The 113,949-nt window shown below is 64.3% G+C and carries 107 protein-coding genes, 3 tRNA genes and 2 pseudogenes (2 of these 112 cut by a window edge); 68 read left to right on the top strand and 44 right to left on the bottom strand.

Annotated elements, in window-relative coordinates; genetic code table 11:
• On the bottom strand, positions 1 to 1,020 hold the 5' portion of the coding sequence (locus JOD47_RS03555; protein WP_204531993.1) for a hypothetical protein. The gene continues 222 nt to the left of window position 1, outside the view; the window shows 1,020 of its 1,242 coding nt (coding positions 1-1,020); the start codon lies at positions 1,018 to 1,020; the stop codon falls past the left edge of the window.
• A 59-nt stretch (positions 1,021 to 1,079) separates the two neighbouring features.
• On the bottom strand, positions 1,080 to 1,853 hold the full coding sequence (locus tag JOD47_RS03550; protein ID WP_204531991.1) for an ATP-binding cassette domain-containing protein: 774 nt from the start codon (positions 1,851 to 1,853) through the stop codon (positions 1,080 to 1,082).
• A gap of 328 nt (positions 1,854 to 2,181) precedes the next feature.
• Between JOD47_RS03550 and JOD47_RS03545 the strand changes: the two genes are divergently transcribed.
• Both JOD47_RS03545 and JOD47_RS03540 read left to right on the top strand, forming a co-directional pair.
• Positions 2,182 to 2,706 carry a Pycsar system effector family protein gene (locus JOD47_RS03545; RefSeq protein WP_204531989.1) on the top strand — a complete coding sequence of 175 codons (525 nt, stop codon included), beginning with the start codon at positions 2,182 to 2,184 and terminating at the stop codon, positions 2,704 to 2,706.
• A 37-nt stretch (positions 2,707 to 2,743) separates the two neighbouring features.
• Positions 2,744 to 3,670, top strand: coding sequence for a hypothetical protein (locus JOD47_RS03540; protein ID WP_204531988.1), 927 nt, complete (start codon positions 2,744 to 2,746; stop codon positions 3,668 to 3,670).
• A 134-nt stretch (positions 3,671 to 3,804) separates the two neighbouring features.
• On the opposite strand, the gene JOD47_RS03535 is transcribed toward JOD47_RS03540, so the two are convergent.
• From JOD47_RS03535 to JOD47_RS03505, 8 genes and pseudogenes are all read right to left on the bottom strand, one after another.
• Positions 3,805 to 4,437, bottom strand: a complete 633-nt coding sequence (locus JOD47_RS03535) for a class I SAM-dependent methyltransferase (protein ID WP_204531987.1) — start codon at positions 4,435 to 4,437, stop codon at positions 3,805 to 3,807.
• Between the two features lie 643 nt (positions 4,438 to 5,080).
• Positions 5,081 to 5,725 carry a GNAT family N-acetyltransferase gene (locus JOD47_RS03530; protein WP_204531985.1) on the bottom strand — a complete coding sequence of 215 codons (645 nt, stop codon included), beginning with the start codon at positions 5,723 to 5,725 and terminating at the stop codon, positions 5,081 to 5,083.
• A gap of 44 nt (positions 5,726 to 5,769) precedes the next feature.
• Positions 5,770 to 6,357: a nucleoside/nucleotide kinase family protein gene (locus JOD47_RS03525; protein ID WP_239547994.1), complete on the bottom strand. Its 588-nt coding sequence runs from the start codon at positions 6,355 to 6,357 to the stop codon at positions 5,770 to 5,772.
• A gap of 256 nt (positions 6,358 to 6,613) precedes the next feature.
• Positions 6,614 to 7,153: a GIY-YIG nuclease family protein gene (locus JOD47_RS03520; RefSeq protein WP_204531982.1), complete on the bottom strand. Its 540-nt coding sequence runs from the start codon at positions 7,151 to 7,153 to the stop codon at positions 6,614 to 6,616.
• A gap of 144 nt (positions 7,154 to 7,297) precedes the next feature.
• Positions 7,298 to 9,367, bottom strand: a pseudogene (locus JOD47_RS03515) (helicase-related protein); the annotation flags it as partial.
• 276 nt (positions 9,368 to 9,643) lie between these two features.
• A pseudogene (locus JOD47_RS17855) lies at positions 9,644 to 10,297 on the bottom strand (DEAD/DEAH box helicase family protein); the annotation flags it as partial.
• Positions 10,298 to 10,482: 185 nt separating this feature from the next.
• Positions 10,483 to 10,974 carry a hypothetical protein gene (locus JOD47_RS03510; protein ID WP_204531980.1) on the bottom strand — a complete coding sequence of 164 codons (492 nt, stop codon included), beginning with the start codon at positions 10,972 to 10,974 and terminating at the stop codon, positions 10,483 to 10,485.
• Between the two features lie 490 nt (positions 10,975 to 11,464).
• Complete coding sequence (locus JOD47_RS03505; protein WP_056543672.1) at positions 11,465 to 11,908, bottom strand: Lrp/AsnC family transcriptional regulator; 444 nt, start codon at positions 11,906 to 11,908, stop codon at positions 11,465 to 11,467.
• A gap of 213 nt (positions 11,909 to 12,121) precedes the next feature.
• Here JOD47_RS03505 and pdhA point away from each other — a divergent pair, with 213 nt between their 5' ends.
• From pdhA to JOD47_RS03485, 4 genes are read left to right on the top strand one after another with little or no spacing between them, the layout of a single operon-like run.
• Positions 12,122 to 13,288, top strand: coding sequence for a pyruvate dehydrogenase (acetyl-transferring) E1 component subunit alpha (pdhA, locus tag JOD47_RS03500; RefSeq protein ID WP_204531979.1), 1,167 nt, complete (start codon positions 12,122 to 12,124; stop codon positions 13,286 to 13,288).
• A gap of 2 nt (positions 13,289 to 13,290) precedes the next feature.
• Positions 13,291 to 14,364: an alpha-ketoacid dehydrogenase subunit beta gene (locus JOD47_RS03495; RefSeq protein ID WP_204531978.1), complete on the top strand. Its 1,074-nt coding sequence runs from the start codon at positions 13,291 to 13,293 to the stop codon at positions 14,362 to 14,364.
• Entirely contained in the window at positions 14,361 to 15,923 is a 1,563-nt protein-coding gene (locus JOD47_RS03490) for a dihydrolipoamide acetyltransferase family protein (RefSeq protein WP_204531977.1), read from the top strand. The genes JOD47_RS03495 and JOD47_RS03490 overlap by 4 nt, the downstream gene beginning before the upstream one ends.
• A gap of 40 nt (positions 15,924 to 15,963) precedes the next feature.
• Positions 15,964 to 16,830: an MBL fold metallo-hydrolase gene (locus JOD47_RS03485; RefSeq protein WP_204531975.1), complete on the top strand. Its 867-nt coding sequence runs from the start codon at positions 15,964 to 15,966 to the stop codon at positions 16,828 to 16,830.
• On the opposite strand, the gene JOD47_RS03480 is transcribed toward JOD47_RS03485, so the two are convergent.
• Positions 16,765 to 17,457: a dTMP kinase gene (locus tag JOD47_RS03480; protein ID WP_204531973.1), complete on the bottom strand. Its 693-nt coding sequence runs from the start codon at positions 17,455 to 17,457 to the stop codon at positions 16,765 to 16,767. The two genes, JOD47_RS03485 and JOD47_RS03480, sit on opposite strands and share 66 nt — an antisense overlap.
• 179 nt (positions 17,458 to 17,636) lie before the next feature.
• On the opposite strand from JOD47_RS03480, the gene JOD47_RS03475 reads away from it, so the two are divergent.
• Genes JOD47_RS03475 through JOD47_RS03465 form a run of 3 tightly spaced genes read left to right on the top strand, consistent with a single transcriptional unit; the run spans position 17,637 to position 19,792 of the window.
• Positions 17,637 to 18,122 carry a cupredoxin domain-containing protein gene (locus JOD47_RS03475; RefSeq protein WP_204531971.1) on the top strand — a complete coding sequence of 162 codons (486 nt, stop codon included), beginning with the start codon at positions 17,637 to 17,639 and terminating at the stop codon, positions 18,120 to 18,122.
• Entirely contained in the window at positions 18,115 to 18,573 is a 459-nt protein-coding gene (locus JOD47_RS03470; RefSeq protein WP_204531969.1) for a hypothetical protein, read from the top strand. The genes JOD47_RS03475 and JOD47_RS03470 overlap by 8 nt, the downstream gene beginning before the upstream one ends.
• A gap of 10 nt (positions 18,574 to 18,583) precedes the next feature.
• Positions 18,584 to 19,792, top strand: a complete 1,209-nt coding sequence (locus tag JOD47_RS03465; protein WP_204531967.1) for an MFS transporter — start codon at positions 18,584 to 18,586, stop codon at positions 19,790 to 19,792.
• A 51-nt stretch (positions 19,793 to 19,843) separates the two neighbouring features.
• Here JOD47_RS03465 and JOD47_RS03460 read toward each other — a convergent pair whose 3' ends face one another.
• Both JOD47_RS03460 and JOD47_RS03455 read right to left on the bottom strand, forming a co-directional pair.
• Positions 19,844 to 20,758: a phosphatase PAP2 family protein gene (locus tag JOD47_RS03460; RefSeq protein ID WP_204531966.1), complete on the bottom strand. Its 915-nt coding sequence runs from the start codon at positions 20,756 to 20,758 to the stop codon at positions 19,844 to 19,846.
• An 86-nt stretch (positions 20,759 to 20,844) separates the two neighbouring features.
• Positions 20,845 to 22,302 (bottom strand): glutamyl-tRNA reductase, encoded by a 1,458-nt coding sequence (locus JOD47_RS03455; protein WP_204531962.1) that lies wholly within the window; start codon positions 22,300 to 22,302, stop codon positions 20,845 to 20,847.
• Between the two features lie 174 nt (positions 22,303 to 22,476).
• Here JOD47_RS03455 and JOD47_RS03450 point away from each other — a divergent pair, with 174 nt between their 5' ends.
• The 3 genes from JOD47_RS03450 to menD all read left to right on the top strand — a co-directional run bounded on the left by JOD47_RS03450 (position 22,477) and on the right by menD (position 27,555).
• Entirely contained in the window at positions 22,477 to 23,457 is a 981-nt protein-coding gene (locus JOD47_RS03450; RefSeq protein ID WP_204531961.1) for an o-succinylbenzoate synthase, read from the top strand.
• A 161-nt stretch (positions 23,458 to 23,618) separates the two neighbouring features.
• Positions 23,619 to 25,757, top strand: coding sequence for a PhoX family protein (locus JOD47_RS03445; protein ID WP_239548276.1), 2,139 nt, complete (start codon positions 23,619 to 23,621; stop codon positions 25,755 to 25,757).
• Between the two features lie 127 nt (positions 25,758 to 25,884).
• Complete coding sequence (gene menD / locus JOD47_RS03440) at positions 25,885 to 27,555, top strand: 2-succinyl-5-enolpyruvyl-6-hydroxy-3-cyclohexene-1-carboxylic-acid synthase (protein ID WP_204531956.1); 1,671 nt, start codon at positions 25,885 to 25,887, stop codon at positions 27,553 to 27,555.
• Between the two features lie 16 nt (positions 27,556 to 27,571).
• Here menD and JOD47_RS03435 read toward each other — a convergent pair whose 3' ends face one another.
• The 5 genes from JOD47_RS03435 to JOD47_RS03415 form a co-directional block, all read right to left on the bottom strand.
• The gene (locus tag JOD47_RS03435) at positions 27,572 to 28,990 is read right to left on the bottom strand and encodes a D-alanyl-D-alanine carboxypeptidase family protein (RefSeq protein ID WP_239547992.1); all 1,419 of its coding nucleotides are present in this window, start codon (positions 28,988 to 28,990) and stop codon (positions 27,572 to 27,574) included.
• 88 nt (positions 28,991 to 29,078) lie between these two features.
• Complete coding sequence (locus JOD47_RS03430; protein WP_204531954.1) at positions 29,079 to 29,831, bottom strand: amino acid ABC transporter ATP-binding protein; 753 nt, start codon at positions 29,829 to 29,831, stop codon at positions 29,079 to 29,081.
• A gap of 2 nt (positions 29,832 to 29,833) precedes the next feature.
• The gene (locus JOD47_RS03425) at positions 29,834 to 30,619 is read right to left on the bottom strand and encodes an amino acid ABC transporter permease (RefSeq protein ID WP_204531952.1); all 786 of its coding nucleotides are present in this window, start codon (positions 30,617 to 30,619) and stop codon (positions 29,834 to 29,836) included.
• A 79-nt stretch (positions 30,620 to 30,698) separates the two neighbouring features.
• The gene (locus JOD47_RS03420) at positions 30,699 to 31,469 is read right to left on the bottom strand and encodes a transporter substrate-binding domain-containing protein (RefSeq protein ID WP_239547991.1); all 771 of its coding nucleotides are present in this window, start codon (positions 31,467 to 31,469) and stop codon (positions 30,699 to 30,701) included.
• A gap of 154 nt (positions 31,470 to 31,623) precedes the next feature.
• Positions 31,624 to 32,976, bottom strand: coding sequence for an isochorismate synthase (locus tag JOD47_RS03415; protein ID WP_204531948.1), 1,353 nt, complete (start codon positions 32,974 to 32,976; stop codon positions 31,624 to 31,626).
• An 85-nt stretch (positions 32,977 to 33,061) separates the two neighbouring features.
• On the opposite strand from JOD47_RS03415, the gene JOD47_RS03410 reads away from it, so the two are divergent.
• The 3 genes from JOD47_RS03410 to JOD47_RS03400 all read left to right on the top strand — a co-directional run bounded on the left by JOD47_RS03410 (position 33,062) and on the right by JOD47_RS03400 (position 36,345).
• A complete protein-coding gene (locus tag JOD47_RS03410) occupies positions 33,062 to 33,826 on the top strand; it encodes a demethylmenaquinone methyltransferase (RefSeq protein ID WP_204531947.1) in 765 nt (254 codons plus the stop codon).
• Positions 33,827 to 35,095: a geranylgeranyl reductase family protein gene (locus JOD47_RS03405; RefSeq protein ID WP_204531946.1), complete on the top strand. Its 1,269-nt coding sequence runs from the start codon at positions 33,827 to 33,829 to the stop codon at positions 35,093 to 35,095.
• A gap of 146 nt (positions 35,096 to 35,241) precedes the next feature.
• Positions 35,242 to 36,345, top strand: a complete 1,104-nt coding sequence (locus JOD47_RS03400; RefSeq protein ID WP_204531945.1) for a polyprenyl synthetase family protein — start codon at positions 35,242 to 35,244, stop codon at positions 36,343 to 36,345.
• Positions 36,346 to 36,482: 137 nt separating this feature from the next.
• On the opposite strand, the gene JOD47_RS17935 is transcribed toward JOD47_RS03400, so the two are convergent.
• The 4 genes from JOD47_RS17935 to JOD47_RS03380 form a co-directional block, all read right to left on the bottom strand.
• Positions 36,483 to 37,313, bottom strand: a complete 831-nt coding sequence (locus JOD47_RS17935) for a type IV toxin-antitoxin system AbiEi family antitoxin domain-containing protein (RefSeq protein WP_204531943.1) — start codon at positions 37,311 to 37,313, stop codon at positions 36,483 to 36,485.
• Positions 37,314 to 37,534: 221 nt separating this feature from the next.
• Positions 37,535 to 38,008 (bottom strand): HIT family protein, encoded by a 474-nt coding sequence (locus JOD47_RS03390; protein WP_204531942.1) that lies wholly within the window; start codon positions 38,006 to 38,008, stop codon positions 37,535 to 37,537.
• On the bottom strand, positions 38,005 to 38,427 hold the full coding sequence (locus tag JOD47_RS03385; RefSeq protein ID WP_204531941.1) for a hypothetical protein: 423 nt from the start codon (positions 38,425 to 38,427) through the stop codon (positions 38,005 to 38,007). Before JOD47_RS03385 ends, JOD47_RS03390 begins: the two co-directional genes overlap by 4 nt.
• Positions 38,428 to 38,463: 36 nt before the next feature.
• Positions 38,464 to 39,099, bottom strand: a complete 636-nt coding sequence (locus JOD47_RS03380; protein ID WP_204531940.1) for a trimeric intracellular cation channel family protein — start codon at positions 39,097 to 39,099, stop codon at positions 38,464 to 38,466.
• 53 nt (positions 39,100 to 39,152) lie between these two features.
• Between JOD47_RS03380 and JOD47_RS03375 the strand changes: the two genes are divergently transcribed.
• From JOD47_RS03375 to JOD47_RS03330, 10 genes are all read left to right on the top strand, one after another.
• Positions 39,153 to 39,920: a sirohydrochlorin chelatase gene (locus tag JOD47_RS03375; protein ID WP_372432785.1), complete on the top strand. Its 768-nt coding sequence runs from the start codon at positions 39,153 to 39,155 to the stop codon at positions 39,918 to 39,920.
• 129 nt (positions 39,921 to 40,049) lie between these two features.
• The gene (locus JOD47_RS03370; protein ID WP_204531939.1) at positions 40,050 to 41,786 is read left to right on the top strand and encodes a nitrite/sulfite reductase; all 1,737 of its coding nucleotides are present in this window, start codon (positions 40,050 to 40,052) and stop codon (positions 41,784 to 41,786) included.
• A complete protein-coding gene (locus JOD47_RS03365; RefSeq protein WP_204531938.1) occupies positions 41,783 to 42,529 on the top strand; it encodes a phosphoadenylyl-sulfate reductase in 747 nt (248 codons plus the stop codon). The genes JOD47_RS03370 and JOD47_RS03365 overlap by 4 nt, the downstream gene beginning before the upstream one ends.
• Positions 42,526 to 43,623 carry a sulfate adenylyltransferase subunit CysD gene (gene cysD, locus JOD47_RS03360; protein WP_239547990.1) on the top strand — a complete coding sequence of 366 codons (1,098 nt, stop codon included), beginning with the start codon at positions 42,526 to 42,528 and terminating at the stop codon, positions 43,621 to 43,623. Before JOD47_RS03365 ends, cysD begins: the two co-directional genes overlap by 4 nt.
• Complete coding sequence (locus tag JOD47_RS03355) at positions 43,623 to 45,002, top strand: sulfate adenylyltransferase subunit 1 (RefSeq protein WP_204531937.1); 1,380 nt, start codon at positions 43,623 to 43,625, stop codon at positions 45,000 to 45,002. The genes cysD and JOD47_RS03355 overlap by 1 nt, the downstream gene beginning before the upstream one ends.
• 15 nt (positions 45,003 to 45,017) lie before the next feature.
• Entirely contained in the window at positions 45,018 to 45,752 is a 735-nt protein-coding gene (locus tag JOD47_RS03350; RefSeq protein ID WP_204531936.1) for an ABC transporter ATP-binding protein, read from the top strand.
• Entirely contained in the window at positions 45,736 to 46,575 is an 840-nt protein-coding gene (locus JOD47_RS03345; RefSeq protein WP_239547989.1) for an ABC transporter permease, read from the top strand. The genes JOD47_RS03350 and JOD47_RS03345 overlap by 17 nt, the downstream gene beginning before the upstream one ends.
• A complete protein-coding gene (cobA, locus tag JOD47_RS03340) occupies positions 46,572 to 47,783 on the top strand; it encodes a uroporphyrinogen-III C-methyltransferase (RefSeq protein ID WP_204531933.1) in 1,212 nt (403 codons plus the stop codon). The genes JOD47_RS03345 and cobA overlap by 4 nt, the downstream gene beginning before the upstream one ends.
• Before the next feature lie 50 nt (positions 47,784 to 47,833).
• Entirely contained in the window at positions 47,834 to 49,288 is a 1,455-nt protein-coding gene (locus JOD47_RS03335) for an FAD-dependent oxidoreductase (protein ID WP_204531932.1), read from the top strand.
• Between the two features lie 108 nt (positions 49,289 to 49,396).
• On the top strand, positions 49,397 to 51,097 hold the full coding sequence (locus tag JOD47_RS03330; protein WP_204531931.1) for a sensor histidine kinase: 1,701 nt from the start codon (positions 49,397 to 49,399) through the stop codon (positions 51,095 to 51,097).
• A gap of 74 nt (positions 51,098 to 51,171) precedes the next feature.
• Here the strand turns inward: JOD47_RS03330 and JOD47_RS03325 are convergent, their stop codons facing one another.
• From JOD47_RS03325 to JOD47_RS03315, 3 genes are all read right to left on the bottom strand, one after another.
• The gene (locus tag JOD47_RS03325) at positions 51,172 to 52,827 is read right to left on the bottom strand and encodes a BCCT family transporter (RefSeq protein WP_204531930.1); all 1,656 of its coding nucleotides are present in this window, start codon (positions 52,825 to 52,827) and stop codon (positions 51,172 to 51,174) included.
• Between the two features lie 91 nt (positions 52,828 to 52,918).
• Positions 52,919 to 53,551 carry a putative glycolipid-binding domain-containing protein gene (locus JOD47_RS03320; protein WP_204531929.1) on the bottom strand — a complete coding sequence of 211 codons (633 nt, stop codon included), beginning with the start codon at positions 53,549 to 53,551 and terminating at the stop codon, positions 52,919 to 52,921.
• A 78-nt stretch (positions 53,552 to 53,629) separates the two neighbouring features.
• Positions 53,630 to 55,075: a PucR family transcriptional regulator gene (locus tag JOD47_RS03315; RefSeq protein ID WP_204531923.1), complete on the bottom strand. Its 1,446-nt coding sequence runs from the start codon at positions 55,073 to 55,075 to the stop codon at positions 53,630 to 53,632.
• Between the two features lie 148 nt (positions 55,076 to 55,223).
• Here JOD47_RS03315 and JOD47_RS03310 point away from each other — a divergent pair, with 148 nt between their 5' ends.
• The 3 genes from JOD47_RS03310 (at position 55,224) to JOD47_RS03300 (ending at position 59,873) form a co-directional block, all read left to right on the top strand.
• Complete coding sequence (locus tag JOD47_RS03310) at positions 55,224 to 56,654, top strand: gamma-aminobutyraldehyde dehydrogenase (protein WP_204531922.1); 1,431 nt, start codon at positions 55,224 to 55,226, stop codon at positions 56,652 to 56,654.
• 53 nt (positions 56,655 to 56,707) lie between these two features.
• Positions 56,708 to 58,075 (top strand): 4-aminobutyrate--2-oxoglutarate transaminase, encoded by a 1,368-nt coding sequence (gabT, locus tag JOD47_RS03305; RefSeq protein ID WP_204531921.1) that lies wholly within the window; start codon positions 56,708 to 56,710, stop codon positions 58,073 to 58,075.
• Positions 58,076 to 58,331: 256 nt separating this feature from the next.
• Positions 58,332 to 59,873 (top strand): APC family permease, encoded by a 1,542-nt coding sequence (locus JOD47_RS03300; protein WP_204531920.1) that lies wholly within the window; start codon positions 58,332 to 58,334, stop codon positions 59,871 to 59,873.
• On the opposite strand, the gene rarD is transcribed toward JOD47_RS03300, so the two are convergent.
• A complete protein-coding gene (gene rarD, locus JOD47_RS03295) occupies positions 59,874 to 60,833 on the bottom strand; it encodes an EamA family transporter RarD (RefSeq protein WP_307836189.1) in 960 nt (319 codons plus the stop codon).
• Positions 60,834 to 61,028: 195 nt separating this feature from the next.
• Here rarD and JOD47_RS03290 point away from each other — a divergent pair, with 195 nt between their 5' ends.
• From JOD47_RS03290 to JOD47_RS03270, 5 genes are all read left to right on the top strand, one after another.
• Positions 61,029 to 62,465, top strand: a complete 1,437-nt coding sequence (locus tag JOD47_RS03290; protein ID WP_204531918.1) for an FAD-dependent oxidoreductase — start codon at positions 61,029 to 61,031, stop codon at positions 62,463 to 62,465.
• A gap of 44 nt (positions 62,466 to 62,509) precedes the next feature.
• Positions 62,510 to 63,664: an FAD-dependent oxidoreductase gene (locus JOD47_RS03285; protein ID WP_239547987.1), complete on the top strand. Its 1,155-nt coding sequence runs from the start codon at positions 62,510 to 62,512 to the stop codon at positions 63,662 to 63,664.
• Between the two features lie 96 nt (positions 63,665 to 63,760).
• Entirely contained in the window at positions 63,761 to 64,375 is a 615-nt protein-coding gene (locus JOD47_RS03280) for a TetR/AcrR family transcriptional regulator (protein ID WP_204531916.1), read from the top strand.
• Between the two features lie 30 nt (positions 64,376 to 64,405).
• Positions 64,406 to 66,961, top strand: a complete 2,556-nt coding sequence (locus JOD47_RS03275) for an MMPL family transporter (protein ID WP_204531914.1) — start codon at positions 64,406 to 64,408, stop codon at positions 66,959 to 66,961.
• A 25-nt stretch (positions 66,962 to 66,986) separates the two neighbouring features.
• Positions 66,987 to 67,586 carry a TetR/AcrR family transcriptional regulator gene (locus JOD47_RS03270; protein WP_204531912.1) on the top strand — a complete coding sequence of 200 codons (600 nt, stop codon included), beginning with the start codon at positions 66,987 to 66,989 and terminating at the stop codon, positions 67,584 to 67,586.
• Between the two features lie 65 nt (positions 67,587 to 67,651).
• On the opposite strand, the gene JOD47_RS03265 is transcribed toward JOD47_RS03270, so the two are convergent.
• Entirely contained in the window at positions 67,652 to 69,148 is a 1,497-nt protein-coding gene (locus JOD47_RS03265; RefSeq protein WP_204531911.1) for a catalase, read from the bottom strand.
• A gap of 14 nt (positions 69,149 to 69,162) precedes the next feature.
• Positions 69,163 to 69,639 (bottom strand): Fur family transcriptional regulator, encoded by a 477-nt coding sequence (locus JOD47_RS03260; protein ID WP_204531910.1) that lies wholly within the window; start codon positions 69,637 to 69,639, stop codon positions 69,163 to 69,165.
• A gap of 93 nt (positions 69,640 to 69,732) precedes the next feature.
• Here JOD47_RS03260 and JOD47_RS03255 point away from each other — a divergent pair, with 93 nt between their 5' ends.
• Entirely contained in the window at positions 69,733 to 70,488 is a 756-nt protein-coding gene (locus tag JOD47_RS03255) for an alpha/beta fold hydrolase (RefSeq protein WP_204531909.1), read from the top strand.
• A complete protein-coding gene (locus tag JOD47_RS03250) occupies positions 70,475 to 71,155 on the top strand; it encodes an esterase/lipase family protein (RefSeq protein ID WP_204531908.1) in 681 nt (226 codons plus the stop codon). Before JOD47_RS03255 ends, JOD47_RS03250 begins: the two co-directional genes overlap by 14 nt.
• Positions 71,156 to 71,159: 4 nt before the next feature.
• Here the strand turns inward: JOD47_RS03250 and JOD47_RS03245 are convergent, their stop codons facing one another.
• On the bottom strand, positions 71,160 to 71,900 hold the full coding sequence (locus JOD47_RS03245) for an MBL fold metallo-hydrolase (protein WP_204531907.1): 741 nt from the start codon (positions 71,898 to 71,900) through the stop codon (positions 71,160 to 71,162).
• Positions 71,901 to 72,050: 150 nt separating this feature from the next.
• On the opposite strand from JOD47_RS03245, the gene JOD47_RS03240 reads away from it, so the two are divergent.
• Positions 72,051 to 73,322 carry an MFS transporter gene (locus tag JOD47_RS03240; protein WP_204531906.1) on the top strand — a complete coding sequence of 424 codons (1,272 nt, stop codon included), beginning with the start codon at positions 72,051 to 72,053 and terminating at the stop codon, positions 73,320 to 73,322.
• 22 nt (positions 73,323 to 73,344) lie between these two features.
• Here JOD47_RS03240 and nagB read toward each other — a convergent pair whose 3' ends face one another.
• Positions 73,345 to 74,121, bottom strand: coding sequence for a glucosamine-6-phosphate deaminase (gene nagB, locus JOD47_RS03235; RefSeq protein WP_204531904.1), 777 nt, complete (start codon positions 74,119 to 74,121; stop codon positions 73,345 to 73,347).
• Positions 74,122 to 74,123: 2 nt separating this feature from the next.
• Entirely contained in the window at positions 74,124 to 75,341 is a 1,218-nt protein-coding gene (gene nagA, locus JOD47_RS03230) for an N-acetylglucosamine-6-phosphate deacetylase (protein ID WP_204531902.1), read from the bottom strand.
• Between the two features lie 226 nt (positions 75,342 to 75,567).
• On the opposite strand from nagA, the gene JOD47_RS03225 reads away from it, so the two are divergent.
• From JOD47_RS03225 to htpX, 3 genes are all read left to right on the top strand, one after another.
• Entirely contained in the window at positions 75,568 to 76,305 is a 738-nt protein-coding gene (locus JOD47_RS03225) for a GntR family transcriptional regulator (protein ID WP_204531896.1), read from the top strand.
• Between the two features lie 49 nt (positions 76,306 to 76,354).
• Complete coding sequence (locus JOD47_RS03220; protein WP_204531894.1) at positions 76,355 to 77,002, top strand: 4a-hydroxytetrahydrobiopterin dehydratase; 648 nt, start codon at positions 76,355 to 76,357, stop codon at positions 77,000 to 77,002.
• Positions 77,003 to 77,067: 65 nt separating this feature from the next.
• Positions 77,068 to 77,946, top strand: a complete 879-nt coding sequence (gene htpX, locus JOD47_RS03215; protein ID WP_204531893.1) for a zinc metalloprotease HtpX — start codon at positions 77,068 to 77,070, stop codon at positions 77,944 to 77,946.
• A 265-nt stretch (positions 77,947 to 78,211) separates the two neighbouring features.
• On the opposite strand, the gene JOD47_RS03210 is transcribed toward htpX, so the two are convergent.
• Complete coding sequence (locus tag JOD47_RS03210) at positions 78,212 to 78,700, bottom strand: YajQ family cyclic di-GMP-binding protein (protein ID WP_204531891.1); 489 nt, start codon at positions 78,698 to 78,700, stop codon at positions 78,212 to 78,214.
• 118 nt (positions 78,701 to 78,818) lie between these two features.
• On the opposite strand from JOD47_RS03210, the gene JOD47_RS03205 reads away from it, so the two are divergent.
• The gene (locus JOD47_RS03205; protein WP_204531889.1) at positions 78,819 to 79,106 is read left to right on the top strand and encodes a hypothetical protein; all 288 of its coding nucleotides are present in this window, start codon (positions 78,819 to 78,821) and stop codon (positions 79,104 to 79,106) included.
• Between the two features lie 117 nt (positions 79,107 to 79,223).
• Positions 79,224 to 79,305: transfer RNA gene (locus JOD47_RS03200), tRNA-Tyr, on the top strand.
• A gap of 106 nt (positions 79,306 to 79,411) precedes the next feature.
• On the opposite strand, the gene JOD47_RS03195 is transcribed toward JOD47_RS03200, so the two are convergent.
• A complete protein-coding gene (locus JOD47_RS03195; protein ID WP_204531888.1) occupies positions 79,412 to 80,638 on the bottom strand; it encodes a tyrosine-type recombinase/integrase in 1,227 nt (408 codons plus the stop codon).
• Entirely contained in the window at positions 80,631 to 81,272 is a 642-nt protein-coding gene (locus tag JOD47_RS03190) for a hypothetical protein (RefSeq protein ID WP_204531884.1), read from the bottom strand. The genes JOD47_RS03195 and JOD47_RS03190 overlap by 8 nt, the downstream gene beginning before the upstream one ends.
• 86 nt (positions 81,273 to 81,358) lie before the next feature.
• Between JOD47_RS03190 and JOD47_RS03185 the strand changes: the two genes are divergently transcribed.
• From JOD47_RS03185 to JOD47_RS03150, 8 genes are all read left to right on the top strand, one after another.
• Positions 81,359 to 81,601 (top strand): helix-turn-helix transcriptional regulator, encoded by a 243-nt coding sequence (locus tag JOD47_RS03185; protein WP_204531883.1) that lies wholly within the window; start codon positions 81,359 to 81,361, stop codon positions 81,599 to 81,601.
• Positions 81,602 to 81,704: 103 nt separating this feature from the next.
• On the top strand, positions 81,705 to 82,280 hold the full coding sequence (locus JOD47_RS03180) for a hypothetical protein (protein WP_204531879.1): 576 nt from the start codon (positions 81,705 to 81,707) through the stop codon (positions 82,278 to 82,280).
• A 307-nt stretch (positions 82,281 to 82,587) separates the two neighbouring features.
• Positions 82,588 to 82,818, top strand: coding sequence for a hypothetical protein (locus JOD47_RS03175; protein WP_204531878.1), 231 nt, complete (start codon positions 82,588 to 82,590; stop codon positions 82,816 to 82,818).
• A complete protein-coding gene (locus tag JOD47_RS03170) occupies positions 82,815 to 83,042 on the top strand; it encodes a hypothetical protein (protein WP_204531877.1) in 228 nt (75 codons plus the stop codon). The genes JOD47_RS03175 and JOD47_RS03170 overlap by 4 nt, the downstream gene beginning before the upstream one ends.
• Positions 83,039 to 83,335, top strand: coding sequence for a hypothetical protein (locus JOD47_RS03165; protein WP_204531876.1), 297 nt, complete (start codon positions 83,039 to 83,041; stop codon positions 83,333 to 83,335). Before JOD47_RS03170 ends, JOD47_RS03165 begins: the two co-directional genes overlap by 4 nt.
• A complete protein-coding gene (locus tag JOD47_RS03160; protein WP_204531874.1) occupies positions 83,332 to 84,015 on the top strand; it encodes a hypothetical protein in 684 nt (227 codons plus the stop codon). Before JOD47_RS03165 ends, JOD47_RS03160 begins: the two co-directional genes overlap by 4 nt.
• A complete protein-coding gene (locus JOD47_RS03155; RefSeq protein WP_204531873.1) occupies positions 84,012 to 84,386 on the top strand; it encodes a helix-turn-helix domain-containing protein in 375 nt (124 codons plus the stop codon). The genes JOD47_RS03160 and JOD47_RS03155 overlap by 4 nt, the downstream gene beginning before the upstream one ends.
• Entirely contained in the window at positions 84,383 to 84,748 is a 366-nt protein-coding gene (locus JOD47_RS03150) for a hypothetical protein (protein WP_204531871.1), read from the top strand. The genes JOD47_RS03155 and JOD47_RS03150 overlap by 4 nt, the downstream gene beginning before the upstream one ends.
• A 111-nt stretch (positions 84,749 to 84,859) precedes the next feature.
• Here the strand turns inward: JOD47_RS03150 and JOD47_RS03145 are convergent, their stop codons facing one another.
• Both JOD47_RS03145 and JOD47_RS03140 read right to left on the bottom strand, forming a co-directional pair.
• Positions 84,860 to 86,311 carry a hypothetical protein gene (locus tag JOD47_RS03145; protein ID WP_204531869.1) on the bottom strand — a complete coding sequence of 484 codons (1,452 nt, stop codon included), beginning with the start codon at positions 86,309 to 86,311 and terminating at the stop codon, positions 84,860 to 84,862.
• Between the two features lie 398 nt (positions 86,312 to 86,709).
• A complete protein-coding gene (locus tag JOD47_RS03140; protein ID WP_204531867.1) occupies positions 86,710 to 87,117 on the bottom strand; it encodes a hypothetical protein in 408 nt (135 codons plus the stop codon).
• Between the two features lie 179 nt (positions 87,118 to 87,296).
• On the opposite strand from JOD47_RS03140, the gene trxA reads away from it, so the two are divergent.
• Positions 87,297 to 87,722 (top strand): thioredoxin, encoded by a 426-nt coding sequence (gene trxA, locus JOD47_RS03135; protein WP_204531866.1) that lies wholly within the window; start codon positions 87,297 to 87,299, stop codon positions 87,720 to 87,722.
• 198 nt (positions 87,723 to 87,920) lie between these two features.
• Here the strand turns inward: trxA and JOD47_RS03130 are convergent, their stop codons facing one another.
• Positions 87,921 to 88,883 (bottom strand): DNA-3-methyladenine glycosylase family protein, encoded by a 963-nt coding sequence (locus JOD47_RS03130; protein ID WP_204531859.1) that lies wholly within the window; start codon positions 88,881 to 88,883, stop codon positions 87,921 to 87,923.
• A gap of 75 nt (positions 88,884 to 88,958) precedes the next feature.
• Between JOD47_RS03130 and JOD47_RS03125 the strand changes: the two genes are divergently transcribed.
• Together JOD47_RS03125 and JOD47_RS03120 are read left to right on the top strand one after the other, a co-directional pair.
• The gene (locus JOD47_RS03125; protein WP_204531858.1) at positions 88,959 to 90,335 is read left to right on the top strand and encodes a cystathionine beta-synthase; all 1,377 of its coding nucleotides are present in this window, start codon (positions 88,959 to 88,961) and stop codon (positions 90,333 to 90,335) included.
• A gap of 28 nt (positions 90,336 to 90,363) precedes the next feature.
• Positions 90,364 to 91,518 carry a cystathionine gamma-synthase gene (locus tag JOD47_RS03120; RefSeq protein ID WP_204531856.1) on the top strand — a complete coding sequence of 385 codons (1,155 nt, stop codon included), beginning with the start codon at positions 90,364 to 90,366 and terminating at the stop codon, positions 91,516 to 91,518.
• A gap of 4 nt (positions 91,519 to 91,522) precedes the next feature.
• On the opposite strand, the gene JOD47_RS03115 is transcribed toward JOD47_RS03120, so the two are convergent.
• Both JOD47_RS03115 and JOD47_RS03110 read right to left on the bottom strand, forming a co-directional pair.
• Positions 91,523 to 91,975 carry a hypothetical protein gene (locus JOD47_RS03115; RefSeq protein ID WP_204531849.1) on the bottom strand — a complete coding sequence of 151 codons (453 nt, stop codon included), beginning with the start codon at positions 91,973 to 91,975 and terminating at the stop codon, positions 91,523 to 91,525.
• A 1-nt stretch (position 91,976) separates the two neighbouring features.
• Complete coding sequence (locus tag JOD47_RS03110) at positions 91,977 to 93,152, bottom strand: amidohydrolase (protein WP_204531847.1); 1,176 nt, start codon at positions 93,150 to 93,152, stop codon at positions 91,977 to 91,979.
• Between the two features lie 65 nt (positions 93,153 to 93,217).
• Here JOD47_RS03110 and JOD47_RS03105 point away from each other — a divergent pair, with 65 nt between their 5' ends.
• Positions 93,218 to 93,970 carry an SDR family NAD(P)-dependent oxidoreductase gene (locus JOD47_RS03105; RefSeq protein ID WP_204531846.1) on the top strand — a complete coding sequence of 251 codons (753 nt, stop codon included), beginning with the start codon at positions 93,218 to 93,220 and terminating at the stop codon, positions 93,968 to 93,970.
• A 44-nt stretch (positions 93,971 to 94,014) separates the two neighbouring features.
• Entirely contained in the window at positions 94,015 to 94,677 is a 663-nt protein-coding gene (locus JOD47_RS03100) for an MOSC domain-containing protein (RefSeq protein WP_204531844.1), read from the top strand.
• Positions 94,678 to 94,697: 20 nt separating this feature from the next.
• Here JOD47_RS03100 and JOD47_RS03095 read toward each other — a convergent pair whose 3' ends face one another.
• Entirely contained in the window at positions 94,698 to 96,473 is a 1,776-nt protein-coding gene (locus JOD47_RS03095) for a BCCT family transporter (protein WP_204531843.1), read from the bottom strand.
• A gap of 374 nt (positions 96,474 to 96,847) precedes the next feature.
• Between JOD47_RS03095 and JOD47_RS03090 the strand changes: the two genes are divergently transcribed.
• The 14 genes from JOD47_RS03090 (at position 96,848) to JOD47_RS03025 (ending at position 111,287) form a co-directional block, all read left to right on the top strand.
• Entirely contained in the window at positions 96,848 to 98,821 is a 1,974-nt protein-coding gene (locus JOD47_RS03090) for a DEAD/DEAH box helicase (RefSeq protein WP_204531841.1), read from the top strand.
• Between the two features lie 186 nt (positions 98,822 to 99,007).
• A tRNA-Thr gene (locus JOD47_RS03085) sits at positions 99,008 to 99,079 on the top strand.
• A 55-nt stretch (positions 99,080 to 99,134) separates the two neighbouring features.
• A tRNA-Met gene (locus JOD47_RS03080) sits at positions 99,135 to 99,208 on the top strand.
• A 127-nt stretch (positions 99,209 to 99,335) separates the two neighbouring features.
• Positions 99,336 to 100,829 (top strand): MinD/ParA family ATP-binding protein, encoded by a 1,494-nt coding sequence (locus JOD47_RS03075; protein ID WP_204531839.1) that lies wholly within the window; start codon positions 99,336 to 99,338, stop codon positions 100,827 to 100,829.
• 68 nt (positions 100,830 to 100,897) lie between these two features.
• A complete protein-coding gene (locus JOD47_RS03070) occupies positions 100,898 to 101,464 on the top strand; it encodes a type 1 glutamine amidotransferase domain-containing protein (RefSeq protein ID WP_204531837.1) in 567 nt (188 codons plus the stop codon).
• Positions 101,465 to 101,511: 47 nt separating this feature from the next.
• Positions 101,512 to 102,426, top strand: a complete 915-nt coding sequence (locus JOD47_RS03065) for a DUF2797 domain-containing protein (protein WP_204531836.1) — start codon at positions 101,512 to 101,514, stop codon at positions 102,424 to 102,426.
• 136 nt (positions 102,427 to 102,562) lie between these two features.
• The gene (locus JOD47_RS03060) at positions 102,563 to 103,591 is read left to right on the top strand and encodes an extracellular solute-binding protein (protein ID WP_204531835.1); all 1,029 of its coding nucleotides are present in this window, start codon (positions 102,563 to 102,565) and stop codon (positions 103,589 to 103,591) included.
• Positions 103,588 to 105,282 carry an ABC transporter permease gene (locus JOD47_RS03055; RefSeq protein WP_204531833.1) on the top strand — a complete coding sequence of 565 codons (1,695 nt, stop codon included), beginning with the start codon at positions 103,588 to 103,590 and terminating at the stop codon, positions 105,280 to 105,282. Before JOD47_RS03060 ends, JOD47_RS03055 begins: the two co-directional genes overlap by 4 nt.
• The gene (locus JOD47_RS03050) at positions 105,272 to 106,417 is read left to right on the top strand and encodes an ABC transporter ATP-binding protein (RefSeq protein WP_204531831.1); all 1,146 of its coding nucleotides are present in this window, start codon (positions 105,272 to 105,274) and stop codon (positions 106,415 to 106,417) included. The genes JOD47_RS03055 and JOD47_RS03050 overlap by 11 nt, the downstream gene beginning before the upstream one ends.
• Before the next feature lie 4 nt (positions 106,418 to 106,421).
• Positions 106,422 to 108,998: an AMP-binding protein gene (locus tag JOD47_RS03045; RefSeq protein ID WP_307836188.1), complete on the top strand. Its 2,577-nt coding sequence runs from the start codon at positions 106,422 to 106,424 to the stop codon at positions 108,996 to 108,998.
• A 9-nt stretch (positions 108,999 to 109,007) separates the two neighbouring features.
• Positions 109,008 to 109,259 carry a hypothetical protein gene (locus JOD47_RS03040; RefSeq protein WP_204531827.1) on the top strand — a complete coding sequence of 84 codons (252 nt, stop codon included), beginning with the start codon at positions 109,008 to 109,010 and terminating at the stop codon, positions 109,257 to 109,259.
• Between the two features lie 65 nt (positions 109,260 to 109,324).
• Positions 109,325 to 109,774, top strand: a complete 450-nt coding sequence (locus tag JOD47_RS03035; RefSeq protein WP_204531825.1) for a MaoC family dehydratase N-terminal domain-containing protein — start codon at positions 109,325 to 109,327, stop codon at positions 109,772 to 109,774.
• 2 nt (positions 109,775 to 109,776) lie between these two features.
• Complete coding sequence (locus tag JOD47_RS03030; protein WP_204531823.1) at positions 109,777 to 110,217, top strand: MaoC family dehydratase; 441 nt, start codon at positions 109,777 to 109,779, stop codon at positions 110,215 to 110,217.
• Positions 110,214 to 111,287, top strand: a complete 1,074-nt coding sequence (locus JOD47_RS03025; RefSeq protein WP_204531821.1) for a UDP-N-acetylmuramate dehydrogenase — start codon at positions 110,214 to 110,216, stop codon at positions 111,285 to 111,287. The genes JOD47_RS03030 and JOD47_RS03025 overlap by 4 nt, the downstream gene beginning before the upstream one ends.
• 14 nt (positions 111,288 to 111,301) lie before the next feature.
• Here JOD47_RS03025 and JOD47_RS03020 read toward each other — a convergent pair whose 3' ends face one another.
• The 4 genes from JOD47_RS03020 to JOD47_RS03005 all read right to left on the bottom strand — a co-directional run.
• Positions 111,302 to 111,730 (bottom strand): hypothetical protein, encoded by a 429-nt coding sequence (locus tag JOD47_RS03020; RefSeq protein WP_204531819.1) that lies wholly within the window; start codon positions 111,728 to 111,730, stop codon positions 111,302 to 111,304.
• A 78-nt stretch (positions 111,731 to 111,808) separates the two neighbouring features.
• Positions 111,809 to 112,960 (bottom strand): aspartate-semialdehyde dehydrogenase, encoded by a 1,152-nt coding sequence (gene asd / locus JOD47_RS03015; RefSeq protein WP_204531817.1) that lies wholly within the window; start codon positions 112,958 to 112,960, stop codon positions 111,809 to 111,811.
• Positions 112,961 to 113,045: 85 nt separating this feature from the next.
• Positions 113,046 to 113,453, bottom strand: a complete 408-nt coding sequence (locus JOD47_RS03010; protein WP_204531809.1) for a hypothetical protein — start codon at positions 113,451 to 113,453, stop codon at positions 113,046 to 113,048.
• Positions 113,454 to 113,457: 4 nt separating this feature from the next.
• Positions 113,458 to 113,949, bottom strand: the 3' portion of a protein-coding gene (locus tag JOD47_RS03005; protein WP_204531807.1) for a hypothetical protein. The gene runs 162 nt beyond the window's last position; the window shows 492 of its 654 coding nt (coding positions 163-654); its start codon lies off the right edge, out of view — the gene reads right to left on this strand; it ends in the stop codon at positions 113,458 to 113,460.

Genomic DNA, 113,949 nt, shown 5'->3' with positions numbered 1-113,949 from the left:
GACAAGCCCGTTCCGGCCCCCATTGGGTGAGCACTGGTAGAAGATCTGCTCTCCGAGGGAGGCAATCATCAGGTCGCGGTCTATGGTCATAGCCGGATTCGTGTTTCCGTCCATCGGCGCGAGTGGCAGTACCCCCGGTTCGGGTTGCGCTGCGTTGTCGAGCTCGCGCGGACGTAAGGAGGCTGGCAGGATTGCTAGCGCTTCAGCGGTCATCGCGTGGAACTGGGGCAGGACGGCGGCGTGCGCCTGATCCGTACACACGCGCGGCGCCTCACCGAGGCATGCCCGGGCTTCGGCGCCGGGTATCGGAGTGAGCGCTGAACCGAGGATGGCTGCCGCGGTCAGTCCTGCGATTCCGAGTGATGCGCCCACGGCGAGCATCCGTCTCCCGCTCACCGCAATAGCGGTGAAGAAGGCGGCCAGCCCGCACCAGGACAACAGCTTCACCGGAAGTTGGAGGTCTTCTGGCTGCAGGTAGACCCATGGGCGTCCGTCGGCGAGCATGACACCGAAGAACGGTGAGTCCCACAGGTAGAACGCAGGCACGATGTAGGAGGCATAGCTCACGATCAGCGCCAGGGGGATCGCCGCTTCAGAGCGCACGAACCGGCCAAGGGCTGCCCCTACTCCTGCCCAGGCGACGGCCGAGGCACACGCAATGGGAAGCACGAGGACCAGCTCCGGATACTGAGCCACCTGGCCAGGCGCACGGGCGGCCGTCATTAGGAACATGGTGGCGAAGACGGTGGTGTAAGCAACGCACGCCAAGAGGGCACAGACGATGATGGGCCGGCTGTAGACACCGCTGACCCCTCGGGCGGAGGCGGCTGTCCATTCGCTGAGCCCGCTGCGTCGGACGCTCCCGGCAAGCCACGCTGCACTAGTACAAACCGTCAGCGACCCGAACACAGTACTCAGAAGGAACGAACTCATGGTCGCCGGGAACCAGCCCAGCCAATCCTGCTGAAGAAAGACAAGCGGATAGACCATGGACGCCAGGAAAATAACGAAGAAGGCCAAGAGAACAAATGCAGGCCGAGGAACCAGCAGCGGTAACCGCAGCCGAGTCAGAGCTGCCGTCACGACATCCCTGCAGCGTTCCGGTCGTTGCTGGCGATGACGGCTTCCCGCAACCGGTCACCGAGTTGGTCCGCCGGCACAGCAAGATCCGCACCAGCCAGATCCGCCGAGATCCGGCCACGGTCCATGACCAGGACCCGTGAAGCGGTACGCACCACATCATCGACCAGGTGTGAGGAGTAAAGGACCGTCGTCGTTTCGCTCAGCGTTCGCAGCATAGCCAAATAGCTCTCACGCTGAGCCGGATCAAGCCCCGCAGTGGGTTCATCGAGCAACAGGAACCGTGGCCTACCCACAATTGCCGACGCCAGGATAACGCGCTGTCGTTCTCCACCAGACAGATCTTTCAGTGTCCTCTTTCGCAGCCCAGCAGCATTACACGCCTCGAGTGCATGCAACGCCGCTGATCGCCTGTCCCGTGCTTCCACGCGCTTCAGCCATGCCGCGTACTCGACGAACCGGTTCACCCGCATACCGCCCGGATACCCGGGACCTTGCGGTACCCATCCCAACACCGCTAAGTGCTTGACTGTCTCTTCTTTTGATCGGTATAGCTGGCCGGAGCTGGTCGAGACCGTACCCGCCGTCGGCCGTTGAACCCCTGCAATCATGCGCATGAAGGTGGTCTTTCCTGCCCCGTTCCGGCCCAACAAAGCCGTAAGACCGCTAGAAAGCTCCAGTGAAAGATCAGAAAGTATCTGCTCGCCGCGCTTCACCACCGAAGCCCGTCCCACCACAATCGAATACGCATCCAGCACAGTAAAGCCGCTCACTTAGTCGTCCGAGTTATCTTCCCTCCGACGCTACGGACGGCCCTTGCGAACTACAACACTCCTCAACGTAACGATGCAATGAAGCACGACCGTTCTGATCCCCCACCGTCCAGTGAGGGATCCAGAAGGTTCGGCCTCCTAGCGAGACGGGCCTGGATCAACCCGGATTACGACGTCGCTTTCTCGCTCCCTCGTTGTCTTGGCGATGATTGGTGGAAGAAGTGATCAAGCATGCGAATGACTACTGAATGGACTACCGATGCTCACGTGGCTACGCGATGTCTGGTTAGGCCCCAATTTGAAGGCTTCTGTTACAGAGCTTCCGCAAGTGACGGATTCGTTGGACCGTGCTGCCGCCCAGGAATCTTGGAACTTGCTCACGTTGGTCAACGAATGGGTGAAGCACGCTGAGGCAAAACTCGGAGTGATTTTCGCCTTCCTCGGTGTTCTCGCCGCAGGTTTGATTGTTCTGGTGCTCGAAGCAGAACGACCTTCTTTCCTACTGCTCTCTCTAGAGGGAGTCGCGGGACTTTTCCTTCTACTGGCGGCGTTCTGTGCATCTGCAGGTCTTCTTCCTCAATACAGCCACCAGCCCTGTGCCGGCCAATTGAACCCCCTCTATTACAGTGACATCGCTCATCACTACACCGGGAAAGAGGATGATTACCTGCTGCACCTCAGTGCAACCGTGAACGATCCCCAGTTACTTGTGAAGCACCTTGCGCAACAGGTGCTTGCAAACGCGAAAGTGGCCCAACGAAAGTACCTCTGGGCAAACCGTGCAATCCTTATGGGATTCGCGGCTCTGATCGGCACGTTGGCCGTTGCAATCGGAGTTCTACTGTGCTGGTGAATCCGGATTGTCGGATGGAGCGCCTACATTGGCTGTCATGACTGATGACGAGCCGTTTCTGACCGCCCTGCTGGAATCTTTGGACGAAGAAGTAAACATCGCCCTCAACAACTCCGTGGTGAACGTTGTGGAGAAAGATGGCAACTTCAAAAGCGAGGACATACCCTCGTCGTCGTCCGACACCTGGATCAAACTGCCCGATGTCGTATCTGTGGTCTGCGACCTTAAGGGTTCAACGCACCTCGGCACCGGTAAGCATGACAAGTCGACCACACGCATTTACAAGAGCGGCGTCGAGGGCGCCGTTCGAATATTGCATGAGTTCGAAGCCGATTTCATCGACATCCAAGGTGATGGTGGGTTCGGCCTCTTTTGGGGCGAGCATGCCTACGAGAGAGCCTTATGTGCCGCCGTCACCATCCGCACCTTCAGCGGAGAACACTTCGTTAAAAGACTGAAGGCACGCTGGCCCGAGGCGCCGGAAACCGGATACAAAGTAGGCATCCATGCCGGTCGCACCCTAGTCAAACGCATCGGCACCCGAAAAGTCGTCTCGGAACAGGAAGCGGTGTGGGCAGGTAAACCGGTCAACTACTCTGCGAAGTGCGCACAGTCAGCCGACCGACATCAGGTGGTAGTTACGCAGTCGGTATGGGAGAGATTTAAGCAGAATGATTACATCGCGTTCAGTTGCGACTGCCACGGAGGCGCGTCAGCCAACCTCTGGAAGGACAAGTCTGTAGCAACTCTGCCTGCCGATGAACAAGACGCCGTTGTGCTCGAAGCAGGATGGTGTGAAACCTGCGGGCCGTCGTTCTGCGACGCCATCATGAACGGTGAGACCAAGAGAGACATCTCCGAATCTGTTCGACAGACAAGTAACAAGATGAAAATTCGCGAAGCACTCAATGCGAAAGCGGAACGGGAGAGACTGAGACGGCAGAACCGGATGGGTGTCTGGTGATCCCATAGGGAACGGTCAACGCAAGTCACCGAAACACTTTCCGCACAATCGACCCGCTCCGACCAAAACCGGATCCTCCACCGTGCGCTTTCCTGGCGGTTCAACGGGCAGGAGAAACCTATGTCCCGTGCCTGTTAGCCGTTGAGGGTGAAGATGCCATTGGGCCCGGTCCCAGTTTCCATGACACCCGGTTTGGCGAACACGCTCACTGACCAGGATGAGCCAGTCGTGAAAGGCCCGAGATGCCAGTCCGAGAATCTGTGAATCAGTGGAAGATTTGCCGAAGCTGCTGCAGAGTCCTGATCATGAGGTCCACCTCTAACGCCCGAAGTCGTGCCGACCACAAACAGCCCGCCGGCAACCAGCAATCGCGACACTTCGAGGAAAGCATCCCGCAGCGCGTCTTTGGCGAGGAACGCTGGGACATTGCCCGACATCAATATGGCCTCATATTGGGCGGGAAGTCTCTCGCTTAGAAGGACGGGTGAGGATATTTCCTCCACAGGTAGAGTCCTATACCAGCTCTCTTCGAAGAGTTCGCCAGCTACGTCTAGAACAGCGTTTGTAGGATCAACGCCGTAAGCCTCATGCCCACGCTGGCGCAGGGCATTCACGGCCGACCCGATCCCGCATCCAATGTCGAGGATCCGGCTGCCACGTGGGGCGAGCATGTCCAGGAATCGTGCATCTACTTCCAGATCCGTTCCAGCCAGGGCGAGGCGCCGCATCTTGCTGGCATAGGCGTCGTAATCGACTGTTTGGCTCATGCTCATCAGACTAATGTGACCCAACATTGAGTTGTGGAGCGCCAGCCTCTACACCAGCCGATGCATCCCCGCTCGGAGTGAACAGGCACCTTCTTGTGCTTGTTAGGACAACGGATGTCCGCGTAGCTGCCCCGTAGTCTCAGTTCATGTCTTATGGTGCTGACATGTCGGAACCGGTATACCCACCTTTCACGGTGACTGCAGCCGCGGTTGCGCGACTGGCCCATCTGGGCGGTCATGCTCGGATCGACCTTGAATCTGGGGGATGTTGCGGCACCACTTACACGTTCACTCAAGATCCGTGCGAACCGACGGATTCAAAGTACGGTTGCCCAGAAGCAGAACTGTTCATCAGTGAAATCGCAGAAACGATTCTCGCTGGAGCGACATTGGATTACAGTTCCCGGATCAAGCCGCCGCGATTCCGAGTGCTCAGAAACCCCAATACTCCCCATCGCTGCCCGTGCAATCGCTCATTTGGCCGGGACTGGCCTGGCAAAGGTCAGCCGGGTTGCCGCGCAAAATGTCCCATGCCGTGGGACAGGGAGTACTAACTGGCCTCCGTAAGTAAAGCGATCCTTTACCGCACAGGATCGATGAAGGCGTTGTTTGCAGACGCTCCTGGAACGTTATGTTCCCGCTTCTAGAGGAGATCTCGTCGGGCGGCTTCCAGCCCTTCAACTCGCACGTTCCAGGCTGGGCGTATGAAGTCTTCTCGTGCAAGACGAACCCCCTGTTGTTCAGTGAGTTCACCGGGTCTGGCTACGACGCGTTTGATGCCGGAGTTTTGATAGCCGAGGCTGCGGGATACCCCTAATGAAGCTTGGTTCCATACTGCTGCATCGGATTCGGCGACTTCGGCTCCAAGATGGTCGAAGGCAAACAGCAGCACTGCTGCCCGCATCTCCTTGCCGAGACCTTGGCCTTGGTAGTCGCGGGAAAGCCATGAACCGGTGGTTACCGATCTCGTTATAGAGAAGTGCCGGCTGGTCATATCCTGTATTCCGATCGGGATGCCTTTGTGCCTGACCACGAAGTTCAAGGTCCAGTTATCCGGCTCAACGCTAGTTCTGATACGCCACTGGTGCTTGGCCGTTTCCCGGATCAGAACTTCTCTGGGTGCGTCAGTCCAAGGCACGGAGAAAGGCATCACATTGGGATCGTGGATGCCTGCCAGCGCAGCATCGATAACACCAGGTAGGTCTTCGTCACGGACGGGCCGCAGCTCAAGTCTGGGGCTACGGATCCTCAGGTCGAATAGTGGCCAAACATCAGACAAAGTAGTCATCGCTCAAACGTACCCGGCGCCGGTTAACATCCTCACCGCTCGCTTCAGGGCTCGGTCCTTGAAGGTATCGTCCGCCGGTAAGACGCCTCACCCGGTGAGATGACTGTTGGTTTTTGGGGATCAGTGTTATCTAGAACGAGCGTCGCCCGGGCAGCCGGGTCGCACTCGGCCATGTAAAGCTTCTGACCGCCGACATACCGGCGCATCGCGGGATGGGAAGGGTCCGCCGGAGACCCATCTCGCTCGGACATACGTTCAGCTGTGACCCGGAAAGGGACGTCAAGGAAAACTGAATAGTCCCAGCTGTTTCGCGTTTCGTCGCGATTCAGAAACATGCCGTCGACGATGACGATGCTCCCGACTGGTGCGAGCTGCGCGGGCGGTTCGATCAACTGGTCGGATTCAAGGTCGTGGCTAGCCGGCCGGAACCATCCCAAGCCATGGTTGAACAGTGGGTCCAACACAAAAGCGTGAAGACGTTTGTAATCGTAGGAATCAAGCCAGAACCCTTCAGGGGAGGAACGACCGCGCTGGTATCTGATCTCGCGTGGTTGGTGAAAGTTGTCCAAACCAACTCGTATGACGTGCTTCCCAGCGGCGCCCATATGCTCAGCTAAAGCATCAGCGAACATTGTCTTCCCAGATCCATCGACACCGTCGATTCCTACCAGGACGCGTCTGGAGTCATCGTGTCGAATTCCTATAGCGCCGGCGATCTTAGCAAGCACCGCGTCACGGCCAAACTTTCGCGCCCCAATCGTTCCCATTCCTCGACCATAGGCGAGAGGCGAGTGCGGCCGAAGTTCAAGGTACTGACCCCATATTCGATGCGGTATCGCCCGATAGGTGCGAATGGCCGCGGTGGCCTCGCTGTCCGTAGCTTGAGGGCTACACCCGGTTCAACGGCGGCCGAAGTACATGCCGAAGCCGAGCCTCCAACGCGGCAGCGTCACGCTCAGTACGCGCTCGGAGCCAGGAAACATCACAGCCCAGCAGCCAGCTCCGAATCGCTGTCGCCTGCCCAGTCGTCACCTTCTGCCGGTTCGGATTGCCCGTGACATTGGGCGGGATCTGAAACAGCAGCTGACATACATTCCGGCGCAACGAAGATCCCGCAAGGCTCACGCCTCCGCCCAGGTGCGTCGAGAGCCGCTTCTGCAGACTCGTCGCCGTACCGACATACTGCGGAACCCCACCACGCGACCACAGGTAAACCCCCGGCTCATTCGGCAGATCCGCGCGGGTCAGGCCACTTGCAGCACGTCTCGGCGCCGCAAGGAGCCGACTCCAATCCTTGCCCGCAGGCTCAGCGGAGTCGAGCGTTGTCGACGAAGTCGCCTCGTCCAGCGCATCGAGGATGGCGTCCATCTCGAAGTCATCCTCGGCACCGTAGATGTTCAAATGGCTTCGGTCATAGCTGTTCGTCACGACGCAACAGTATCGCCAACTAAATAGCAGACACGAGCGGGAGAGTCAGGCTGACCCTTCCTGCGCAGCGCCCGATAGACGGTCGTGAGCCGAACCGTCTGCGTGCGATTCGAGGCGTCGTACCTTAAGTCACAGCAGCCGACTTCATGTACTCGCGATGACGCGTAGGCGTATCCCGTGCGTTTCTGAAAGGAAGCGGTCGGTCGCTCCAAGGAGAGCGCGCATATCATCGCTGACACGAGATTTCGACATGCCCGGCTGGATGATCGCGACAGTGACGTGGAGAGCGCGGTAGCGGGCCTCGCCCACGATGGCTGCAAGGCGGGCTATATCTCCTGAGATCAGACCGCTCTTGCCGTCGGCCTGGCGCTGTTGCTCCCGTCGGAGGAGTCGCTTCATGAGTAACTCCGGCATTGATTTGGCTCTGTTCATCTTCATTGCCTGGCCGCAGACGTCGTAGAGATCGTCGATCCGCGCACCTGGTTTATCACCGGATGAGTACTTGCAGTGAGCCAGCAGGACCTCTAGCGCATCACCCGTTCGTCGCAGGCACACGATGTCTGCCAATTCTCCTGTTCCGTCGTCGTCTAGGATGGCTTCCCATTCCTCCTCTGCGGACAGGGCTTGGATGGCTCGATGCTGAACAGTTGTCGGGTCACGCTCGGCGCCCTGTGACTCTCGCTTGATGTTGATTCCGGACCAGTCGATGGTCTCGATGCCTTCGACAGGGAACAGTCGCCTTTCTCGGTCTGGTCTGAGAAGGAAACCTTGCTCGACCATGACTGCTTCATCCTCGAAGGTCACCAGCAGTCCGTGGGCGGTGAGGAATGCCGCGAGGCTCCCTGTCCCCGCATTGGTGACAATCTGGCCGTCGCTGCCTACTGGGTGGATCGTCGGCGGATCGTCCTCATGGAACTCGAACTCGAACTCCAGTGCCCACGAAGGAGTCCGAAGTTCAAATCGCAACGGCTGATCCACGGTGTGATTGGTTAGAGAGAACTCCGTATCGAGCAGTGAGAATGCCTCTTCGTTAAATCTCACCTTGCGGCGGTCGCTGAAAGTGGCGACGAGCTGATACGGCCATTCGATGGACAGGGGCACATGAGGAGGCCGTTCGCGCACAGGTTCGGGCAATAGGAATCCCGACATGACGGACTCAAGCGAGATGGATGTATCCGTGATGGTGGGGCCGACCTGGCTTGCCCAGCTCACCCAGTCGTGTATGTCGCGTGCCTGCTCATGGCTCCATATGCGTCCCTTGCGCGATGCTCCGAAGCTTACGGCGCGGCTCTTTGAAAAGCCGTGCGCGAAGATGTTCGTCTTCATCTTCGTACCGCCTTCTCCGCGCCAAGCGTGGAGAACGTCTTGGCCGACGTGCATCGAGAAGCGGCGATTTCGGCTGACCGAGTCGAGGAGACCGACGTTGGTTGGCACTCTGCGCTTGACCTTAGAGAGGATGCGGTACAGCGTTTCTCCCTTGATTAACGTGACGTCGTCACCGCCCACCGCTTTAGCGACGTCTTCATGCATCGAGTCGTTGTTCGTGCTGTTGATGTACAAGAAGCCGGCGGCGTCGTCGACGTAGACGACATGGAGATGGTGCACGAGCTCGTTGAAGCTCGCGAACTCTCCCCACCTGACGGGTGTCGCCTCTCGGGACACCCACCACACAACCTTGTCCTTGTTGTTTATTCCTGGACGGGTGGTGAGCAGACGGTCCTCAAACAATTCGAAAATGCTCTCCGGGTTCCAGGAGAGCGGCTTCGTGGATTGGTAGGTGACTGTGCTCATCTTCGGATGAATGCTGCGCATCGCGACCTCGCGTGGGAGGGAACCAAATGCCTGTTCGAAGTCGGTCCGGTCCTTCTCCTGACCGACGCCATGTTCGGTGAGGTCCCGAATGACCTCGTTCCAGTCGGCGTCCTCGCCGTAGAGCTTCCGTAGCCGCTCATCGACCCCAGCCACTTGTAGCGGGACGAATGCGGAGGCTTCTCCGAGCGAGTCACTTCCTACCCGAGTGAAGCGGCCGACGAACTGCAGGGTAACGGCCAGACTTTTCTGAGGATCATGGATGGCTGCGACCTTGAGCGAAGGGAGGTCGAAGCCCTCGCCGAGCATGTTGACGCATACGACAATTCGGCTGTCGCGGCTGAACAGCTTGTCTCGATGCTTGCGTTGAGTCGATCCTGCCAGTCCAGTGTCGATGCGCACGGGGGCGAATTCGGAACCGAGCTCCTGGTAGAGCTTGATAATCTTCTTGGCTCGTTCCACGGAACTGACGCGTGCCATTAGGAGATGATCGAATCCGGCCTCGATATCGGCACGGAGTTGTTCGATCGCTGCAATAGCTACAGCACGATCAGGATCAGCCAAGTCGATTACGGAGTGGTAATTTATCCGGGCGAAGTACCCATGAGACTGTGCAAGCCGTAGCGGGTATGCGTACGCGATGCGCCCTCCGAGGTGCCGGCCATCCTCGCGGTAGGGCGTCGCGGTGAACTGGACAACTTCGCGTCCCAGGAACAGATTGACTACTTCCCTCCAGGTTCGAGCCTCCACATGGTGCGCCTCATCCACGAATAATCGCTGGCACGATGCGGCAAGGTGTGAGCGCGCTTCCTCCGAGCACGCGTTCAACGCCTGCGCGGTCGAAACCACGACGTTCGAGCGTGCTAGTAGTTGCTCGACCTGGTCGATCGTTTGTAATCCGCTCTTGAGGACGATGACGGCAGGGCAGACGAAGTCGGCGACTACTGCTTCGACAATTGGTAGCACTCCGAGCGTGACGAACTTCTCTGCGATTTGGGTTCGGAGCGCATCGGATGGCACCACGACCAGTGTCGCAGCCGGTGAGTGGCAGAAGGCCGCGAGCATCGTTTCCGTCTTGCCGGTACCGGTCGGCATCACAACGGTGATGGGCTCGTGTTCCTCAGTGGAGCGGTAGGCCAGGATCGCATGTAAGGCCCCAAGCTGGGGTTTCCGAAGCCCGGCCTTCGATTGTGACTCTTCGACGAACCGAAACCGACCAGTCAGTGATGCGATTACCGCCTCGCCGTCCAGCGGCTCTTGTGGGTGCGCGCCGAGGCCTTCGCTAAGCCACCACAGCTCGTTGCCGCCGATGTCGCGCTTCACGATCGCAGCCATATAGCTCCCCCTAATTCCCAGACTAGGAAAGTCCCTCGGCAGGCGCCGACATGACTCTTCCACGCTCAGTATGGACTCACGGCAAGGTCAGGTTCGGCTGCCGGACGCTGTGTCGGGCCGACTACGGGCAGCCAAGTATCGAGTCACCCTACGGGCAAGACCGGTTGCGAATGACGGACTGTAGCTCATCGAGCCTGTCGATCGATCCGGGATGTGATCCGGGCGAGATCGAAGATCTCCCAACCCACTTTGTGCAAATATTGCCCGATCGCGTCCAGCTCCGCGTCAGTCCTTATTTGGAAGTGAGCCTCTTTTCGACGATAGCTGGAGAAGCTGGCTGCATCTCCATCAAGCGTGCTGCCGACCAGTGAGTGGAGGACCGCGTTGCGCTCTCGCAAAGCGGCCTTCGCGTCGCGCAAGGTGGCTACGATGTGTCCCCGATCCGCTGATGAGATGCCAGATACGTCAGCAATGAGCTTGCTGAGCAGATCGATCGTCTGACTCGCTGGCATGCGTTCGGTGATCGTCCGACCCATCCCCGCATCGCCTATGACCTCTCCAACCAGGTCAGCAAGGTTCTGCTCGAGGTACGCAGCCCAGACGGCAATGCGCCCCATAGCCGCTTCGCCGTCCATAGTCAGCGACGTCATACGGTGTGTGCCAATGTCATCGTCCATATCTCGTACTTTTCCACGAAACTCGTTGCTGGTGTCGGTGCCACGGTTGTCGGCTCACGAGCACGTCGACGCGACCTGAACCGGCCTCGTACGTACGGTGAAGAGTTTGACGGACGGCCGCTCGAGGACGACCGCCCGCGCAATGCGTATCAGCAGCCCGGCGCTGGCGTTCAGGGGCAGCCGGGCGCTGGCCTATAGCAATGCGCCGCTCGCTTTCGAGAGCTAAAGCGCAAGGGAAAAGCAGGACAGACGTCACGGCCGGTAGAAACCTGCAGGAATCACATCGCGCCCGGCCGGAGCAGCGCTATGGCGCCTCTTCGCTGACCCTTTCGGGAACGCTCAACGCGCGTCTCCGGACGCTTTTCGCCTGCAGACAGGTCGCATGTTCGGCGCAGCTACCGATCCCGTAAGACCCGCCCGCAAAAATGCCCGGTGAAGGAGCCCCAACCGGGCTGCATATGAGCGACTCCCGGTTCCGAAGGCGCTACACCTAGCGCGTATCCATGTCCTCAAACACCAGGAACGTCTGGGTGTCCAGCACGCCGGGCATGGACTGCAGCTGATCGAAAATGACACGTCGAAGATCCACGTTGTCTTCAGCGCGAACCAGCAGGATGACGTCGAAATCGCCCCCCACCAGCGCAATGTGATGCACCTCGGGAATGGCACGCAGCTGCTCCCTGAGCTCCCGCCACGAATGCTGGCGCACCTTCAGCGTCACATAGGCCGAAGACCTGAGCCCCGCCTTGATCGGGTCGATCAGCGCAGTGAACTTCGTCAGCACGCCGCTTTCCGTCAGCCGAGCGATCCGCGAATAGGCGTGCGCCCGGGAGATATGAACGTTCTCGGCGACCGCCGTGACGGAGAGCCGGCCATCGCGGGTAAGTTCGGCGAGGATCTTCCGGTCCACTTCGTCGAGGGGCTGTTCCGCCATCTGTCTACACCCTTGTTAGTTATCCAGCTCACACCGTCAATACGTCTGCAGAATCCCACGTAGAAACACCATTCTTCCACGATATTGCCCGTATGTGGATACGAATCGGGTAGCAAACGCATAATTGAGCAACAGATATAGTTCCCCGGCCACGCGCCGGGGACGCCAGGCAGTGAGGCCGTCCCGCAGGTTGGAACGGCTGAGGGAGGCAGCATGACCATTTCTACCGGCAACTCCGCCAACAACCAGTACGGCGAGTCAATGAAGCCCACCGGCCGCAGCAGCGACCAGGGCCCCACTGCGGAGGAATACATGCTCCCGTCCGCCCAACCGGTCCAGCTCGTGGACCCCAGCGGCGAGCACATTCACAATGACCGCTACCCCCTGCCCGACGGCGAAGCGCTCCTCAGTGCCTACGAGAAGTTGGTCGTCGGCCGCCGCATCAACGATCAGGCCAACGCGCTGGTCCGGCAGGGCCGGATGGCTGTCTACCCCTCATCGCACGGGCAGGAGGCCTGCCAGGTGGCTGCCGCCGTCGTGCTTGAAAAGGATGACTGGCTCTTCCCGACCTACCGGGACACCGTCGCTGTCATCACCCGCGGCGTTGATCCCCTTGGCGTGCTGACCCTCCTGAGGGGCGACTGGCATTCCGGGTACGACCCCTATGAGTACAAGACCGCCACCCAGGCAACGCCGCTGGCTACCCAGCTGCTACACGCCGTCGGAGTGGCCCACGCGGCCAAGCTGCGCGGTGAAAACACCGTGGTGCTTGCCCTGTGCGGTGACGGTGCCACCAGCGAGGGTGACTTCCACGAAGCCCTGAACTTCGCAGCCGTGTTCCACGTACCGGTGGTCTTCCTGGTCCAGAACAACGAATACGCAATCTCGGTTCCGCTGAAGCACCAGACCGTTGCGCCGTCGCTGGCGCACAAGGCGATCGGCTACGGCATGCCCGGCGAACGCGTGGACGGCAATGATCTCGCTGCCATGCTGTCCGTGCTGGGCAAGGCGGTTGACCGAGCGCGCGACGGCGGCGGCCCGGCCCTCGTCGAGGCACACACCTACCGCATGCAGGCGCACACCAACGCGGACGATCCGTCGCGGTACCGGCCCCAGTCCGACGTCGACGAGTGGGTCCCGAAGGATCCGATCACCCGCATGCGCACCTACCTGGGCAACCTCAACCTGCTCACCGCAGAAGAGGAGCAGCGCATCGCCGGGGCGGCCGAGGAGACGGCCAGCACCCTGCGGGACGGGCTCAACTCCGAGCCGGAGATCAATCCGGCAGATCTCTTCGAGTACGTCTACACCGAGAAGACGAGCCAACTGCGCGAACAGGCCGCGCTTCTGGCCGACGAGCTCTCACGGGAAGGTGCCTAGCCATGACTGACACCGCAGTTCGATCCGGCTCGGCCGAAAAGGCAGCCGGGAACCCCAGGACAGGGCTCCAGCCACTCACCTTCGCCAAAGCCTTGAATACCGCCTTGGCCGATGCCATGGAGGCTGATCCCTCGGTCATCATCTTCGGCGAGGACGTAGGCCCGCTCGGCGGCGTCTTCCGTATCACGGACGGGCTCACCGCCCGCTTCGGCGAGGAACGCTGCTTCGACACGCCCCTCGCGGAGGCGGGCATCATGGGCATGGCAGTCGGCATGGCGATGAACGGCATGCGTCCCGTCGTCGAAATGCAGTTTGACGCCTTCGCCTACCCCGCCTTCGAGCAGGTGGTCAGCCACGTCGCCAAAATGCCCAACAGGACCAAGGGCAAGGTGAAGCTGCCGCTGGTCATGCGCATTCCGTACGCAGGCGGCATCGGGGGAGTGGAGCACCATTGCGACTCCTCGGAGTCTTACTACGCGCACACACCCGGGCTTACGGTTCTGGCCCCAGCCACCGTGCGCGATGCCTACCTGATGCTCCGCGATGCCATCCGCTTCCCAGATCCCGTGGTCTTCCTCGAGCCGAAGAAGCTCTACTGGACCAAGGAGACACTGGACCTGGACGAGCTTCGCAAGGAAGCCGACGACGCCGCCACCGCCGGTTCCACGGTGGGCCGCGCCGTGGTTGCCCGCTCCGGAACCGATGCCACCCTTATTGCCTATGGCCCCTCCGTGCCGACGGCCTTGGCCGCCGCTGAAGCGGCGGCAAGCGAAGGGCGCAGCCTTGAAGTGATCGATGTGCGCTCCCTCGTGCCGTTCGATGACGAGACAGTCACCGCCAGCGTGCGCAAGACCGGACGCGCCGTCGTTATTGCAGAAGCACCGGGGTTCGCCTCGGTCGCCGCAGAGATCGTTGCCCGTGTCCAGGAGCGCTGCTTCAACTCGCTGGCCGCCCCCGTGCGGCGTGTGACCGGGTTCGACATTCCGTATCCCGCACCCAAGCTCGAGCACTTCTTCCTGCCGAGCGTTGACCGGATCCTCGACACCGTGGACGAACTTCAGTGGGAGGACGCATGAGCGCCACGACAACGAGCCCTTCTGTGAAGGTGTTCCTGCTACCTGACCTCGGTGAGGGTCTGACCGAAGCCGAACTGGTGAACTGGCTCGTGGCTGAAGGGGACACCGTGTCAGTCGACCAGCCGGTCGCCGAAGTTGAGACGGCGAAATCCATGGTGGAGGTTCCCTCGCCGTTTGCCGGCGTCGTCGCCCAGTTGCACGGGGAGGCCGGGACCACCATCAACGTCGGCGCGCCCCTGATCTCGGTGCGGCCCGACGGTGCTGCGCCCGAGACGGTGGCTGCGACAGCTGCTTCAACGGGCAACCCTGACGCTGAGGCGTACCGCGAGGAGGAACGAGCCGGGGTCAGCGTGCCTACGGACGCGGAGGTCGCCGCAGCGCCGGACATCGCGGACTCGGGTGCAGAGTCAAGTTCAGAGTCGGGTGGGGGATCCGGCAATGTTTTGATCGGCTACGGCACGCCGGGAACAGGCACCGGAGGCCGGACCCGGCGTCGCAGGGGTGATGCCGGGTCAGCCGCCGCACCCGCAGCCGCACCCGCATCCGAGTCCGCGGAAGTGCCGGAAACGCTGACCGGGCAGGAAGCGCCTGCGGCAGAGTCCGAACAGCGCGCAGTGCTGTGCATCTCGCCGCTGGTCCGCAAGCTTGCGCGGGACGCCGGTCTCAATCTGTCCTCGGTCGAGGGCACGGGTGCGGACGGCATGGTCCTGCGCCGCGACGTCGAGCGGGCCCTGCAGGCTTCCGCCGGAACGTCCGCTGAGAAACAGGAGACCCTGCCCGACAGCAGCAGTAGCACCAGCAGCAGCAGGCAAAGCACCGCTGGGGAAGTGGACCAGGACCGCCGCAGCGGGCTGCGGATCGCCGAGCGCATCCCCGTCCGCGGCGTGCGCAAGGCGGTAGCCGAGGCCATGACGCGCAGTCGCCGGGAGATCCCGGAAGCAACGGTGTGGGTGGACGTCGATGCCACTGCACTGCTTGACCTGCGCGCCGACCTCAAGCGCAGGCAGCCGGACGCAACGCCTGGTCTATTGGCCTTTGTCGCACGGTTCGCGCTGGCCGGGATCGCCCGGTACCCGGAACTGAATACGCGCATCGTCGAGCGTGAGGACGGCAGCTCGGAGATCCTGAAGTTTGACGGCGTGAACCTTGGCATCGCTGCGCAGACCGACCGCGGGCTTTTGGTTCCCGCGGTGCAGCGGGCCGACCGGATGAGCGCACGGGAACTGGACGCGGAGATCCGGCGTCTTGCCGCCGTCGCACGCGAGGGCAAAGCGACACCCGCGGAACTCACCTCAGGCACGTTCACGCTGAACAACTACGGGGTGTTCGGCGTGGACGGCAGTGCAGCCATCATCAACCACCCGGAGGCCGCGATCCTCGGGCTGGGACGGATCATTGACCGGCCGTGGGTCGTCAACGGCGAGCTCGCCGTCCGGAAGGTGACCGAGCTGACGCTGACCTTTGACCATCGGGTGTGCGACGGCGGTGTTGCCGGAGGCTTCCTGCGCTACGTTGCCGACGCTATAGAGAACCCCGGCGGCGTCCTCGCTGATCTCTGACGATTAGGCTTAGCGGACAGCCGCCACCAGAGAGGAACCCATGTCCGAGCGAGAAGACGAACAGTCCAACCCCTGGACCCAGTTGGGAGACCGCGTGTGGATGCTTCGTACCGATCCCTTCGGCCTGAACACCGGACTGGTTGTGGGAACGGACCGGGCGCTCGTAATTGACACCGGCGCCGGGCCGGAGCAAGCCGCCCGGATCCTCGATGCGGTGCGGGGGCTGACTGACCTGCCGTTGTGCGTGGTCAACACCCACTCGCACTTCGACCACGTGTTCGGGAACGCGTATTTTGCGGCCCACGGCGCTGAGGACTTCTGGGCAACCGACCGGTGCGCCGCCGTCGTTCGCGAGAGCGGTGAGGAACAGCGTGTGGAGGTTGGCAAGACGGAACCGGCGATGGCCGAGAACCGCGGAGAGCACACTGCCATCCAGCCGGCCAACAGGCATGTTTCCGGATCGCCGGTGGACCTGGATCTCGGCGGCATTTCGGTCACCCTGTTCCACCTGGGGTTCGGTCATACGGATAATGACCTCCTGGTCGGTGCCGGCAACGTGCTTTTCACGGGCGATCTGGTCGAGGAGGGCGCAGACCCCGGTTTTGAGGATTCCTTCCCGGCGGAGTGGATCCGCACGTTGGGCAAGATCACGGCGCTCGATGACCTGTATGACGTCTTTGTTCCCGGTCACGGTGCGCCGGTGGACGTCGACTTTGTGGCCACCCAGCTGAACAAGATGCGCAGTGCGGTCCGGGTCACCAAGGTAGCTATGGATGAAGCCTCGGTGGACATGACCAAGGCGATCCCGATTCTCCCGTACGGCCCGGAGCAGTCGCGGGCGCTACTGACCCGCCTGCGTACGCTCGCGCACTGGAAGTGGCTGGAGCGCCAAGGCAGCAGCAACTGACGGGGAACCGGGCTGCAGCAGACGCGCCTCGAGGTGCTTTGAGAGGGCTTCGGCAATCTCTGTCGCCGTTCCGTTTGCATCCACGACCGTGTACGCCCCGAAGCCGGGCAGTTGCCGGTAGGAGGCGTCCAACGCGGTGAGGAACTCAAGGGTTTCCTTGTCGGTGTTCCGCGAAGTGATACGTGCCTGCGCCGTGTTCGGGTCAACGCTGAGGTAAACAACAAGATCCGGCTGCGGCAGAACGCGCAGCATCCACGGCAGCAGCTTGCCTGCGGGAAGGCCCCGCACCCGTCGCAAAGCCAGCTGGCACTGCAGGTGGCGGTCGAAGAGAACGACACCCCGCCGTCGTTGTGCCTGCAGGGTGGAGCGCAGTACCGCGAGCACGCGGAGGAAACTTTCGACTGCATCCAGGAGGTGGATGCCGAGCACAGTCTGAGCGGTGTGCGAGTGCCGTGACGCCCAGCGGTCAAGGGTGCGCCGGCCCCCGGGGTTGCGAAACAGCTCCGCCTCGACGCCGTCCTCCCGCAGCTTCCGAAGAACTGACCGCGCAGCCGTTGTTTTACCGGCTCCGTCGATCCCAAGCAGGACCACACGGAGAACCTGTGGATTCCTTGGGAACGGGGTCATTTTCGCCTTTCACGGGTGTACTCTCTGGGAACAATCATCGCAAGGGCGACTGGACGAAGACTGATAGCGCCATTATTGCTCCGTCTCTGCAGTCCATCCGGCTTCCCACAGCGAAGACTGGATGAGGGATGCATACTTTCCGGGGACGCCGGTGGTGAATCCCGCCGGAATGGAGAGCAATGAATATCACGCGTAGTGCCCTTGGTCTGGTCCTTGCTGCAACGCTCATTGGAGTGGCCGGATGCGGTTCAGGCGGTGAGCCGACCAGCGAGGCTCCGTCGGCCGAGACCAGTAGTGCGGCCGAGCCGACAGCAGAAGAGACAACCGCAGCTGCGGAGCCCAGCGAAGCGGCCTCGGAGGCGCCTAGCGAGGCAGCTTCGGAGGAACCCACCGAAGAGGCTCCCGCTGAGGAAATCGTCATCACCATCCGCGACTTCGAGTATGAGATGCCCGAATCCGTGCCTGCAGGTGCCGAGATCACCGTAATCAACGAGGACACCGCACCCCACACGGTGACCACAACCGACACCGAAGACTTTGACGCCATCGTTCAGGGCGGCGAGACCACCACCTTCACCGCGCCGTCCGAACCGGGTGAGTACCCGTTTGTCTGCACGTACCACGCGAACATGACGGGAACACTGGTGGTGAGCAGCGATGGCTAGCGCGGCGACGCGCGGGCGCGTTTCCCGTGGGCGCGGACGCTCGGCTCCGCTGCTGATGGTGATTCGCGTCGTCATTGCCCTGGGACTGGCCGTCGACGCCTACGTGCACTTCATCCTCGCTCCGCAGTACCAATTGGCCTATCCCGACGGCATGGGCGGCGGGACCCTCTTCCGCATCCAGGCGGTGGCAGCCATCCTCGCTGGGCTTTACGTGCTGATCCGGGGGAGCCGCCTGTCCTACGCCATCGCCGCGCTGGTTGCGCTCTCGGCCTTCGCCGCCGTCGTGCTGTCCGCCTATGTCCAACTTCCACAGGTAGGCCCGATTCCGGCCATGTATGAACCCCTGTGGTTCTTCGAAAAGACGCTCAGCGCCGTTGCTGAAGGTATAGCGGGAGTTCTCGCCGTCGTCGGCTTCTTCCTGGTTCCGCGGAAGGATGCTGCACTGCGCTAGCGTTTGAACGGTGCCCCAGGAACCGTTCAACCTCCGAAAGATCGCCGTTGGTGCGTACGGCCCATCGCTTCTGTACGGGGCCGCGACCGGGTCCATCATCCCGGTCATTGTGCTCTCGGCCACCGAACTCGGTGCCGACGTCGCGACGGCGGCGCTCATCCTCACGCTTACCGGTATCGGATCGCTGGTCACCAACGTACCTGCCACGCTGATCACCTCCCGTTTCGGGGAGCGGTGGGCGCTTGTAGCGGCGTCGCTCTGGTGCTCGGCGGCGATGATTCTTGCGCTGTCGGCGCCCAACCTAGCGGTGTTCGCCGCCGCGATCTTCATGGTCGGTATGGCCGGGGCGGTGTTCGGGCTCGCCCGCCAGAGCTATCTCACCGAGGCGGTGCCCGTTCACTTCCGGGCGCGCGCGCTCTCAACCCTCGGTGGAGTGACCCGGATCGGTGTCTTTGCCGGGCCCTTTGCCGGTGCGCTCGCCATGAGCTTCCTGGGGCTCGACGGCGCCTATTGGGTGGGTGCCGTCGCTACTTTCGCTGCCGCTGTCCTCAGCTTCCAGGTTCCCGAGTTGGGTGGTCCGCGAGCGTCCCCCGGCCAGGGCGCGGCGGCTGCCGTCGCGGCTCCGCCCACCCTGCGGGCCGTCTTCCGGAGCCACGCCCGGGTCTTCGGCACGGTGGGCGTGGGAGTGCTGCTGATCGCGGCGGTCCGGGCCACGAGGCAGGCGGTCCTGCCGCTCTGGGCGCAGGAAATCGGGCTCGATCCCGCGACGACGTCGCTCATCTATGGCCTCTCCGGCGCCATCGACATGCTGATTTTCTACCCAGCGGGCAAGGTGATGGACCTCTACGGCAGACGCTGGGTTGCGGTGCCCTGCATGCTGATCATGGGAGTGTCGCTGCTCCTCCTGCCGCTCACGCGGGACGCGCTGAGCCTGCTTGCCGTCGCGTTGCTCATTGGGTTCGGCAACGGGATCGGCTCGGGGATCGTCATGACACTGGGAGCAGACTTTTCACCGTCGCCCGGACGTCCGCAATTCCTCGGAATCTGGCGCCTGCTGACCGATGTGGGAACCATGGCCGGCCCGGGAACCGTGTCTGCAGTCACGGCTGCAGCGACGCTCGCGGGAGGAATCTGGACAACGGGCGCCTTGGGGTTGGTGGGGGCGGTTGTCCTGTGGCTGTGGGTGCCGCCGAGAGAGCAGTGGGTGCGCCAGCGGTAAGCAGTGTGCCGCCGAGGGGGAGACGTTCCTCCGGTCCAGGCCAGCCAGGGCTCAGCTGGAAGCGCCCTCGAGCCGCGCCTGGGAGCCGAACAGCCAGCACGCCGTCGCGCTCAGCGTGTAGCCGACCCCGACGATGAGCGAGAGGCCGGACCAGAAAAACAGCGGAACGCCGGCCGTGCCCGGGACAGGAGCCGGGCCGATCGCCTGCACATACACGTACAGGCCGAGGGACAGCGCCAAGCCCACCAGGCCCGGGATCCAGCACAGTGCCAGCCAGGCCCGGGACGCACCCCAGAACCTTCCAAACCCTTCCCACACGTTCCAGCGGTTTCCAGTGCGCAGAATGAGGAGCCCGCCGATGAGCGTCCAGGCTCCAACCACCAGGTACGCGGCCACGACGTCGGCCGGCCGGTGCCACAGATTGATGAACGTCGCCGCCCCCGCCAGAACGGAGTAGGTGCCGCCGGCCGCTGCGGCGAGCGGGCGCCAGCGGGGGGATACAACGAGGAAGATTGCCGCCGCGGCAGATGCAGCCAGCGTCGTATGCCCGGAGGGAAGTGAGTTGAAATCGAGCGTGGGCACGCCGCGGTCCGGACGGTCGAAGAGGAGGTTCTTGAGGATCTGCGTTGTGAGATTGGCTCCGATGATGGTGCCGAGCGCTATTCCGGCAGCCGCCCACCGCCGTCGTCCCAGTGTGACAAACAGGATCACCGCTGCGGCGATGAACACCGAAATCACGGGCAGGCTGTCGAGGAACCGAAGGAAGGGGCCCTGGGTGTCGGGTGCGGCGATTCCCGCTTCCGCCCACGCGGATTCATCCGCGAACTGCCCCGTGGTGGTGCGGACAAACGCCCAGTAGGTCCATCCCACAGCGACAAAGCATCCAAGCGCTCCGAGGACAAACAGCACGGGGTGTCGTGCGGCCGTGGAAAAGCGGCGTGCCGTTCTCGGGTGCTGGGTGCTCACCTGTTTAACACTGACACAGCGCCGGGTTGGTTCCTGAATCGGCGCTGCATGGATTCGAAGTGCACGAACAAGGTACAGCCGCGGTGCTAGATCGCTGCTGCCTCTCGGCTTGGGCATGCTTCCGGCCAGTAGCCCGGGGCTCGTGATTCGCCGCGCGGCTGCGGATGACAAGGCTGCCCGCGATGCGGCCGGGGGATGACACCGGGCTCGGGCGCCCCGGGAGAACCATCCGGATCGGGGAGCGCAACGCTGATACCGAAAAGAGCATCCAGAGCTGCGATGTAGGCGTGATGCTCGCCGGCTGTGGCCATTTCCCGTGCTCTGACCATCGGTGTGTGCAGAAGCTGCTGCGCCATCCGGCGCAAGGCGGCGCCGGCCTCCGGAACTGCGGTGCCTCCGCCCTGTTCATGGACCTTCTCCAGCTCCGTTGCAAGGACGCTCTCCACGTGCTGGCGCAAAGCGACGATGGCTGAATCCATCTGGCGGATGCTTTCCTGTTCTTCAAAGCGGTGCACCGCGTCCTCGACCAGGCCATGAGCCTGGCGCAGTGCCTCGATGTCCGCTTCCGGGGCTGCACGCCGGATTGATTTTAGGGTCAGCAGTTCGAGGCCCGGAAGGTCGGCGATGGCAGGATCGAAATCATTGGTAGGAGAGAGGTCTATGGCAACGAGAGGGCGTGGTGCGTGCTGTCTCCATGCACCAAGCGCGGAGGCATCGAGGCGGGCTCCATTGCCGCTGCAACCGAGGATGATGTCTGCTGCGGCGATAGCGGCCGGTAGTTCCGGTAGGGACAGCGCGGTTCCGCCCCTGACGGCGACGAAGTCTTCGGCTCGACCGGTCCAGGAGTAGACGAACACGGCCGCACACTTTTGACCTTTGAGTACCTCCATGATGTGGGCGGCGTACGCTCCGGTCCCGAAGATCACAACAGAGGCGTCGGCCAGCGTTTTGAGCTTTGTCACAGAAAGGGCGATATCCAGGGAAAGAGCTGCGATGGATCGTCCGGACGCATTGACAGTGGTACGTGTCGCCACAGTTTTGGCCGTGCGGGAAGATGCCTGAAACAGCCTGATCAGGGCGCCCGTTGCGGTACCTGCAGCCTGGGCTTCGGAAAGGGCGCGACGGACCTGGCCTCCGATCTGATGTTCGCCCGCAATGACCGAATCAAGGCCGGACGCAACGGTGAAAAGGTGTCTCACCATGAGCTGGCCCTGAATCTGCCTGAAGATTGAGAAGAGCCGGGAGAGGGACAACCCCGAGCAGCGGCTGAGGGCGCTCAGAACGGTCGAGCGCGTGCTCACAATGCAGACGTCGGAAGATACCTGACAGTAAATTTCGAAGCGACTACAGGTGGACAGAACCACCACACCCGAAACGGCGGGCCCGTCAGTGAGAAGCTGCCAGAGCAGCGGTGCTGATACGGTATGTAGCCGCGCTGCTGCATCAACGTCAAGGTCGCGGTAGTTCACCACCAGTGCGACCAGCACGGGATTCTTCCCGCCGGGTTCTGCCTGGGAACAGATTGAGCGTAATACGGCAGCCAAGACCATCTCCTCCCAAAGAGATGCGCGTGAGGTCGGGATCGCTCACAACCTCTGTTTACCTGCACAGCGTCGCGCAGACACCTTTGGGAATCCTTGAACCGTTGCACGCATCGCAGGGCTGTGGTGACCTGTTTCGTGGCGGGAAGCTGACTGGTGCGAGCGTACGCTGGGCACATGGAGCACCCGATTGCTGACCAGCTGCTGACGTCGGCGCGCATCGTCTCCGTGCCGATGCGCGTCCGCTTCCGCGGACTGACCCATCGCGAGGCGCTGATTCTGCACGGACCGGCCGGCTGGGGCGAATTCTCCCCCTTTCCCGAATACGACGACGACGAGTCGGCTGCGTGGCTCCGCGCTGCGGTGGAAGCCGCATGGGAAGGATTCCCGGCGCCGGTGCGCAGCCGTGTCCCGGTGAACGCGACCGTCCCCGCGGTGCAGGCGTCCGGCGTCGAACCCGTCCTGGCGCGCTTCGGCGCGTTGAGCGCGGTCAAGATCAAAGTGGCGGAACGCGGGCAGTCCCTTCAGGACGACGTCGCGCGCGTGGCGGAGGTGCGCCGCCTCCTCCCGGAGGCGAACCTGCGCATCGATGCCAACGGCGGCTGGAGCACCGCCGAGGCACTGACCGCGCTGGAGGCGCTTGCGCCCTACTCGCTTGAGTACGCCGAGCAGCCCGTCCTGGACACCGCAGACCTGCGCGCCGTGCGGCTGGAACTGCAGCGGCGCGGACTCCCGGTGCTCATCGCCGCGGATGAAAGCGTCCGCAAAGCCGAAGACCCGCTGCGCGTCGCCCGGGAGGACGCGGCGGATCTGATCGTTGTGAAGGTCGCGCCGCTCGGAGGTGTGCGGCGGGCACTGGACATTGTGGCGCAGGCGGGACTTCCCGCCGTCGTCAGTTCTGCACTGGACACCTCGGTGGGAATCAGCGCGGGGGTGGCACTGGCTGCGTCACTGCCGGAGCTGCCGTATGCGTGTGGGCTGGCGACGCTGTCGCTGATGGACGGCGACGTGTCGCCTGAACCGCTACTGCCCGACGGCGGCTGGTTGCCGGTGCGGCCGCTCACCGTCACGGAGGAGTTTCTTGATCGTCATCAGGCTCCACGGGACCGTGCGAACTGGTGGCTCGAACGGCTGGGGCGGGTGGCCGGGAAACTGTAGCGGTTCTTCGCCGCATGACGGCCGGTATTCGCCCCTCGTTGGGTTGGCGTTCACCGAAGGAACCTCCAAAGGTTCACTTCGCTTGTCAGGGTGGGACCGACCCCACATCTGTACATCGGAAGGTTCCTTCAGTGAGCGACACCAAGCGCCGTCTCCTGCCCATGCTCGGCCACACCAACGGCAAACGCAGTGCCGTCACCTGCGCACTGAAGTGCGACAACGCCTGCGCCTCTGCGGTCTGCAACACCAGCAACAACAACTACTTCCGCGACATCGTCTCGAACGAGCTCTCCCGCCGCAGCGTCATGGGTGCAGGAGCCGTGGGCGCCCTCACCATGCTCATCGGCGCCAACGCACAGCAGCTGGCAGCGGGCGGAACGGGCATTGCACCCGCTGTAGCGATGAAGCGCCCCGGTGGGAAAGGGAAGCTGAAGTTCACGCCGATCAACCCGGTGGACGCGCTCGTTGACGACTTCACTGTTCCGGAAGGATTCGCCTGGCGTCCGGTGATCCGCTGGGGGGACCCGCTGTTCCGTGGTGCTCCGGCGTTCGACGCCAACAACCAGAGCGCTGCCGCGCAGGAGCAACAGTTCGGCTACAACTGCGATTACACCGATATCGTCGAGATTCCCGGCAGCAAGGGCCGCCGCGCCGTCCTCTTCGCCAACCACGAGTACACCAACGAGAGCATCATGTTCCCGCCTGAGTTGGCCGCTTCGGAGGTTCGCGCCATCGCACGCGCAGCCCACGGGCTCTCCGTCGTCGAGCTTGAGCGGAAGAACAAGAACGCTCCCTGGAGCTACATCGTCGGCGCGGGGCTCAACCGCCGCTATTTGCTGGACACACCGTACGAGCTGACTGGCCCGGCCGCTGGTTCCGAGTTCGTGAAGACCATCGATGACCCCGCGGGGCGCACCATCCTCGGCACGCTTGGCAACTGCGCCGGCGGCACCACACCGTGGGGCACCATCCTCTCCGGCGAGGAAAACTTCAACGGCTACTTCGTCACTCCGGGCACGTCCGACGCCGACCGTCGCTACGGCCTCACGTCCCGCCCCACCGGCCGCGCCTGGGAAACCGACGAGCCCCGCTTCGACACCCGCAACGCGGGTTACGCCAACGAAGCCAACCGGTTCGGCTACATCGTGGAGGTCGATCCGTTCGACCCAAGTTCCACGCCGAAGAAGCACTCCATGCTCGGGCGCTTCAAGCACGAGGGGGCAAACGTCATCGTCGCGGGCGACGGCCGGGTGGTTGCCTATTCGGGCGACGATGAGCGCTTCGACTACCTGTACAAGTTCGTCTCGAAGAACACCGTCCGCACGGGTAACAGCGCCGAGGACCGCAGGGCGAACATGGACCTGCTCTCCGAGGGGTCCCTGTACGTGGCCCGCTTCCAGGGCAACTCCGTTCCGGAAATCGACGGCACGGGTGCGCTTCCCTCCGACGGCGCATTCGACGGCGTCGGCGAGTGGCTGCCGCTGATCATCGACAACGAGTCCGCGGTTCCGGGCATGAGCGCCGCTGAGGTCACCGTTTTCACCCGGCTGGCGGCGGACACGGTGGGACCCACGAAGATGGACCGCGCCGAAGACGTTGAGCCCAACCCGGCAACCGGCAAGGTCTACGTTGCGTGCACCAACAACACCAATCGCGGTGTCCCGGGCTCCGCTCCGGTGGACGAGGCGAACCCCCGCACCCGCAACCGCGACGGGCACATCGTCGAGATCACCGAGAACGGCGGCGACCAGACCTCCACTCGGTTCACCTGGAACCTGCTGATGGTCTGCGGTGATCCCGCTACCAACTCGAGCACCTACTTCAGCGGCTACCCGACGGACAAGGTGTCCCCGATCTCCTGCCCGGACAACCTGGCGTTCGACACTGCCGGCAACCTGTGGATTTCCACCGACGGCCAGCCGGGCACCATCGGTTACTGCGACGGACTCTTCCGGGTGGGCCTCGAGGGCAGCGAGCGCGGCCGCGTGGACCAGTTCCTCGCGGTTCCGCGCGATGGCGAGACCTGCGGACCGATCATTCACGACGACGAACGCAACGTCTTCGTCGCCGTTCAGCACCCAGGCGAGGACGGCGCCTGGGGCGCGCAGAACTCCCTGTTCCCCGACTACGTCGAGGCAGGCACTGCGCCGAGGCGCGGCGAGGGCGCACTGCCCCGCCCGTCAGTGATCCAGGTCTTCCCGGCCGAGCGCGCAGGCAAGGGTGACAACAAGCCCGGCCGCGGACACGGCAAGGGTAAGCCGCGCACAGACGACAACCGCGGCGGCCGCGACGCCAAGTAACTCCGGAGTCCCAGAGGAACTCTCGCGGGAACTTTTGCGCAGATTCGGCGGGTTCGACCGGTCGTCAACCCGCCGAATCTGCGCAAAAGTTCCCTGAGGTGGCGCACAAGGATGTGAGGATGGGGGAGTGGACTCCATCGAATCAGCCCGCCGCGTGACTGCAGCCCTCGCTGCCGCAGGAATCACCGACGTCGTTCTCGCTCCCGGGTCGCGCAGCGCACCCCTCGCCTACGCGCTCGCCGAGGCAGCCGAACGCGGGGAGATCCGCATCCACGTGCGCATCGATGAACGGGTGGGTGCTTTCACCGCGCTGGGCCTCGCGCTCGGTGCACAACGGCCGGCCGCCGTCGTCACCACCTCCGGTACCGCCGTGGGGGAGCTGCTTCCGGCGGTCATGGAAGCCAACCACGCCGCTGTTCCCCTCGTGGTCCTCTCCGCTGACCGGCCGGACGAGCTGCGCGGAACCGGCGCCAACCAGACCACCCGGCAGCCGGGCCTGTTCGGTATCCACGTCCGTGCCGCCATGGATGTCCCCGCCGGAACCGATCCTGCGCCGTTCCTCGGCCGGGCGCTCGCCGAAGCGCGCGGCGCCAACGGTCCGGCAGGTCCCGTGCACGTGAACCTGGCGTTCCGGGACCCGTTGGTGCCGGGTCTTGACGACGCCGCGGGCGCGGCCGGCGCGGCGTCCATCGACGCGGGGGGCGAGTCCGGGGGAACAGCAACCGCACCCACACAGACGACGACGGCGGCTCCTCCCTCGAGCGACGGCGCACGCACCGTTGTGGTCGCCGGGCATGGTGCGGGGGAGCTTGCGGCGGTGTTCGCGCAGCACTTGGGCCTGCCACTGCTGGCGGAGCCCTCATCGAATGCACGGTTCGGATCGTCGGTGATCGGCGCGTACCGGCTGCTTCTCGAGCGGTTCGGCCCACGAATCGAGCGTGTTGTTGTCTTTGGCCGGCCCACCCTGTCCAGGCCGGTCGCGGCGCTGCTGGCCAGGACGGACGTGGAACGTGCACTGTATCTGCCTGAACCGCAGGCCTGGTTCGAGGAGGGCAGGCGCCCCGAACGGCTGATCAGCACGCTCGATGAGCTCCTGGCCTTCGCCGGTCGCGGCGCAGACGGTTGGCTCGGCGAGTGGCGTGAAGCCGGCGCCCGGGCCGAGGCCAGCCTTCAACTGCATCTAGCCGAGGAGCCGGTCCTGACCGGCCTGCACGTGGCGGACGCGGTGTGGGAGAACACGACGGACAATCTGGTGCTCGGGTCCTCGAACCCCATTCGCGACGTGGACCTGATGGCCACGGGCGACTGGCACCCGCTTGAGGTGTACGCCAACCGGGGTCTCGCCGGGATCGACGGCACCATTTCCACCGCCGCCGGGATCGCGCTCGCCGCAGGCATCCCCACCCGGCTCCTGGTCGGTGACCTGACCTTCCTCCACGACGCCGGCGGCCTCCTGCTCGGGACCGGCGAAGAGGAACCGGACCTGCAGGTGATTGTGCTCAATGATTCAGGCGGCGGTATTTTCGGGCTGCTCGAACACGGCAACCCGGCAACGCTGGAACGCTATGGACCCGCCGTCGAACGCTTGTTCGGCACGCCGCACTCCGCGGACCTCGCCGCGCTGGCCGAAGGCTACGGTGTTCCGCACCGGACCGTCAGCACCGTGGAGGAGCTGGACTCGGCACTGGAGGAACCGATCAGCGGCCGGTCGGTCCTGGAGGTGCGGACCGACCGCGCCACACTGCGCGAAATGCACGCGAGGGTAAAGCAGGCGGTGCTGGACGCCGTCGGGCACTGACGATGAGTCAGCGCCGTTACCGGAAAAGACGTGCTGTTTGCCATCCATGTCCGACGATTGCAGTTGTTCCCCACCTGTTTCCCAACATCGGATAGTAGCGGAGCTCTCCGCCGCTAGTCCGCGCGCGGAGTCCGTAGGAGTTCGGCCCCTGGAATCCTGAAACGGCCGTCAGGCTGTTCAAGGAACCCCACCCAGTGCCGATAACCGGTCTGCTCTCGCTGATGAACCGGCCCTGGCCATTGGAGCGGTAGAGCGCCAACTCCCCGTTTGCACGGGTGGCAAGGATGTCCTGATTGCCGTCCTTATTCCAATCCGCCATGGCAATCCGGAGGCCCTGCCAGCCAGCGCCAATCCGTGTGACGCGACTGGAAGAGAGCGCACCCCCGGAGCCATTTGCGTAATGCAGGAGAGAACCTTGTGCGTCCTTGGCCACCAGGGAGGGATAACGGCTGCCCCGAATCCAGTGTCCGACGGTGATTTCTGAAGACCCGAATCCGCTTCCTATTCGGATAGGTGCGTGGAATCCACCGCTGAAACGACCGCGGTAGAGCGTGAGGGTTCCATCGTTCCACTGTGCCAGGACGTCATGAATCCCATCCGCGTTCCAGTCGGTGGTGAAACCACCCTTGACCGGGCTCCAGCCACTACCGATCCGAACTCGCTGGCGAAGCTTGCCGAGGTAGTCGGGCGAATACCGCCAGAGCAAGCCAAACGAATCGACGGTAACCAGGTCAGCTGAATGGCGGATGGGTGGGTTGGAGCCGTTGTAGTAGTGCTCCATGGTGGGGATGCCGCGGGTCCTCATCTCGGTGGCCACGGACCGGCCGACATAGCGAAGGTGCCACGGCTCAAAGGTGTAGCCGGTGGTGGGCTGATATCCGTCCGGGTAGCGGATGATGAACCCGTAGCGGTGCGCATTCGCCGCCACCCAGCGGCCGCCGGCGGTGGTCGCGAAGCAGGCGCCGAGGCCGCACGAGCCGTTCAGGTTGCCGACGTCGACCGCCAGCCCGGTCTGGTGCTCGCTGTGGCCGGGACGGGCTGAAATGGTGTCCGCCACGGCCTGTCCGTACTGGGCCACGTACGAGTTGTACAGCGCGGCCTGCTGGTCATAGGAGCGGTACGCGCTGACCACGGCAAGCGGGGCGCCGGCGCTCCGGGCGCCTGCGAACAGGTTCTGCAGGTTCGCCGACACCTCGCGCCGGAGCACGTAGTTGGTTCCTGGGAAGAACACGAGGTCCGGCGGAATGTACCGAAGGGGATTGAGCGGTCGGGACTTAGTCACCAGCACCTGGGCATTGTTGGGATCGCTGACCGGGAGTGCGGCGGTGGCCGGCGGCGCGGCCAGCAGGCCGGTGAGCAGGGCGAAACAAACAACGACGACGGCGGCGAACCGTGCCTTCAGGCGCGGACGTCCGGTGGGAAGAAGCTCGGACATGGGATTCCTGCGGTAGGGAGACCTCGGCGGGTTGGTGCGTTCATTTTTGCACGCACCAACCCGTTTGGAAATGGCCCTCACCGTAGGGTCAGAGAACCTTCGAGAGGAAGCTCTTCGTGCGCTCGTGCTGCGGGTTTCCGAGGACATCGTCCGGCTTGCCCTGCTCAACCACGATCCCGCCGTCCATGAAGACAACGCGGTCGCCGACTTCGCGGGCGAAGCCCATCTCGTGGGTGACCACCATCATGGTCATGCCGTCACGCGCAAGCTGCTTCATGACATCGAGAACGTCCCCGACCAGCTCCGGGTCAAGAGCGCTGGTCGGTTCGTCGAAGAGCATCATGTCCGGGTCCATTGACAGCGCACGGGCAATGGCGACGCGCTGCTGCTGGCCGCCGGAAAGCTGGGCCGGGAAGGCATCGACCTTGTCCGCCAGGCCCACCTTGTCCAGGTTGCGGCGGGCGATTTCTTCGGCTTCCGCCTTGCCCCGCTTCTTCGCGCGGATCTGCGCGAGCGTCAGGTTTCGCAGAACCGTGAGGTGGGGGAACAGGTTGAACTGCTGGAACACCATGCCGATGCGGGTACGCACCTTGTCCAGGTCGGTGTCCTCGTCGGTGATGTCGAGACCCTCGACGATGATGGTCCCCGACGTGGGCTCCTCCAACCGGTTGACGCAGCGCAGCAGCGTGGACTTGCCCGAGCCGGACGGGCCGATAACGCAGACCACCTCGCCCTGATCAACGTGGAAGTCGATGCCCTTGAGTACCTCGTTGTCCCCGAAAGACTTGCACAGCTGACGTACCTCGATGGCGGGGACATCGGTCCTTGGTGATGCGGCCATGACTACCGGCCTCTCTTGTTATGGCGTTCCAGTTTGGCAACCAGCTGCGTCAGCGGAAGGGTGATGACCAGGTACATCAGCGCAGCGAGCACGAGCGGCGTGGGGTTGGCCTGAGAGGACGTCAGGTCACGCGCAAAGGTGGTGAGCTCGCGGTCACCGAGGGCCATGCCCGCGATGAACAGCAGCGAGGTGTCCTTGATCAGGATGACCAGCTCGTTGGTCAGCGGCGGCGTGATGATGCGGAACGCCTGCGGAAGGACCACCGACACCATAGTCCACGAGGGACGCATGCCCAGCGAGCGGGCGGCCTCCACCTGGCCTTTGGGTACGGCTTCGATGCCGGCGCGGATGGTCTCGGCGATGTAGGCCGAGGCGACCAGAATGAGCGCAATCAAGCCGGCGCCGGCGCTTCCGCCGGGCGGGCGCCACTGGAAGGCGATCGGGACGGCGAAGGCGAATCCGAAAATCACCAGCAGCGCGGGCAGGCCGCGAAACAGTTCAATGTAGGCGGTCGCCAGCCAGCGGTAGGGGCCGACGGGGGAGAGTTTCATCAGCGCCAGGATGAGCCCGCCGATCATGCCTCCGACAAAGGCGATGGCTGTGTAGAGGATAGTGTTTTTCGCCGCGATGGTGATGATCTCCGGGAACGCCTCAGCGGCGACCTCGAGATCGAAGAAGCTCGTGCGGATCGCTTCCCAGTCGGCCAGCAGAACAACGACGGCGACGGCGATGACGAAGATGGCATAAAGGACACCCCGGAAGAGCCGCTTACGGGTGGTGGGTTTCACGTGTTTGACCTATCTGTCCGGAGGTGAACACGGCTGCGGCAGTTCCAGAATCTGGAACTGCCGCATATCCGTGGAAAGGTTACTGCTCCTCGAAGTAGGTGTTGTAGATCTCGTCATACGTGCCGCTGTCACGCAGTTCGCCGAGCTGGCTGTTCACAGCTTCGACAAGTGCCTCGCTTCCCTCCTTGGGGAACGCGAACCCGTACTGCTCGTCGGTCTCGAACTCCGCCGCGATTGTGTATTCGCCTTCCTGGGTGTGATTCAGGTTGACCGGCAAGTCCTGGAGGATCGCGGCAACGTTGCCGGCCTGCAGTGCCGCATAGAGCTCGGCGTCACTCGGGAAGGCTACTACCTCGGTGTCCGCGGGAACATTGTCGCGCGCGTACTGTTCGCCCGTTGTGCCCTGCTGGACGCCCACGGATTCACCGGCGAGGTCTTCAAGAGTGGCGACGTCAGAGTCAGCTGGAACCAGCAGCGACTGCAGGGAGTCGTAGTACGGGTCGGCGAAGGTCAGGTTCTCTTCCCGTTCAGGAGTGATGGTCACGGCGCTGGCGCCGACATCGCACTGCCCTGCGGCAAGCACGGCACCGGACTGCAGGCCGTCGAAGCCGACATCCTGCACAGTGAACTCAAGGTCAAGCCCGGTGGCGATTTCACGCATCAGGTCCATATCAAACCCGACATACTCACCGTTCTCCTCGTATTCGAACGGCTCGTAGGGAATGTCGGAGCAGACGGTCAGGGTGCCGGGGGAGACGAGGTTCAGTTCGGAGCCGCCTGCTGCCTCGCCGCCCTCTCCGGACTCGGTTCCGCCGCCACATGCGGTCAGTGCCAGCGTGCCAACTGCCATAACAGCAAGTGACTTTGAAATCTTGGAGAACATGCAGTACCTCAGCTTTGAACGGGAGTAAAGAAACGTCATGGACGATTCTAGCTGTATAGAGATGTGCATCACAGGCTACAGGCATTGCCTATTGGTAACCAACAGTCAGAATGAATCTGATTCAGGATCGTAGTGGTGCCCGCAGCCCCAGCGCCTCGATCATCGGCCGGAACTTGCTCCACGTTTCCGCCAGTTCCGCGACCGGCTGGGACGCCTCGACGATTCCGCACCCGGCGTACATCCGGACTCGGGTGGGAGTCTCGACGACGGCACCGCGCAGGGCGATACCCCATTCACCGTTTCCTGTCGCATCCATCCATCCCACCGGGCCGGCGTAGGGGCCACGCTCAAGGTGCTCCAGCTCGCGGATCAGCTCGCCGGCCACCGTGGTCGGTGTCCCGCACACGGCGGCAGTGGGATGGAGCGCCTCCACCAGAGCCAACGACGACGGCACGTTGCCCTCGGTGTCCACGGCCAGTTCTGCGCTGACATCCGATGCCAGGTGCCACACGTTGGGAAGTTCAAGGACAAACGGCTCGCTGTGCGATGTCATGGTCCGGGTGAACGGTTCCAGCTGCCGGGTGAGGGAGTCGATCGCGATCTCATGCTCGTGCTGCTGCTTCTCGGAACCCGCCAGGACGCGCTTCGCGTATCCGCTGTCACCGGCGGGCTCAGTTGAGCGGTCAAGGGTTCCCGCCAGTACCCGGGCACGGGCGGTCTGGTCCTCGACCTTGATGAGCATTTCCGGCGTGGAGCCGATGAGCCCGTCCACCGAGTACGTCCAGCAATCGGAATACCGGACAGCGAGTTCACGGAGCACCTGCGACGTCGAGATGGGCGATCCGAGTTCTGCGACGACATCGCGGGCGAGCACGAGCTTGCTCAGCTCACCTTCCCTGATGTGCGCGACTCCGCGGCTGACGGCCGTCATCCACTGCTCTTCGGTGAGGATTCCCGGGGCAAGCCGGTCGCCCGGACAGGGCTCGCGTTCGGGCTCCACCTCGTCGAGGTAGGCGGCGAGTTCCGCTTCGGCGGCGGAGGCACTCAACTCTGCGCCGTCGTCGTCCGTGATGTAGGTGATCCAGCTCTTGCCTTCGCGGCTGCCGACAAGAATGCGCGGCACTATCAGGCGCGACAGATGACGGGACGTCTTCGAAAAGGCAAACGAGCCGAATGCCACTAACCCGCTGCCCGGCTGGGCGAGGGGGTCCACGACATCAGCCGCCGCAACAACCTCGCGCCACCACGCCTGTGCGTCCGCGAAGCGGCCGGGACCGTGCGTGGTGAAGCGCGCCGTCTCCCCAAAGGCCACGATGCCGCCGCCGCGCCGGATCCAGGTGTGAACATCGCTCCGCACAACGAAGTCCAGGAGGCCGGTATCGAGCTGAAGGTCGCCCCGCTCAAAGGTGATGCTGCGAAGTGCCGGCGCCTGATTCAGCGGCGTCGCCACTGCGGCAGGGGACGGATTGCTCATGATGATCTAGCGTACTCCCGAGCGGCAGCCCGCCCGTCCCTGGTGCGGATTGGGGGTGCCCTGCAATGTTTGAGACAATGAGGGAGTGAATCGAGCATCGCTGGATAAGCGTCCCGACGAAGTTGCCGCCATGTTTGACGACGTGGCGCCCAAGTATGACGTCGTCAATGACGTGCTGTCGCTGGGGCAAACCCACCGCTGGCGGCGGATTGTCGTTGACGCCGTGAACGCGGAGGCCGGGGACCGGGTGCTGGACCTCGCAGCCGGAACGGGCACCTCGAGCGAGCCCTACGCGGACGCCGGGGTGAACGTCATCGCGTGTGATTTCTCACTCGGAATGCTGCGTGTGGGCAAGCGCCGCCGGCCGGATATCGACTTCATCGCCGGAGACGCCACCGACCTTCCCTTCGCGGACAACTCCTTTGACGCCTCCACCATTTCCTTCGGCCTGCGCAATGTAGACCGGCCCACCAGGGCGCTCGAGGAGATGCTCCGCGTCACCAAACCTGGCGGACGGCTGGTCATTGCCGAGTTCTCCCAGCCCGTCATTCCACTGTGGCGCACCCTGTACACGGAGTATCTGATGCGGGCGCTTCCGGCAATCGCCACCAAGGTCAGCTCCAACCCCGCCGCCTATGTCTACCTCGCCGAGTCCATCCGCGCCTGGCCCAACCAGGACGAGCTCGCGGGCTGGATCACGCAGAGCGGCTGGGGATCGGTCGCGTACCGCAATCTCAACGGCGGCATCGTCGCTGTGCACCGCGCCACCAAACCGGAAGACACCATCACGACGACGGCGGCCGGCTCCCAGACGCGCGGCCGGCGCCGCAGCAGCAGGGCTGCCAACTAGGTGTCAGTCCTCATCATCGGTGCGGGGCCTGCCGGGTCCACAGCCGCCTATTACCTGGCCGCCGCAGGGATCGAAACGACGGTTGTCGAGAAGACGTTCTTCCCCCGGGAGAAAGTGTGCGGTGACGGTTTCACGCCGCGCGCCGTCCGGGAGATCCAGCTGCTTGGGTTGCCGCATGGCGAGGAACTCGGTTGGCGGCGGAACAAGGGTCTGCGGCTGCTGGCCGGAGGCCGTACGGTGGAGCTTCCCTGGCCCGAGCTGTCCGACTTCCCCTCCTATGGGCTGGTACGCACACGCCTCGGCTTCGATGAGCAGCTCGCCTCGCACGCCCGGTCCGCCGGTGCGCAGATTCTTGAGGGCCATTCCGTCACCGAAGCGGTGCGGGATGGATCCGGGCGGGTGACCGGCGTCGTCGTCAATGTTCTGGGGCCCAACGGTCGCCGGACCGGCGAGCAGAAGACACTGAGCGCCGACGTTGTGCTGGCTGCGGACGGTAACTCGACGCGGACTGCGGTGAGCCTTGGCATGGCCAAGCGGGATGACCGGCCGCTGGGCGTGGCAGTGCGTACCTACTTCACGAGTCCCCGGCATGAGGATCCGTGGATGGAGGGCTGGCTGGAGCTGCCGGACGCCTCCGGGAAGCCGCTGCCCGGTTACGGCTGGGTATTCGGTGTGGGCGACGGCACCTCGAACGTGGGTCTGGGGATTTTGAACTCCTCGGCGTCGTTCGGGAAGCTTGACTACAAGCAGGTATTGCGTGACTGGACCGCCGGGATGCCCGCAGGGTGGGGGTTCACCGAGGAGAACCAGGTCGGTGAGATCCGTGGTGCGGCGTTGCCGATGGGCTTCAACCGCACTCCGCACTATTCACCCGGACTGTTGCTGCTGGGGGACGCCGGGGGCATGGTGTCGCCGTTCAATGGTGAGGGCATCTCCTATGCGATGGAGTCGGCGCGGTATGCGGCCGAGTTCATCGAGCGGTCGCTCACCGCTTCGCCAGGGTCCGGACGGGACACCGTGCTTGCCGGCTACGCGCCCTACGTCCGGGACCAGTGGGGGAGCCACTTCACCCTGGGGCGGATCTTCGCGGGGCTCATCGGTAAACCGGCCATCCTTCGCCTTGCGCTGCGCACGGGCATGCCCATCCCCGTGCTGATGCGGTTTGTTGTGCGCATGCTGGCCAATCTCACCGACTCCTCGCCGAAGGGCTTTGAGGATCGGCTGATCCATGTGCTCGAGAAGCTGGTGCCGGCGACCAGCAACCAGTAGGTAACCCGAAACCCCTTGGGAACTTTTGCGCACCTCCGGTGGGTTCCATCGCCTGGAATCCACTAGACCTGTACAAAACTCCCCGGTTTGGGGTCCTCCAACTCGCTGCGCTCGCATCGGGTCCCTCGCCCGATAGGCTTAGACCCATGACGGATTCCCCCCACACCAGCTGGACCCGCGCTGGCCACCCGCGGCCGCTCATCGACGAGCTGGACCCGAGCACCGGTGTGATCGCTACCGGGATGCACCTGCCGGCGGGTTTCGCCCTGATCGCTGAGGACCCGGAGCTTGGTCCTGCGGTGTCGACATGCCTGGCCAAGGTCGAGAAGCAGTTGCGCGAAGCGATCTCCAGTTCCGACCCGCTGGCCGATGCCACCTCCCGTCACCTGGTCGAAGCCGGCGGCAAGCGAATCCGTCCGCTGCTGACCATCCTCGCCTCCCATCTGGGGGACGCACGCAAGGCGGAGGTGGTGGTTGCCGCCGTCGTCGTCGAACTGACTCATCTGGCAACGCTCTATCACGACGACGTCATGGACTCCGCGCCCTACCGCCGCGGTGCCCCCACGGCCCACGAAGTGTGGGGCAACTCCGTGGCCATCCTGACCGGGGACCTGATTTTCGCGCGGGCGTCGATCCTGGTCTCGGAATTGGGATCCCGTGCGCTGGGTATTCAGGCGCGCACCTTTGAGCGGCTGTGCCTGGGCCAGCTGCATGAGACGGTCGGCCCACGGGACGGCGAGGATCCGGTAGAACACTATCTGTCGGTCATTGCGGACAAAACCGGTTCGCTGGTCGCCGCGTCCGGGCAGCTGGGCGCAATCTTCGCGGATGCGCCGGCGTCCGCCGTGGACGTCATGGTGTCCTACGGCGAGAAGGTCGGAGTGGCGTTCCAGCTGGCTGACGACGTCATCGATGTCACTGGGCTGAAGGACAAATCAGGCAAGTCCCCGGGCACTGATCTGCGCGAGGGCGTGCCGACGCTGCCCGTGCTGCTGCTGCGGCAGGCGGCAGCGTCCGGTGACGATTCCGCGCAGCGCGTGCTAGAGCTGGTCGACGGCGATCTGAGGTCCGATGAAGCCCTGGCTGAAGCTGTGTCCGCTCTTCGCGAGCACTCCGCCACCCAGCAGGCCTGGACGGTCGCGAAGCAGTGGGCGGAAGACGCCGTGACCGCGCTCGACCCGTTGCCTGACAGCATGGTCAAGACCGCCCTGGCGAGCTTTGCGCAGGCGGTCGTCAGCCGCGACGTCTGACTCGCGGGTATTGCCGGCGCGGGAGCACAATCCTGCAACTTCTGGCCGTTTTCTCCGAGTACAGCGGAGCGCGCCCGCCTGTTCACTGAAGCGTCGGGGAAGCAGCCAACAAGAACCTGCAGAATTGTGCACATGGTTCACGCCCTGTGCGGCCGACGTTGGCGCAATGCCAACCGGATCTCGTCCAGCATCGCTTGCTGCTCGAACATGACGTCCTCATAGCCGTAGCGGAGAATGAGGTAGCCGTTGAGGAGGGTCGAGTTGTTGCGGCGGTGGTCTCGTCGAAGTGCCTTGCGGTCTGAGTGGAATGCTGCTCCGTCGATCTCCACGACGAGGAAGCCATCAAGCAGGAAGTCCACTCGTCCGACCCCTTCGATGCGCGCCTGAGTCTCCACATGAAACCCAGCCCCGACGAACAGCAGTCTGGCGACCACTTCGATGGGTGATTCTGCGCATCCGGTCACTTGTTGAAGCGCAGTACGTGCCCTTCCGTTTCGGTCTCCAGCCAGGTGATTGAAGAGGAATGACAGGGCAATCTCGCCTCGTCTGACGGCGCTTTCGACCATCACGACGGCTTCTGGCAGCGGCCTGCAGCGGAGCGCGTGTAAAAGCACGTCACCCAAACCCGCCAACGGAAGGTTGGGATGAGGCGGCGCGCTAAGTGATCTGTGATTCACATGGACGCCGCTGGCTCCATCAGGACACCGTAGATGCAGCGGCCCTGTCGAATCCAGGCACCAGAGGCCGAAGTGGCCGGCCGCCGAAACGCAGGTGAGGCGCCCGTTGTGACCTACTGCCGTCAGGAAATCCGAAGGCGCATCGGGCACGGCCAATACTCCCCGTCTTACCTTCAGGATCGCCCCTGAACTGACGGCGTGATCGATAGCACGTCGGCTGACACCACGTTCGCGGAGCGTTCGAACCGGCGCGACACCGCCGACTCGGCGCAATTGTGCAACTGGGTCCATCCGGTCAGTTCAGACCGCTTGAGTGGCCGTCGAGCTTCCGAGTGCCCCTATGTGGACAGAATGAGCTGCACCCGGGGGCATGTGGAGGAATGGTGACCGAACACAATCCTGCAGCTTCTCTCAGTTGGACCCGTCCAAATCCGCAGATTCTCGGGGTGCAACGGCGTAGCAGCCCACGGATCGCGCCGGAAAGTGCCGGATTGTGCGCGGAGGCGCAGGATCTAGAGGCCCAACGCGGCCCGGAGTTCGCCTGCCTTGCGGGCCCGGATGGCGGGGTCCACGATGGGGCGCTTCGGCGTGAAGTAGAAGCCGTCGTCGTGCCAGCGGGGGAGCACGTGCTGGTGATAGTGCCAGACGTGCTGGCTCCCGGCCGGCTCATTATGCTGGCGGGTCGAGACGCCGTCAGGGTTCCACGCGCGCTTGATGGCAATCGCCATGTCGCGGGTGACAGTCATGATGCGGCCGGCGACGTCGTCGGGCAGTTCATACAGCAGCTCATAGTGGGCGCGCGGTGTCACCAGGACGTGCCCGGGATTCGGCTCGAAGCCGTGGGAAGCGATGAACGCCAGCACCAGGTCATCCGAGTAGATCAGGTCGCCGGGCCTGCAGAGATTGGTCGGGAACCGGAATTCACCCGACGCCAGATCGCAGAACGGGCACTCGTACCCCGCGGGAGCGTGCGTGGTCCAGGTCATTCTGCCTCGTCGTCGAACACCCAGTCGAACATGTCGAGCATGAACTCGCTGAACGTTCCTTCCTCATTTTTCCAGGAAGCACGGGCGTTGTTGCGCCGCCAGACGATCGGATCCGGAACGGTCAGCTGGTCTGCCTTGATACCCCAGACAAACTTCTCATCCACGTCCTCCATGAAGAGCAGGAAGCCGTCCTCGATCTCCAGCTCATCCGGATCCCACACATAGTGGAACGCTTCCATGAGGTCTTCGGAGGCACCGACCGCGAGGTAGAACTCGTGCACGGCCATTGGAAGTGGAAAATCCTGACCTTCGCGCAGCTCTGCCAGCTCAGTTTCGGAGAGGCCGTCTTCCGGCTCCCACGGTTCCTCGAAATAGGCGGGTACGAGGGCGCGGAATTTATCCAGGAACAGCTCGGTCACAGTGGCTCCACGTGGTGTCAGGGGGATGACCTCATCCTATCCCGTGGCCGGGGGGTCGTTGCGACGTGCGTCCTGGGCCGCGAGGGGCGCATGCCAGCCCGATCGCCAGGCCATCACCCGGAGCGTGAACACCAGCACAGCGACGACGATGCCCGTCACCACGTTGAACAGCTCCAGCTCCGCCAGCGCAACAGTCAGCGTTGCACCGAGGAAGGCGGGAAGTGCATACAGGTCACCCGTGAACAGCTGCGGCACCTCGTTCGCGACGACGTCGCGCAGCAGCCCTCCGCCGACGGCGGTTGTCACGCCCAACAGCACTGCCGCGACGGGATTGAGGCCCTCGTTGATTGCCTTGAGCGCACCGACAATGCAGAACAGCGCCAGCCCTCCGGCATCGAAGAGCACCAGCGGTCGGCTCGCCTTCTCAATCCCGGAATACAGGAAGTACACCAGAACAGTAGCGAGCAGCGGCGGCACCAGGTAGAGGGGGTTGGAAAACGCAACGGGCTCGACGTCGATGATCAGGTCGCGTGCCACGCCTCCTCCCAGCGAGGCGAGGGATGCCAGCAGCAGCGAGCCGATCAGATCGAACCCCTTGCGCGCCGCCAACAGTGATCCGGACATGGCGAAGAAGAAAACGCCGAACAGGTCAAGGATCAGCGGCGCGTTCATGAGGTCTCTGCGTTACGGGACACAACTGTCAATAGTCGCAGGCGGGTGCTTCAATGGCCAACATGCAGACGCCGAAACACCCCGTCCTGATCGCCTGTTCACACGGCACCAGCAGCTCTGAGGGGCAGGCTGCCGTCAATCAGCTGCGGGATGAGATGCGGGCCCTGCGCCCGGAGCTGGACATCCGGGAAGCCTATGTCGACGTCCAGGAACCTGACCTTCCCGAGGTGGTGGCGTCGCTGCCGGACGGCCCGGCCGTCATCGTGCCGCTGCTGTTGTCAGTGGGCTATCACGTGAAGGTGGACATCGCCGAAGCGGTGCGGAGCCGCCCCAACACGTTCGCCGCCGCTCCGCTGGGCCCTGACCCGCGGCTTGCGGAGCTGCTGCAGCAGCGGCTGGAGGAAGCGCGCGTGCTGCCGGGTGCCGCCGTCGTGCTTGCTGCGGCGGGTTCTTCGGACGCCTGCGCGGCTGTGGACGTCGAGGAACTGGCCGCGCAACTCGGTGAGCTGCGGCCCGGGCGGATCGTGGTCGGGTACGGGGCAAGCGCGAGCCCATCCGTTCCGGAAGCGGTTGCAGAGGCGCAGGAGGACGGCGCCGCTCCGGCGGTCGCGTCCTATCTCCTGGCTCCCGGCTACTTCCATGATCAGCTCGCCAAGGCCGAGGGCGCCGTGGTGAGTGCGCCGCTGCTTCCGTCGAGGGCGCTCGCTGAGATTGCGCTTGCCCGGTACGACGACGCCGCAAGCCGCCTTCAGGCTCCTGACCCCGCCAGGGATTGTGGCCGGGCCTGCAGACCCCTCGTCAAGGCGTGCGCCAGACCCTGAGCCGCGCAAAATCCGACGGCGCGCCAGTCCTGTCAAGACCCTGTCGGCATTGTGACGCGTTGTGTCCTCACGTGAACGGGTGTTGCCGGACCTTTGAAGGGCTTCCGAGGCCAGTCCTACTGTCTTTACATGACGAGTTCACTCGCGACCGATGCAGCCCCTGACGCCGGGCGAAAGCCGCGCGCACCCCGGCCGGCGGCCAAGCCGCACGGCCAGTGGAAGGTTGACGGCACCACGCCCCTGAATCCCAATGAAATCTGGAAGCAGGAGGACAACGGGCTCAACGTCCGTGAGCGGATCGAGCAGATTTACGCGAAAAACGGCTTCGATTCAATCGATGGCACGGACCTGCATGGGCGCTTCCGCTGGTGGGGCCTCTACACGCAGCGCAGGCAGGGTATCGACGGCGGCAAAACAGCTACGCTCGAACCGCACGAACTCGAAGACAAGTACTTCATGCTCCGCGTGCGCATCGACGGCGGCGCGCTCACCACCCACCAGCTGCGGGTGATCGGCGGCATCTCCACCGAGTTCGCCCGCGACTCTGCAGACCTCACGGACCGCCAGAACATCCAGCTGCACTGGATCCGCGTCGAGGACGTCCCGGAGATCTGGAACCGCCTTGAGACCGTCGGTCTCTCCACAACCGAGGCCTGCGGCGACGTTCCCCGCGTGATCCTCGGTTCTCCCGTGGCGGGCATCGTGAAGGACGAGATCCTCGACCCCACCCCGCTGATCCGCGAACTGAGCGAACGGTTCATCGGAGACCCCGAACTGGCGAACCTCCCGCGCAAGTACAAGACCGCGATCACCGGCCACCCCAGCCAGGACGTGGTGCATGAGATCAACGACTTCGCACTGGTCGGCGTGGTGCACCCCGAGCTCGGCGCCGGCTACGACCTCTGGGTGGGCGGCGGGCTCTCCACCAACCCGCGGCTTGCCGAGCGGCTAGGCGTCTTCGTCACGCCCGAGGTCGCCGCCGAGGTCTGGCTTGGCGTGACCAGCATCTTCCGCGACTACGGCTACCGCCGCATGCGCACCAAAGCCCGCCTGAAATTCCTCCTCAACGACTGGGGCACCGAGAAATTCCGCCAGGTCCTCCAGGACGAGTACCTCGGCTTCGAGCTCCCCGACGGTCCCGCAGCACCCAAGCCTGATACGCCGGGGGACCACATCGGCGTCCACGAGCAGAAGGACGGCAAGTTCTTCATCGGCGTCTCGCCGACAGTTGGCCGGGTCTCCGGAACCACCCTGACCTCACTTGCCGACACCCTCGAGGCACACGGCTCCACCCGGCTGCGCACCACGCCGCATCAGAAGCTCGTGATCCTCGACGTCGAGAAGGACCGGGTGGAGCCGCTCATCTCGAAACTTGACGCGCTGGGCCTCTCCGCCCGGCCGTCCCTGTTTCGCCGCTCCACCATCGCGTGCACGGGCATTGAGTTCTGCAAGCTCGCCATCGTGGAAACCAAGGTCACCGCCGCCACAGCCATCGCGGAACTCGAGCGCCGCCTCGCGGACCTCGTTGACAGCGGAACCCTCACCCAGCCTATTGCGCTGAACATCAACGGCTGCCCCAACTCCTGCGCCCGCATCCAGACCGCGGACATCGGCCTCAAGGGCATGATGCTACCCACGCCCGACGGCGACCCTACGCCCGGTTTCCAGGTGCACCTCGGCGGCGGGCTGGCCTCCGTTGACCGTGGCGAGGCAGGCCTCGGCCGCACCATCCGCGGTCTGAAAGTCACCGTCGAGAACCTGCCCGACTACGTCGAGCGCGTGGTCCGCCGCTATGTCGATGGCCGCCAGGAGAACGAGACCTTCGCCCAGTGGGCGCACCGTGTTGAGGAAGGAGTGCTGCAGTGACCCCGTCATCTGAGAGCGTTGCCGTTGAAACCGCTACGCAGTTCCGCCGCCCGGAAGCCGAGCTGAAGGCGCTCGCCGCCACGGGTGCCGAGGAGCTTGGCTGGGACTCCTCCGCCGGCGAGGTCATCGCCTGGGTAGCACGCAACTTCGACCTGTCCCAGGCCGCTGTCGCCTGTTCCATGGCCGACGCCGTTCTTCCGCACCTGGTGTCGCAGCAGTTCCCCGGCGTAGACGTGCTGTTCCTTGAAACCGGCTACCACTTCACCGAAACGCACATCACCCGGAACGAAGTCGCCGACCAGCTCAACGTCACGATCGTCGACGTTCTGCCCGAGCAGACCGTTGCCGAGCAGGACGCCGCCTATGGCAAGGACCTGTTCAACCGGGACCCCGCTCAGTGCTGCGCGCTCCGGAAGATGGGCCCCCTCAAGAAGGCTCTCGCCGGCTACGAGGTGTGGTTCACCGGCGTCCGCCGCGACGAGGCCCCCACCCGGACCAATACGCCGCTGGTCACCTGGGACCACGTCCACAACCTGGTCAAGATCAACCCGCTCGCCGCCTGGACGTTCGACGAGCTCCTCGACTACGCGGGCGAACACCAGGTTCCCGTGAACATGCTCCTGTCCAATGGCTACCCCTCAATCGGCTGCAAGCCGTGTACACGCCCGGTAGCCCCAGGAGAAGACCCGAGAGCCGGCCGCTGGGCCGGCCTAGCGAAGACAGAGTGCGGAATCCACCAATGAGCTCATCAACGAACACGTTCCTCGCCAGCGGTGCCGGCTCCGCCCCCACCCCTTCGCCGCGCGGCCGATCTTCGATCGACCCGGCACGCGGCTCCGATAGGCCCGATGCCACTCCCTGGGCGGCATCAGCGGTTCCGGCTCAGCAGGCAAGTCCCCTCAGCGCGGAATCGTCTTCCCAAGACCGCATCGGTGGAGCCACGCACCGCTTGAGCTCATTGGATGCGTTGGAGTCCGAAGCGATCCACATTATTCGGGAAGTTGTCGCCGAGTTTGAGCGGCCCGCTTTGCTGTTTTCCGGCGGCAAGGACTCCGTGGTCATGCTGCACCTCGCTACGAAGGCGTTCTGGCCCGGCAAGGTTCCGTTCCCGGTGCTGCACGTCGACACCGGCCACAACTTTCCCGAGGTTCTGGAGTTCCGGGACCGGACGGTGGAGCGGCTCGGAATAAGGCTGGTTGTTGGGTCGGTTCAGGAGTACATCGACCGCGGCGAACTGAGCGACCGCGCCGACGGGACACGCAACCCGCTGCAGACCGTTCCGCTGCTCGACACCATCAACGCGAACAAGTTCGACGCCGTCTTCGGCGGCGGAAGACGCGATGAGGACAAGGCCCGCGCCAAAGAGCGGATCCTGAGCCTGCGTGACGAGTTCGGCCAATGGGACCCGCGCAACCAGCGGCCGGAGTTGTGGAACCTGTACAACGGGCGGCACACCGTCGGTCAGCACGTCCGGGCGTTCCCCATCAGCAACTGGACCGAGCTTGATGTCTGGCGCTACATCGAGCGCGAGAACATCGAGCTGCCGGGCCTGTACTACGCCCACGAGCGCGAGGTCTTCAGCCGCGATGGCATGTGGCGCGCAGTGGGGGAGGTCTCGCAGCCCACCGAGCGGGAGACGGTGGAAACGCGCACGGTCCGCTACCGCACGGTCGGTGACATGTCCTGCACCGGCGCCGTCGAATCAGATGCGGCGGACGTGTCGGCAGTAGTCCGCGAAGTCGCCCTCAGCACACTCACCGAACGCGGCGCCACCCGCGCGGACGACCGGATCTCGGAAGCCGCCATGGAAGACCGCAAGAAAGACGGATACTTCTGATGAGCACAGCAGTCGAAACCGCACTCGAACACTCCACCCTGTTCCGTTTTGCCACCGCAGGCTCCGTCGACGACGGCAAATCCACCCTGGTGGGCCGCCTCCTGCATGACAGCAAGTCAGTCCTTGCAGACCAGCTCGACGCCGTTGCCCGCACCTCCGCCGAACGCGGTTTCGGTGGGGAGCGCGGGGGACTGGACCTTGCCCTCCTGACAGACGGTCTGCGGGCCGAGCGTGAGCAGGGCATTACGATCGACGTCGCCTACCGCTACTTCGCCACGGCCAATCGCACCTTCATCCTCGCGGACACCCCGGGGCATGTGCAGTACACGAAGAACACGGTGACGGGCGCTTCCACGGCCGACGCCGTCGTCGTACTCATTGACGCCCGCAAAGGCGTGCTGGAACAGACCCGCCGTCACCTCGCGGTGGCGCGGCTGCTGCGCGTGGCGCACATCATCGTCGCGGTGAACAAGATCGACCTCGTGAACTACAGCGAGACCGTATTCCGCGACGTCGAGTCCCAGCTCAAGCAGGCCGCCCGCGAACTGAAGGTCGATGAACCGGCGATCATCCCGGTATCCGCCCTCGAGGGTGACAATGTGGTGGACCGCTCGGAGAAGACCCCCTGGTACGGCGGCCCGTCGCTGCTGGAGACCCTTGAGCAGCTGCCGGCGCTCGCCGACCTCGAGACCGACCTCGAAGCCTTCCGCTTCCCTGTGCAGACCGTCATCCGGCCGCAGGGTGCGGTGGCTCCCGGGCTCGACGCTGACACGTACCGGGACTACCGCGGCTACGCCGGCCAGGTCGCGGCCGGGTCCATCCGCGTGGGTGACACCGTTACGGTGCAGCCGTCAGGGCGTACGACGACGGTCACCGGCATCGACTTCGCCGGTCAGGAACTGGAGGAAGCGTTCGCTCCACAATCAGTGGTGCTGCGGCTCGCCGACGACATCGACATCGCCCGCGGCGACCTCCTCGCGGAAGCCGGTCCGGCTGGTTCAAACGCCCAGCTCCCGCAACCCACCCAGGACCTCTACGCCGCCCTGTGTTGGCTGTCGCCGAAGCCGCTGAAGGAGGGCTCACGGCTCCTCATCAAGCACGGCAGCAAAACGGTACAGGGACTGGTTCGCCAGGTCATCAACAAACTGGACCTGTCGACGTTTGCCGATCAACCGGCGTCGGGCCTTGAGCTCAATGACATCGGGACCGTCCACATCCGGCTCGCGTCAGCGCTGCCGGTGGACAACTACGTGAACTTCCGCCGTACCGGAGCTTTCCTGGTCATAGATCCCTCCGACGGCAACACTCTGGCCGCAGGTTTGGTGGAATCCGACCACCTGGAACTGTCGGCCCGCGAGGACGAGCGTTATGACATCTAGCAAGCCCGGTTCGCCATGAACGGCGTACCGACTGTGGAGATCGCCAACCTGACCAAGAATTTCGGGAGCACCCCGGTTTTCGAAGGGCTTAACCTGTCGATTTCCCAGGGCGAGTTCGTGTGCCTGGTCGGCGGATCAGGTTCGGGCAAGTCGACTCTGCTGAACATCGTCGCCGGGCTCGACTCTGCCGACGGCGGTACCGTCCTGGCGCCGCCCGCGGCAGTCATGTTCCAGGAGTCCGCGCTGCTGCCGTGGCTCAGCGCGTCCGGCAATATCTCGCTCGCACTGAAGTTCGCGGGTGTGCCGCGGCAGGATCGTCAGCAGCGGACGCAGGAGCTCCTGACCATCGTCCGGCTACCCGATGCCGGCAAAAGGTTGGTGCACCAGCTCTCGGGCGGAATGCAGCAGCGGGTTGCGCTGGCGCGCGCCCTCGCCCAGAACCGCAGTCTCCTCCTCATGGACGAGCCGTTCAGCGCGCTTGACTCCATCACGCGGGATTTCCTTCACGACGAGTTGGAGGACATCTGGCGTGCCACCGGACGGACCATCGTCCTGGTGACCCACAACGTGCGCGAAGCCATCAGGCTGGGCCAGCGCGTCATTCTTCTGGCCTCGGACCAAGGCTCCATCGCCGGGGAATGGCAGGTCTCGGACACTCAGCGCCATGACGCCGTCGCCGGAGCGGCGCTGGCGGAGACGATCAGGACTGTCCTCCACCGGGAGGTGCACGGTCTTGCCGCAGTTAGCTGAATCCAGACGGTCCGCGCAGTCCGTTCCGACCGTTTCGAAAGCACGACGGCCGCGTGGTTTCCTGCTGGTTCTGGCACCCATCGCCACCCTGGTTGTGGTCCTCGGCCTCTGGGCTGCTGCCTCATCGATCAGCGGCGGAACCGGACCGGCTGACCTCTTCGCCGCGCTGGGAAGGCTGTGGGCATCCGGTGAGGTCATACAGGGCGTCGCCACCAGCCTGAGCCGCGGCGTACCGGGGTTCCTCCTGTCCGTGCTCGTCGGTACTGTGCTGGCACTGGTGCTGTCCTCCTCGACGTGGCTTCGCGCCGCCGTCGCGCCTTACATGACCTTCCTGCTCACGCTGCCGACCGTGGCCTGGGTTCCGCTGGCCATCCTCTTCTTCGGCGTCACCGACGCCACGGTGTACTTCGTGGTGCTCACCGGCGCGGTTCCGGCCATCGTCAACGGACTGCTCGCCGGCGTGGATCAGATCCAGCCGCTGCACCGAAAGGTGGGGCGGGTACTCGGCGCGCGAACCTGGGACACCGCACTGCACATCGTGCTGCCTGCGGCCCTCCCTGCCTACATTTCCGGTCTCCGGCAGGGCTGGGCTTTTTCCTGGCGGGCCCTGATGGCCGCCGAAATCATTGCCGGCGGCCAGCAACTGGGTCTCGGCCTTGGCACGCTGCTGCAGCGCGGACGCGAGCTCGACGACGTCGGCGGGGTCATGGCAACCATCCTCCTGATCCTCGTGGTGGGCGTCGTGATCGAGGTGCTGGTCTTCGGTCCGCTCGAACGCCGTCTCCTGCGCCGCCGCGGCCTGCTGACCGGAGGTTCCCGATGACCTATCCCCTCGGACTGCAATTGCGCGGCCGCCGCGTGCTCGTGGTGGGCGGCGGCCCTGTGGCTGCCCGCCGCCTGCAGGCACTGCTCGACGACGGCGCACGGGTCACGGTCGTTGCCCCCTTCGCCTGTGAAGACATCACCGACGCGGCTGCCGCCGGTCGGGTGGACTGGCAGCAGCGCGAATACCGCACCGCCGACCTCGACGGCGCGTGGCTGGTCCTCGCCCACTCCGGTTCCGCCGAGGCGCAGGACCGGATTGCCGCCGAGGCCGACGCGCTGCGCATCTGGTGCGTCAAGGGCGGCGACTCCGCGGCTTCCGCAGCGTGGGTTCCCGCCGTCGCACGCATCGATGACGTAACCGTGGCCGTCAATACCGACGGCGACCCCAAGCGCGCGGCGGCCCTGCGCGACGGCGTTGCTGCCGCCCTCGAATCCGGTGAGCTGCCGCTGCGGCGATACCGCCGGGCTTCGGAAAACGCGATGGGTTCGGTGGCGCTGGTGGGAGGCGGACCGGCCGATGCCGGCCTCATCACCACCCGCGGCAGGCGCCTCCTGGCGCAGGCCGACGTCGTTGTGGCCGACCGGCTTGGACCGCGCTCGCTGCTGACCGGACTTTCTGCGGACGTCCAGGTGATCGAGGTGGGCAAGCTTCCCGGCCATCACCCCGTGCCGCAGGATGAAATCAACCGGATCCTCGTGGAGCAGGCGCTGCTGGGCAACCGCGTTGTGCGGCTGAAGGGCGGCGACCCGTATGTCCTGGGACGCGGTGGGGAAGAGGAAGCTTACTGCCGCGATCACGGCGTGCCCGTCGAGGTGGTTCCAGGTGTCACGTCCGCCATCTCGGTGCCCGCCGCCGCCGGCATTCCCGTCACGCATCGGGGAGTGGCGAAGGGGTTCAGCGTCATCACAGGCCATGAGGACATCCGGCAGCAGACGGGCCTCATCCCGCTGGGAAGCGACCACACGCTGATCCTCCTGATGGGAGTCTCGCTGCTGCGGTCCTCCGCCTCATCGCTCATCACCGGCGGCCGGGCGGCGTCCACGCCCGTCGCGATCATCGAGAGCGGGTGGATGGAGTCGCAGCGCGTGACCACCGGCACCCTCGAGACCATCGCAGACCTCGCTGAAGCGCGTGGCGTGGAGTCTCCCGCCGTGATTGTGGTGGGGAACGTCGTCGCGCTTTCACCTCATTGGCAGCCCACCTAGCCGCTCCTGCACAACACCTACACACCACATCACAGCAAAGGAACACAGCCGTGTCGCAACCTGCAACCTTCTCCTCCGGTGTCTCCCGTCCGCTCCGCGTCGCCGTCATCGGATCCGGTCCGGCCGGCGTCTATGCTGCCGATATCCTCACGAAGTCAGCGCCGGTCGCTTCAGGCGAGCTGACGGTCAGCATCGACCTCTACGACCGCTACCCGGCGCCGTACGGCCTGATCCGCTACGGGGTTGCGCCCGACCACCCGCGCATCAAGGGCATCGTCAATGCCCTGCACAAGGTCCTGGACCGCGGTGACATCCGCTTCTTCGGGAACGTCGAGTACGGCACGGACCTCACGCTGGAGGACCTGCGCACCCATTACGACGCCGTCATCTTCGCCACCGGCGCGATCAAGGACGCGGATCTCAACATTCCCGGCATCGAGCTCGAGGGCTCCTTCGGCGGAGCGGACTTCGTCTCCTGGTACGACGGCCACCCGGACGTTCCCCGCGAGTGGCCGCTCGAAGCCACCGAGATCGCAGTCCTCGGCAACGGGAACGTGGCGCTCGACGTGGCGCGCGTACTCTCCAAGCACGCCGAGGACCTTCTGGTCACCGAGATCCCGGACAATGTCTACGCGGGTCTGAAGAACTCTCCCGTGACGGACGTCCACGTGTTCGGCCGCCGCGGCCCGGCGCAGGTGAAGTTCACCCCGCTGGAGCTTCGGGAACTCTCGCACTCCCGCGATGTGGACATCGTGCTCTATCCCGAGGACTTCGAGTTCGATGCCGAGTCCGACCGCCAGATCCAGACCAACAACCAGATCAAGACCATGGTCGGCACGCTGACCAACTGGATCGCCGAACAGCCCGACGATCCGGCCGGCTTCACTGCCTCACGGCGCCTCCACCTGCACTTCCTCCACAACCCCGTGGAGATCCTGGGTGAGGACGGCTCGGTCACCGGCATCAAGTTCGAACGCACCGCACTCGACGGAACCGGCAACGCCGTGGGCACCGGAGAATTTATCGACTACCCGGTCCAGGCCGTCTACCGCGCTGTGGGCTACTTCGGCTCAGCGCTGCCGGAGGTGGAATTCGATCACCGCCGCGGTGTCATCCCGAACGACGGCGGCCGCGTGCTGGATGCTTCAGGCGCCCATGTGCCGGGCGTGTACGCGACCGGTTGGATCAAGCGCGGGCCGGTCGGCCTCATCGGACACACCAAGGGTGATGCCCTCGAGACCGTCACCTACCTGCTGGAGGACCTTGAGAGCCTTCCGGCGGCCGCAGCTCCGGCGGATGACGCCGTCGTCGAGCTTCTGAACGGGCGCGGCGTGCAGTTCACCACCTGGGAGGGCTGGCTGGCCCTGGATGCGCACGAACGTGCTCTCGGCGACGCCGCAACCGAGATCGACGGCGTGGTCCGTGAGCGCATCAAGGTCGTGCCCCGCGAAGACATGGTGTCGGTTTCCCGCGGTGTGCTTGTTGATGCGGAGGCCGACGCGTAGCCGCGCCGCAACCGGCGGCTTCCGTGCCATCGGAATGAGGGTGTTGGGTCCGGCTCTATAGAGTTGGCAGTGTCGGAACTGCACCGAGCGTTAGGAGCACCAGCCACCATGGACAACGTTCTGTCCTATCTGACGTTCAATACCCGGCAGTTCCACGAGATGTCGATGCGCTCGCGGGTGCTCCTCAGTCAGGCACCGCTCTCCATTACGACGGCGCTGCTGGCCGCCGGCAGCATCTTCTTTCACCCGATCGTGTGGACGAGCGCCGCGTTCCAGTGGGGGATGGTCCTCAGCGGCGTCATCCTCGTGCTGTGTGCGGTCCTTCCCTGGGACCGGCTGCCTTACGGACTGTTCCTCCTCATCCCCGTTCTCGATTTTGTTCCGATCGCACTCATGCGCTTCGGCTCAGGCACGGAGGTTCTCGGGATCGGGCTGATGGCGGTGTTCCCGGTCCTGTGGCTGTCGGCCTCGGGCCTGTACCCGCGGCTGTGCCTTGCCCTGAGCCTCATCGGCCCGTTTGCGATGATCTGGGCTCCACTTTTCGCCACGGATGCCGGCGTCAGCGTATCCGACCTCACCCAGTCGGCCCTGACACCGACCATCATCTTCGGAATCGCCGTAACGATCCGGGTCATGACGGCCAGCATGATGGACCAGCAAAAAGCCATGGAGGAAAAGGATCACGCACTGCAGCAACTCCTCCAGCGGAGCGCCCAACGGGAGCGGCTGCTCAATGCCACGGTGAACACTGTCGACGTCGGCCTGCTCGCCATCGATGCGGACGGACACGACATCCTGTTCAACCGACGCCAGCGCGAGGTGCACCGGATCGGGCTGCCCGAAGGCATCGATGACGCACCCGAGAGGGACCTCCTGCTGTTCCGGCCCGACGGCGTCACGCCCATCCCGGCGGAGGAGCGTCCCGCCCACCGGGCGGTTGCGGGGGAGACCTTCTCCGATTACCTCATCCGAATCGGCAAGGGCGAGGACCAGCGCGTCCTGTCTGCCTCTGCCCGCGTGATGCTGGACGAGGGCGGGAACCGTGAGGGCGCCGTCGTCGCCTTCAACGATGTCACCGAGCTCGTCAATGCGCTGAACGCAAAGGAGGAGTTCGTGGCGATGGTCTCCCACGAACTGCGCACTCCGCTGACGGTGATCGTCGGTTATCTGGAGATGATGCTCGACGACGAACCACCGAAGGAGATTGTGACCGGCCTCAATGTCATCGGCCGCAACGTCACGCGTCTTCGCAGGCTCGTGGACGATCTACTGACCGCAGCCTCCGGGCCGCCGGAAGTCTCCCCGGTAAGCGCGGACCTCGCCGACATCGCGCGGGAATCAGTGGATGCCATCACTGCGCGCGGCAAGGAAGCCGGCGTCGACATTGTTGATGAGGTTCCGGCGGGAACCATCGCCCGGTGTGATCCTGCCCGGATCGGCCAGGTACTGGACAACCTCTTATCCAACGCGGTCAAGTATTCGCCGGCGGGCGGGACGGTCACGGTGCGTGCGCAGAAGATGCCCGGCTCCGTGGTCTGCGAGGTGGAGGATCAGGGCATGGGCATGAGCCCGGAAGACAGCGGCGAGGTGTTCTCCAAGTTCTTCCGGACCTCGACCGTGCGGCAGGCGGCAATCCCCGGTGTGGGACTGGGCCTGGCCATTGTCCGCTCGATCGTCGAGGAACACGGCGGCCGGATCCATTGCCGCAGCGAACTGGGCAGTGGCACCACTTTCACGTTCGAGCTGCCGGACAACCCGCACACCACTGAATCCGACGCCAGGGTGTCAGCGAGCGAAGTTCACCCGTAGCCTGCCTATCCAGACGACGACGCTCCCACAGCCTGAGGCTGCGGGAGCGTCGTCGTCGTTATCGAAAGAGGCTGCTACCGGACAGCAGCTTCCTCAGCCGTGCCGAGGTCTTCCTCCTGCCGCTCCGGCTCAACGGCCGGTGCAGGCGGAGTACGACGGCGTTTCGCGCCGACAATCGCCGGATCCTTTGAGAGATCCATCATCAGCGCGACGCAGAGGCCCACCATGATGAGGACAAAGGGTGCTGCGGCGATGATCGTCAGCGTTTGAAGCGCACCCAGGCTGCCGATGAACAGCAGGACTGCGGCCACCGCGCCGGTCATGGTGCCCCACAGGATGGTGAGCCACTTCCTCGGGTTCTCGGATCCAAAGGAGGAGAGGGAGCCCAGAACGATCGAGGCGGCGTCCGCACCGGAGATGAAGAACACCGCAACGAGCAGGACCACGAGGATCGCGGTCACCGAGGCCAGCGGGTATTCAGCGAGCAGCGCGAACATCGCTGACTCCTGACTCTCCGCGTTGGCTGCGGCGATATCCACTCCGTTGTTCTGCGCGGTGATCGCGGTGCCTCCCCAGACACTGAACCAGACGAGGCTGACGAGGCTCGGCACGGCGACGACGCCGAGGATGAACTCCCGGATGGTGCGTCCGCGCGAGATCTTGGCAAGGAATGAACCGACGAACGGTGTCCAGGACACCCACCATGCCCAGTAGAAAATGGTCCAGGCCGAGAGCCAGTCCTGGCCGCCGAAGGCGCCGGTGCGCGTTGCCATCTGGGGGATCGCGAACAGGTAGTTGCCCGCCGCGGAGGGAATCAGTTCGAGGATGAAGACCGTTGGGCCCACGATGAAAAGGAAAGCAAGGAGCACCAGGGCGGCAATCATGTTGCCGTTGGAGAGCCACTTGATGCCGCGGGAGATGCCGCTGACGGCGGAGACGACAAAGCACACCGTCAGTAGCCCGATCAGCCCCACCTGGACCCAGATGTTGCTTTCAATGCCGAAGACTTCCGTGAGCCCGCCGTTGATCTGGACAACCCCGAGGCCCAGCGAGGTTGCGGAGCCGAACAGCGTGGCGAAAATAGCGAAGACGTCGATGGCGCGCAACGCCTTGATATTGGTGCGTCCACGGAACAGTGGAGCGAACGCGGCGCTGAAGCCGATGCCCCGTCCCTTGCGGAACGCTGAGTAGGCCAGGGCAAGTCCCACAACGGCGTAGATCGCCCAGGGATGCAGGGACCAGTGGAACAGCGTGTAGTTCATGGCCTGCCGGGCGGCGGCGTCCGTGCCCGGTTCCACGCCTTCCATCGGCGGCGTGAGGTAGTGGGAGATGGGTTCGGTGACGCCGTAGAACATCAGACCGATACCCATGCCGGCGCTGAACATCATCGCGATCCAGGAGGCCCGGGAGAAGGCGGGTTTTTCGTCATCGGCACCGAGGCGGATGCGCCCGTACTTGCTGAACGCGAGGAAGGCCGCGAAGACAACGAAGCCGGTGGCGGTGAGGACGAAGGCCCAGGAGAAGTTGGATACCAATCCATCGAGGACGCTGCTGGTGACATCGGCAAAACCGGTGGGAAAAACGACACCGAGGATGACCAGCGCCAGCACGACCACCAGGGACGTGTAGAAGACGGGACGATCAAGGACACCCTTGCTGGGTGCCTGTGCAGAGGCCGTTCCCGGCGGCCCCGACTGTATTTGGGCAGAATTGTGTGCGGAATCAGACATATTTCCACCGTACGCTCTGTACAGGTGTCTAGCCGGTGTGTTAGGTGCAATGGCCGATCAGGGGTCGGATCGTGAGAAAAGTTACCGAAACTTAGCGGATTCGCGTGGCCAGCCCGGGATATTCGACCACAACGCCCTCCCTGTCGATCTGCAACTCCGCGGTGAACCCATGGTTGTCGGAGCTGTAGAGAACGACGCCGTTCCGCTCGCTGTTCGCTGAGCGCAGTTGGCTATACATTTGGCTGCTGCGCATCACGCGCAGGCTCGGAACCTCCACCCACGCCATGATCATCGAAGTTTCATCCGCCGGGGCCAACTCCTCGGAGTGCAGGTTCAACCTCAGGATGGGCATCGTGTTGGTGAGCGGGCACAGCCCCAGATCACAGTCGAGGGCACCGGTCAGCAGGGAAGGGTCTTCAATGCCGGGCGCAGGAAGGTCGCACTCACCGGCGCTGGTGCCGGTGCCGGTCCACACGCCGTCGTCGTCGCGCTCCAGCTCAAGGTGCCGGCTCCAGCCATGGCTATGGACCGTCGCGGTCAGGCGCCGGGTTACCCAGCCCTCCGCCGTCGTGAGCGCCCAGCTCATGGCATACGAGTCAGTCCTGGACGTGCCGTGTGCGCTCAGCCTGCCCGGCTCCAGATTGATCGTTGCGGAATCCAGGCGGCCCGGATCGTCGATGCCCTGCCAGGTGTGGAGCAGACTCGTATGCAGTTGATTAGCCATTCGATTACCTTATGGAGCGTTGGGGGCGGCGCGCCAGAGAGAGTGCTCCTCGGAAGCAGGATTCCTTGTTTCCGGTACTTACCGGAGCCCGCGCACGTTCAGCGCGAGGTACAGGTGCACGCGGTCCGCGGTGACGGCGGGATCGTAGCCCGTGAGGTCCACGATCTGCTGCAGGCGGTATCGGACGGTGTTGCGGTGCAACTGCAGTACGTCTGCAACGGCGGCCACCGACCCGTTGTGTGCAAGATACTTCTCAAGCGTGAGCATCAGTTCCGCGCCGTGGCGTTCATCAAAGGCAACGACCGGGTCGAGTGCTTCGGCGGCCAGATCTGCCAGCGGCACGTCTTCGCTTGCCATGAGGAGGGAGGTCAGGCTGAGCCGGTCCGGCTGGTTGACCGCCTGGCCCCGGGTCAGTGACTCGCGCGCCTCGAAGTAGCTCCAGCGCAGACCGCTGGGCTGGGCATAGCCTCCCCCAAAGCCTACTTTCGCTGTGAAACCCGCTCCGTGGAGGTAGGCGCTCAGCGCCTGGCTGAAGGATTCGCCGTCGCTTTCCGGCACCGCGATCACCAGCCGGTCGTCCACAACGGCTGTGACGGCGTCGTCGTACGTGCCCGGCAACGGAAGCGTCCGCAGGGCGCGGCGCTGGCCAGTTGCCACATCCGCAAGCACAACGCACTGCCTTCGGGCAGTGTCTATGCCGGCGCTGCCCAGGCGCGCCGCAGCATCGCTGCCGCTGAGCGTGCCGCGCACCACGTCCTGCAGCAACTGCCCGACGACGGCGCGCTCACTCGCCCTGCGCCTGGCCTGGTTGCTCAGTTCGACGCTGATCAGGCTCTGCGCGTAGTCCGTAATGGCGTCGCGCTGGTACGGCTCGGCAATGGCCAGGGTGCAGCGGTCCTTCAGACCCGTCGCCACCGGCACCCGATGCCATGCGCGGTCCGGCACGCCGGCCGGCTCACCTGCCCCGACACCCGGCGCACTGCCGCCGGTCGCGAACAGCACCGTTCCGTACTGGGACAGCGCGACGTCGGTGCGCAGCATCGAGGCAAGCTCACGCAGGAGCTGGGGGAGGCCGCCACCGCCGAGCAGGGCAGCGGCCAGCACCTGGTGGCCCTTCAGCAGGTTTTCGAGCCGCGCGTAGTGTTCAGCGGACAGGGAGTCGGCAACGATCTTTCCGATCGCGATGAACGGTGTTTCATACGGAACGCGGAACACCGGGAGGCCGAGCTCGTCCGCCTGGTCGAGGAACGCGGCCGGCACCTTCTCGTGGCTCAGGCCCGTCGCAAAGCCGATCGCCAGCGCGCCGGACGCCTGGACATGCCGGACGAAGTTGCGCTGCGAGGTGGCTGATTTCTGCCGGAGGCCGGTGGTGAGCACCACTTCGCCGCCGCTGAGGAAGGGCTTCGGGTCCTCCAGCTCGGTCACCGCAACCCACTGGACCGGCACGTCCGCTACAGCACTGGTGCCCACCCGCTGCAGCTTCAGTGCGGGTGTGGCCAGGAGGGCCGACAGTGTGATCGCCATAACGTCCACTATAGGCGGGCGGGCTTGTGCGGATGCATCACGCTTCTGCGAAAGCGCTGTGCGGTCAAACCTAGGCGGCGTGGCGTGGACCACGTATGGTCGGCAGTGAATTTGGGCACTCCTGTCCCGGAACGAAAGGAAATACGCCGTGGTCGCAACCCTGCAGAACTTCATCAACGGCCAGTTCGTCACGCCGAGCGGCAGCGAGCTGCTGGACATCGTCAACCCGACCAACGGTGAAGTGGTCGCGCAGTCGCCCGTATCCGTCCAGGCTGACGTCGACTCAGCGATGAGCGCCGCCAAGACGGCCTTCGCCTCCTGGAAGCGGGAAACTCCCGGGCAGCGCCAGCTCATGCTGCTCAAGCTCGCCGACGCCATCGAGTCCCACAGCGAGGAACTTGTTGAGGCCCAGCACCGCAACACCGGCCAGGTCCGGGAAATGATCGCCTCGGAGGAAGTCGCAGCCGGAGCGGACCAGATGCGCTTCTTCGCCGGCGCCGCCCGCATCCTTGAGGGCAAGTCCGCCGGAGAGTACTTCGAAGGCCACACCTCGTACGTCCGCCGCGAACCGGTCGGGGTCATCGCCCAGGTTGCACCGTGGAACTACCCCTTCCTCATGGCCATCTGGAAGATCGGCCCGGCGCTTGCCGCCGGCAACACCATCGTGCTCAAGCCCAGTGACACCACTCCGGAGTCCACGCTTGTCCTCGCCCGACTGACGCAGGGTATCCTGCCCGACGGCGTCCTGAACGTTGTGCTGGGCACAGGAGCCACCGGCGCGGCCATGGTTGAGCACAAGACCCCGGCCATGGTCTCGATCACCGGCTCGGTGCGTGCGGGCATCGCCGTCGCCACCGGAGCCGCGAAGGGGCTCAAGCGCGCCCACCTCGAGCTCGGAGGCAAGGCTCCGGCCATCGTCTTCGGCGACGCTGACGTCAAGAAGAGCGCGGCGGCCATCGCCGAGGCGGCCTTCTTCAACGCCGGGCAGGACTGCACCGCCGTCACCCGCGTGCTGGTGCAGGATTCAGCCCACGATGACCTCGTGGCTGCCATGGTTGAACACACCAAAACCCTCACCACGGGTGATGCCGACGACTCGAAGAACTACTTCGGGCCGCTCAACAACATCAACCACTTCAACGCCGTCAACGCGGTCATGGATGCACTGCCCTCGCACTGCTCCGTGGCAGTCGGCGGCAAGCGCTCCGGTGACAAGGGCTACTTCTACGAAGCCACCATCGTCACCGGCGCCGAACAGACCGACGACATCGTGCAGAAGGAAACCTTCGGACCGGTCATCACCGTGCAGAAGTTCTCCAGCGAGGAGGAAGCGATCGGGATGGCCAATGACGTGGACTACGCCCTGGCCTCCAGCGTCTGGACCACCGACCACGGAACAGCCATGCGCGTCTCCCGTGACCTGGATTTCGGTGCCGTGTGGATCAACACCCACATCCTCCTCACCGCCGAAATGCCCCATGGCGGATTCAAGAGCTCCGGCTACGGCAAGGACCTCTCCATGTACGGCGTCGAGGACTACACCCGCATCAAGCACGTCATGAGCGCGCTGGACGCCTGACAGGTTCTCTGTCCGGATTTTTCTCCAGATTCTTTGTCCAGAAAGGACTTCCTATGACCACCCAGGCACTCCAGCCGCACTTCCGGCTCGAGCAGAAGCGCCGCATCATCGGCGATTTCCCCGGCCCCAAATCCACCGCCCTCAACGCACGCCGCTCCGCCGTCGTCGCCAAGGGTGTTGCCTCCGGCGTTCCCGTGTATGTTGCGGACGCTGATGGCGGGATCCTGCACGACGTCGACGGTAACTCGTTCATCGACTTCGGCTCCGGCATCGCGGTGACGAGCGTCGGGGCGTCCGATCCCGCCGTCGTCGGTGCAGTGAAGGAGCAGGTGGAGCACTTCACGCACACCTGCTTCATGGTGACCCCCTACGAGGGCTACATCGCCGTTGCGGAGAAGCTCGCCGAGTTGACCCCGGGCGATTTCGAGAAGCGGACGGTGCTATTCAACTCCGGCGCTGAGGCGGTGGAGAACGCCGTCAAGATTGCACGGATGGCCACCGGCCGCCCCGCGGTAGCCGCGTTTGACCACGCCTACCACGGCCGCACCAACCTGACCATGGCGCTGACCGCCAAGTCGCTTCCCTACAAGGCCGGCCCCGACGGTACCTTCGGTCCGTTCGCCTCCGAGGTCTACCGCCTGCCCATGAGCTACCCGTTCAGGGAGGAAAACCCGTCGATCACGGGCGAGGAAGCCGCACAGCGGGCCATCTCCGTGATGGAGAAGCAGATCGGCGCGGAGTCACTCGCCGCGATCATCATCGAGCCGGTGCAGGGCGAGGGCGGCTTCATTGTCCCCGCTGACGGCTTCATGCCCACCCTCGCCGCGTGGGCGAAGGAGAAGGGCGTCGTCTTCATTGCGGACGAGGTGCAGTCCGGATTCTGCCGCACCGGCGAATGGTTCGCGGTGAATCATGAGGGAGTGGTTCCTGATCTGATCACCATGGCCAAGGGCATTGCCGGGGGTATGCCTCTTTCGGCTGTCACCGGCCGTGCGGACCTGCTCGACGCCGTTCACCCCGGTGGTCTGGGCGGCACCTACGGCGGCAACCCCGTTGCCTGTGCTGCGGCGCTCGCTGCGATCGACACCATGACGGACCTGGACCTGTCCGCGCGTGCGCGGCGGATCGAGGAGATTGTGGTGCCGCGTCTGCGCGCCCTGCAGGAGGAGAGCGGCATCCTCGGCGAGGTCCGCGGCCGTGGCGCCATGCTCGCCGTCGAATTCGTCATGCCGGGTACCAGGGAGCCCAATCCAGTGGCGACCAAGGCGATTGCGGCCGCATGTCTGGAGGAAGGCGTCATCATTCTCACCTGCGGAACTTACGGCAACATCATTCGGCTGCTGCCCCCGCTGGTCATCGGGGAGGAGCTCCTGAACGACGGCCTCGACGTTCTGGAGAAAGCAATCCGCGCGGCGAAGTAGCGCTAGCGCACGTACGACGACGACGGCGGTCGGCTGGGATATCCCGGCCGACCGCCGTCGTTCTTTCTGCGTTGATTTGGCAGGACACTCCCCTGATGGCGGGCAATTAAGGGCGTGTCCTGCCAACTCATCGGGTTGCGTCTTGCACACAGGCGCCGGAGCCTGCATACTAAACGAACGCAATTCGTTTATGTGATCCAGGTGACAGTGGAGAATCCGCTCGGCACACAATTCCTAACAAAGAGGTAAGGAACCCATGAGCACTATGAAAGTGCGCACCGGCGCTCCAAACAGCACGCCCAAGTACTCCGGCAAGGGACTGAAGACGGGCCAGCTCGGCCTGCTCGCCGTCGTCGTCATCGGTATTTCCACCATCGCGCCGGCCTACGTCCTCACCAGCACACTGGGCCCCACGGTGCAGAGTATCGGCGTGCACCTTCCGGCGATCTTCCTGGTCGGGTTCATCCCGATGTTCCTGGTGGCGCTCGGGTACCGCGAGCTCAACGCGGACAGCCCGGACAGCGGAACCACTTTCACCTGGGTGACCAAGGCGTTCGGCCCGTACATCGGCTGGATCGGCGGCTGGGGACTGCTGGCGGCGAACATCATCGTGCTCTCCAATCTGGCCGGCGTCGCCGTCGACTTCTTCTACCTGTTCCTCGCCCAGCTCACCGGGCAGGACGCCATTGCGGACCTCACGGGAATCCGGTGGCTGAACATCCTGACCTGCCTGGTGTTCGTCGGCGCTGCCGTGTGGGTTTCCTGCCGCGGCGTGAAGACCACCAAGGCCGTGCAGTACGCGCTCGTGGGACTGCAGGTCGGTGTGCTGGCGTGGTTCGTGATTGCCGCGTTCAGCCGCATCCAGCAGGGCTCAGCCGCTGACACCATCGCGTTCAGCTGGGACTGGTTCAATCCCTTCGCGATCGAAAGCTTCTCCGCCTTCGCACTCGGGCTTTCGCTGTCCATCTTCGCGTTCTGGGGGTGGGATGTCTGCCTCACGGTGAGCGAGGAATCCCGGAACGGCAAGCGAACCGCCGGCCAGGCAGCAACCTGGACCGCCGTCGTCGTGCTGGGCATCTACCTGCTCGGCGCCATTGCGACGGTCATGTTCGCCGGCATCGGTACTGAAGGTCTCGGCCTCAACAACTCGGACATCTCCGAGAACGTCTTCGCGGCGCTTGCCGCTCCGGTCATGGGGCCGTTCGCCATCCTGCTCTCGCTCGCAGTGCTGTCCAGCTGCGCCGCGTCGCTGCAGTCGACCTTCCTTTCCCCGGCCCGCAGCCTGCTGGCTATGGGTTACTACAAGGCGCTGCCGCAGAAGTTTGCGACCGTGCATCCCACGTACCGGTCGCCGGTCTTCGCAACCGTCGTCGCCGGCGTGATCTCCGCAGGGTTCTACTCGCTCATGCGCATCATCAGCGACAACGTCCTGAACGACACCATCATGGCCCTCGGCCTGATGATCTGCTTCTACTACGGCCTGACTGCCCTGGCCTGCGTCTGGTACTTCCGCCGGACGGCATTCACCTCGGCGCGGAACTTCGTGTTCCGGCTGCTGGCACCGCTGCTCGGCGGAATCGGCCTCGTGATCGTGTTCCTGCAGACCGCCGTCGACAGCTGGGATCCGGCCTTCGGCAGCGGCTCGGAAGTCTTCGGGGTAGGGCTGGTGTTCGTGATCGGCGTGGGGATCATCGCGCTGGGCGTCGTGGTGATGTTCATCGTCCGCCGCACGCATCCGGGGTTCTTCCGCGGCGAGACGCTGCGCCGTGACACTCCGGCGCTTGAGGTGGCCGAGTAGTCAGACGCCCGCGGGCAGCTGTTGCCCGCTCTTGCGGGGCCTCGCGTTCTTCCGGACCGTACGGATCATGTCCACGGTGAGGAGCGCGAGGCCCACCCATACCAGCCCGAAGCCGATCCACCGCTCCAACGGCATCTCCTCGCGGAAAACCGTGAGGGCCAGGATGAACTGGAGAACCGGCGCGAGGTACTGCAGCATCCCGATGGTGGTCAGGGGCAGCCGGCGGGCAGCTGCACCGAAGAAAATCAGCGGAACAGCGGTGATGACTCCCGACGCCGCCATAATCCAGAAGTGGCCGGGCCCCTCCGTGGTCAGCGTTGCCCCGCCGGAGAGCGAAAGCCAGATCATGACAACGGCGGCGATCGGCGTCAGCACCGCCGTTTCGATGCTGAGGCTGGTCACGGCGTCGACGCTCGGTCCCACCCGCTTTTTCACAAACCCGTAGAAACCGAAGGAAAAAGCCAGCGCCAGGGCGATCCACGGTACGTTCCCGTAGCCAACCGCCAGGACGACGACGGCGACCAGCCCCATTCCCACGGCCACCCACTGCAGTGGACGGAGCTTCTCCCGCAGTACGAGGACGCCGAGAAGGACCGACACGATCGGGTTGATGAAATAGCCCAGCGATGCCTCGATGGCGTGACCGTTGGTGACGCCGTAGGTGTAAACAAGCCAGTTCACGGCAATGAGAAGCCCGGCCACGGTAAGGGTTCCGAGTACCTTCGGGTTGGCGAAGGCGGTGCGGACCGTGGTCCAGGAGCGCAGAACGGTCAGCAGCAGCGCGCAGAAGATGAGCGACCACAGCACACGGTTCGCCACAATTTCCACGGCGGTGGCCGGGAGCAGAATGATGAAGTACAGGGGGAGCATGCCCCACAGTCCGTAGGCGCCGATACCAAAGAGGACGCCCGTGGCGTTTTCGCTACGGGCAGGGCGGGGATTGGTTCGGGTGCGGCTCACATGCGTGCCAACCGCCGTCGTACCGTTCCTATTCCGGGGACGGACGGGGAACATTCAGGGGAGTTGCGAGTGAGCCGCGCCACTGGTTTCGACGCGGATCGAACGGGGGATTTAGAATAGGAAACTGTGCGCTAATGTGCGTTCAATTGTCCCCTCAGGGAAGCCCCCGGGTAATCCACCAGGAAGAAGGCATCAGTGTCCAGCACGACGTCGGTCCGTCCACTTCGGGTAGCCATCATCGGCGCAGGCCCGGCCGGTGTTTATGCCGCAGACATCCTGACGAAGTCGCAGGAGGTCAAGGGCGGTGACTTCGAGGTTTCCATCGACCTCTTTGACCAGTACCCCGCGCCCTACGGCCTGATCCGCTACGGCGTGGCCCCTGATCATCCGCGTATCAAGGGCATCGTGACCGCCCTGCACAAGGTACTGGACCGCGGGGACATCCGCTTCCTCGGCAACGTGAACTACGGCCGCGATCTCACCTTGAAAGACTTCCGTACCTTCTACGACGCCGTCATCTTCGCCACGGGTGCGGTGAAGGACGCGGATCTGAACATTCCCGGCGTGGACCTTCAGGGTTCCTTCGGCGGAGCGGACTTCGTCTCCTGGTATGACGGGCACCCTGACGTTGACCGCGACTGGCCGCTTGATGCCAAAGAGATCGCCGTCATCGGCAACGGCAACGTGGCCTTGGACATCGCCCGCGTTCTCTCGAAGCACGCCGATGATCTCCTGGTCACGGAGATTCCATCCAACGTCTACGCTGCGCTGAAGGAGTCCCCGGTGACGGACGTGCACGTCTTCGGCCGCCGCGGGCCCGCGCAGGTGAAGTTCACGCCGTTGGAATTGCGTGAGCTTTCGCACTCTCGCGACGTCGACATTGTGCTGTACCCCGAGGATTTCGATTTCGACGAAGCCTCCGAACAGCAGATCGCCGGCAACAACCAGACCAAGACGATGGTCAAGACGCTGACGAACTGGCTGGTTGAGCAGCCGGAGGATCCGGCGGAATTCACGGCCTCGCGCCGCCTGCACCTTCACTTCCTGCACAGTCCCGTGGAGATCACTGACTCGCCGGACACCCCGGGCAAGGTGGCGAAGGTCCGTTTTGAGCGCACGCGCCTCAACGGCAGCGGTTCGGTGGAGGGTACTGGCGAGTACCTCGACTACCCGATCCAGGCCGTTTACCGGGCCATCGGCTACTTCGGCTCGGAACTGCCGGAGGTCGGCTACGACGAGCAGGCCGGCGTCATCCCCAACGAGGGCGGACGTGTGGTGGATGAGTCAGGCAACGCCGTGCCCGGCATCTACTGCACCGGCTGGATCAAGCGCGGGCCCGTCGGGCTGATCGGCCACACCAAGGGCGACGCCCTCGAGACCATCGGCTACCTTTTGGAGGACCGACTCAACCTCCCGCCGGCCGAACATCCGTCGGAAGACGCCATCATCAACCTCCTGGAGGAGCGCGGCGTCCGGTACACCACCTGGGAGGGCTGGCTGAAGCTCGATTCCCACGAAATGAAGCTGGGCGCCAATTACATGCACGACGACGGCAGCCTCCCCGAGCTGGTCCGGGACCGCGTGAAGCTGGTTCCGCGCGAGGACATGATCGCGATTTCCCGCGGGGAGTAAGTCCAGCCGCCGGTGCTGCTGCGGATCGTCGGAAAGGACTGATCATGAAGGCCATCATCATCGGCGCGGGGATCGCGGGCCTGGCTACGGCGAAGAACCTTGCGGAATTCGGGTGGCAGGTGGAGATTCTGGAGAGAGCGCCGGGACCTCGGGCAAGCGGCTACATGGTTGACTTCTTCGGTCCCAGATATGATGCCGCGGAAAAGATGGGCGTGCTGCCGGCGCTGCAGGCCCGGGCGTACTCCGTCCATGAAGTGTCGTACGTCAATGCGAAGGGGCGCTCAACCGGGCGCCTCAGCTACGAACGCTTCTCGAAGGCAGTCGACGGCCGGCTGATGAGCATCATGCGACCGGATCTCGAGGATGCACTGCGGGAAAGCCTTCCTGCGTCAGTCCGCCTTCGCTACGGCGCAACTTTCAAGCAGATCGAGAATTACGACGACGGCGCGTGCGTCCATACCTCGGACGGACGGCTTATTGACGCTGACCTCGTGGTCGGCGCGGACGGCATTCACTCGGTGGTGAGGGAAGCCGTCTTCGGGCCGGAATCCCGGTACATCAACTACCTCGGATTCCATACTGCTGCATTCACCTTCGAGGATCCCGTCACGAGTGAGCAAGTCAGCGGCAGGTTCGCCCTCAGTGACACCAGGGACAGGCAGATCGGACTCTATGGGCTGAGGGATGCGAAGGTCGCCGCGTTCCTGATTCACCGGGATGCTTCTCCCGCACTGCCGGTAAATCGAAGGGAGGCCCTGCGCAAGGAGTTTTCGGGCGCAGGTTGGCTCGCTCCACGCGCTCTCGACCAGGCGCCCGAGGACCCGTACTACGATGTTGTCGCCCAGATCCACATGGAGCGGTGGCATTCCGGCCGGGTGGTTCTGGTGGGTGATGCGTGCCAGGCGGTTTCGCTGCTCGCCGGCCAGGGGGCGTCACTGGCGGTTGCCGGAGCCCGCATCCTGTCGAACCACCTTGCGGAGTCCGCATCGATTGCGGATGGACTCGTCGCTTATGAGGAGCACTGGATGCCGGTCGCCCGCGAAAAGCAGGAGGCCGGGCGCCGCGCAGCGCGCTGGTTCCTGCCGTCGTCGGGCCCGGAACTGTTGCTGCGTCGGGTGATGCTGAAGCTGTCCCGGCTGCCGGTGATCAACCGGTTCATCGGCGCTTCACTGGCGGGCAAAGCGGTGCCCATCTCCTGAGCGCTCAGTGCCTGAGCAAGATGGTCACGACCGGCCCGCGCCAAGACCCCAAAGGTGAACTTGCACCGCGTGCAAAGTTGCACGTAGTGTAATTCTGTGACAGAACAGCAGATCAGCCGCCGCGAGCAGAACAAGCTCGAGACACGGCGCGCTATTGCCCAGGCGGCTCTCAACCTCGCGCGCACCCACGGCATGGGCGGTTTCACGGCTGAGCAGATCGCCGACCAGGCAAACGTTTCCCGCCGGACCTTCTTCAACTACTTTCACAGCCCGGAAGAGGCGCTGATCGTCTCCACGGAGTCTTTCCTGGACCGCGCGGAAGCAGAGCTTGCCGCCCGCCCCGGGGATGAGCCCATCCTCGACGCCATGATCGCAGCCCTCGCCGCCACTACCAAGGTGGAAAACCTGAAGGACTGCGGCGACCTCTTCCGCATGGCTGCAGGCAACCCCGATCTCCTCGGTTCCCACCTCCTCGCCTGGGAGCGGGCTGAAGCGCGCATCATCAGCGCGGTCGAGGACCGGTTGCGCGGCCAGGCTTCGACCCTCTATGTCCACGCGCTGGTCGGATCGCTGCTCTCCTGCGCTAAGGCCGCAATGCGGGAGTGGGCATCGGGCGAGAACCCGGACCACAATGCGGCGCAAACCCTTGAAGACTCCATCGTCGCGACGCTGAGCATGCTTCGCGACGGCTTTTCCCGTCCTTCTTCCTAATTCAGCCCTCAATCCAGGACGCACAACACCATGGCATTCCTCCTGTACCGACTCGGTTCCTTCGCCTACCGCCGCCGCTGGTGGGTGGTCTCCGCCTGGCTGGCCATCATGGTCGCTGTCGGTGGCTCAGCCGTCGCTTTCTCCGGCACCCTGAGCAACAACTTCACCATCCCGGGCACTGAGTCCCAGCGTGTCCTGAATCAGCTCAAGGAGGAGATGCCCGAGGCCGTCGGCGGCATGGGAACCATTGTTTTCCAGAGCACCGACGGCGAGTTCACCGCCGAGCAGCAGAACACAGCCACCGCTGCCCTCACCGACGTTGAAGGGCTCGACGGCGTTGAGTCAGTCATCGACCCGTTCGAGACTGCCCAGCAGCTCGCCGACAGCCGCGAGGAGATCGAGAACGGCAGGGCGGAACTCGAGGCGGGAGCCCAGGAGCTCGTAGACGGCGCCGCCCAGCTCGATGCCGCCCAGGCACAGCTCGATGACCAGCGTGCGCAGTTTGAAGCGGGAAAGACGTTCCTGCCCGCGGAACAGATCGACGCAACTGTGGCGCAGCTTGACGCCGCCCAGGCCGGGATCGATGCCCAGCGCACCCAGCTTGACGAGGGCCAGGCCGAACTGGACGCCGCCCGCGTGGAACTCGAGCGCGGTGAGCGCCTCCTCGAGGCCACCTCAGGCGTGCAGTTCGTGTCCGACGACGACACCACCGCGGTTGCCAGCGTCCAGTTCACCACCGCAGTCGACGCCATCACGCCCGAGACCCGTGAAGCGGTTCAGGAAGCAGCTGACGCGGCGACTGAGGCCGGGTTGAACGTCGAATACAGCAAGGAAATCGTCCAGGACATCTCGGAGATCTTCGGCCCGGCCGAAGTCATCGGACTCCTGGTCGCCGCCATTGTCCTCATTGTCATGCTCGGAACACTCGTAGCAGCGGGCCTGCCGCTGCTCATGGCAATTGTCGGAGTGGGAGTCGGCGTCGGAATCACCTTCGCCCTCACCGGAGTCATCCAGATGAGCTCCATCTCGCCGGTGCTTGCGCTGATGCTGGGCCTCGCCGTCGGAATCGACTATTCACTGTTCATCGTGAACCGCCACCGCACGCAGCTGCTGCGCGGTATGCCGCTGCAGGAATCCATTGCGCGTGCCACGGGGACCGCAGGCAACGCTGTCCTTTTCGCGGGTATCACGGTCATCATCGCCCTTGCTGCGCTCGCCGTCCCCGGCCTGCCGTTCCTCACGATCCTCGGCCTATCCGCTGCCGGAACAGTCGCCGTCTCCGTGCTGGTTGCGCTCACCCTGACGCCGGCGCTGCTAGGCTTCATGGGCCGCAAGGTCATCTCGAAGCGCCGCTGGAAGACCGCGCACCCCGCCAGCGAAGCGGCGGCTGACGAGCACACGGTTGATGATTCCTATGCAGCCGGCCGCGGCTGGGGCGGTTTCGTCACCCGCAAACCGGTCCTCACGGTGCTGGCAGGCGTCGCTGCGCTCGGTGTCCTTGCCCTGCCGGCGCTGGAACTACGTGTCGGCCTGCCCGACGGCGGCTCCGAGCCGACCGATTCCACCGCCTACCAGGCCTACACACTGGTGGGGGAGAAGTTCGGCGAGGGCACCAACGGTCCTCTCCTCGCCGTCGGTGAATTGCCGCAGATCGCGGATGAAGGCGAACGCACTGACCTCCAGCTCGACGTAGCCGACCGCCTCGCCGCCATCGACGACGTCGTGACCGCCGTCCCTGCCGGAATCAGTGATGACGGACGCACCGCCATCTACCAGGTCATCCCCGCTGAGGGCCCGGCCAGCGAGAGCACCGAGCAGCTGGTGCGAGACCTCCGTGCCGAAGCCGCCAGCATTGAGGACGCCACGGGCGTCACCGTGTCCTTCACCGGGCAGACGGCCGCGAACATCGACGTCTCCGCAAAACTCATGGAAGCCATGCCGCTCTACCTTGGCATCGTCGTCGGGCTGTCCCTGGTGCTGTTGCTCCTCGTGTTCCGGTCCATCCTGGTGCCGCTCATCGCCACTGCCGGCTTCCTCCTCTCGCTGCTGGCCAGCTTCGGCGCCACCGTCGCGATCTACCAGTGGGGCTGGCTGGGCGACTTCTTCGGCGTCACCAATCCCGGCCCGATCCTGAGCTTCCTTCCCATCATCCTGATCGGCGTGCTGTTCGGTCTGGCCATGGATTACCAGATGTTCCTCGTCTCCGGCATGCGCGAGTCCTTCGTCCACGGCCGGCCGGCCAAGGAAGCGGTCCGGGTGGGGTTCAGCCACGGCGCCAGGGTGGTGACGGCTGCGGCCATCATCATGGTGTCTGTGTTCGCCGGCTTTGTGTTCTCCCACCTGACCATGGTTCGTCCCATCGGCTTCGGCCTGGCGTTCGGCGTGCTGCTTGACGCGTTCATTGTCCGGATGACGCTGATCCCGGCCGCAATGCACCTGCTTGGCCGTTCGGCCTGGTGGCTGCCGAAGTGGCTGGACCGCATCCTGCCGGATGTTGACGTCGAAGGCGCCCGTCTGGTGGAACAAACGAACGACGACGGCGCGCGCCAGGTTCCGGCGTCGGACCCTGTGACGACAGGCCGCTGATCCTCACGGGCTGTACTATTCAGCCATGGCGCGCCCCCCGAAACCGGAACGGAAGAACGAGCTGCTCGAGCAGATCGTCGATCATCTCCTCGACAAGACGTTCGCGAGCCTGAGCTTCCGTACCCTTGCGGACGGCCTGGGCATCAGCAGCTACGTACTCGTGTACCACTTCGGTAACCGCGAGGAACTCATCAATGAGATCGTCCGCCATATTGAAGCGCGTCACGATGCTTTGAAGCCTGAGAACCCCGAGGGATTCACCCGGGAAGATTTCCGCACGTGGATCCTGGGTGCCTGGAGCTGGCTTCTGATTGAGCGAAACCGCCAGTTGCAGCGGCTCGAATTTGAAGCCGCTCTCCAGGACGCAGTGAGCGTCAATCCACGCGGCAGTGCCCTGAAGAAGTTCGCCTACTGGCATTCCTTCTCGGCAGACTGGCTGGTCAACCAGGGTATGCAGCGTGCGGAGGCCGAGTCCTCTGCGCGGTTGTTCACTTCGAGTCTGTACGGCCTGCAGTACGACTACGTCCTGAACCAGGATCGGGATTCCGTCGAACGGGCCCTGCAGTTGCTGATGGACCGCTTTTTCACCGGTCTTGACCTGGCTAATTCCCGGACGAACCCCTAAAGAACGACGAAGGGCAGGCCCTTTCGGACCTGCCCTTCACCATGTGCGTCGTGCAGCGCTGATGCCTAGAACTTGGTCGCGGCCTCGGCGTCAGAGTTCTGTGCAGCACCCGTCGCGCTGCCGAGGTTGGCGCGGAGCTTCGCACCGAGATCGGCATCGACGTTGGTCCAGTACTGGATGGCGCGCTCGCGGATGTCGGCGATGGTGACTCCGCTCACGGCACCGGTGATGGTCTCCAGGAAGCGGGCCTTCTCGGCGTCGTCGTAGACCTCGCGGTACAGCGTGCCTGCCTGGCCGAAGTCGTCGTCCTCAGCGTGGAGGCTGTGCGCGGCACGCACCAGGGCGCCGTCGTTCTCCCAGCCGCCCTCAGGCCCGGTCAGTGACGGATCTGCCGCAGGCCCGCCAACGGAGTTCGGTGCGTAGACCGGAGTCTGCGGCGAGTTGAAGAAGAAGCGTGAGCCGCCGTCCTTGGAGTAGTTGCGCACCTCGCTCTTGGGAGCGTTGACGGGCAGCTGCGCGTGGTTGGTGCCCACGCGGTAGCGGTGTGCGTCAGCGTAGGAGAAGATGCGTGCCTGCAGCATGCGGTCCGGCGACGCGGCGATGCCCGGTACGAAGTTCGACGGCGCGAAGGTTGCCTGTTCGATCTGCGCGAAGTAGTTCTCCGGGTTGCGGTTCAGAGTCAGCTTGCCCACCGGAATCAGCGGGTAGTCCGAGTGCGGCCACACCTTGGTGAGATCGAACGGGTTGAACCGGTAGTTCTTCGCATCCTCATACGGCATCACCTGGACCTTGAGGTCCCAGCTGGGGAAGTTGCCCTGCTCGATGTTCTCGTAGAGGTCGCGGATGTGATGGTCGGCGTCCGAGCCGGCGAGTGCCTCGGCTTCGTCGCCGGTCAGTGCCTCGTGGCCCTGTGCAGACTTGAAGTGGTACTTGACCCAGAACTTTTCTCCGGCTTCGTTGATCCACTGGTAGGTGTGCGAGCCGTAGCCGTTCATGGTGCGCCACGAGGCCGGGAGGCCGCGGTCGCCCATGAGCCAGGTCACCTGGTGCGCGGACTCGGGGGAGAGGGTCCAGAAGTCCCACTGCATGTCCGCATCACGCAGGTTGGAGCCGGGGAGGCGCTTCTGCGAGTGGATGAAGTCGGGGAACTTGATGCCGTCGCGGATGAAGAACACAGGGGTGTTGTTGCCCACGAGGTCGTAGTTGCCCTCGGAGGTGTAGAACTTCAGGGCGAAACCGCGGGGGTCGCGCCAGGTATCAGGGGAACCCTGCTCGCCTGCCACGGAGGAGAAGCGCAGCAGCGTCTCGGTCTGTGCGCCCTGCTGGAAGAGCGCTGCCTTGGTGTACTTGCTGACGTCCTCGGTGGCCTCGAATACGCCGAATGCGCCGCCGCCCTTGGCGTGCACAACGCGCTCGGGCACACGCTCGCGGTTGAACTGGGCGAGCTTCTCGATCAGGTAATGGTCAGTCAGCGGGATGGCGCCGTCGCGGCCCAATGCTGAGGAATTGCTGTCGTCGACAACGGGGGCACCCGATTGGGTGGTGCTGTAGTTGGCAGTCATGGATTCTCCTTCTTTCAGTGGTTTTCTACTTGTTCGGGAAGTTCTCGGGAATTCTGACGGCAGTCGGTGCACAGGCCCTGATAGACGACGTCGGCGATCTGGATGGTCATCTGGCTGGACCCGGGCGACCAGGAGGGCGTCAGGCACGGCGCATGTCCCACGGCGCAGTCCACGTCCTCGATCCGGCCGCACCCTGTGCACACGGCGTGGTGGTGGTTGTCGTTGACCCGGGTCTCGTACCGCGCGGGCGAGTTCGGGGTTTCGATCCTGCGCAGCAGTCCGCTGACGGTGAGGTCGGAGAGCACTACATAGACCGACTGGACTGTGATATCGGCGAGTTCGGCGCGAACCGCAGTAACGACGTCGTCGGCGGTTGAATGCGGCGACCGTTCGACGGCGGCGAGCACTGCGAGGCGCTGCTTCGTGACCCGGCGTCCCACTGAACGCAAGGACACAGCCCAAGTGTTCGCGGGGGCGGCATGTTCGGTCATGAAACCAGTCAAACATCTATTCTGAGCAATTCATAATAAGCCATACCTAACGGGCTACGCTGGATGAGGATGCCGGCGATGAAGGGTTGAAGAATGGGCCGTGGGCCATGGGATGACGTAGTCCTCGAGCGGGTGGATTGCAGCACGGTTACCGTGCGGTCGATTCGGTCCGAGGGGCGGCCGGTTGTGCTTGTTCATGGGATCGGAGTCTCTGCACGCTACTTCGAGCCGCTTGCCCGGGAGCTCGCCCGGAACACTTCGGTCTATGCGGTGGAACTTCCCGGGTTCGGGTCGTCTCCGGGGCCGCGCCGGGCACTTTCTGTACCTGAGCTGGGGGAGATTGTGCTGACGGTTCTGCAGCGTCTGGATCTCGGGGATGTGGTGCTTGTTGGGCACTCGATGGGCTGCCAGGTGGCAACCGAGACGGCGCTGCGGGATCCCAAGCGGATATCCAGGCTCGTGCTGCTCGGTCCCACCACCAATGACCACGAGCGCTCCATTCGGAAGCAGGCGCTGCGCCTGGCGCAGGACACCCTGAGGGAATCGCCGGTGGTGAACTTCGTCGTGTTCACTGACTATCTGCGCTCCATCGTGCCGTACCTCAGGACGCTCCCGGCCCTGGTGAATCATCGGCTCGAAGATGCAATAGCGGGTGTCACCTGTTCCGTGGTGCTCATGCGGGGAGGGCGTGACCCGATTGCTCCGGTGGACTGGCTGCGTCGCCTCGCCTCGGCCAACGGGCACGCGGCGATCGTCGAGGTCGAGGGCGCCCCGCACGTTCTCATGTACCACCATGCGGCGGAGACCGCGCACGGAATGCTGACGCGAGACCCGCATGCAGCTGCTTAGGCGCGGCCGGGCGTGGATCCTCGACTATGCCTACGTGGGCTTCTGGCAGGCGCGGGGCTTTCTCTTCCGCGGAGATGCCGCCCGACAGCTGTCCGGGGACAAGGCCCCCGTGATTCTGCTGCCGGGTATCTATGAGCCATGGCAGTTCATGCACCCGGTGGCGTCCCACCTGCACAAAGCGGGGCATCCGGTGCACGCTGTCACTGCGCTTGGCTACAACCGTGGAACCGTTCCCGCGATGGCTGAGCTGGTGGCGCAGTACCTCCGGGAACGGGACCTCACCGACGTCGTCCTCGTAGCCCACAGCAAGGGTGGGCTGATCGGAAAGTACGTCATGACCCTTCCGGATTCCGCGCCGCGTGTCCGCCAGCTCATTGCAGTGAACTCTCCGTTCTCAGGCTCGGTCTACGCCATGTTTGCGCTGCTGCCGAGCCTGCGGGCCTTCTCACCACGGAACCGGACCCTGAATGCGCTGCACGCCAACCTTGCGGTGAACTCCCGCATCACTTCGATCTACGGGACGTTCGACCCGCATATCCCGGGTGGAAGCGAGCTGGTCAGTGCCACCAACGTGCAGTTGGATGTGATGGGGCACTTCCGGATCCTCGGAAACGAGCGATTGCTGGAGGCGATCGACACCGCCATCGCCGAACACGCTCCGGACTGATCCGTCAGGACGGTCCGTTCAGCTTCGCGATCGCGACGGCGTCTGCCGGGCTTGAGAGCCACGGCTCGCCGTGACCGGTGAGCACCTTGTCGGCGGGTAGCGCCGCTATCCGGTCGAGGGAGTCCAGCGCCTGTGGTGAGTTGGCCGTTGCGGCTCCCGAGACGATCTGTGGCCCCTTCGTGCCGGTATAGGGATTCAGGGTGACCAGTGCGTCGCCCACGATCAGCGTTTGCCTGTCCGGGAAGTGGAGGGCTACGTGGCCGGCGGTATGGCCGGGAACGTGGATGACCTCCGGGGTGCCGGGAAGGTTGCCTGCGATTCCGGGCACAAGCGGCAGGGTGTCCGTGACACCGCGGACGGTAAGCGCGCCAGCCATCTTCATCCGGCCGATAATCGGGAGGCTCCGAGGGTTTCGAAGTACGACCGCAACCCGGTTCAGCTCGTGCTTGTAGCGATAGGGGTGCGCGGCAATGTAGGCGTCGTCGGGGTGGACAAGAATGGGCAGGCGGTAATGAGTGCGCAGTCTGGCGGCCGCGCCCACATGGTCAAAGTGCCCGTGCGTGAGAACCAGGGCCACCACTGAATCCTCGAATCCAAGTTCGCGGAGCGCGGCGCGGATGCGTGGCCAGATGCCGGGAAGGCCGGCGTCGATAATCATGACGCGACCGTCCTGCTCAACGAAGTAGACGTTCACGTGGGCGTGTTCGAGCCAGTGGATTCCTTCAGCAACCTCGCTGGTGAGCATGGCGATTTTCCTCCGCTTGGCGATCGGTGAGGCAGGGCTCTGTGAAAGCAACCCTAGCCATCGCTGGAAGGAAAGTCAGCAGGCTGATGAAAAGCAACTGGCAGTGTGAGTCGTTGCCAGAGGTAACCGCTTCGCCGGTAGACTTGCCCGGTGCCCAGACTCCTCGCAGATATCACTCCGCTGAAGGAAAGTCCGGCGTTTCGCAGACTGTACTTCGGCACGGCGCTGTCGGCGATCGGCACCAACCTCACCCTCGTCGCGGTCAGCCTGCAGGTCTACGACATCACAGGGTCCAGCCTGAACGTCGGCCTCATCGGGCTGTTTGCACTGGTGCCGCTGATCTTCGCCGGCCTCTATGGCGGCGCCGTCGCAGATGCGCATGACCGCCGCAAGGTGGCGCTGCTGTCCGGTCTGGGACTGTGGGCGTCAACCATCGGCATCGCAGTGCAGGCCTGGACCGGTGCCAACAACATCTGGCTGCTGTATCTCCTGATCGCTGTGCACAGCGGGTTCGCAGGCATCAACCAGCCCACGCGAACGGCCATCATCCCGCGACTGGTGCGCCCTGAGCTGCTGCCCGCCGCCAATGCGCTCTCCATGATCACGTTCGGGCTCGCCTTCACTGTCGGCCCCATGCTTGCGGGCGTGCTCATCGCCCAGGTGGGCTACGGCTGGACCTACACCATCGACGTCGTTACGTTCACCGCCGCGCTGTGGGCGCTGTTCCGCCTTCCCGCCATGCCGCCGGAAGGGCCGGTGCGCCGCGCCGGCCTTGCCACCGTCATCGAAGGATTCCGCTACCTCGGCACGCGGCCCAACATCCGGATGACTTTCCTCATTGACCTTGCCGCGATGGTCATGGCGCAGCCGCGCGTTCTCCTGCCCGCGGTGGGTGCGGTGTTCATCGGCGGCGGCGAGCTCACTGTCGGCATCCTGCTGGGAGCAAGCGCGTTCGGGGCGGTCCTCTCGGGACTGTTTTCGGGTCCGCTGGGGCATATTCACCGGCAGGGGCGGGCGGTCCAGTGGTCCGTGGCCGGCTGGGGCGCGTCGATCAGCGCCTTCGGGCTGGTGGTCATCCTCGCCGGACGCTCACCTGACGGCGGGATGACGCCGTGGATCATTCCCGCCGCCGTCTGCCTCCTGCTGGCGGGCGTTTCGGATTCGGTCAGCGGCGTCTTCCGCAGCACCATCCTGCAGTCAGCCACTCCGGATGCCATGAGGGGACGCTTGCAGGGAGTGTTCATCGTCGTCGTGGCAGGCGGCCCAAGGCTGGGGGAGCTGGTCGGCGGCGGGTTCGCGGAGTGGATCGGCGAGGGGTGGACGGCGCTGTGGGGCGGGATCGTGTGCATCCTGCTGGTCCTGCTGCTGGCCCGCCTCCAACCGCGCTTCGGCCAGTACGATTCCCGGAATCCGGAGCCCTGAACCTCTGTACTTTTGGCGAGTGCTACCGGCCCAGCAGCTTGTCGTTCAGTTCCTGGGCCCTGCGGTAGTAGTCGATGAGCTGCAACTGGGAGGCTGCCTCCGGATCCAGAACGACGACGGCGCGCGGGTGCAGCTGCAGGACTGACGCCGGGCAGAACGCACTCACCGGCCCCTCAACCATTGCCCGGACGGCGCCGGCCTTATTAGCGCCGAGCGCCACCAGCACCGCCTGGTGGGCTTCGCGGATGGTTCCAAGCCCCTGGGTCAGGCAGAGCTGGGGAACCTCACCTCCGGGGAAGAACCGTGCGTTGTCAGACCGGGTGGCTCCGGCGAGGGTCTTCACCCTGGTCCGGGAATTGAGGGACGACGTCGGCTCATTGAAGCCGATGTGCCCATTCGCACCGATGCCGAGGATCTGGACATCGACGCCGCCGGCTTCGCGGATGGCCGCGTCGTACCGGACGGCTTCGGCCCGCAGGTCTTCCGCGTCCCCGGCAGGTGTCAGCAGTCGGGATAGCGGGAGGTCCACGTGATCCACGAACTCGCGGCGAATGGTTGAGTGGTAGGACTGGTCGTGATCCAGCGGGAGCCCCGCGTACTCATCGAGCGTGAACGCTGTGGCGTCGCTGAAACTCAGCTGTTCTTCCCGATGGCGACGGATCAGCTCGCGGTAGGTTCCCGCCGGCGAACTGCCCGTCGCAAGGCCCAGCACTGCCGGCCCTTGCCGCACGCGTGCCTCGATGATGTCCGCGGCGCGCGAGCCGACCTGCTCCGGTGACTCACAGATGATGACCTGCACAGTTAAGACCTTTCCTTTGGTGCTGGCTGTTGCAGGGCACCTGAGCGGTACACCTGCAGTACTTCGAGCTCGTCCGAGGCGACCACCACATCTGCCCGCCGTCCGGGGCTGAGCATTCCGACGTCGTCGTTCCCGATGAGCCGTGCCGGAGTGGAGGATGCGGCCGCAACAGCATCGGCGAGGTTTATGCCCCAGTCGCGGCAGCGCCGCACGTTCTCCAGCAGGCGGCTGGTGCCTCCGGCGATGGCGCCGGCGGTCCCGTCCGGGGAAGCGAGCCGCGCGGTTCCATTGCGCACCTCGACGTCCAGGGTGCCGAGCGCGTAGTCACCGTCGCTCATGCCGGCGGCGGCCATGGCGTCCGTGATAAGAGCGATGCCGTCCGCGCCGACCAGGCCGAAGACCATCCGGACGGTGTCCGGGTGCAGGTGCGCGCCGTCGGCAATCAGTTCCAGGACCATGGAGTCCGGGGCGCGGCGGGCTGTTTCGAGCAGCACTGCGATCGGTCCTGGGCGGCGATGGTCCAGAGGAGGCATGCGGTTGAACAGGTGCGTGGCCGACCACGTCCCGCCCGGATTGTGCTCAAGGGCCGCACGCATCTGCGCCGCAGTCGCTGCCGTATGCCCGACCGACGGTACGACGCCGTGTTGCCGGCAGAGCGCTACCAGCTCGTCGAAGTGAGCGGTCTCGGGGGCCAGTGTGAGGGACCGTATGGTCCCGCGTCCGGCCTCCAGCCACTGGCGAAGCAGGGCCGGATCGCCGTCGATGATCGCCGCCGGATTCTGCGCCCCGCACATGTCGGCGGCGATGAACGGTCCTTCGAGGTGCAGGCCGGCGAGCGTTCCGTCGTCGACCAGGTCCCGCAGCGCCTCGATCTGTGCCAGCAGCTCATTCGCTGGTGCGGAGACCAGCGAGGCGAGCAGCGACGTCGTTCCGTTGGCCGCGTGGTGGGCCGCGATCGCCCTGGCTCCATTCGGATCGGCGGAGAACGTGTGCCCTGCCCCGCCGTGACAATGGAGGTCGACGAGTCCCGGCAGGATCACCGGGACCTGTTCAACGCGGTCTGGGGCACCGGACGGAAGGGCCGAGGCCGGGCCGCACCATTCGATGCGGTCCCCTGCGAGCCAGACGGCGCCGTCGTCGATGATATTGGCGGCCGGCTGGCCGGTCACCAGCCGGCCGCGGAGTACCCGGTCCTGGCCGGGCGCAGCGTCAGCTGGCATCTGGCCGGGAGTGGAAGTTTTGCGCAGCTCCGGTGACATCGACGCCGGCGGAGTCGCCGAAGCTGCACGAAATTTCAAGGCGTTGGGTGGGCTGCCTGCCACTGGGCGTCATGCGGGTCCTTAGGTTCTCAGGGGCGAACTCATGCTGGCCGGTGATTCCGATGGAGTGGGACGGACTCTCGGCGCGACTACTGGTTATAACCAGTTGTTCTGATATTACAGATACATGGAGAAAACACACAGCCACGGGGAGGGCCAGAAAGGCGAGCTCAAACATCTCCGGCTGCGGCGCCAGCTTCAGGAGTTGGCGCAAGGATTGAAGCCGGGCGAAGCGCTGCCCGGTGAACGCCAGCTCGAGGAGATGTTCGGGGTTTCGCGCATCACGGTGCGCAGAGCCATTTCCGACCTCGTTCGGGACGGCGAGCTGGTAAGGGAAAATGGCAAGGGCACCTTTGTGTCCCATGGCATGGTCCGTTCGGTGCTGCACCTGGCCTCCTTCAATGACGACATGCGCGCTGCCGGGTTCCAACCCAGCACCCGCGTGATCACAGCCGAGCTCTCTGAACCGCCGGACGCCGCTGCCTCGCACCTTCGCCTGACCGAGGATGCACCGGCATACCGGCTGAGACGCCTCAGGCTCGCCAACAATGCACCCGTCAGCGTTGACGAGTCCTGGCTCCCGACGGCGCTGCTGCCCAATCTCCTTGCCGAAGACCTGACCGGTTCCCTCTACCGAGTCCTGTCGACATCCGGGCATCCGGTGCGGCGCGTGGAACAGACCGTCCAGGCAAGTGCTGCGTCAGCGGAGATTGCGCCGCTGCTCGATATCCTGCCGGGGGCTCCGGTGCTCCTCTTCCATCGGCGCTCATTCACCGGGCCGGAAGAACCGGGCACTCCGATCGAGTATTCGATCTCCACCTACCGCTCCGACCGCTACCAGATCTCGATGACCCTCGCGCAATAAAGCGCTTCTACAGGGTCACAGCTGCCCCGTACCGCGACATACTGGGGTCATGGACAAGCTCACCAGCACGCAGATTCTCGACGCCGGGCTCACCGACTGGCGCCAGCTCGCACAGGGCATCCACGCCCGTTTCCGCACCGGCAGTTTCACTGCCGGGCTGCGGTTCGTGACCGCGGTCACCGAGGCCGCAGAAGCCGCCAACCACCACCCGGATGTCACCCTCACCTACCCGCACGTGGACCTGAAACTGATCAGTCACGACGTCGGCGCACTGACACAGCGCGATATGGACCTCGCGCGGGCCATCAGTTCCATCGCGCACGAGCAGGGCCTGACGCCGCAGCCCGGGGCGCTCGCCGAGATCGAACTCGCGCTCGATACTGCAGCGCTTGCAACTGCCGGGCCATTTTGGGCCGCGCTGCTCACTGGCGACGCCGGCAATGTGGACGGGGACGACGTCGTCGACCCTTCCGGCCGGGTTCCGCTGCTCTGGTTCCAGGGCACAGACGCGCACGAGACCCCGCGGCAGCGGTTCCACCTCGACGTGTGGGTGCCTCACGACGTCGCTGAAGAACGCATCGCAGCGGCCGTCGCCGCAGGAGGCACCGTCGTCGATGATGCGCAGGCGCCGTCCTTCACCGTTCTGGCCGACGGCGAGGGCAACCGCGCCTGCGTCTGCACCGTCCTGGAGCGCTGACGGGCTGCGGAACAGTGTGCGGCGCAGCGCCGTTGTACCGGTAGGTAAGTCAACAAGGAGACCAGGTGCACAACCACTTCAATGGGGCCAAAACGGCCCTGCTTTTCGGATCCCTCATGGGGATCTTCCTGCTGTTCGGTGCGGTGATCGCTTCGGCTACGCGCAGCTCGGCGTTCCTCTGGATCTTCGCGCTTATCGGTGTCGGCTCCATCGCGTACAGCTACTGGAACAGCGACAAGCTCGCTATCCGCAGCATGAAAGCCGTTCCGGTGACGGAGCAGCAGGCTCCCGCGATGTACCGCATCGTGAGGGAGCTCAGCACCAAGGCGGGCAAGCCAATGCCCCGGCTGTACGTCTCGCCGACCATGGCGCCCAACGCGTTTGCCACCGGCCGCAACCCGGAGAACGCGGCGGTCTGCTGCACGCAGGGCATCCTGCAGATCCTCAGCGAGCGCGAGCTGCGCGGTGTGCTGGGGCATGAGCTGATGCACGTCTATAACCGCGATATCCTGACCGGGTCAGTTGCGGCCGCTGTTGCCGGCGTCATTACCTCCGTTGCACAGATGTTCGCCTTCACCGGGCTCATGGGCGGCAATCGGAACTCGGGCGGGAACCCGATCGCCGCTCTGCTACTCGCCTTCCTTGCGCCAGTCGCTGCAGGGCTCATCCAGATGGCCATCGGCCGAACCCGCGAGTACGACGCCGACGAAGACGGCGCCCGCCTCACCGAAGATCCCCTGGCACTCGCCTCCGCCCTGCGCAAACTCGAGCGCGGTACCCAGCAGGCGCCGCTGCCGCAGAGCCAGCAGCTGGTCAACACCTCGCACCTGATGATCGCGAATCCGTTCCGCGGCGGCGGGGTGAAGAAGCTGTTCGCATCCCACCCGCCGATGGCGGAGCGCATCACCCGCCTCGAGGGTATGGCCGGCCGCACGCTGCAGTAAATATCCTGTTTCGCCGGATCCCGCCGATCCCGCCGGATCCCGCCGCACCCCGTCGTATCCCGTCGTATCCCGCCGGATCCCGTCGTACCCCGTCGTATCCCGCCGCACCGTCCCACCGAATCGCCGGTTTCACTGGGAATGTCTAGACATTCCCAGTGAAACCCGTGATCCACTGGGACGGTTTGTTCGACAAAGGCAACCAAACGACGACGGCGACGCCCCCTCTCAAGGGTGCGTCGCCGTCGTCGTTGGTTGCCTTGAATGCCTACCGCATGTTCACGAACTGGAGGTCAGCCTCGTCGAAGTTCTTGAGCAGCGTCATGGTGGCCTGCAGGTCATCGCGGGACTTGGAGCTGACGCGCAGCTCGTCACCCTGGATCTGGGACTTGACGCCCTTGGGGGCCTCGTCGCGGATGAGCTTGTTGATCTTCTTGGCGATGTCCTGTGCGATGCCCTCTTTAATGGTGGTCTCGAGGCGGAATTCCTTGCCTGAGGCGTAGGGCTCGCCCGTGTCGAGGGACTTCAGCGAGATGCCGCGCTTGATCATCTTGGACTGCAGGACGTCGAGCACAGCGAGGACGCGCTCTTCCGAGTTTGCCTTCATGAGGATCATCTCGCCGCTGAAATCGACCTCGGCACCGACACCCTTGAAGTCGTAGCGCTGGGCAATTTCCTTCTGTGCCTGGTTCAACGCGTTGGCGACTTCCTGCTTGTCTACCTTGCTCACAACGTCGAATGTGGATTCGCTGGCCACCGTTGCCTCCTTCTGATTGGTATTTTTCCTGCTCCTACCCTAATTCACAGCTTCGCGACAGGTGGCGTTCATGTGCGGGTGAAACGGTGGGAACCTCAGTCGTTCTCAGGAGGAACTCTTGACCGCGCAATCGCGTCGCTACTTTGTCCACGCCCGACATGCTGTTGCGGGGTCGCTGATCATGGCAGCCTCACTGACAGGGGTGGGAGTGGCGCCGTCGGTCGCCGCATCGCCCACAGTTACCCGGCCGCAGGAGCCGGATTCTGAGGCAGCATCCTCGTCCGCCGACCGGTTGAAGGGCGTCCGCTCGGATCTTGAGAACGCTGTCGGTATGGGGCTGGTGACCGCGGACCAGGCGAAGGGTTTCTATGCGCAGATCGAGCGTCGGGTGGCGTCCGGTCGCTGAATTCGGCTGCGCCGGCCCACGATTCGATAATGCGCGGGATGTTCTGTAAAGTTATTTTGCCTGCGGACGGCGATCCGCAGGTGGTCTTCCTGAAGAGTTCTTCTTCACGAGACGTTCGGCAGATTACCCGAGCGGCCAAAGGGGGCTGACTGTAAATCAGCTGGCACAGCCTACGGGGGTTCGAATCCCTCATCTGCCACTTCGCCGGTATCACGGGGAAGTAAGCCCGTTCGAATCTCTTCGGAGGTTCGGGCGGGCTTCTTTCTTGCCCTCTTGTGGGGGAAATTGTGGGGGATGCGTCCGGATCAGGCGCTAAAAGCCCTCGCGTAGGCGGCGCTCACGTCGTCGTTCAGGCGCTTGTCCTTCACCACGTCGAAATACAGGTCAGCGGTAACTGTGATGGTCGAGTGGCCGAGGATCCGGGACACGACGGGGAGCGGCAGACCGTTCTGCAGCATGATCGTCGCGGCCAAGTGCCGGAGGCTGTGAAACACAACTTTCGGGAGTCCAGCACGTTCGGCCATCCTCCCGAACGTCTTGGACACGTTGTTCGGATTCAGTGGGAATCCCAGAGCATCCGTGAATACCAGCCCTTGCCCGTTGCTCCATGCCTCACCAGCCACGAGACGTTCCCGGCCCTGCTGCGCCTTCCATGCCTTGAGGACATCCGGAACCCATCCCGCGACAGGCACCCAACGATCCTGGCCCGCTTTCGTCTTTACGGGCTGGAACCGGATCTCCCGGCCCTGCAGCTGCGCCTGTTGTCGGACGGTTAGGTGACCGGCGTCCAGGTCAACATCCGACCAGCGGAGCCCGCATACTTCCCCGAGCCGCATACCCGTCCCGACCGCGAACAGCACCAGCGGAGCCAGCCGCTCGACGTGGCTGTTACCCGTGCCGCCCTCAGCCTGGACTTCCATCCATGACCGGAACCGGGCGAACTGTTCCGGCGTCCACACGTCCCTACGTTCCCCGGCTTCCTTTGCCACGTGTGCGCCTATGGTGGGGTCTCGGTGTAGCTGACCCGTCCGGAGGGCATCGCGGACTGCGGAACGCAACGTGGCAACGATCCTGCGCTCTGTAGAGGCGCTGACCTGCTGATTGGGTGGCTTGTCCGCGTTGGCCTTCCGGATCCTGACCAGCATCCCGTCTATGTCGGCCGCTTTCAGATCGGTGAGCCGCACCCGTCCGATGTTGGGGAGCAGGTAGTTAGTCAGATGCCCGCGATAGCTTTTGATCGTGGCGGGCCGGATCGTCCGCGCGGTTTCTTTCGCTTCCAGCCAGCGGGTCAGGTAAGCGCCCGTGGTTTCCTTCCTGCGGTCCGTTTCCAGAGTCCCGAGCTTGTACGCCTTGACCGCAGCGTCCCGGGCATCCTTCGCGGTCGCAGCGTCGGGGAACCCGGACTCCCGAACCCGCAGCCGCTTCCCGTCCGGGCCGGGTGGGAACTCCACCTGGAACGCCCACTTGTGCCGCTTGCACCGGGCAGGGCAACCCGCCTCACACCGCTGATAAACGCCTTGTTGCTTAGCCATCGTTCTTTCCTTTCGCCGGAGGGACGAGCCCCATTTTCTTCGCTCTGTTGACCCACGTATTCACGCGGTTGAGCCACGACTTTTGATCGCCGTTGGCTTCGTTCTCGTAATCCTTGAACTTGAGCAGCTGCGCGGCGACGGCTTGCACCGGATTATGCACAGCCGGCTCGTCGCGATACTCGGTGTAGAGCGCCGCAACCAAAGGGAAGTGGCCTTCCGGGAGGGTTGCGTTCCCGCGCGTGGACTTCGGTACCTGTCTCCGCGTGAAGGCGGCGGGCTTGGAGTACCCGTGCGATTCCCAGAGGTTTGCCAGTGCGTCATGCAGGTAGCCCAACTGGAGGCGGGAGTTCGCGATAACCGTTGCCATCCCCCGGAACGTCTGCGCGGGATCTATTGACTGACCGTTGCGCCCTCGCACTTCGAAACGAATGGGGCGCGCTTCCCCGTCCCCGACTTCCCAAGTGATCTGTGCAAGCCAGGGGTCGGGCTCGTGGATGTCGTACTTCACCCCTTGCAGCAGCCACTTCCTCATTTCCGGGTCTGACCACTCGGGAGGCTTCGCTATCCCCCGGAACCGTTGCCCGGTTACGCCTTTCGCGCCTCCGAACGATGTGGTGATGGTGAATGTCTCCATTGCTCCCTGCCGTATATCCGGTTCCCGAATTACTTGTACGCCTCTAAGTGTACGTCTTGAAAGATCAATACGTACACAATGGAGGCATGACAAGCCAAGAGAGGGATGAAGCGATGACTTCGGAGGAAGTGCTGGCCCTGCCACCGTCGATGGACCTGGAGGCGGCGTGCAAGGCGTTGGGGATCTCACGGGTCACGGGGTACAGGCTCGTAAAAGCTGGGGAGTTTCCCTGTCCAGTGGTCCGCCTGGGCCGGGTGATCCGAGTACCTAAGCCGGGTCTGCTGCGAGTGCTCGGGCTCGATCAATCACAGCCGATCAGCAACGACTAACAGCGGAAAGGGAGCACTTCGAATGGACGCAAGATTCCCGGTTCGATATCTGACAGACCGGCGAGTTTTGAGATTGAGCGGCGACCAATTTCGAATGTGGGTAATGGCGACGGCATGGAGCGTCACCAACAGAACTGACGGGCTCATCGACGGCGCAGACCTTCCGCTGATCCCGTCCGCAACGGCAAGGGAAGCGGCTGCACTGGTCAGCGCTGGCTTATGGCGGGTATCAGGCAGCGGTTGGACTATCCAGGACTTCGACAGCACACAGACCAGCAGCGCGGAGATTGAGCGGTTGGAGCGGAAGCGCCGGAATGACCGCGAGTACAAAGCGAAGGTCAGGGCGCAGGGCAAGGGACCGGATGTCGTGCCCGACAGTCGGTCGGATGTCCGGTCGGACATCGAGTCGGATGTCCGGTCGGACATCGAGTCGGACATCGGGTCGGAAGTCGTGTCGGACGGTAAAGGCAAGAGCAAGAGCAAGAGCAAGCTGCAAGGACAACAGGCTGAACCTGAAAGTTTCGCGTATCCGGAGGACGGGAAAGCGTTGCAGGTTCGGCAGTGGATCGAGGGCAACGGCATCACGTCACCGGCTGAGCTTGCAGAGGCTCGCGGGATGGATGAAGCCGAGGCGGTCAAGTGGTGGGGGTCCGCGTTCCCGGGTTGGAGGGCTGCCTGATGGCTTTCATGGATGGGTTCCCTTGTGTGACTGACGGGTGTGAGGGGCTGGCCGCTGATGGTCGTCCGACTTGTGATGCCTGCCATGACCGGAACGGGTTCCCAGAGGGTTACTCGCGCTCGCGGGATGAGGCGTGGCTGAACTACAAGACGTGCCACGAGATCCGGTTCATCCCTCTCCCGGGTCCGGGCTGTAACTCGCACCCGGTGACGCCCCGCCCGGACTTCTGCGTCCCATGCCGAGCACTGACCAAGCACGAAACCACCGATTCCCCGGACTGGGGAACAAACGCCTTAGGAGGCACATCATGAAAATCAGCTGGACATCACTAGAGGAACATCGCCGGAGTGCGCAGACTCTCGACCGGGTACGGGCTGCGTTCCTCAATCAGCGGGATCCCCGCGTCAATCCGGGCTTGAAAGCCGCCATGGACGCCGTTGCCGTTGAGGGTCACCCGGATCAGGTGGCCGACCTGAACACCCTTATCGGCGTTGCTGAGCGCCGGTTCGGTACTACCCCCGAGGGAGGCGCAGCATGAGCGACTACAGCCGGGATATGTCCATGGATGATCGGATCGGGGAGCTTCAAGCAGCGTCGAAGCGTGGCCGGGACATCCGTAAGTCCGGGCCGCTGAACGCGTTGAGGCGCTCTGTGGAGGTCCATGGCTCCATCGATCAGATCCGCGCCGTGGGGGAGCTTGTGTGCCGCGCGGAAAGCAAGTTCGGTGCTCTCAAGGTAGACCAGAAAGGAATGACGAAATGAGCAGCACGGTAGAACGGCAGTGTGACGAGATCTTGACGGACATGTTGCACGCGGTGGCACGGCTCGATGACCCGCGCCGGGATCGGGCCGCATGGATCCGGGTCGAGTTGAACGGGACACCCGCACAGAAACAGCGGTTGCGGAGGATCGAGGAGGTAGCCGAACGTCAGGTCGAAGTGAACCGGCTTGAAGCGTTGGGCGGGAAGAGAGTCCAGGAGGAGCGGGAATCGACGCGGGATTCTGCTGCTGACAGGAAGCTTGAACGGCAGCGGTTCTTGGACGGTGAGCGATGAGCACCGCGAGGAAGCCGAAGCCGCCGACAGCGGAGGAGCTACGCGCTGAGATCGTCGCGGAGGTCACGGCCGAGCTTGAGCGGCTGGCAGAGGTTGACCGGGAAACCCGGGAGGAGATCAGCCGGTTGGACGCTGAGCATGACGTCAAGCTCGACCGTTGGCAGGTCGACTGTGCGGAGGCTCGCGCCGAGTACCGGCCGGAACCGCCGCGCCCGGAGCGGGAGAGCATCGCCCAGCTGCAGCAGCTACTTCACCGGCTGCACGAGGCCCGAACCGCAGCGCATGATCGCGCCGAGAAGATGCTGGGACACCAGAAGCTCATGATCGAGAGCCGATGGCAGGAAGCCAGGGAAACCCTCACGCGGAGGACAGAGGAAGCGCTGAAACCGTTGGAAGCTCTCGCGGTGGAGGTAGGGGACTGGCGCCGTCTGCTCTCCGATGCACGGCTGGCAGATGAACGGGTCAAGGGTGTTCGTCTCCTGAACGGGGAGGCGTCCCGGATGCGGTCAAGTATCGGCGTCCCGGACTTGCAGGCACTCGCAGCCGGAACGGATCCGCTGGCACCCGCGCCGCTCCCGCCGACCAGCGCGCGGGATAAGGAAGCCGCCGACCGGGGCGAACGGGAAGCGTTCCGCAGGAGTCAGGACAAAAGTCAGGGCGGGACATGGCGGCAAACGTGAGCGGAAACGACAGAAATGCGCGGTTATCGCGAAAACAGGAGGCCGCACTGGCCGCGCTCGCCGTCGTCGGCAGCACAAAGGAAGCCGCCGAGCGTGTAGGGGTAGCTGAATCGACCGTGCGCCGATGGTTCGCTTCCGAGCCGTTCAGGGAGGCTTACCGGCAGCAGTCACGCGAGTTGAACGGTGAAGCGCTGGATGATCTGCGGATGGCGCAGAAAGAGGCCGTGCGGGTGCTCCGAGCGGGTCTGTCAGCGGAGAGCCCTGCAACTCAGGTCCGGGCCGCGTCGAGACTGTTGGAAGTCGGGTTGAAGATCCGGGATGACGACATTGAGGCACGGCTGGCCGACCTTGAGCGGAGGGCCGAACCATGAGCGACGTCGAGCGGAGGTTGCGGGTGCTGGAAGCCCGGAACGAGATCCTGCACGGTGACAGTTCCGGGCCGAGCATGGCCGAGTTGGGAGAGCTTGGCAGGCTGACCGTGGCCGCGTTGGAGTCCTGGGACTCGATCCGTGGGGACGCGGTACAGGCTAAAGCCGCTTTCACCCTGATGAGAGTTGCAAGCCTCGCGTTGGACGTGCTGCAGGGCCGCGAGATCGTGGAGTCCGTACAGGTCGAGGTCCGCGCGCTGATGTCACCCACCCGGGAGCGGTTCCGGGTCTACGGATGGCAGGAGCACAAGCACCCGGACGCGCTGGCGCTGTTCGAGCAGCTGCAGCGGGAAAGGCACCTGTGAGCCGTTGGGATCCTGCCCGGGCACTGGGAGAGCCGGTACGTCTGTGAGGAACGCGTAAGGCAGCCTGCGGACGATGGCCGGAAGGAAAGCGATGACTCGAAGAGGTCAGTTCTAGGAACTGACCTCTTCGCCTGCCATGGAAGCTTCGAGCTTCTCAGGTGAGAAATCTTCGAAGGGGATCTTGGTCGGCAGGGCAAGGATGGTAGAAGACTTCGAGATGATGCTTTCCAGCGCCAGGAACTCATGAACGGCCGACCAGATCTCTACCCAAGGTGCGGGGATCTCCGTCCAGATTGCTTCGCCCGTTGGCCAGTGAAGCTCACCGCGTAGTGTGAATGATCGCGGGTCGTCCTTCCCCGGGCGTCTCAAGACGGTGAACCCCGCTCCCTCAAGCGCCTGCTCGATCACTCCCGTATTCACGAAAGCCGCGATCAACAATCGGCCGTGCAGCATGTCGGAGATAGCTCTATGAGGGATGTCGTATGCAGTGAACGGAAGCACGAATCGGGCGAACTCATTGTCCTCGGCTATAGGGATCTGCTGGATTGTGAGGCGGTTACGTTCTCCTAGCGCCTCCTTGACGATGCTCTGTTGGATACGCGTGTTGAGGTCGTACTTCTTGACGTCCCCCGGCTCCAATCCTTGAGCGTTATACCAGATGCCGTACCCGACGAACTCATCGATCGAGAAGTACGAGAAGCCCTCTCGCCGTGCTTCGCGAATGGTTCGTCTCAGCTCGGCCCAGTGTGGTTTTTCCTCGTAATCGGCCTCAAGAGCCAAGTGCAAAGTGTCGCCGATCTTATTCACTTTGTCGGCTTCCGCAGTGCGGTAGGCGACTGCTTCGACCATTCGCTCGAACTGCTTGGGGATACGGCGGTCTTCCCTGCGTTTCTGGGTAGAAGCGTTAGTGTCCTGGGGGATAGGAGACGCTTTCAACTCGGGAATAGGGCGGGCCGAGACCTCCGGAAAGGACTCCGTTCCAATCGCGGAAACTCGCAGGTCAAGAGACACTGAACCGTCGTCCCCTTCGGTTTGCGAGATGCGCGTCGTTTTTATTTCCAACGTGCGAAAGAACCGTTCACTGGAGTCGTCGCCAAACGAGAGTAGGGTCAGATCTCCTATGCGGAGACAGTCCGTTATGTCATGGATGATGGGCAGTCCCCAGCCCTCATTCAAGAAATTCGCGGCTGAGATTCCTACCCCACGGCTTCCATCGTCCTCTTTTGGGGCCAAAGGGACGCGCGCGTTTTTGCCCAGTGCATAGATGGCTTGCTTGTCGTGAAGTAACACCCGCCAAGCCAGACCGTCTCCGACTCTCCGGGAGTGCCAGCGCACGACTCGCAGCTCCCGCAAGTGAGCAATTAGCGCTCTGTCCCGCCTTGCTTTGGGTTTCACTGCAGCTATTTCTCGCTGGATGTCCCGCTGTAGCTCGGCGACTTGCGATTGATGATCAATGAAGGACTGCAGCCCCTCGGCTAAGAAACCGCGCTTGGAGCTTCCCTTGGCAAGAGTTTCGATACGGCGTAGATAGGAGCGAATCACTCGCTCTTCGGCTTTCCCCATTGGGACAGTATTTCCTACCCGCGCGACAGTGAAAGCCCGTTCCCGTTTTGTGGCTGGCCCGCTCGGCGCAGCGAAGACGTGACCCGCCTGCGAGAGGGCTTGTACGCACCGCCAAAGGGCTATCAGGACGTGCAGGATTTTGTGGGGGATTTGTGGGGGAAAAGGTGCTCAAACGGGACTACAGGGGATAACAGGAGCGCTGAGCCCTTACGGAAAATCCGCAGAAACTCAGCGCTCCAGGCTATTCCCGGCTACAGCTGATAACTCGGAAGCGGCAACTGTAAATCAGCTGGCACAGCCTACGGGGGTTCGAATCCCTCATCTGCCACTCGCCACGAAAGGCCCGTACTACCCGGAAATCCAGGGGAGTGCGGGCCTTTCGCTTTGGCCGCACTTGATCAAGGAGCGCTTTCAGCGCCAAGCGGGTGAATGTCCCAGAGATAGCAGATTGTGCTCGCGTCTGTGTTGTGCAGAGTGTTGAAGTAGAGCCACTGCCAGCCTGTAGCGTCGTTGTTGTCCGCCGGTGCAGGAGGGCACTGATCAGGCGTATGCCAGCGTTCACCGTCGAAAAGGTGGTGAACATTGCCGCTCGGGGTTGCCGGTGGCTCCGCGCCGTGCGGCCCCCGAGGCAGGACGAGCTTTTCTTTCAACGTGGTTGCAGGCGCAATTGCATATAGTTCCGTGCGTCCTGGATCAGGAATGAAAGGGAGTTGCGAGAACAGTTCGTCGAGCAGAGCGATGCTGCGTTCGAGTGAATCTTCAGCATCCAGTTGGTGGGTGAGGATCAATGCCGTATGGCGGGCCATCTTCGTCCTTCCGTAGCGTTTCGTCGGCGAAACTGACGCTATTGGAAGCTCCATTTCGAATGGGGCTCCTACGACAGATTGTGGATAACCGCCTTCGATCCAAGCCACGTTGTACCAAGCGGCCTCGCGCAGAGCGAACAGGACGAGACATCTCCGCCGATTCTCGTTAGCGTGAAGATATGGCAACTATTGACATCACCGAGGCAACCTTCCCCGAGACCATCGAAACGAACGACATTGTCTTCGTCGATTTCTGGGCCGAATGGTGTGGCCCGTGCAAGCAGTTTGCTCCCGTGTACGACGCCGTGTCCCAGCAGCACAGCGACGTCACCTTCGCGAAGGTGGACACTGAAGCCGAGCAGTCGCTCGCCGCGGCAGCAGGCATCACCTCCATCCCCACGCTGATGGCGTTCCGCGAGAAGGTCCTGGTCTTCTCGCAGCCGGGTGCGCTGAACAACAACCAGTTCACCGAGTTGGTCGACGCAGTCAAGGCACTGGACATGAATGAAGTCCACGCGCAGGTCGCCGAGCAGCAGGCCAAGGCCCAGGTTGACGGTGCGCAGGCTGACGGTGCTCAGCCTGAAAGCGCGCAGCGCCAGGCATAACAAGACTTCATCGCGAAGGCTTCGGCACCCGTCAACAGCGGGAGCCGGAGCTTTCGTGCGTTTAACCCAGCACGTGCACACGATCCTGCATCTTCTGACCCAGAACGACCACGTCGGCAACGCCACCTGCCGAGAACCAGCGGCTGGGAAGAGCACAGCAGTTGAGAAGCTGCAGGATTCTGCCCCTAACCACAGAACCTACCGCCGCCGGTGGTCCTCCGGTGAGAGCCGCGGCCCGTACGCCTGCTTCCGGAATCCGCTGGCATAGAGCATCCGCACCACCCGTTGACGCTGGCCGGCCCAAGGTCTGAGCAATTCGAGCATCCCGGCGTCGTCGGTGCGCTCGCCAGTCAGCGCCGCCCCAACGAACGCCGCGAGGTGGAAGTCGCCCACCGAAATCGAATCGGGACACCCGTGCGTGCGCTGAAGCACCTCGGCAGCAGTCCAGACGCCGATTCCCGGAAGGGAACACAGTCCGGCGTGCACGCCCGCAGCATCAAGTCCCGCCAGCCGCTCCAGGCCGGACGCGACCCCGGCAGCCCGCAGCGCTGCCGCCGACCGCTTCGAATCAACCCCTGCCCGGTGCCACTCCCACGACGGAACCCGCCGCCACTGCGCAGCAGTAGGAGGCAACCGAAGCTCCCGCGGAGCTCCGGGCGCAACGGGCGCCGGATCGCCGAAGCGGGTCACCAGGTACCGCCATGCACGCTTCGCCTCAAGCCCCGTCACCTTCTGTTCCAGAATCACGCGCACGACGGCGTCAAGCATCCTTCCGGTCGCAGGTAGCCGAAGGCCAGGGTGAAGATAGCGGCCCTTCCGGGCCAACTCCGGCAGCTCAGCGGCAAATGTGGGGGAGTCGAACCGGCTCCAGTCATCGGCCAAACCCGCCAGCCGCGGAACTGAGGCAAGGGCAAGGGAAGCACCCGGTCCCCACGCCGTCGCGTGCACGGAAGATGACCGCAGCCCACCGCGCTGGGACAAGCGAAGGGTGGCCGCGCCGTCGTCGTTCCGGAAAGCCATCCACACCGCGCCTTCACGGAACACGACAGTGGGATCGGAAGGACCGCACTGCAGCGGTCCCACGGAAGGCAGTAGTGCGTACGGCTCATGGAGCTCCCACTCCGCCGACAGGGCGGCCGGGGCGGAAGCGGTGATGGTCATGCTGTTAATGCTCGCACGTAGCCGTGACACTTCCATCGTTCAGGACTGTCACAGCCTCGCGGTAACTTGTTAACCATGAAGTTCGCCAACTCCGTCCTGGATCTCATCGGTAACACCCCCCTCATCAAGCTCAACAACGTGACTGATGGCATCGCCGCCACCGTCCTGGTGAAGGTGGAGTACATGAATCCCGGCGGGTCGGTGAAGGACCGCATCGCCGTCAAGATCATCGACGCGGCAGAGAAAGAGGGCAAGCTGAAGCCCGGTGGCACTATCATCGAGCCCACGTCGGGTAATACGGGCGTCGGGCTTGCGCTTGTTGCCCAGCAGCGCGGGTACAAGTGCATCTTCGTGGTCCCGGACAAGGTGGGGGTGGACAAGCGCAACGTCCTCGCAGCCTACGGCGCCGAGGTGGTTGTCACCCCGACGGCCGTTGCGCCGGACAGCCCGCAGTCGTACTACGGCGTCTCGGACCGACTCACCCGCGAGATTCCGGGCGCGTTCAAGCCCGATCAGTTCTCCAATCCCAACGGCCCGCTCAGCCACTATGAGAGCACCGGCCCAGAGATCTGGCGGGACACTGAGGGCCGGATCACGCACTTCGTCACAGGTGTGGGCACGGGCGGCACCATCAGCGGCACCGGCCGCTACCTCAAGGACGTCTCGAAGGACCGCGGGTCGGGCGCCGTACGTGTCATCGGCGCAGACCCTGAGGGTTCGGTCTACTCCGGCGGCACCGGGCGTCCGTACTTCGTCGAGGGCGTCGGCGAGGACATGTGGCCGGACGCCTATGACCCGGCGGTTCCTGACCAGATCATCCCCGTGAACGACGCCGAGAGTTTTGCCATGACCCGCAGGCTCGCCCGTGAGGAGGGCCTGCTGGTGGGTGGATCGTCGGGTATGGCGGTAGTGGCTGCGCTCCGTGCGGCGAAGGACCTTCCCAAGGAGGACGTCGTCGTCGTTCTCCTGCCTGACAGCGGCCGCGGCTACCTGGGGAAGATTTTCAATGACGACTGGATGAAGTCCTACGGTTTCATGGACAGCGGCGATGAGTCGTCGGTCGGCGAGGTGCTCCGCTCGAAGAACGGCGCGCTGCCGGACCTCGTGCACACGCATCCGAACGAGACCGTTCGGGACGTCATCATGATCATGAATGAATTCGGCGTGTCCAACATCCCGGTCCTCTCGCAGGAACCGCCGGTGGTCATGGGAGAAGTCCTCGGCTCGGTCGATGAGCGGCACCTCACGGAGAAGATTTTCCACGGCACTGCCAAGCTCACCGACAAGATCTCCGAGCACATGGGGGAGAAGATGCCGATCATCGGCTCACTCGAGTCGGTGACCACTGCGCGGGAGCGGCTCCAGGGCAGCGACGCCCTGATGGTCACCTTTGTCGGGGCGCCCGTGGGAATACTTACGCGCCATGACCTGCTGACGTATCTGAGCAGCTAAAGCTTCCTAACGATTGGAAAGGTGAGCAATGCCTTCATCGAACGGCTTCAACACGCGCGCGGTCCACGCGGGGCAGACCCCGGACCCAACCACGGGAGCGGTCATTCCGCCGCTGTACCAGACAACCACTTTCGCGCAGGACGGCATCGGCAAACTGCGCAACGGATATGAGTACGGCCGCGGCACCAACCCCACCCGCGATTCCCTACAGTCCCAGCTCGCAGCTCTTGAGGGGGCGGAGCACGCATTCAGCTTCTCCTCCGGCCTCGCGGCCGAGGACGCCCTGATCCGGGCAGCACTGAGGCCCGGCGACCACATTGTCCTGGGCAACGACGCCTACGGCGGAACCTACCGGCTCATCAACCGCGTACTCGCAGACTGGGGCATCACCAACTCAGCGGTGGACATGTCGGATCTCGACGCCGTCGAAAACGCGGTGAAGTCCGGGAACACCCGCATGGTCTGGGTTGAGACGCCGTCCAACCCGATGATGAAAATTACGGACATCGCAGCCATCGCCGCCGTAGCAAAGGAGGCCGGCGCGCTGCTGGTGGTCGACAACACGTTCGCCACCCCGTACCTGCAGCAGCCGCTCGCGTTCGGTGCCGACGTTGTTGTGCACTCGACCACGAAGTACATCGGTGGCCATTCCGACGCAAGCGGCGGCGCCGTCGTCCTCAATGATGCTGACCTCGCCGAAAAGGTGGGCTTCATCCAGTTCGCGGTGGGCGCTGTGTCTGCCCCCATGGAGGCGTGGCTGACCACGCGCGGGCTGAAGACTCTCGGTGTGCGGATGGACCGGCACAGCTCCAATGCGTTGGCTATCGCGCAGTGGCTTCAGGGCCGTGAAGAAGTGGAGCGCGTGTACTACCCGGGCTTGGCGGATCACCCCGGCCATGAACTGGCGGCGCGGCAGATGCGCGACTTCGGCGGCATGATTTCGGTGTCCTTCAAGGGCGGCGAGCAGGCCGCGCGCACCGTCGCTGAATCCACCGAGCTCTTCACCCTGGCGGAATCCCTCGGCGGCATCGAGTCGCTGATGAACTACCCGTCCGAGATGACGCATGCGTCGGTCAAGGGCACGGAGCTGGCGGTGCCTGAGAATCTGGTGCGCCTGTCCGTCGGCATCGAGGATGTCGAGGACCTCATCGCGGACCTCGAAAAGGCATTCGCGAGCCTCTAGGAGATCAGCGCTTCCGGAACGGGCTCACTGTCCGGCTGGCCAGCCGCACCCATTTGTTCTGGGGCTTGGGGCTGATCCGCTGGAACCAGGCCGTGGACGTCGGAAGCCACATCAGCACCACGCCGATCAGCATGACCACGCTCACCACGGACAGCCCGGGCGTGCGGCGGACCAGGATCGGCACTCCAACAATGAGCCCGATCGTGGTCAGAAGTTCGCGCGCGCCGCGTTTGCCCCGCCGGAGGCCCAGAACCAGCACCAGTTGAATGACGGCGAGTCCGCCCAGAAGCGCGCCGAGGCCGATCAGCCCCGCCCGGTCTATTTCCTGGGCCGCCGCAGAGATCAGGAAGCTCGCGGCGGCGATCAGGAACAGGACGCTGACCAGCACCTCCACGGCAATCGCTGCCCGAATGGTCAGCGGCCGTGGCGGAAGGTCGGGGCGGGGCTGTCGTGCCACGTCAGCCCCGGGGAGCTACGACGCCGGTGCGTGCGACGTCGTCGTAACGGTAGACCTCTTTGCCGCCGATCCAGACGGTGAGCGCACGCTGCATGACATCCAGCGGATCACCGCTCCAGAGGACGACGTCGGCGTCCTTGCCCGGCTCCAGGGAACCGATGCGCTCAGCCAGCCCCAGCACCTTCGCGGGGTTGATGGTGATGGAGCGCAGCGCCGTGACCGGGTCCAGCCCCTCCTTCACGGAGAGGGTCGCCTGGTGAACCAGGAAGTTGATCGGGATGACCGGGTGATCCGTGATGATGGAGATTTCGACGCCGGCAGCCGCCAGCTTGCCCGGGTTGGCGATGGAGCGGCCGCGCAGTTCCACCTTGGACTTGGTGGTGAACAGCGGGCCGATCAGCACCGGGATTCCGCGCTCCGCCAGCACATCGGCGAGCAGGTGCGCTTCGGTGCCGTGGTCAAGCACCAGGTCGTAGCCGAACTCCTCCGCGATGCGCAGCGCGGTGGCGATGTCGTCGGCGCGGTGGGCGTGCTGCCGCCAGGGAATCTCGCGGCGCAGCACCATGGCCAGGGCCTCGAGCTTCGGGTCGCGGGCGTTCTCGTCCGCCTTGCCCATGTAGTTCTGCGCGTCCATGAACGCCTTGCGGATGATCATGGCTGTGCCGAGCCGCGTGGAGGGCGTCTGCTTCTTCTCGCCGTACACGCGCTTGGGATTCTCGCCGAGCGCCGACTTCAGCCCGCTGGGGGAGCGCAGCACCATCTCTTCGATGTACCGGCCGTGCGTGTGGATCGCAACGGCGAGGCCGCCGATCGGGTTGCCGGATCCGGGATTCACGTTCACCGAGGTCACCCCGCCGGCCAGGGCGTCGTCGAACCCTGGGTCGTAGGGGTTCACGGCGTCCAGCGCGCGGACACCGGCGGTGACCGGGTCCGTCATCTCGTTGGTGTCATCGCCGGCCCAGCCTTCGCCCTCTTCGTGCGTGCCGAGGTGCACGTGCGCATCGACGAAGCCCGGAAGGAGCCACTTGCCGGCGGCGTCGACGACGTCGGCACCCTCCGGTGCTTGAACGTCGGCTCCCAGTGCGGAGACCTTGCCGTTCTCGATAAGCACGGTTCCGTCGAAGGGTTCGCCTTCAATGGGAACGACGTGCGCATTGACGATTGCTGTGACAGTCATGGGTGAAGACCTTTCGCCGGTGGTGGGGGTCACAGTCAAACTTACCGTCTGCCTACACTGATCCGATGATGCAACGATCAGCCCTGATCACCGGCGCCGGCCGTCCCGAGGGAATCGGGGCGGGAATCGCCCGCGCCCTTGCCGCCGAGGGATGGGATCTTGTCCTCTCCTACTGGCACCCCTATGACGAGCGGGTCAACCAGGCCACGGATCCCTACACCGAGTTGCGGGACCTCGCCGCTGAGCTGGAGGCCATCGGCTCGCGCGTCACGCTGCTGCCCGCAGATCTGGAGCAACCGGGCACACCGGATGCACTCATCCACGACGCCGCGGAGCTTGGCCCATTGACCGGGCTGGTGCTTTCCCACGCGGAAAGCGTTGACTCATCCATCCTCGATACGACGGTGGACAGCTTCGACCGTCACTTCGCCGTCAATGTACGTGCCGCCTGGCAGCTCATCCGCGCCTTCGCGCTGCAGTGCCCGGACGACGGCGGCGCAATTGTCGCGCTGACCAGTGACCATACGGTGCACAACCTTCCGTACGGAGCATCGAAAGGCGCACTCGACCGGATAGTCATGGCCGCAGCGCGTGAGTTGGGAGAGCGGAAGATCAGCTCCAACGTGCTGAATCCGGGTCCAGTGGATACCGGCTGGATGACGGACGAGGTACGCGAAGCGCTCATCCATCAGCAGCCAACGGGGAGCCTCGGCACACCGGCCGATGTGGCCGGCGTCGTCGCCTTCCTCCTGTCCCCGGCGGGCCGGTGGATCAACGGGCAGCTCATCAAGGCCGACGGCGGGTTCTCGGCCTCCTGAAAGCGCCGCCGCGTGACGTGCGCGCGTCCGGATACCATCGCTACATGACAACAGGTTTCCTTCTTGCCGTATGCCGCGTTCACGCCCTGCTGCCCACGAAGGATTCCACCGGCGTCACGGCGATCGACAAGCGGGCCGCCGCCGGGCCCGTCAAAGTGCATCCGCTCGGCCTGACCGGCGACATCCAGGCAAGCAGGAAGCACCACGGCGGCCCGTCCAAGGCCCTGTACGCCTACTCGCAGGAAGACGCCGACTTCTGGTCAGTCGAACTGGGACGCGACATGTTTCCCGGCAAGTTCGGTGAGAATCTCCGCGTCTCCGGGATCGAAGCCACCCACGCGGTGATCGGCGAACGGTGGCGGATCGGGGACGTGCTCCTCGAGGTGACTGAGCCGCGGACCCCGTGCATGAACTTCGCCCGGTACCTGGGGGAACCCAACTGGGTGAAGCGCTTCGCTGCTGAAGGCAGGATCGGCACGTACCTCCGCGTCCTCAAGGGCGGGCACATCGAGGCGGGGGACGCCGTCGTCGTCGAAGACCGGCCGGAGCATGGGGTGACCGTCGGCCAGCTTTTCGCCGGCCTCTCACCTGACCAGGCGGCCAGGCTGCAGGCAGCGCACGACGGCGGCGCGATCCTCACGCCGGACGTCGCCAAAGTGCTCGCCCGTGCACTGGCACAGATACGGGTGCAGCAGGTCCCCGCCTGACCTGGTGCCCTCGCCCGGAACTATGTGCGCGGTCCGGGCCTCGTCTTGCGCCGTGGGAGCCAGGGACGCGGACGATCATGCAGATCGTTGGGTAGCGCGGTCTCAATGCGGTCATCGACCTGATCGCCGAAATGTTCATCGAAGTTCTCGGACAGGTTCACCGTGACGTTCTCGCCGATCTCGCGTTGGAGCTCGGACTGCCGCTGCCGGCGCTCGGCACGCACCAGCAACTGATGCTCCGCATGGAGAGCCTTGTACAGCGAAATGCACATCCCGATAATGACGATGCTGATCGGCAGGGCGGTAAGGATAGCTCCGGTCTGCAGCGCCGCGAGTCCACCGGCAAGCAACAGGGCGATTGCCAGCGCACCTTCCAGGCATGCCCACAACACGCGGCTCCACTTGGGCGGATCTGTCTCGCCGCCGGAGGCCAGCATGTCTACCACCAGGGAACCGGAGTCGGAGGACGTGATGAAGAAGATCGCCACCAGCGCGATCGCAACAACAGAGAGCAGCCCGCCCAGCGGCAGGCTCTCGAGGAGGTTGAAGAGCACTTCCTCGGACACGATGCCCTCGGCCGGGTCGAATAGGCCTCCGTTGGAATCTTCGAACGCGCGGTTGATAGCGGTTCCGCCCAGCACGGCAAACCAGATGAAGCTGACCATCGACGGAACCAGGAGCACACCCAGAACAAACTCGCGGATGGTGCGGCCACGGGAAATTCGTGCAATGAACAGGCCGACGAACGGCGCCCAGGACATCCACCATCCCCAGTAGAAGATAGTCCAGGCGCCCTGCCAGTCGCGGCCGGCTTCTCCGGCGAAGGCGCTGGAATCGAAGGACAGCCCTACGACTGACTGAAGGTAACCGCCGAAGGACTGCACAAATTCGCGGAACAGGAACAGTGTGGGGCCGAGCAGGAGAATCGATATGAGGAACACTGCGGCCATGCCGAGGTTGATGTTCGAAAGCCACTTGATGCCCTTGCCGACACCGCTCACCACAGACAGGACAGCAATGAACGTGATGACGACGATGAGGCCGACGAGGAGCGCATCAGTGGATTCGCCGAAGGCACCGATCTGGACCAGGCCCGCTGAGATTTGCTGCACTCCGAGTCCCAGGGAGGTGGCAACACCAAAGACAGTGCCGACGATAGCGATGATGTCGATGATGTCCCCTGCGCGTCCGCGCACACGGTTACCCAGCAGCGGTTCAAGCGCCCAGCGGATGGATACGGGCCGGCCTTTGCGGTGGATGGCGTAGGCCAGTGAGAGCCCGACGACGGCGTAGATTCCCCAGGCGTGGAAACCCCAATGAAGGTAAGTCTGCGTCATGGCTGCGTTGGCGAGCTCCCGGGCGTCGCCCTCAACGCCCGGCTTCGGATTGACGAAGAACGTCAATGGCTCGGCGGCGCCCCAGAAGACGAGTCCGATTCCCATTCCTGCCGCAAAGAGCATCGCGAACCAGGAGAGCAGCTTGAATTCCGGTTCACCGTCATCTTTGCCAAGCTTTATGTCGCCGAACCGGCTCAGCCCCATCCAGAAGGCAAAAACCACGAACGCAGCAACAACCAGCAGGTAGTAAGGGCCGAAGACCGCTACGACGCCGGTCTGTGCGGCCGCCAGCGCCGTACCCGTACCTTCCGGGAACAGAATTGCAAGCAGAGCAGCAACCACGATGATGATCAGCGAGGGCCAGAATATTCGGGGAGCGAGGATGACGGCTTTGCCTCTGCTTCGCTGCGTGCCGGAGTTGTAGCTCTGCTGAGCGGCCGTATCCCGTTTCGATTTCATGAGAATCCTTGAGGCAGCAAGTAGGAGAAGTATCGGGATGCCAGTGTTTCAATGCTCAACCTCAGATGCAAGGAACCGTGTGTGGTGCGCAATGCCTTGCCTGTGGGCAGCCTCACGTCCCGATTGCGTCTTGAACGGAAGAGTCGGGAGCTCGGTGGGGTACACTTGAAACATCCCCCACACCGGTTTTCCCTTTATTCCTGCCCTCAAGCGGCATGGATTGGTTGTGTTGGGGCCCGCTACGTATTGCGAAGCGGGCAGATTCATTCAGGGAGCGCCGGTCAGAAACATTGCACTTCACCGCTGTGATAGCGGTGCGAAGTTGGAATGTATGGTCCTGCCGCGGGATTGAAACAGCGCTGGATTTCCTGTTCATGCGGCTCATCAACGCCGCCCGGCTCCTAGTGAAGGTCAACTTCCCCATGCCTGAAAACCTTGCCCCTGACGTTAACGCCACACCTGAAACCGAAGCCACCGGCACCCCGGATGTCACGTTCGCGGACTTCAACCTCGACGGCCGCGTGCTTGCCGCACTGTCCGACGTCGGCTATGAAAAGCCTTCGCCCATCCAGGCGGCCACCATTCCGGTACTGCTGGAAGGGCGCGACGTCGTCGGCCTCGCCCAGACCGGCACCGGCAAGACCGCCGCGTTCGCTGTCCCTGCACTGTCCAGGATGGCTGAGCTTGCGGATCTCAACGGTCCGGCGAAGTTCACCCAGGTCCTCGTCCTTGCACCGACCCGCGAGCTCGCGCTCCAGGTCGCAGAGGCGTTTGCCTCCTACGCCAAGCACATCGAAAACTTCACGGTGCTGCCCGTCTACGGCGGTTCGCCCTATGGGCCGCAGCTGGCAGGCCTTCGCCGCGGCGCGCAGGTAGTGGTCGGCACCCCCGGCCGTGTCATCGACCACCTGTCCAAGGGATCGCTGGACCTGTCCAACCTGCAGTACCTCGTGCTCGATGAAGCTGACGAGATGCTGCGCATGGGCTTCGCCGACGACGTGGAGCAGATCCTCGCAGGGACCCCGGAGGACAAGCAGGTAGCGCTGTTCTCCGCGACCATGCCGAGCGCCATCCGCCGTATCGCCCAGAAGTACCTGAACAACCCGCAGGAAATCACGGTCAAGTCGAAGACCACCACCGGTGCCAACACCCGGCAGCGGTTCCTGCAGGTGATGGGCCCGCACAAGCTCGACGCCATGACGCGCATCCTTGAGGTCGAGGACTTCGACGGAATCATCGCCTTCGTGCGCACCAAAATGGCCACTGAAGACCTGGCGGACAAGTTGCGTTCCCGGGGCTTCCAGGCCGCTGCCATCAACGGTGACATTCCCCAGCAGCAGCGTGAGCGCACCATCGAGGCTCTGCGTGATGGAAAGATCGACATCCTCGTGGCAACGGACGTCGCAGCCCGTGGCCTCGATGTTGAGCGCATCTCCCTCGTGGTCAACTACGACATCCCGCATGACACCGAGTCCTACGTCCACCGCATCGGACGCACCGGCCGCGCAGGCCGCGCAGGCGACGCCATCCTGTTCATCACGCCGCGGGAGAAGTACCTGCTGCGTTCCATTGAGAAGGCAACGCGCCAGCCGGTCGAGCAGATGCACCTGCCCTCCACGGAGGCTGTCAACGAGCTCCGCCTGAACAAGTTCGCGGAGCGCATCACCGAGACCCTCGCCACCGAGGACGTCTCAATCTTCCGCGACCTGATCAGCAACTACGAGGACGAGCACAATGTGCCCGCCGCGGAGATCGCCGCTGCGCTTGCCGTCATGTCCCAGGGCGGTAACCCCATCCTGGTCAAGGACATCCCGCAGGCGCCGGCAGGCCAGAAGGAACGGGCAGGCGGCCGCAAGGACGCCTTCGGATCCCGCGGACCCACGCGCACTCTCACCGAGGGCAACGCCACCTACCGCATCGCCGTCGGCCGCCGCCAGCGCGTCATGCCCGGCTCCATCGTTGGAGCTATTGCCAACGAGGGTGGACTCTCGTCGTCGCAGATCGGCGGAATTGACATCCGCGCCGACCACACCCTGGTGGAGCTCCCTGCCGAGCTTTCCAAGGATCAGTGGCGCGCACTGTCCAAGACCCGCATCGGCGGCGAACTGATCCACCTCGAGCTGGACAAGGGACGGCGCCCCAGCAGCGAGCGCCCCTCCGGCGATTTCAAGAAGCCGCACCGCAAAGGTGAGGGTTACCGCGGTGACCGCGGCCACGACGGCGGCTTCCGCCAGGAACGCTCGCACGACGGCGACTTCCGGGCTGACCGCGGTGCCTCCTCCGGCGAGCGCAAGCCGCGTCACCAGAAGGGCGCCGGCGCCGGTAACGGGCGCCGCGAAAAGTGGTAGTTCCAGCACTCTGATTCAGCCCGGACTGCAGCATTCGTAGAAGCGCCGTTGTTGTGCAGAAACGTGGGAAATTCCCCACGTTTCTGCGCAACAGCGGCGCTTTTCGCTGTGTCTGGCAGGGTGCGGAAATCACCCCGCGGTTCGATTTTTCAGCACGAGATTTTGCTGGTAAAGTTTTCTGCTGTTGCCCCCCTAGCTCAGTGGTAGAGCGCGTTCTTGGTAAGAACGAGGTCACCGGATCGATTCCGGTGGGGGGCTCTCAAATGGGAGGCCCGCCAAAGATCGTAAGATTGGAGCGGGCAGTCTCATTTATGGCGGTGTAGCTCAGCTGGTTAGAGCGCACGACTCATAATCGTGAGGTCGCGGGATCGAGTCCCGCCACCGCTACAAATGTCAGGCCGGCGGCTCCCGTGAGCTGTCGGCCTGTTGTGTTTTCCGGTGTTGGCACCAGGACCGGGCTATGGTCAGCCTCCTTATAGTATGGGGCGCGAGGCACATCGACAGGACAGGAACCATGACTGACAACGATTCGGCCTGGGGGCCGGGCGAGAACCCGGAAGACTTTCCGACCCGTGCAAGCCGGCGCCGCACCGGGCGTGACCCCGGAACAGGTCCTATCTCGGAGGTCCCACGATTTGCGGACCGCTTGTCGCCGGCCCCGCAGGTGCCGCAGCCGGCGCCGCAGCAGGGACAGCAGAGCGCGCAGCCGGAGAGGCAAAGCGAGGACACCGTGCGGCGTCCGGTGCTCGACATCCGCTTCGACGAATCGGCACACGGCGTCCGCACCATGTCCGTCCCCGTCGTTCTTCCCCAGCAGCCGCCGGCGCCCTCCACCGGCCCAGCGGCGCCCGCTGCATCCGCGGCCGTGAAGTCCACCGTGTCCGCTCCGGTGCCGCAGGCACCGACGCCGGCACCGAAGTCGACCGTGTCCACTCCGGTGCCGCCGGCACCGCGCAACGCGCCGGAGGGCCGCATGCACTCAGAAGCCGGAGGCACGACGACGGCCGTCACCACCCTGCCTCCCGTTCCGTCAGCGCCGAGCGCCCCTGCCGAACCGCCACGCCAGTCGCGCAGGCAGGACTCAGCCGAGGGCCGGCGTCGTTCCTTCCTGGCACCGGATAACGGCACTGTTCCTGCGGAGACGGGGTTCCGCGGCCTGCTGTCCCGGATGGGAGTCCGCGTGGCTCCGTCCAAGCGGGAACTGATCTCCCGGGCGCACACGCGTGCCGTCAGCCAGCACTGGCCCGGCCCGCGGACCATCTCGGTGGTGAATGGCAAGGGCGGCGCGAACAAGACGCCCACCACGGTCATGCTCGCTGCAGTCTTCGCCCGGAACGGCGGGGGACCGGTGCTCGCCTGGGACAACAATGAAACCCGCGGGACGCTGGGCTGGCGCACCGAACAGGGTCCACACAATTCCTCGGTGATGGACCTGCTGCCTGAGACGAGCCAGCTGTTGGCTCCCTCCGCGCAGTCAGCACTGCTTGCCCGCTACGTCCACCACCAGACGGAGGACAAATACGACGTCCTGCGGTCCAAGCCGGACGTGCTCGCCTCCGAGCAGAAGGTCACAGCCGACGACTTCGACGCACTCCACGAGGTTGCCTCCAAGTATTTCCGGTTGAACATCGTCGACTCCGGAAATGATGAGACGGCCGAGCGCTGGCTGCGCATGATCCACCACACTGACCAGCTGGTGATCGCCACCACCACGCTCGAGGAGCACGCGGAAGCCGGCGCCCTCCTGCTCGAGGCTCTTCGTGCTCGGGGCGGGAAGTATGCGGAGCTGTCGCAGAACGCCGTCGTCATCGTCAGTCAGTCGGACAAGAACGGGACAGCGGCGCAGGCGCAGCACATCGCCGACGGATTTGCGCAGCTTGCCCGAAGCGCCGTCACCATTCCCTACGACGTGGCGCTGCTGAAAGGCCGGATCCGCTGGGGTTCTCTTAAGCCAGCGACGCAGGGTGCGTGGCTTGCTGCTGCCGCCGCAGTGGCTGACGGGCTCTAATAGTCAGGTTGCTTATCATTCCGATCGTTCCTAGGCTGGGAACGTAAGCCAACGGAATTGGAGGAAGCATGACTATGCACAATATTTCCGGAAAGAAAGTGGCCTTCCTGCTCACGGACGGCGTTGAACAGGTTGAGCTCACCAGCCCCTGGGATGCCGTGAAGGGTGCCGGTGGAGTGCCATCGCTCGTCGCCCCGTCGGAGGGCTCGGTGCAGGGCTTCAACGGCACGGACAAGGGCGATGAATTTCCCGTCGACCTGACGGTCAGTCAGGCAAAAGCCGAGGACTTCGACGCACTGGTGCTCCCCGGCGGCGTCGTCAATGCTGACCATCTGCGGGTGGACAAGGACGCGCAGGCCTTCACCCGCAGCTTCTTTGAACAGCACAAGCCCGTTGCGGCGATCTGCCACGCTCCGTGGCTGCTCATTGAAGCCGGCGTGGTCAGCGGCCGGTCCATGACCTCGTACCACACACTCGAAACGGACCTCCGTAACGCCGGTGCCGAATGGACCGACGACGAGGTCGTGGTGGACAAGGGGTTCGTCACCAGCCGTAATCCTGATGACCTGCCCGCCTTCAACGACAAGGTGCTCGAAGAAATCGCCGAAGGTCCGCACGAGGGACAAACGGCCTAAACCCCTAGAGGGGTACTTCAGGCAGAGGGGTCCGGTAGCGTGGCGACATGCTTACCGGACCTTTCCTGTGCCACGGCGTGTCCTGGAACCGGTCCGGCCCATCCCTCACACTCGCCACGCCACCCGGGGTCCCGGCATCGTTGCCGCTGGATGATCTCCCGGCTTTGCTCGGTTTCCGCCTCCTCGGCGACAGGGGTGAACGCTTCTGTCTGGGCTATTCGAAGGTGCTGGGACCGACTGACCGCCGCGCTTTCCCCTGCCCGGAACAGACGACGGCGGAACGCGGCTACCAGTGCGGGCCCTGTTTCGCGCGGGACGACTTCCGGTTCATGCACGACGTTCACCGCTCCGGTGTGGCGCCTCCCGGGCTTGCCGCCTATCTCGCTCAGGAGCACTGGCTCTACGTGGCGACTTTCGCCGACGGTTCCACCAAGGTCGGAACGGCGTCGCACCGCAGCAAATGGAGCCGACTGACCGAGCAGGGCGCGGTCGTTGCCCGTTACGTCGCCCACGCCGACGACGGCCGGATAGTCCGCGTCCTTGAGGACGCTGCAACCCGTCATGCCGGTCTGCCGCAGGCTGTCCGGTCGGCGGCGAAGACCGCAGCCCTCGTCCGTCCGCTGGCGCCGGCGGAACTGGACGCCGTTAATCGTGCAGCGGCTGATGCGCTGCGGGAATTGCTGGCCGCCGGCGTCGGCATTGACGGGTTCGAAACGGTGGAGGAACAGTGGCAGCCGCCGGGCAGTTGGGAACAGGTAGTGACGGCGCGGGCACCGGTCTACCCGCTCAGTTTCGAAACCGGGGATCACGGCGGCACTGTCCTCGCGCTCCTCGGACAGACCGCGCTGCTGGGGCTGCCGGAAGGCGGGTTCCTCCTGAACCTTGCACTGCTGCGGGGCCGGCGCGTTGAGCTGGGGGAGTTCCGATCCGCGCCTATCGCGGTGCAGGACGAGCTGTTCTAGCGGCGGACGCCTCAGGGCCCTTCTGCCAGGCGGGCGTTGATCTTCGCAACATACCCCGAGGCACCTCTTGGAATAGGTTAGGCTAGCCTTTGTAAATTCTGCTGCGGCTTTCGCCGTTACCTCCAGGAGTATCCCTATGCCTCGACCCAAGCTCCTTGCTGCCTGCACCGCGTTCGCGGTACCCGTGCTGGCCCTCTCGGGATGCGGCGTCCTCGGGATCGGTGCGGCGCCCGCCGACCTGCAGATCTACTCGGCCCGCCACTATGACCTCGAGGGTGCTTTCGCTGAGTTCACCGACGAAACCGGCATCTCCGTGGAGTTCATCACCGGTGATGATGCGGAGCTGCTTGAACGCCTCAAGGCCGAGGGCAGCGACACCCCCGCAGACGTCTTCATGACTGTGGACGCCGGGAATCTCTGGAACGCCGCGCGTCAGGACGTGCTGGCTCCGACCAGCTCGGATGCCCTCGACGAGGCCGTTCCCGAGGACCTGCGTGACCCGGAAGGGCAGTGGTTCGGGCTGGCCATCCGGGCACGAACCCTCACCTACAACCCGGAGAATGTCGATCCGGCCGAGTTTGACGCCACGGACAGCTACGCGGGACTGGCTGATCCGAAGTGGAAGGGGCGGTTGTGCATGCGTGATGCCACGTCCTCCTACACGCAGTCGCTGGTTGCGAGCCTGATCGATCTCCACGGACGGGACAGGGCGCTGGACATCGTCAAGGGCTGGGTGGCCAATGACGTGGACATTCTCAGCAATGACATCCTCCTGCTCGAAGCGATCGACGCCGGTGCCTGCGATGTGGGAATCAACAACCACTACTACCTGGCACGCACCCTCGAGGAGAACCCGGATCTGGCAGTGGACCTCTACTGGGCCAGCCAAGAGGGAGCCGGCACCCATGTCAACATCTCCGGTGCCGGGGTTGTGGCCAACTCAGATAACGCGGCCCAGGCCCAGCAGCTCATTGAGTGGCTCGCCACCACGGGGCAGAACGCGTTCGTGGACGCCAACCATGAGTTCCCGGTGAACCCGGCCGCCGAGCCTGAGCCGGTGATTGCGGAATTCGGTGAGTTCGGCCGTATGCCGCTGAACGCTGCAGCCTACGGCGACCTGAACGCCGAGGCAATCGACGTCCTCGCCGAGGCCGGCTACCAGTGAGCGAATCGGCTGTCCTGGTTGACGCAGCCGTTGCCGGTCAACGCCGGCGCCGCCTGACCGGGAACGGCCGTCCGCTGTGGTCCGCGGCTGTGGTGCTTGCTGCAGCACTGGTGGCGACTCCGGTCATCGCTGTGATGGTGGACGGACTGGGGAGCCTGAACTCCGGCAGCATTCCGCAGGACATCGGCTCGATGGTCCTGGTCACGGTGCTCCTGCTGGCGGGAGTTGGTGCGGGAACGCTGCTGATCGGCGGCGGCCTCGCGTGGCTGGTGACGGCCTATGATTTTCCCCTGCGGAAACTGCTCTCCTGGGCGCTTGTCCTTCCGCTGGCCATGCCCGCCTACATCCTGGGTTTCGTGTTCCTCTCCACCTTCGACGTCGGCGGACCGGTGCAGGCCGCGTTGCGGGCAGTGCTCGGTCCCGGCGCCTGGCTGCCTGACGTGCGCACGCTGACGGGCGCCGTCGTCGTTCTGTCCCTGACGCTCTACCCGTACGTCTATCTTCTGGCGCGGTCGGCGCTCGTTGAGCAGAGCGCAACAACGTACGACGCCGCGCGCACCCTCGGTGCCGGCCGTGCCCGCACGCTGTGGCGGGTGGTGATCCCCCTGGCGAGGCCCTCGCTTGCGGCGGCATTGGCGCTGGTCATGATGGAAACCCTGACGGACTTTGCAACGGTCCAGTACTTCAACGTCCAGACCGTTTCCGTGGGCGTTTACCTTGTCTGGAAAGGCACCTTCGACTTCAACGCGGCAACGCAGCTTTCCGTGCTGGTGCTCTTGTTTGCGGTTGCCGTGCTGGCCGGCGAGCGGCTCCTTCGCGGACGGTCGCGATTTCACCAGAAGCCCGGGCGGGGCGAGGGCCTGCAGCCTCGGAAGCTCACCGGCTGGACCGGATGGGCTGCAGCCCTGGCCTGCCTCGGCGTGCTCGGGCTGGGGTTCATCCTCCCCGTCGTGCAGCTCATCGGCTGGGCTGCGGGTGAGGCGCTTGCTTCGCCGGAACCGCTGGTGGACCCGCGCTTCGTCGAGTATCTCGTGAACAGTGTGACCGTTGCGCTGCTGGTTGCACTGGTGTGCGCGGGACTCGCGCTCATCACAGGGCACGCGCAGCGTTTGGGTGGAGGTCCGGTTGTGGCGACGGCCGCGCAGGTCACCACCTTCGGCTATGCCGTGCCGGGCGCGGTGATCGGCATCGGTGTGCTCATCGCTTTCGCCCGCGCGGATGAATGGCTGGAGTCCGCGGGCGTTCCGGGCGGCACCGACCTGCTCGTTACCGGGTCTGTGGCCGGGATCCTCGTTGCCTACGTGGTGCGCTTTCTTGCCCCTGCCTATCAGGCGGTCGACGCGAGCTTCGCCAAGATATCGCCGGCACTCACCTCCTCCGCGCTCAGCCTCGGAGCGACTCCACGCCGGCTCCTGGCACGTGTGCATCTGCCGTTGGCCCGCCGCGGCGTGGCTGTCGCTCTGGCGCTGGTGGCGATCGATGCCGTGAAGGAGCTGCCGATCGTGCTTCTGCTGCGACCCTTCGGATTCACCACTGTCTCTGTCTGGGTCTACGAGTTGGCCCGGGAGAATTTTTGGGAGAAGGCCGCGTTGCCGGCACTGGGCATCATCGCGGTGGCCGTCATCCCGGTGTTCTTCCTGTTCCGGCGGTCGGCGGGCCAACAGGTAGGGAGCGTGACCCATGGGCGGTGACATGTTCAACGTCAGCACCGCGCTGACCCTCAACGGTGTGAGCCGGCGTTACGGTGCCGTACCGGCCGCTACCTCCCTCGACCTGACAGTAGCCCCCGGTGAGATGCTCACCGTGATCGGGCCGTCGGGTTGCGGAAAATCAACGATGCTGCGCATGATCGCCGGCCTGGAACGGCCTGACTCCGGAACAATCACGATCGCCGGCGACGTTGTCGCGGACCGGCGGACCTTCCGGGAACCTGAACGCCGCCGCGTGGGTCTGGTGTTCCAGGACCACGCGCTGTTTCCCAACCTCACGGTCGCTAAGAACGTCGCCTTCGGGCTGAACAGGCTGTCCGTCCCCGAACGGCGCAAGCGCGTAGCCGAGGTGTTGGAACTGGTCCGCCTCGATCATCTTTCCGCCCGCTATCCGCATGAGTTGTCAGGCGGGGAACAGCAGCGGGTGGCGGTGGCGCGCGCCCTGGCGCCCCGCCCCGCCGTCGTGCTGCTGGACGAACCATTCTCCAGTCTGGATGAGACACTCCGGGCGCGGGTACGTGCGGACATCGTAGCGGTGCTGCAGGAGACGGGAACCACCAGCCTGTTGGTGACGCATGACCAGACGGAAGCGCTGTCCGTGGGAGACCGGGTTGTTGTCATGCGCGACGGCGTGATTGAACAGGCTGACACACCGGAGAAGGTGTTCGAGCAGCCCGCCACACGCTTTGTGGCCTCCTTCATGGGCGATGCCGACTTCCTTCCGGCGAACGTCCACAATGCACTGCTGACCTGCGAGATCGGTGTTGTCTCGACCGTACCGGGGTGGGCGAACTGCGACGTGAACGTTGACGTCGTTCTGCGCCCGCATGAAGTGGCGCTCGCCCCCGATCCGGGTGCATCCGCGCGCGTTGTTTCGCTGGAGTACCGGGGGGCCTTCGTTTTGCACTCTGTCCGTCTGGCATCGGGCCGCACGCTGCGGTCCTGGCAGCCGCACCATGTGCGGTACGCCCCGGGTACCGCGGTCACCGTGACTGTCGCGTCCGGGACCTCGCCGACACTGCTGGTGGATGACCGGGCGGTCACCGAGCCGCCGATCGGTCTCGCCGGCCGCGCAGCGCAGACGCCGGAACCGTTCCCGATCCCCACTTCGAGGTGAACCTGTGTCTCTGACAACGCCGATTCTGCCCCTGAAATCCGCTACCCGGTCCGTAGGATTCGCAGCGGAGCTCGCCCGCTTCGCGGACAGTCCTGCGATCATCACGGATGGCGGAACCCTCAGCTACAGTCAGCTGGCGGACCGGGTGGAAGCCGTGGTGGACCGTCTCGGTCCGGACCGGCGGCTGGTGTTGCTGGCAGCAACCAACGACGTCGACTCCCTCGTCGCGTATTTGGCGGCACTTTCCGCCGGGCATCCGGTGGTCCTCGTGCCGGGAGACAAGCCCGCCGCCGTGGACTCGATTCAAAGCGCGTTCGACCCGGACGTCATCGTCGCGGCGGGCGACGGGAACGGCACGCCGCGCATCCAGGAGATCCGGGCCCTGACCAGCCACGAACTGCATCCCGACCTCGCCCTCCTGCTGAGCACCTCGGGATCAACGGGTTCACCGAAGCTGGTCAGGCTCTCCCACCAGAACCTGGAGTCGAACGCGGCGGCTATCGCAGAGTATCTGCGGATAGGCCCGGCGGACCGTGCGGTCACCACGCTCCCGATGTCCTACTGCTACGGATTATCGGTTCTCAACAGCCACCTGCTGACGGGAGCGTCACTGGTACTCACCGACCTTTCAGTCGTGGACCCCTGCTTCTGGGAGTTGTTCCGCCGAACGGACGCAAGCGCCTTCGCGGCCGTTCCCTACACGTTCGAGCTGCTGGAGCGCGTCGGTTTTCCCGACATGGACCTGCCGAAGCTGCGTTACCTGACTCAAGCGGGCGGTCGACTGGCCCCGGATCTGGTGCGGCGGTACGCGGACCTGGGGAACGACCGGGGCTGGGAACTGTTCGTGATGTACGGCCAGACGGAAGCAACGGCACGGATGGCCTACCTCCCGCCCGCCCTTGCTGCGGAAAACCCGTCCCGAATCGGCGTGCCCGTACCCGGTGGCAATTTCCGGGTCGATCCGGTCGACGGTTTGGACGACGGCGAACTCGTGTACACCGGCCCCAACGTCATGCTGGGGTACGCGGAGACTCCCGAAGACCTCGCTGCAGGCCGAACCGTAAACGAGCTGCGCACCGGGGATCTTGCCCGGCGGCACCCTGACGGTCTGTACGAGGTGGTCGGACGGCGCAGCCGCTTCATCAAGGTCGCGGGATTGCGGATCGACCTCGGGTGCGTGGAGCAGATCCTCGCCGGCCTCGGCGTCCGCGCTGCCTGCGCCGGGACAGATGATCGCCTGGTCGTCGCGCTGGAGGGCGACCACGAGCCCGGCCTGCTCCGGAAGGTGCTGGCGCGGGACCTCGGGATACCGCGCGGGGCACTGGCGATGTACGCCGTGGAGCAGCTTCCACGGCTCAGCAACGGGAAGCCGGACTACCAGTCGGTCCTGGCGCTTGCCGAGCCCGCCCCGGAGCCTCGAGGACCGTCGGTCACCCGGAAGGAGGGTCCACGTGACGTGCGTGCAATTCTGGCCGAGCAGCTGGAGGTAGCCACAGTCGACGATCACAGCACCTTCGTATCACTGGGCGGCGATTCACTGTCCTATGTAGCAACGTCGGTACGCCTGGAGCGGGCCCTCGGCACCCTGCCCGCAGACTGGCATGTGCGGTCCGTCGCTGAGCTAGAAAAGGTTGCAGAGCCTGAAAAGCTTGGTTCACCCATACGGCGGCGGAGATTCTTCGCGCCCGTCGAGACCAGCATCGTGCTGCGGGCCGTCGCCATCATCCTCATCATCAGCACGCACATTGGATTGTTCCGTTGGGAAGGTACGGCCCACGTGCTGCTGGCCGCAGCCGGGTTCAACTTTGCGCGCTTCCAGCTCGAGGGCGAGCGCTGGCACCGGTTGCGGCGCCAGCTGACCAGCATCGCCCGCATAGTGGTGCCGAGCGTGGCGTTGATTTTTCTGGGTTATCTCATCACCGACCATTACAGTGTTGCGAACATCTTCCTGCTGAACGCGCTGGTCGGCCCCCAGGAGGTAACCCCCGAATGGCACTTCTGGTTCGTCGAGGTTCTGACCTACCTCCTCGTCGGCGCTGTTACGCTGCTTGCTGTTCCTCCCGTTGCTCGGCTGGAACGGCGTTCTCCCTTCGGGTTCCCGCTGGGACTCGCCGCCGTCGGTCTGCTGACGCGATTCAATGTTGTTGACCTCGAAGTGCCGAATACTGCCCCGGCGCTCTGGCTGTTCGCCCTCGGATGGGCCGTGGCTCGGGCACGGAGTACCGCGCACCGCTTCCTGATTACAGCGGTTGCGCTGCTGTGCATCCCCGGCTTCTTCTACGGGGACCTGCCCCGCGAAATGACCCTCCTGACAGGAATGCTGCTCCTCGTCTGGGTTCCCAGGCTCCCGGTCCCCACCGTCCTCCAGCAGCTGACAGTGGTGCTGGCGAGTGCTTCGCTGTACATCTACCTCACCCACTGGCTCGTGTTCCCGCACCTTGAAACCCTGCATCCCTCGGTGGGCGTAGCTGCCTCCCTGATTGCCGGAGTACTCTACTGGGCGCTGGTCATGCGGGTGCCGGGGCTGTTCCGTCGAAAGACTCCAGCGCTGACCAGAAGCCGGCGGAGATTGCTTCGGTAGGGTTAAAGAATGCTGAACACGCCCTGGGATACCGGATCGCCGCTGTACCGCCGGCTTGTCATCGCTGCGCTGATCCTCACCGGCGTCGGAATCCTGCTGGCCATCGCCGGAGCCATGCTCGAGACGGATCCGCTGGTCTTCGCGGCCCTGCCGATCATCATTGCGGGAATGGCGGCACACCTGGCCGGCCTGGTGGTGCGCGGACGCGACGCCAGGCGCCGGCACCGTCCGGACGGCGGTACCAGGCCAACCAGCCGGTAGCCTGACGAACAGTTACCCTGAACAGGCGTGCCCGCGACGGGAAAGCCCGGATCATAAGGAGTTTCATGACGATCAATCCCGACCTCCAGGGGCGTAGTTACCCCGCTGGTGAGGTCTACACCGTAGGGCGAGAGAAGATTCGCGAGTTCGCCCAGGCAGTAAAGGCGACGCATCCGTCGCATTTTGACCCTGAAGCCGCACGCGCGCTGGGGCACCGTGACGTCGTGGCGCCGCCCACGTTCGCAATCATCATCGCCCAGCGGGCTGACGCACAGCTGATCAATGACCCCGAGGCCGGCATTGATTTCACCCGGGTGGTCCACGCAGACCAGCGGTTCATCCACCACCGGCCAATCGTCGCCGGTGACGAACTCGTTGCCGAACTCCACGTCGATCAGGTCCGGGCCATGGGCGGCGGAGCGATGATCACCACCCGCGCTGAAATTTCCACCGTCGAGGGCGAGAAAACCGCAACAACCACGTCATCCATCCTGGTGCGCGGGGAGGAGCAGTAAGAATGGCAATCACGCTGACGGATCTCGAGGTGGGCCAGGAAATCGGCCGCTCCTCGATCGACGTCACCCGGCTGGACCTGGTGAAGTACGCAGGCGCATCCGGGGACTTCAACCCAATCCACTGGAACGAATCCTTTGCGCGCGGAGTGGACCTGCCCGGAGTCATCGCCCATGGCATGTTCACCATGGGTTCGGCGGTTCAGGCCGTGACCGACTGGATCGGTGACCCGGCCGCCGTTATCGACTACCAGACCCGCTTCACCCGTCCGGTGGTTGTTGACGACACCACTGCGCAGCCGGGCAACGCCGGAGCGGTCATCGAGGTTGTCGGAGTTGTCGGGGCGCTGGATGCGGACAATTCGACTGCCCGCATCGACCTGACCGTCTCCGCCGGGGGACAGAAGGTGCTCGTCAAGGCACAGGCAGTGGTGCGGATCTGGTGACATCCCTCGCCCGGTTCACCACGTCGGCCGTCGGGGGCCCCGCCCGCAAACTCGTGGTGGCACGCACCGAAGCGGAACTCATCGATGCCGTCCGCTCCGCCGATGAAGCGGGGGAGCCGCTCCTGCTCGTTGGCGGCGGCTCGAACCTGCTGGTGGCGGATGCCGGTTTCGCCGGCACAGTGGTCAAAATCGCTTCGACCGGCTTCACCGTGAACGACGACGACGCAACCTGCGGAGGCGTGATGGTCACCGCCCAGGCCGGGCAGCCCTGGGATGAGCTCGTCGAGTACACGGTGAGCCACGCCTACTCCGGGCTGGAGGCGCTCTCCGGCATCCCGGGGTCCACCGGGGCGGTACCGGTGCAGAACGTCGGCGCATACGGTGCAGAGGTGTCCCACACCATCGCCATGGTTCGCACGTATGACCGCGAAACCCGGTCCATCAAGTCCCTCGCCAACTTCGATCTCAAGTTCGGGTATCGGGACTCCCTTCTCAAGCGCACCACCGACGCCGGCTCTCCCCGCTATGTGGTGCTCACGGTCCAGTTCCAGCTGGGACTCGGCCGCATGAGCGCACCGGTGCGGTACGCCGAGCTGGCCCGGGAACTCGGCATTGACACCGGCGGACGAACCTACGCCAACGATGTGCGAGGCGCCGTGCTCAAACTGCGCGCAGCCAAGGGCATGGTCCTGGACCCGGCTGACCGCGATACCTACAGCACCGGATCCTTCTTCACGAACCCCGTGGTGGACGAGGCCGCGGCGGAGACCCTACCGGCAAATGCGCCCCGGTACCCGATGCCCGGCGGCGCCGTGAAGCTCAGTGCGGCCTGGCTCATCGAGCAGGCGGGCTTCGGCAAGGGCTTCGGCCTCGCGGGGGATGCCGGCCATCGTGCGGCAGGCGGCAGGGCCTCGCTGTCGACCAAGCACACCCTCGCCGTCACCAACCGCGGCGAGGCATCAGCGGAGGACCTGCTGAGTATCGCCCGGCTGGTTGCCGACGGTGTGGAGGATCGCTTCGGCATCCGCCTGCACCCAGAACCCCTGCTGATCGGCTGTTCTCTGAACTAGAGAGCGCCGACGCTTCACGTGGTTGCCCGCCGCCGCGCTTTCTCGGCCGCCGCGCGGGTCTGCATGACTGCGTGGCGGTGCCACCGGCTGTCCACGAGTTCCCGGCTGCACAGCCACTGGACCAGCCGCGAGATCAGGCTGATCTGCGCAAGCCGGTCGTGAAAGTCCGGAAGCAGCCATGCGCCGCTGAGGAACCGGGGAAGCGCGAAGACCAGCTCCTCCGCACCGAGTACCCGTTCGAAAGCGCCCGCAGGCTCGAACTGCCGCTCCAGGGCGAGCAGCGCCGCCGTGTCCACGCTGACGGTGGAGTGCCCCTCCTGGTCGAGAAACAGCCGCAGGTGGTTGAAGACGCGCCCGTAGCGCTCAACCGTGGCGGGATGCCTGCCCGCGGCGCTCGCCGAAAAGTACCGCGTAAGAATCTGGTCTACCGGAATCTGGGTCATGCAGCATAGTCTGCCCGGCACCCCTGACATTTTTCTAGTACAAGTCTCCGAGTAAAAAAAAGAGGGCGTGAAAACTGCCTAAAGGTTGCCGGTCGCGATCAGGAGCGCGCGGCGAAGCGGCTCGGCAGCACCCCACAGGAGCTGGTCTCCCACGGTGAACGCACTGATGTACTCCGGCCCCATCTCGAGCTTGCGGATTCGTCCAACGGGAATCTGCAGCGTTCCGCTGGCCGCTACCGGGGTAAGGCCCTGCAGGGTGGCTTCCTTGGTGTTGGGAACCACGGTTGCCCACTCGTTGTCCTGGTCGATCAGTGATTCAATCTCGTTCACGGAGAGGTCTTCGGTGAGCTTGAGCGTGAGCGCCTGTGAGTGGGAGCGCATGGCGCCGATCCGCACGCACAGTCCGTCGAATGGGATCCGAGATCCGTCAATGTCCTTACCCAGGATCTTGTTGGTTTCCGCGCCGGCTTTCCACTCTTCCTTGGACTGCCCGTTGCCGAGGTCCGCGTCGATCCACGGGATCACCGATCCGGCAAGCGGCACCCCGAACTGGGAGGCATCCATGGCTGGATTCTTCTGCTGGGCCAGCACTGCCCGGTCGATATCGAGAATCGCCGAGGCCGGGTCCGCCAGGTTGTGGGCGACTGCGCCGTGGATGGAGCCGAACTGGTCCAGCAGCTCGCGCATGTGCCGGGCTCCGCCGCCGGAGGCCGCCTGGTAGGTCATGGAGGTGCCCCACTCCACCAGGCCGTTCCGGAACAGTCCGCCAAGGCCCATCAGCATGCAGGAGACCGTGCAGTTGCCGCCGATGAAATCCCGGACGCCGCGGGCAAGCCCGGCATCGATGACGTTCCGGTTGACCGGGTCCAGCACGATGATGGAGCTTTCCTCCATGCGCAGCGTGGAGGCGGCATCGATCCACAGGCCGTCCCATCCGGCGTCGCGCAGTTTGGGGTACACCTCCGAGGTGTACCCGCCGCCCTGGGCGGAAACGATGATGGGCAGCTTTGCCAGGGCCTCCACGTCATAGGCATTCTGCAGCGGACCGGCGCCATCGGCGAACGACGGCGCGGCACCACCGGCATTGGACGTGGAGAAAAAGACCGGATTGATGAGGCGGAAGTCGCCCTCATCCTGCATGCGCTGCATGAGGACCGAACCGACCATCCCACGCCAGCCGACCAGACCGACGGAGGGCACGGATGAGGAAAGGTGCGCAGCGGTTGTCATGCATCCAGTTTAGGGGAGGATGCCAAACCGGCGCCGGTCGGTTACGTCACAGCCGAGTCCCAGTATGACGACGACGGCGCGCGGCTCAGTACGCAGGCCGCGGAAGGCCGCGCTCCTCACGCAGCTTGTGCGCACGCCATTCGCGGATCAGGTTCCGCACCGCGTATGCCTCCAACACGATCAGGAGAGCCGGAATAACAAGGAACCCGATCGTTTCTGTATCGCCCTCCACCAGGAGGCCCTGCAGCGGCAGGTAGAGGAAGACGGCGATAACCGCAGCGATGGCGAGGACGTACACCAGATGTCCCCACCGGGTGTTGATGCGCGGGCCCAGCCCCAGGCGGCCCACCCCGTATTCCTCCGGCGTGTAGCTCACCAGCTCACCGTTGATCGCGCGCATCAGCACGCGCTTCTCGCCGGTCCGTCCAATCTGCTCTTCGTGCGCAGCCTTGGCCCGGGCATCGCGGTGTTCCCGTTCAGCGTTATAGACCACTGGTTCAGTCCTGCCGAAGGGTGCGCAGCCGGGCCAGGACGTCTTCGTCGGACAGGCCCGTCTCGGATGCCACGGAGTCCGCTCCGGGCTGCCGGCGGCCAACGGTCCACGCTCCTGATTCGACCTTGATGAGGAGTTCGCCGGCATCAGGGGTTTCACGGTTCTTGACGATCGCACCGCCGTCCGGATGCTCAGCACAGTGCGACTGCACGATGAAGAAATTCGCCTCGGCGCCGGTGATGTCCGGTCGCTTGGCCATCGCGAACCAGGTGAGATGGCTGCGCGGCTGCATCAGGATCTCGTACTCCGCAGATTCGATGGAAATCACGCTGTCCGAGTAGTTGGGCGCAACGAGGCTGAGCTCGATCCGGCGCTGCGCCGTGGTGAGCGCACGGGTCACTGCGGCAACAGGCCCACCCACCGAGAGGACGCCGTCGTCGTCGGGGACAGCCAGCCCGCGTGCCACCAGGGAGGAGCCGCCCGCCGCAACCATGCG

This window comes from Arthrobacter tumbae (genome assembly GCF_016907495.1).
In the GTDB taxonomy this organism is placed as follows: Bacteria; Actinomycetota; Actinomycetes; order Actinomycetales; family Micrococcaceae; genus Arthrobacter_D; species Arthrobacter_D tumbae.
The sequence above is the reverse complement of the archived record's forward strand: the minus strand, read 5'-3'. Positions and strand labels throughout refer to the sequence as shown.

Excerpts from the sequence above, each read along its gene's own strand:
- JOD47_RS03225 (WP_204531896.1), top strand. The coding sequence starts at position 75,568 with ATGGAGAAAACACACAGCCACGGGGAGGGCCAGAAAGGCGAGCTCAAA.
- JOD47_RS03325 (WP_204531930.1), bottom strand. The coding sequence starts at position 52,827 with ATGTCTGATTCCGCACACAATTCTGCCCAAATACAGTCGGGGCCGCCG.
- JOD47_RS03275 (WP_204531914.1), top strand. The coding sequence starts at position 64,406 with ATGGCATTCCTCCTGTACCGACTCGGTTCCTTCGCCTACCGCCGCCGC.
- JOD47_RS03170 (WP_204531877.1), top strand. The coding sequence starts at position 82,815 with ATGAGCGACTACAGCCGGGATATGTCCATGGATGATCGGATCGGGGAG.
- JOD47_RS03330 (WP_204531931.1), top strand. The coding sequence starts at position 49,397 with ATGGACAACGTTCTGTCCTATCTGACGTTCAATACCCGGCAGTTCCAC.
- JOD47_RS03480 (WP_204531973.1), bottom strand. The coding sequence starts at position 17,457 with ATGACCCCGTTCCCAAGGAATCCACAGGTTCTCCGTGTGGTCCTGCTT.
- JOD47_RS03140 (WP_204531867.1), bottom strand. The coding sequence starts at position 87,117 with ATGGCCCGCCATACGGCATTGATCCTCACCCACCAACTGGATGCTGAA.
- JOD47_RS03030 (WP_204531823.1), top strand. The coding sequence starts at position 109,777 with ATGGCAATCACGCTGACGGATCTCGAGGTGGGCCAGGAAATCGGCCGC.
- JOD47_RS03190 (WP_204531884.1), bottom strand. The coding sequence starts at position 81,272 with ATGGAGACATTCACCATCACCACATCGTTCGGAGGCGCGAAAGGCGTA.
- JOD47_RS03245 (WP_204531907.1), bottom strand. The coding sequence starts at position 71,900 with ATGCTCACCAGCGAGGTTGCTGAAGGAATCCACTGGCTCGAACACGCC.
- JOD47_RS03050 (WP_204531831.1), top strand. The coding sequence starts at position 105,272 with ATGGGCGGTGACATGTTCAACGTCAGCACCGCGCTGACCCTCAACGGT.
- JOD47_RS03510 (WP_204531980.1), bottom strand. The coding sequence starts at position 10,974 with ATGGACGATGACATTGGCACACACCGTATGACGTCGCTGACTATGGAC.
- JOD47_RS03095 (WP_204531843.1), bottom strand. The coding sequence starts at position 96,473 with ATGAAATCGAAACGGGATACGGCCGCTCAGCAGAGCTACAACTCCGGC.
- JOD47_RS03475 (WP_204531971.1), top strand. The coding sequence starts at position 17,637 with ATGAATATCACGCGTAGTGCCCTTGGTCTGGTCCTTGCTGCAACGCTC.
- gabT (WP_204531921.1), top strand. The coding sequence starts at position 56,708 with ATGACCACCCAGGCACTCCAGCCGCACTTCCGGCTCGAGCAGAAGCGC.
- JOD47_RS03430 (WP_204531954.1), bottom strand. The coding sequence starts at position 29,831 with ATGGCCGCATCACCAAGGACCGATGTCCCCGCCATCGAGGTACGTCAG.
- JOD47_RS03175 (WP_204531878.1), top strand. The coding sequence starts at position 82,588 with ATGAAAATCAGCTGGACATCACTAGAGGAACATCGCCGGAGTGCGCAG.
- JOD47_RS03525 (WP_239547994.1), bottom strand. The coding sequence starts at position 6,357 with ATGTTCGCTGATGCTTTAGCTGAGCATATGGGCGCCGCTGGGAAGCAC.
- JOD47_RS03160 (WP_204531874.1), top strand. The coding sequence starts at position 83,332 with ATGAGCACCGCGAGGAAGCCGAAGCCGCCGACAGCGGAGGAGCTACGC.
- JOD47_RS03380 (WP_204531940.1), bottom strand. The coding sequence starts at position 39,099 with ATGAACGCGCCGCTGATCCTTGACCTGTTCGGCGTTTTCTTCTTCGCC.
- JOD47_RS03060 (WP_204531835.1), top strand. The coding sequence starts at position 102,563 with ATGCCTCGACCCAAGCTCCTTGCTGCCTGCACCGCGTTCGCGGTACCC.
- JOD47_RS03505 (WP_056543672.1), bottom strand. The coding sequence starts at position 11,908 with ATGGCGGAACAGCCCCTCGACGAAGTGGACCGGAAGATCCTCGCCGAA.
- JOD47_RS03490 (WP_204531977.1), top strand. The coding sequence starts at position 14,361 with ATGAGCGCCACGACAACGAGCCCTTCTGTGAAGGTGTTCCTGCTACCT.
- trxA (WP_204531866.1), top strand. The coding sequence starts at position 87,297 with ATGGCAACTATTGACATCACCGAGGCAACCTTCCCCGAGACCATCGAA.
- JOD47_RS03075 (WP_204531839.1), top strand. The coding sequence starts at position 99,336 with ATGACTGACAACGATTCGGCCTGGGGGCCGGGCGAGAACCCGGAAGAC.
- JOD47_RS03250 (WP_204531908.1), top strand. The coding sequence starts at position 70,475 with ATGCAGCTGCTTAGGCGCGGCCGGGCGTGGATCCTCGACTATGCCTAC.
- JOD47_RS03130 (WP_204531859.1), bottom strand. The coding sequence starts at position 88,883 with ATGACCATCACCGCTTCCGCCCCGGCCGCCCTGTCGGCGGAGTGGGAG.
- JOD47_RS03420 (WP_239547991.1), bottom strand. The coding sequence starts at position 31,469 with ATGGCAGTTGGCACGCTGGCACTGACCGCATGTGGCGGCGGAACCGAG.
- JOD47_RS03390 (WP_204531942.1), bottom strand. The coding sequence starts at position 38,008 with ATGACCTGGACCACGCACGCTCCCGCGGGGTACGAGTGCCCGTTCTGC.
- JOD47_RS03020 (WP_204531819.1), bottom strand. The coding sequence starts at position 111,730 with ATGACCCAGATTCCGGTAGACCAGATTCTTACGCGGTACTTTTCGGCG.
- asd (WP_204531817.1), bottom strand. The coding sequence starts at position 112,960 with ATGACAACCGCTGCGCACCTTTCCTCATCCGTGCCCTCCGTCGGTCTG.
- JOD47_RS03260 (WP_204531910.1), bottom strand. The coding sequence starts at position 69,639 with ATGACCGAACATGCCGCCCCCGCGAACACTTGGGCTGTGTCCTTGCGT.
- JOD47_RS03270 (WP_204531912.1), top strand. The coding sequence starts at position 66,987 with ATGGCGCGCCCCCCGAAACCGGAACGGAAGAACGAGCTGCTCGAGCAG.
- JOD47_RS03180 (WP_204531879.1), top strand. The coding sequence starts at position 81,705 with ATGGCGACGGCATGGAGCGTCACCAACAGAACTGACGGGCTCATCGAC.
- JOD47_RS03145 (WP_204531869.1), bottom strand. The coding sequence starts at position 86,311 with ATGGGGAAAGCCGAAGAGCGAGTGATTCGCTCCTATCTACGCCGTATC.
- JOD47_RS03070 (WP_204531837.1), top strand. The coding sequence starts at position 100,898 with ATGACTATGCACAATATTTCCGGAAAGAAAGTGGCCTTCCTGCTCACG.
- JOD47_RS03315 (WP_204531923.1), bottom strand. The coding sequence starts at position 55,075 with ATGGCGATCACACTGTCGGCCCTCCTGGCCACACCCGCACTGAAGCTG.
- JOD47_RS03220 (WP_204531894.1), top strand. The coding sequence starts at position 76,355 with ATGGACAAGCTCACCAGCACGCAGATTCTCGACGCCGGGCTCACCGAC.
- JOD47_RS03120 (WP_204531856.1), top strand. The coding sequence starts at position 90,364 with ATGCCTTCATCGAACGGCTTCAACACGCGCGCGGTCCACGCGGGGCAG.
- pdhA (WP_204531979.1), top strand. The coding sequence starts at position 12,122 with ATGACCATTTCTACCGGCAACTCCGCCAACAACCAGTACGGCGAGTCA.
- JOD47_RS03530 (WP_204531985.1), bottom strand. The coding sequence starts at position 5,725 with ATGACTACTTTGTCTGATGTTTGGCCACTATTCGACCTGAGGATCCGT.
- JOD47_RS17935 (WP_204531943.1), bottom strand. The coding sequence starts at position 37,313 with ATGGACCCAGTTGCACAATTGCGCCGAGTCGGCGGTGTCGCGCCGGTT.
- JOD47_RS03400 (WP_204531945.1), top strand. The coding sequence starts at position 35,242 with ATGACGGATTCCCCCCACACCAGCTGGACCCGCGCTGGCCACCCGCGG.
- JOD47_RS03285 (WP_239547987.1), top strand. The coding sequence starts at position 62,510 with ATGAAGGCCATCATCATCGGCGCGGGGATCGCGGGCCTGGCTACGGCG.
- JOD47_RS03540 (WP_204531988.1), top strand. The coding sequence starts at position 2,744 with ATGACTGATGACGAGCCGTTTCTGACCGCCCTGCTGGAATCTTTGGAC.
- JOD47_RS03415 (WP_204531948.1), bottom strand. The coding sequence starts at position 32,976 with ATGAGCAATCCGTCCCCTGCCGCAGTGGCGACGCCGCTGAATCAGGCG.
- JOD47_RS03300 (WP_204531920.1), top strand. The coding sequence starts at position 58,332 with ATGAGCACTATGAAAGTGCGCACCGGCGCTCCAAACAGCACGCCCAAG.
- JOD47_RS03265 (WP_204531911.1), bottom strand. The coding sequence starts at position 69,148 with ATGACTGCCAACTACAGCACCACCCAATCGGGTGCCCCCGTTGTCGAC.
- JOD47_RS03125 (WP_204531858.1), top strand. The coding sequence starts at position 88,959 with ATGAAGTTCGCCAACTCCGTCCTGGATCTCATCGGTAACACCCCCCTC.
- cysD (WP_239547990.1), top strand. The coding sequence starts at position 42,526 with ATGAGCTCATCAACGAACACGTTCCTCGCCAGCGGTGCCGGCTCCGCC.
- nagA (WP_204531902.1), bottom strand. The coding sequence starts at position 75,341 with ATGCCAGCTGACGCTGCGCCCGGCCAGGACCGGGTACTCCGCGGCCGG.
- JOD47_RS03355 (WP_204531937.1), top strand. The coding sequence starts at position 43,623 with ATGAGCACAGCAGTCGAAACCGCACTCGAACACTCCACCCTGTTCCGT.
- JOD47_RS03165 (WP_204531876.1), top strand. The coding sequence starts at position 83,039 with ATGAGCAGCACGGTAGAACGGCAGTGTGACGAGATCTTGACGGACATG.
- JOD47_RS03435 (WP_239547992.1), bottom strand. The coding sequence starts at position 28,990 with ATGTCCGAGCTTCTTCCCACCGGACGTCCGCGCCTGAAGGCACGGTTC.
- JOD47_RS03065 (WP_204531836.1), top strand. The coding sequence starts at position 101,512 with ATGCTTACCGGACCTTTCCTGTGCCACGGCGTGTCCTGGAACCGGTCC.
- JOD47_RS03255 (WP_204531909.1), top strand. The coding sequence starts at position 69,733 with ATGGGCCGTGGGCCATGGGATGACGTAGTCCTCGAGCGGGTGGATTGC.
- JOD47_RS03100 (WP_204531844.1), top strand. The coding sequence starts at position 94,015 with ATGACAACAGGTTTCCTTCTTGCCGTATGCCGCGTTCACGCCCTGCTG.
- JOD47_RS03105 (WP_204531846.1), top strand. The coding sequence starts at position 93,218 with ATGATGCAACGATCAGCCCTGATCACCGGCGCCGGCCGTCCCGAGGGA.
- JOD47_RS03450 (WP_204531961.1), top strand. The coding sequence starts at position 22,477 with ATGGAGCACCCGATTGCTGACCAGCTGCTGACGTCGGCGCGCATCGTC.
- JOD47_RS03150 (WP_204531871.1), top strand. The coding sequence starts at position 84,383 with ATGAGCGACGTCGAGCGGAGGTTGCGGGTGCTGGAAGCCCGGAACGAG.
- JOD47_RS03370 (WP_204531939.1), top strand. The coding sequence starts at position 40,050 with ATGACGAGTTCACTCGCGACCGATGCAGCCCCTGACGCCGGGCGAAAG.
- JOD47_RS03195 (WP_204531888.1), bottom strand. The coding sequence starts at position 80,638 with ATGGCTAAGCAACAAGGCGTTTATCAGCGGTGTGAGGCGGGTTGCCCT.
- JOD47_RS03185 (WP_204531883.1), top strand. The coding sequence starts at position 81,359 with ATGACAAGCCAAGAGAGGGATGAAGCGATGACTTCGGAGGAAGTGCTG.
- JOD47_RS03090 (WP_204531841.1), top strand. The coding sequence starts at position 96,848 with ATGCGGCTCATCAACGCCGCCCGGCTCCTAGTGAAGGTCAACTTCCCC.
- cobA (WP_204531933.1), top strand. The coding sequence starts at position 46,572 with ATGACCTATCCCCTCGGACTGCAATTGCGCGGCCGCCGCGTGCTCGTG.
- JOD47_RS03375 (WP_372432785.1), top strand. The coding sequence starts at position 39,153 with ATGGCCAACATGCAGACGCCGAAACACCCCGTCCTGATCGCCTGTTCA.
- JOD47_RS03535 (WP_204531987.1), bottom strand. The coding sequence starts at position 4,437 with ATGAGCCAAACAGTCGATTACGACGCCTATGCCAGCAAGATGCGGCGC.
- JOD47_RS03445 (WP_239548276.1), top strand. The coding sequence starts at position 23,619 with ATGCTCGGCCACACCAACGGCAAACGCAGTGCCGTCACCTGCGCACTG.
- JOD47_RS03035 (WP_204531825.1), top strand. The coding sequence starts at position 109,325 with ATGACGATCAATCCCGACCTCCAGGGGCGTAGTTACCCCGCTGGTGAG.
- JOD47_RS03040 (WP_204531827.1), top strand. The coding sequence starts at position 109,008 with ATGCTGAACACGCCCTGGGATACCGGATCGCCGCTGTACCGCCGGCTT.
- JOD47_RS03320 (WP_204531929.1), bottom strand. The coding sequence starts at position 53,551 with ATGGCTAATCAACTGCATACGAGTCTGCTCCACACCTGGCAGGGCATC.
- JOD47_RS03495 (WP_204531978.1), top strand. The coding sequence starts at position 13,291 with ATGACTGACACCGCAGTTCGATCCGGCTCGGCCGAAAAGGCAGCCGGG.
- JOD47_RS03350 (WP_204531936.1), top strand. The coding sequence starts at position 45,018 with ATGAACGGCGTACCGACTGTGGAGATCGCCAACCTGACCAAGAATTTC.
- JOD47_RS03485 (WP_204531975.1), top strand. The coding sequence starts at position 15,964 with ATGTCCGAGCGAGAAGACGAACAGTCCAACCCCTGGACCCAGTTGGGA.
- JOD47_RS03110 (WP_204531847.1), bottom strand. The coding sequence starts at position 93,152 with ATGACTGTCACAGCAATCGTCAATGCGCACGTCGTTCCCATTGAAGGC.
- JOD47_RS03470 (WP_204531969.1), top strand. The coding sequence starts at position 18,115 with ATGGCTAGCGCGGCGACGCGCGGGCGCGTTTCCCGTGGGCGCGGACGC.